Genomic DNA, 81,378 nt, shown 5'->3' on the forward strand with positions numbered 1-81,378 from the left:
GGGCTGGGCGGCGTTCGCGACCGCCGGATTCGTCGCCGCCGGACTCCTGTCCGGCCCCGCCGCCAGCGCCCGTCCGGCGCCGGATCCGTCCCTGACAACGATGTCGATCAAGTCGCCGCCAGGAGGCGCCAACGTACGGGTGCTGATCTTCTACGGGTCCGCCTCGGCCGGGGACGAGTCCCCGGTCGTGAACGCCGGGATCGCGGCCATCGAGCGGATCGGGCTGTCCGGCCCGGAGAAGGAGCGTTTCAGCGTCGAGGCCACGGACAACGCCTCGGTCTTCACCAATGAGAAGCGGCTCGGCCGCTTCAACGCGGTCGTGTTCCTGACCGGCGGCGGCGACGTCCTGACGCCGGCGCAGGAAGCGGGCCTGGAGACGTACATGGAGGCCGGCGGCGGGTTCGTCGGCGTCCACGACGCGGCCCGCGCCGAGCCGTACTCGGACTGGTTCACCGGTCTGGTCGGAGCCCGCCCGGCCGCCTCCAGCCCGGACAAGGTCCAGCGGGCCACCGTCGAGGTGGGTGACCGGCGCCATCCGGCCACCAAGGACCTGCCGGTGCAGTGGAAGCGGCCCGACCAGTGGATGAACTGGGTGGAGAACCCGTCCGGCGACGTGCACACCGTGGCCCGGGTGCGCGAGTCGACGTACCAGCCCGGTGCGAGCGCCAACGGCTGGGACCACCCGGTCAGCTGGTGCCGTGACTACGACGGCGGCCGGTCCTTCTACACCGGCATGGGCGGCACGGTGTCGTCCTACGACGAGACCGACTTCCGCGCCCATCTGCGGGGCGCCCTGATGTGGACGACGCGGCTGGCACAGGCCGACTGCAAGGCGACCATCAACGGCAACTACCAGGCCGAGCGGCTCACCGAGCCCAACCAGCCCGGCCAGAACGACCAGATCGGCGAGCCGCACGGCCTGGTCCCCGCGCCCGACGGCCGCGTGTTCTACATCGGCCGCGGCGGCGCGGACTCCTCCCAGCCCGTGGTGACCGACTGGAACGACCCGGACATCGGCAAGGGCAAGGGCGAGATCCACGTCTGGGACCCGGAGACCGACAAGGTCACGCTCGCCGGTGAGCTGACCGTGTTCGGCAACAAGGGCGGCGGCGAGGAACTGGTCAAGGTCGAGGAGGGCCTGCTCGGCATCGAGCTGGACCCGGAGTTCACGGAGAACGGGTGGGTGTATCTGCACTACACACCCCACTCCGAGATCAACCGCGACACCCACATGGCCGAGCGCCGGGTCTCCCGCTTCACGCTCGACCAGGAGACCGACAAGCTGGACCTGGGCAGCGAGAAGGTGCTGCTGAAGTGGCCGGTGCAGATCCACAGCTGCTGCCACGCGGGCGGCGGGCTGGCCTGGGACTCCAAGGACAACCTGTACATCGCGACCGGTGACAACAACTCCAGCGGATTCAGCGACGGCTACTCGGGCAACAACCCGGAGCCGGACTTCAAGGGCGTGTCCTTCGCCGACGCGCGCCGCACCGCCGGCAACACCAACAACCTCAACGGCAAGATCCTGCGCATCCACCCGGAGCCGGACGGGACCTACACGCTCCCCGAGGGCAACCTCTTCACCGGCGAGGAGACCGCCGAGGGCGGCGGCAAGACGCGCGGCGAGATCTACGTGATGGGCGTACGCAACCCGGCGCGCATCTCCGTCGACAAGAAGACCGACACCCTCTACGCGGGCTGGGTCGGCCCGGACGCCGGTTCACCGTCGCCGACGTGGGGTCCGGCGAAGTACGACACGTTCGCCGCGATCACCGAGGCGGGCAACCGCGGCTGGCCGTACTGCATGGGCAACAAGCAGCCGTACCGGGACCGGAACCTGCCGGACCCGTCGAAGCCGCTGGGCTGGTACGACTGCGACGCCCCGAAGAACGAGTCGCCGAACAACGACGGCCTGGTCAACCTGCCGCCGGTGACCGGCAACAACATCTGGTACTCGCCGCAGGGCGGCGGCCCCGACTTCCCGCGCGACGAGAACGGCGTCCCGTCGTACGAGCAGGACGAGGCCACGTACAAGCTGCCCTGGCTCAAGGGCGGCGGCCAGGCCGCGATGAACGGCCCGGTCTACCGCTACGACGCGGACAGCGCCAGCGAGACCAAGTGGCCGGCGTACTGGGACGGCAAGTGGTTCGTCGGTGACTTCTACGACGCCGACCAGCCGCGCAACGCGGTGCTGATGGACCCGAAGACGCAGGGCGACGGCGGTCTGCCGGTGCACTCGGAGTCGCTGAAGAAGATCGTGCCGGTCGGAAACGACGGCATCAGGAACCTGATGGGCTGGAAGTTCGGCCCGGACGGCGCGCTGTACGTCCTCGACTACGGCCGCGGCTTCTTCACCTCGGACTCCAAGTCGGCCCTGTGGCGGGTCACCTACGAGGGCGGTGGGCCGACGCCGGCCGCCGCGCAGCTGGCGAGGGGGTCCGAGTGATACGCGGGCGAAGAATGTGGGCGGCCCTGCTGGCCGGCCTGCTGATGATGCTCGGTCTGCAGGCGACGTCCGCCTCCGGGCAGCCCCGGGCGAAGACCGAGGCCGTCGCCGCCGACCAGGTCCTCACCTGGACGGCCGGCAACGACATCGACAAGTACACGTCGGCGCCCGAGACGGCGGTGGCCGGTCCGGCCACGATCGTCTTCGAGAACAGTGAGGCGACCGGCAACACCACCGGCATGCCGCACACGCTGACGTTCACGACCAGCGATCCCGAGTACAACCAGGACGTCCAGCTGAACATCCTGGCCAACCCGGGTGACGACCAGGGTGGCAGGCACACCGCCGAGGTCACCCTCTCCCCCGGCCGCTACCTGTACCACTGCACCATCCAGGGCCACGGGGAGATGAAGGGCGTCCTCGTGGTGACCGAGGGCGGCGGTGGCGAGGACACCACCGCGCCCGCCACGTCGGCGGACGTCGGCGGCACGCAGAACGCGGACGGCGCCTACGTCGGCTCCGCGAGCGTGACGCTCGGCGCCACCGACGAGGGCGGCTCGGGCGTCGAGCGGATCGAGTACGCGATCGGCGCCGACGGTGCCTGGCAGCCGTACACCACGCCGGTCGTCGTCGACCAGGTCGGCGACCACACGGTGCGCTACCGCGCCTTCGACAAGGCGGGCAACGCGGCCGCCGAGAAGAGCATCACGTTCACCGTGGTCGCCCCGGACACGGACGACACGACCGCGCCGGAGACCTCGGCGACGGTCAGCGGCGAGAAGAACTCCGACGACGAGGACGGCGCGTACATCGACATGGCGACGGTGACCGTCACCGCCTCCGACACCGGTTCCGGGGTCAACACCATCGAGTACGCGGTCGGCGACGGTGCCTGGCAGGCGTACACCGCGCCGGTCATGGTGCACGAGGTCGGGGAGCACACCGTGCGCTACCGCGCCACCGACAAGGCGGGCAACGTCGCCGCGGAGAAGAGCGTCGCCTTCACCGTCGTCGCCGCTCCCCCCGAGGACACCACCCCGCCGGCGACCGGCGCGACCGTGGACGGTACCAAGGACTCCGACGGCGCCTACGTCGGCAGCGCGAAGGTGACCGTCAGCGCCACGGACGAGGGCGGTTCCGGTGTGGCCGGCGTGGAGTACTCGCTCGACGCCGGGCCCTACCTGGCGTACACCGGGCCCGTGGTCGTCGACCGCGTGGGCCGGCACACCGTGGCGTACCGGGCGAGCGACAAGGCGGGCAACACCGCCGAGCCGGTGACCGTGAGCTTCTCGGTGGTGTCGGGCCAGGTGCCGGCGCCGCCCTGTCCGGAGTACGACGAGCGGGAGACGGTGATCGTCGGCACGGTGGACACGGGCGTGCCGAACCGGGTGACGAACAACCGGTGCCGGATCAACGAGATGATCGAGGACGAGAAGGAGTGGACGTCCCAGGCACTCTTCCTCAAGCACGTCCGGGAGGTCATGGACGCGCTCCGGGACGAGGGCGTCGTGGACCGGCGGGAGTACCGGGCGGTCAACAAGGCCGCGCGCCAGTCGAAAATCGGCACGCCCGGCCAGACCGAGGGCTACCGCACGATCCTCGACGGCACGGCGGAGTCGTTCGCCAAGTGGCAGCAGGTGGGCGGCGGTTCGTTCGGGCTGAACCCGGACGGGTCGATCACCTCCAGCACCACCACGCCGGGCATGGGCATGCTGTGGTTCCCCGAGCGCAAGTACGGCGACTTCTCGCTGAAGCTCCAGTGGCGTGACGACGCCGCGGACACCGCGAACACCAACGGCGGTGTCTTCGTGCGCTTCCCGCAGGTCCACGACCATCCGGAGGAGTCACGGCCGGAGTGGGTCGCCATCAAGTACGGGCACGAGGTGCAGGTGTTCGACAGTCCGACCGGCGACATGTACAAGACCGGTTCGCTCTACGGCTTCGACCGGGTGGGCCTCGCCGGGGCCGGTGTGACGGAGAAGGGCACCTGGAACGACTACGAGATCCGCGTGGTCGACCAGCACTACTCCATCTACCGCAACGGCGTGCTGATCAACGAGTTCGACAACATCGGCGGCCAGGACTTCACCCCGCCGCGCTCGGACGACCCGGGCACGGACGGGCGGCGGTTCGCCTCCGGCTACGTCGGGCTCCAGGTCCACGGCACGACGGACGTGGTCTCGTACCGCGACGTGAGGATCCAGGAGTTGTAGTCCGCTATCCACGGGGCCGCGGCTTCTTCGCGCGGCTCGGCTGTACCCGGCTGGGTTCTCCCGGCATCTTCGGATACTCGGGCGGGTACGGCAGATCACCGAGCCCGTGGTCGTGCTCGTCCTTCGTCGCCAGTTCCAGCAGGGCGTCGAGGGAGTAGGCCTCGTCGTCCATGCCCGCGTGCACGTCGCCGAGTTCGGCGAAGCGCGCGGGCATGGTCGTGATGTCGAAGTCCTGGGGGTGCGCGACGCCCACCTCGTCCCAGCGCAGCGGCGCGGAGACGGGGGCGTGCGGGCGGGGGCGTACGGAGTAGGCGGAGGCGATGGTGCGGTCCCGGGAGGTCTGGTTGTAGTCGATGAAGATGCGCTCGCCGCGCTCCTCCTTCCACCACCTGATGGTGACCTGCTCGGGCATCCGCCGTTCCATCTCACGGCCCACGGCGATGGCGGCGCGTCTGACCTGGGTGAAGGTCCAGCGCGGCTCGATCGGCACGAAGACGTGCAGTCCGCGTCCGCCGGAGGTCTTGGGCCAGCCGTGCAGCCCGCCGAACTCCTCCAGTACCGCGCGCAGTTCGCGGGCGGCGCGGGCGGCGTCGTCGTAGTCGGTGCCGGGCTGCGGGTCGAGGTCGATGCGCAGTTCGTCGGGGTGGTCGACGTCGCCACGGCGCACCGGCCAGGGGTGGAAGGTGAGAGTGCCGTACTGGGCGGCCCACAGGACCGCGGCCTCCTCGGTGGGGCACATCTCGTCGGCGCTGCGTCCGCTGGGGAAGGTGATGTGCGCGGTGGGGATCCAGTCGGGCATGCCCTTGGGCGCGCGCTTCTGGTAGAACCACTCGCCGGTGACGCCGGCCGGGTAGCCGGAGCGGGGGTCCAGCAGGGCGAAGGCGTACGGCACGAGCGAGGTGACGACCGCACAGCCGCCGGTAGGTCCGTCGGCAGGCGCCGCCGGCGGCGGAGGTTCCTCTTCGCCGGCCAGGCCGGGGGCGTGGAAGGCGCCGATCACCGCCGCGACCCGGCGTCCTTTCGCCGCGGCGACGGCGGCGCGGCGCATGTGTGCCTCGCGGGCCAGGTCGACGGCCGCGACACCGCCGTGCGCCTGCCGGTGTCGGCGCAGCACCCGGCCGACTTCCAGGGCGGCACGGCGTACGGCCTCGGGCGTGCTGCCCGGGGCCGACGACTCCACGGTGCGGTCCCACAGGTCGTCCTCGTCCGGCCCGGCCGGTCCCGCCCAGGTGTCGGCTCCGGCCGGCCACTGAGGGGCGGTGAGGGGGAGATCGGCGCAGATCACCTCCGCGCCCCGTTCCCGTGCCCAGCGGATCGCCGCCAGTTCCGGGGAGAAGTCGGCGAGGGGGTACGAGCGCAGCCGTCCGTCCTCGTATGCGCCGGTCAGCGCGACCGGCGCGGTGGTGCGCGGATCCGAGAGGTACGGCAGCCACGGCTGGAAGTCGGCCGGCAGTTCGACGCAGACGACGTCGGCCGCCGCGGCGTCCAGCAGCCGGGGTACGGCGACTGCGAGTGCGGGACTGTGGTGCCGTACGCCGATCAGGTACGGCCGGGCGCGGGTTGCCGGCGCGGCCACCCGGGCGGCCGCCTCTTCTCTTGCGGTCATGCGGTCATGGGTCCAAGTGAGTGGTTCGGCGGGGGACGGCCGCGCAAGGCGGCCGTCCCCTCCGGTTGCGGAACTCGGCGGCCGGCGGAACTCAGCGACGGCGCTTGCGCGGTCGCGGCACCTCCAGCGCCTCCAGTTGGGGCCCGTCCCCGTCCTGGACCCGCTGCCAGGCCTCGCGGTACAGACCGGCGACCGGCCGGGTGGGTACGACGACGCCCAGTACGGGGCTCTCGCCGTCGAGCAGGTCGTACATCGGCAGCTTCCACCGCTCCAGCGGCAGGTGCGGATTGGCGAACCGGGTCCAGCCGCCGGGCAGGAACAGCGAACGTCCGGCCTTGGAGCGGTTGCCCTCGACCACGAGGTCGGTGGCCGCGAGTTCGGCGCGGGCGGCGCGGAGCCGGGCCGTCCCGCCGCGCAGCTTCCCCCAGCCGGTCCAGCGCGCGGTGTTGCGGTCGGTGGGGTCCGGCATGGCGAGCAGCATCAGGTAGAGGACGGCGGCGTCCTCGCCTACGCCGTACCACTCGGCCACCTCGCCGACCAGGCCGGGAACGGACCGGGCGGGGTCCTGCGGCCACCACAGCCCGTCCGCGTCGCGCGCGCCCGCCACCGGGTTCCCGGGGTCGGCGAGCAGCTCGGCGAAGGCCCGGTCGTGGGCCAGGCGCAGGGACCTCTCGACGACGGTGGGCCGTTGACCGGGGAACAGCGCCGCCATGTGGGGGTCGTTCCCGGTCGGGTCGAGCAGGGCGGTCCGCAGGGCGGCGTAGGGCATGGAGCTCGCGACGCCCAGCACGACCGCGCCGTGGCGTTCGAAGCCGTCACCGGTCTCCGTGGGGTCGCCGGCGGCCAGGCGGTACGCCTCCAGGTCGAGGTTCCCGCCGAGTTCGAGCAGCAGTCCCGGATGGGCCAGCCGGTCGCGTATCGCGGTCAGCACCGAGGGCAGGACGGCCCGGATCGGGTCGCCGGACGGGAGACGGTGGGCCAGCCACGCGGCCAGGGGTACCGCTGTACGCAGGGCGTGCTCGTCGAAACCGACCGTGCCTCCGGCGGATTCGGGACGATAGCTGCCTGTCCTCCAGGTCAGGTCCTTGCTCAGCCGTGGTTCGGCGCTCACGTCGAGGAAGCCGCGCAGTGCCTCGCCCGGTGCCCATCCCCGTGACTCCACGGTGCGGACGGCGTCGTGGAGTACGTCCTCGGGGACGGGAACGCGCCTGCCCAGCCGCTCGTTCCAGACCTCGGCCGCCGCGGCCACGTCGGGGCCGTCGGTCCACAGCCGGGACGGCTCGGTGGGCAGCAGCGCCGCCACGACGGCCCGCAGGGCGCCGATGTCGAGGGACCTCAGCTCCTCCTTGGCCACGCGGGCGTCGGCCGACCTCACACCGATCACCTTCAGGGTCGCCGCGGGAACGGCCTCGCGCTTGTCGTCGATCTGCGGCATACCGGCGAGCACCAGCCGGGCCGTGGTCGGGGTGAGACCCGTGAGCCGGGCGAACTCCTCGGCGGCCTCGGGGCGCCAGGGCGCGGGGCCACGCTCGGCGAGCTCGGCCCGGAAGGCGGCGACCCAGCCGGGAGCCCGGGTCGGCTCGGGGACGAACGGTTCCTCGGAGACCGGCGTGTAGGGGGCGGGTGTCTCGAACCGGCCGGACGGGTCGTGGTGGATCGCGCCGTAGTGTCGGCCCCTGATCTCGTGGTGGCCGTACGGGTGGACGAACCGGTACCAGTCGTCGGGGAAGACGAGGAACTCGCCCGCGCCCAGGTCGAGGACGGTCTCGTCCGTGTAGCCCCGCACGGCGTCGGGTCCCTCGAAGAGTCCGGTCTCCAGACACAGCCGGACGCGGCGCCAGTGGCGGGGGTCCAGCTCCGTCAGCTCGTGCGCGTCCAGTTCTTCGAGGAAGGCCTCCAGCGCCCGCCGGTGTTCCTCCACGGTGGGTTCCGAGGCGGCCCGCAGTGCCAGTACGGCGGGCAGTTCGGGCAGGGCCAGCGCGTTCAGGTGCACCAGCGGTCCCTGCTTGGGCAGGGACAGGTGCGCGGTGCCCGCGGCGGCCGGCTCGGCCAGGCTCCTCATGGACCGGGAGAGCAGTTGCGGCAGCTCGAAGATGTCCTGCCGGTAGCTGTACCAGCGTACGTCGCGCTTGGTCAGGCCGACGCCGTTCAGCGCCGGGGCGAGCAGAGGGTCGCCGGGCGCGGGGCGTGGCTTCTCGGGGGTGGCACCCTCGATCTCCAGGTCGAGCCGGGCGCGCGCCGCGTCCAGGACGCGCTGCTGCTCGGCGGCGAACCGCACCACTCCGGCGATGCCGGCGCGCAGCGCCTCGTGGCCGACCTCCGGCAGCAGCTTCCGGATCAGGCCGGGCATCACCTCCGGGTCTTCCGTCTCGTCCCCGGGTGCCTGTGCCACGGCCGCCTCCAGGAACGCCGCCGCGGTGTCCTCGCCGATCCGGCGAAGGGCCATGGAGCCCTGCGGGTCGCGGGACTGGAGCAGGTGCCAGTAGCGAACCGGCGGGAGCAGCGCGGTGCCCGCGCTGAAGGCTCCGGCCCGATGGCCCGAGACGGTGGCCAGCACCGATCCCCGCGGATCGAGCAGTTCGACGTCACGTCCCTTCCGGGTCACCGCCACTGGCCGGTCGGCGCCGGGGAACAGCAGCGCCTGCTCGAGCTTGTGCCCCGTTCCGGACGGCACGACGGCCGAGCGTCCGGCCAGGTCCTCGCCCCGCTTCGAACCGTCGGGCAGCGTGATCACACGCCAGCCGAGCACCCCGTCCACCGGAGCGCACATCGGGCCGGGAGAGGCCGAGAAGGCGGGCCGCAGCCAGGCGGTGTCGAGGGTGCTTCCCTTCGGCGCGGTGCGCAGGGCGTCGTCGAACCAGTCCGGTGCTCCGGCCTCGCCCACCGTGTCGCCGACCGGGTCGTACTCCCGCCAGCCGTACCGCCCGCCCTCGGTCTCCTCCATGGCCCACACCCAGTACGAGACGCCGTCGCCGACGATCGGCCGCATGGCCGGCACGAAGGCGTCCCCCCGGCGCAACACGCCGCGGCCGCTGGTCCGGCCGCCGCCGGGCAGAGGCAGGGAGACGGGAGAGAAGCCCCCGTTGATGCCGTTCTCCCCGTTCACGCCGCACGGACGGGAGGAGTGGGTGGAGGCCTCGACCGTCATACGGGGCGAGGCGGTGGTGCCGTGCCAGTACCCCTCCCATCCGGCCGCGCCGCTCGAGGACCAGTAGGCGAACAACGCGCCGTCGACGTACTGGTAGCAGACCGACCGGGGCCGGTCCTGGCCGTCCGGGAGGCGCGGCTCACACGCGAGCACGGTGCCTTCCGCCCCGATCACCCTGACCTCCGGCCCCGACAGCACGATGAGGTACGGCCAGCTGTCGGTGACGCTGATGTGCAGCTTCTCGTCGTGCGACGCGGCGAACCGCAGGGCCTCCTCCCAGGCGGGCCAGCCCAGTTCGTCGAGGACGCCGGCGCGCAGGGTGCGGGCCAGCGCGGGTGCGACGCCGGTGGCCAGGGCTTCCCGTACCTCGTCGGCGGCGACGGCCAGCACCTCTCCGGGCAGCCAGGACAGGGTGTGCAGACCACTGGAGTAGCCGGTGAATTCGGGCAGTTCGCTGGTGAGGTACTTCCGGCTGATCTCTTCCACCCAGGTGGCGAGCATCGGTCGTCCGCCGGGAGACCTGGCCAGCTCGACGACGGTCCGATCGCTGTCGCCGTAGTTCGAGTCGGGGCAGCCGTACCGGAACGCCGGATGGAAGCGGGCGTCGGCCGCCAGCGCGAGGAGATCTCGCCGGTGCTCGCCGGCCGCCCAGCTGCGCAGGCCCAGCCGCCGGTCGTCGCCGGGATCCGCCACCGGTATGTCCAGGGCCAGAAGCTGGTCGAGCAGGTTCACGTCGCCGCCTGGGGGCTGCAGAGCGTCACCGTGGTCCCGGAGTTCGGCACGCAGCACGTCGGCCATGCGGTCGACCAGCGGATACAGTTCCGGCGGCGCGGTGTCTCTCCTGTCGGTGTCGCACAGGGCGAGGAATCTGCGCGCCCATCCGACCGTGCCGTCGGGTGAACGCTCCTCGGCGGGCACTGTGGCGTCGCACAGCCCGGCGGCGGCCCCGGACTTCTCCAGCAGGTCGAGCCACTGGGGCAGCTCATCCCGCTCCCACTCCGTGGGCAGCAGCCCCAGCAGTGTGCCGCGGACGGCGGGCTCCCGCCGGGCCAGTTCCAGCAGGGCGGCCCGGTGGGCCTTCCACCAGCCGGTCGGTGCCTTGGCCGTGCCGGGCAGCGGCAGTATCTCGCGGAGGTAGGCCATCTCCTCGGCGAGCGCGTTCCTGCCCGCGACCGACTTCGCCAGCCGTCGCAGGTCGGCCGCGCCCGGACTCGACGGCGGCACACCGTGCGCGGCGAGCCGGACGAAGAGCCCGCGCAGATGCCGGAAAGCCGCCCTGGCCGGTACCCGGGACGCCAGGCCCTTGGCGTAGCTGGAGAGGATCTTCGACGGTACGGCCCCGGCCAGGGCGAACTCGAGGAACACCGCGTCCATGCGCGCCTCGTCGAATGGCAGCCCGTGTGCCGTCTCGGCCTTGCGCGCGTTCACGAACATCTGGGACGCGTACGCCGTCCGGTCGGCGCCCAGGAACACCCGCCCGGCCTGCTCGTAGAAGGTCGGCAGGAAGTGCGGTACGGATCCGGCGAGCCGTTCGCCGATCGACTCGTAGGTGGCGCGGGCCTTCTTCGCCCGGGATCTCACCATCCGCGCGACCTTGTCCATCTCCTCGACCAGGGACATCGCCAAGTGGCCGTCCGAGGGGTGCCGGACCAGCACCCACTCGGGAAAGCCCATGGCCCGGTGCTGTCCGACACCGACCTCCACCGGTCCGCCCTCGGGTACGAGGCCGAGGAAGCCCGAGCCGGGGCCCTCGGTCCGGTCCTCGGTGATCAGGCGCACCACGGTCCGGCCCTCCAGCGCGGGATGCCGGTAGGCCCGGGTGAAAACGGGCACGGCCCGGTCGCCTCCCCCCGTGGTGCCCGGCGGCAGCACCGCACCGGCGCGCAGCAGCTCCTCCGTCTCCGCCGCCGCACCGGCACGCAGGATCCCCTCCGGCCCCGCCCCCGCACTGTCCCGTGCCGTCCCGTCGCTCATGCTCACGTGCCTTTCATGGGTGTGGGTACCGCCGCCGTTCACTCGGCGCCGTCCTTGGGCACGGTGCGGCCGGCGTGCAGGGCCGCGGCCATGCGCATGCCCTCGGACCAGGCGACGGGGCCGACCTCGGTCAGTGGGAGGCCCCGGCCTTGCCCCTCCTCGTCGCTCCAGGTCAGGCCGCCGGTCCAGGCCTGTTCCTCGGCATAGGGGTCGCTCATGCCGACCGTGGCGGTGACGACACGCCCGGCGTCCCGGATCCGGTCGACCACACTGCTGCCGGAGATGCGGTAGCCGAGGGACGTGGCACGGGAGGAGAGGTGGAACCACGAGCGGTACTCGGCGCCGGCGAACTCGGTCACCTCGTGGACCCCGGCGCCGATCCCCTCGGGTTTGCGCCAGGTGGCGCGGTGGATCTGCTCGACACCCTGGACAACGCCCAACTCTGCGGCGAACGTGCGCAGTTCTTCCACGTCTGGGAGGAGGACCGGGTGGGGCATGGTCACCGTCCGGGCCGCCAGGCGGACGGTCTCGCCATCCAGGTTCACCACCCGCAGGCCGCCCGAGTCGTCCGCGTCGCGCAGAAAGCCGACATCGTCGGGGCCGTCACCGACGATAACGATGTCGCGGAGCGCCGCCTGCCATGCCTCGTCGGGCCAGACCCGCGCCAGCAGAGTGGCCGGCACCGGCAGCGAGGACACCATCCAGTTGCCGACCTGTGCCGCGCACTCGGCCGCGTGCCGGTCCAGCCACTCGGCGAAGCGCTGGAGTTCGACGACCTCGGGACGGTCCCGGATCTCCGTCGGCAGGGCTCTCTCCCGCTTGCCCTCCTGTCCGGCCGGGGACGCTCCCGACGCGGGCCGGGCCACCACCCGTCCATCCACCAGCGCGACTTCGTAGGTGCCGCCCGCTGCCAGCCAACCCATAGGTTCTTCGCCTCTCCCACCACTCGGAACACGGCACGGCGCGGGAGACGGCCCTGATCGGACGCGTCCCGCCGTGACGTTGGCGAAAGACTAGGGGCACCCACCGACAGTCCCGGCCCAACCTCCTTGCGCGAGGCGGAAGAAGCATTGCCGAACCGTGCCGTCCTCACCGACGATGCCCTCACCCACGACGGACGGGAGCCGCAACGATGCCGCACATGACCGCCTTCGCCAGGAACCAGTGGTACGTCGCCGCCTACAGCCAGGAGGTCGGCCGCGCGTTGCTGGGACGCACGGTTCTCGGTGAGCCGCTCGTCCTGTACCGCACCCGGGAGGAAGGCACCCCGGTCGTCCTGCACGACCGCTGCGTGCACCGCCGCTACCCGCTGTCCGAGGCGCCGACGCGGCTCGACGGCGACCGGATCGTGTGCGGGTACCACGGGTTCACGTACGACACGACCGGCGCCTGTGTGTACGTGCCGGGGCAGAAACGCGTCCCGCGCACCGCCCGCGTCGCCTCCTACCCGGTACTCGAGCGGGACTCCCTGGTGTGGGTGTGGATCGGCGACCCGGCCCTGGCCGACCCCGGGGCCGTGCCGCGGGCCCGGCATCTGGACTCCCCGGGCTGGGTCACGGTCCGGGGCATGGAGTCGATCGACGCCGACTACGGGCTGCTGGTCGACAACCTCCTCGACCTCTCCCACGAGACGTACCTGCACGGCGGTTACATCGGCACGCCCGAGGTCGCCGAGACGCCGATCACCACGGAGGTCGACGAGGGAGCCGGGATCGTACGGGTGAGCCGGCACATGGACGATGCCGAGTGTCCCCCGTTCTACGCCAGGTCCACCGGCGTCGCGGGGCGCATCGACCGGTGGCAGGACATCGAGTACCACGCGCCCTGTCTGTATCTGCTGCACAGCCGGGTCGCCCCGGCCGGTGAGGTGCCGCAGGAGGACGGCAGCGACCCGAACGGCTTCCACACCGAGATCACGTACGCCATCACACCGTCCGGCGACGGGAAGGTGTACGACTTCTGGGCGGTTTCGCGGGACTGGGCGACGGAGGACGCCGAGGTCACCGAGTTCCTGCGGAAGAACAACCACACGGTCGTCATGCAGGACGTCGCCGCGCTCAACCTGCTCCAGCGCACACTCGGCTCCGAGCGCACCGGCTACCAGGAGCTGAGCATCAACATCGACACCGGCGGTCTGGCCGCCCGCCGCATCCTCGCCCGGCTGGCCGAGGAGGGCGACGAGCCCGTTCGGCGGGCGCGCCGGTGAGCGGGCGCACCGGCGAGGTCTACCGCGTCGACTGGCTGCCCGGCACCGACGTCCTGCACGGCACCTGCCACTGCGGCGCCGAGCACACCGCCGAGGATCCCGTCACGATGTGGGACTGGATGCTCGCCCACCCACAAGGACACGCCCAAGGCCCGCTCCGACACCACCCACCGGAAGACGGCTCATGACCCTGTACGAAGCCGAGCTCGTCGTCGACCGCCGGGAGACCGCGGCCGACGGCGTGCTCTCCCTCGCCCTGCGACATCCGCTGGGCGAACCGCTGCCCGTCTGGGAGCCGGGCGCCCACATCGACGTCGTCGTCGGGCCGGGCCTGGAGCGGCAGTACTCCCTGTGCGGCGACCCGGCCGGGCGCGCGGTGTGGCGGATCGCCGTACTGCGCGAGGCCGGGGGCCGGGGCGGTTCGGCGTACGTCCACGACGAGTTGGAGGTCGACGCCAAGGTCCGGGTACGAGGGCCGCGCAACCACTTCCGACTGGAACCGGCCGCCCGCTACCGCTTCGTCGCCGGCGGCATCGGTATCACCCCGATCCTGCCGATGCTGGCCGCCGCCGAGCAGGCGGGCGCCGAGTGGAGCCTGCTCTACGGCGGGCGGACACGGAACTCCATGGCCTTCGTCGGGGAGCTGGGGCGATACGGCGACCGGGTCACGATCGCCCCCGAGGACGAGTCCGGGCTGCTGGACCTCGCCCCCGTGCTCGACGACGTGCCCGAGGGCACCCTCGTCTACTGCTGTGGACCAGGGCCGCTGCTGGACGCGGTCGAGGCGCGCTGCCCGGCCGGGATCCTGCGCGTGGAGCGGTTCCGGCCGAAGGAGGCGGAGCCGGGCGGCACGGACACGGGGTTCGAGGTCGTCCTCGCGCGCAGCGGACGCACGGTCGCCGTCCCTCCCGGCCGCTCCGTCCTGGACGCCGTCCGCACAGCCGCCGTCGAGGTGCTCTACTCCTGTACGGAGGGCACCTGCGGAACCTGCGAGACCGACGTCCTCGAGGGCGAGCCGGACCACCGGGACGCGGTACTCACCGACGAGGAGCGGGCCGCCGGGGAGACCATGCTCATCTGCGTGTCCCGTTGTCGTGGCCGGCGGCTCGTGCTGGACCTGTGATGCCCTGGCCCGTGATCCTCAGGTCCGCGTCGATCCGGGTGACGGTCGCCAGGAGGTACGGCAGCAGGTCCCGGGCGCACGGACTCCAGCGAGGTGCGGCCGGCGTGCACCGCGACGTTCACGCCGGGCACCACCTCGCCGTCCCGGTCCCGCACCGGCGCGGCGACGGATCTGAGGCCGTCCTCCAGTTCCTGGTCGACGAGCGCGTAGCCCTGGCGCCGCACCCGGCGCAGTTCCGCGCGCAGGGCGTCCGCCGAGGTGAGGGTGCGGGCGGTGTGCGGGCGCAGGTCGGCACGGGCGAGCCGGGACTCGGTCTCGGTGTCCGGCAGAGCCGTGAGGATCACCCGGCCCACGGAGGTGAGGTGCGCCGGGAAGCGGGTGCCGACCGTGATCGACGCCGTCATGATGCGGCTGGTCGGCACACGGGCGACGTACACGACGTCGTCGCCGTCCAGGACGCACAGTGAGGACGACTCCCGTACCTGCGCGACGAGTCGCTCCGGATGCGGTGCGGCGATCTGCGGCAGTGTGAGGCCGGCCAGATAGGAGTAGCCGAGTTCCAGCACGCGCGGGGTGAGGCGGAAGAGCCGGCCGTCGGTGTGGACGTAGCCGAGGTCGGCCAGGGTGAGCGGGAAGCGGCGGGCCGCCGCGCGGGTCAGCTCGCAGGCGCGGGCCATCTCGCTCAGGGTCAGCGCCGGGTGGTCGGCGTCGAAGGCCCGGATGACGGCGAGGCCCCGTTCGAAGGACCTGACGAAGTGCGGTGCGCGGGCTGCATCGGGCATCTGGCCTCCGGCAAGAGCCTCACGGCAGGACGTGCGGCACGAACGGCCGTACGCAGGGCGCACGCTACGAGTGCGCGTCCCGCACTGTCAACGACACCCGGTTGAACAGTCAACGGCCCATATCGGCACAAGCATTGACCCGGGCTCCGCACGAGCCCTACGTTCCCGCTGAACACGTTCTCGCTGAGCACAACCGTGCTGTCCGCGCACAGCCTGTCGGAGTACCCGGTCCGGTCCCACAGGAGGAGTTCATGCGTCGTCTGTTCGTCGGCCTCACGGCCATGTCCGTCCTGGCCGCCGCGACGGCGTGCGGCTCCTCCGGATCCGGGGGGTCGGACGACACCGGTTCGTCCGGCGGCACCACCACGGTCGAGGTGGGCCTGATCCCCATCGTGGATGTCGCGCCCCTGTACCTGGGGCAGCAGAAGGGCTTCTTCGACGAGCGCGGGCTGAAACTGTCCTTCTCCAGCGCGCAGGGCGGCGCGGCGATCGTGCCGGGGGTGGTCAGCGGGCAGCTCGAGTTCGGCTTCAGCAACATGACCTCCCTCATGATCGCCCAGTCCAACAACGTGCCCGTCGAGGCGGTGGCCAACGGCATCGCCTCGACCGGTGTCGTGGGCGAGGACTTCGAGGCCCTCACCGTCAAGGGCGACAGCTCGATCAGGTCGCCGAAGGAACTGGAGGGCAAGAAGGTCGCCATCAACACCCTGAAGAACATCAACGAGACCGCCGTACGGGCCTCGGTCGGCGCCGCGGGTGGCGACCCCGACAAGGTGGACTTCGTCGAGCTGGCCTTCGACCAGATGCCGGCCGCGCTCGACGGCGGGCGGATCGACGCGGCGATGGTGGTGGAACCGGCACTGGCCACGGTCAAGAACCAGGGCGGCCGGGAGATCGCCTCCCCCATGGTCGATATCGCTCCGAAGCTGACGGTCGCCATGTACTTCACCTCCACCCGATACGCGCGGGAGAACCCGGAGGTGGTGAAGAAGTTCCAGGAGGCCACCGCCGAGTCCCTCATGTACGCCGACGCCCACCCCGACGAGGTCCGCGAGATCGTCACCACGTACACCAAGATCCCCGCGGAGGTACTGGCGAAGGTGACCCTGCCGAAGTGGCCGGCCGAACCGAACCGCTCCTCTCTCACGGCGTTGGCCGAACTCGGTTATGCGGACGGCCTGTTCGAGCGACTCCCCGACCTGGACGCGCTGCTGCCGTGAAGGGGACGAACACCGCGCTGGGCGCGGTCGGCCTCGCGTTCTTCCTCGCCCTGGGAGAGGCGGTACCGCGGCTCGGCCTGGTCAGGGAGGAGTACTTCCCGCCGACCAGCCGCATCGCCGACGCGCTCGCCGCGGAGGTCGCGGACGGCACCTTCTGGACCGCTCTCGGCGACACCCTCACCGGCTGGGCGCTGGGCCTGGTCCTCGCGGTCGGCGCCGGGATCGTCGTCGGGGTGCTCCTCGCGGTGGTCCCGTACCTGCGCGAGGCGACGGCGTCCACGATCGAGTTCCTGCGCCCGATCCCGTCGGTCGCGCTGATCCCGCTGGCGGTGCTGCTGAACGGCACCGAGCTGGGGTCGGTGCTGCTCCTGGTCGTGTACGCCGCCTTCTGGCAGGTGCTGATCCAGGTCCTGTACGGCGTCCAGGACGTCGACCCGGTCGCCGAGGAGACGGCGCGGTCGTACGGTCTGGGCGCCTGGGCGCGGGTCCGGTACGTGCTGTGGCCGACCGCGCTGCCGTACGTCATGACCGGAGTACGGCTCGCGGCGGCCGTCGCGCTGATCCTCGCCATCACCGCCGAACTGGTCATCGGCGCCCCCGGGCTGGGTGCCCGAATCGCCGTGGCGCAGACCTCGCAGGCCGTGCCGGAGATGTACGCGCTGATCGTCGTCGCCGGTCTGCTCGGACTGCTGATCAATGTCGGCGCCCGCTCGGTGGAGCGGCGGGCACTGTCCTGGCACCAGTCGGTGCGCGGGGAGGTGGCGGTGTGACGCGCGTACTGCTGCGGCTGGTGTACGTACTCGCGCTGCCCACCGTGCTGGTGGCCGTCTGGTGGGTGTCCTCGGCCGGCAGCGAGGACGTGTACTGGCCGCCGCTCGGCACGATCCTGGAGACCTTCCCGGACGTGTGGACCGGCGAACGGTGGCGCGGTGACGTGCTGCCCAGCGTGCTCAGGCTCACCGCGGGCTACGCGCTCGCGGCCGTCGCCGGCGTCGCGCTCGGCACTCTCATCGGCTCCTACCGGCGGGTGCGGGCGGTGTGCGAGCCGGTGCTGGAGTTCCTGCGGGCCGTGCCGCCGCCGGTCCTCGTGCCGGTGATCATGCTGTTCGCGGGCATCGGCGACACGATGAAGATCGCCGTCATCGCCACCGGCTGTGTGTGGCCGGTGCTGCTCAACACGGTCGAGGGGGTGCGGGCCCTCGACGCGGTGACGGCCGAGACGGCCCGCTCCTACGGCATCACGGGCGTGGCGTGGCTGCGGCACGTGGTGCTGCGCTCGGCGAGCCCGCAGATCTTCGCGGGTCTGCGCCAGGCCCTGTCGATCGGGATCATCCTGATGGTGATCAGCGAGATGTTCGCCGCGAGCAACGGGCTCGGTTTCACCGTCGTGCAGTTCCAGCGCTCTTTCGCCATCCCCGGCATGTGGACCGGCATTCTGCTGCTCGGTCTGCTCGGCTTCGTGCTCTCGGTCCTCTTCCATCTGGTCGAGCGGCGGGCGCTCGGCTGGTACCACGGCCTGCGCGCCGCCGCCCGGCGGCCTGGGTGAAGCTTCTGAAAGGGCGGTCCATGCTGGACGTACGCGGCCTGAAGAAGGTGTACGAGGGATCGGGACGGCGCGTCGAGGCGGTACGCGACCTGACCTTCAGCGTGGCGGCCGGCGAACTCGTCTGCCTGGTGGGGCCGTCCGGCTGCGGCAAGACGACGCTGTTGAAGTGCGTGGGCGGACTGCTCGACCCGACGGCCGGCGAGGTGTTCCTGGCCGGGCGGAAGGTGACCGGTCCGCCACCCGGCATGGCGTTCGTCTTCCAGGAGTACGGACGCAGCCTGTTCCCGTGGATGCGGGTCGGCGAGAACGTCGAGCTTCCCCTGAAACAGAAGGATCTGAGCAAGGCGCGGCGCCGGGAGCTGGTCACGGACGCGCTCGCCTCGGTCGGCCTCGCGGACGCCACCGGGGCGTATCCGTGGCAGCTGTCCGGAGGCATGCAGCAGCGGGTGGCCATCGCTCGTGCGCTGGCGTACGAGCCCGAGGTGCTGCTGATGGACGAGCCGTTCGCGGCGGTGGACGCACAGACCCGAGCCGACCTGGAGGACCTGGTGCGGCGGCTGTGGCGGGAGCGCGGGATCACCATCCTGTTCGTCACCCACGACATCGACGAGGCCGTCTATCTGGGCGAACGCGTGATCGTGCTGTCCGCCTCCCCCACCGTCGTCCGGGAGCGGCTCACCGTCGACCTGCCCGCGGAGCGGGACCAGGTGCGCACACGGGTGGCTCCGCGCTTCGCCGAGCTGCGGACCCATGTGTACGAGCAGATCCAGGCGGCGAAACGCGAGGTGGCCCAGCCGGTCAAGACGGACGCGCCGCCACCGCACTGACCTCGGCGGCCGGGCGCGGGTCACTCGGGGGTGGGCACCACTCTGAGGTGAGCGGCGGTACGGCGGGGGCGGGGCGGAGTGCGGCGCGGCTCGCGCAGCACCAGCGTCAGCCGGGTGTAGCCCAACTCCTCCAGCGCTCGGGGGCTTTCGACCACGACGCGGCACTCGGTGACGCCCCAGCGCGGATCGGGGTGGTGCAGCGGCCGTACGGCACCGTCGTGTTCGACGGCCTCCGCGCCGACGGCCCGGATCCAGTGCGGCAGGCCCTGGCGGTAGGCGGCCTCCATGATCGGGTCCTGGGCGATCTCGCGCCGGACGGCCTGCAGACCGGCGTCGTGGCCGTGCCGCTCCAGGGCGGCGGCGAAGTGCGCCAACATGGGCAGGCACCAGCTGGACTCGTGGTCCCCGAGCACCGCGGACGCGTCCGGGTGGAAGAGGACGAACCTGAGGAAGTTGTCGCCCGGCATGGCCGTCGCATGGGGTCCGGCCCCCCGGAAGAGTGTCCGGAAGGCACCGTTGGCCAGCACCACGTCCCAGCGGTGGTCGACGACGAGGGAGGGAAAGGGAACGGCGTCCAGGAGCGTGCTGTAGTCCTGGAGGTACGCCTGGGCCTCGGGGGTCGCGGGGGCGGGCCGCGGCGCCGGCCGCTGCCCTCCTGCCTGAAATGCCATCGGGAGGTCACCCCTCTTGCTTATGCGGCCTTCTCGCGGCGTCCCGATCCTGGTGCCCCGACAGAGGTGTGTCAACTATCGTGGCATTTCGTGCCTGTTGACGGCCGAAATTGGCCACAGTTGTGGCGAGACCTGGATGTGAGTTCGAACCGCAGGCTACTCTCCGGGAAGTTCACGGCAACCGCTTGTGAGAAGCCTGTGAGGCCTGTGAGAGACGTAGGAGAGCTGTCGGTGACGGATGGCTTCGAGGGTCCGGGCGCCATGCCGACGACCGCGCTGCCCGCCGTCGTCGCCCGCGTCACCGCACTCGCGAACCGGCTCGGCGTACCGCACACCGAGGTCTTCGACGTCGGCCGCCTGTCCGCCGCCTCCGGAGTCCCCGAGCCCGTGCTGGGAGCCCTGCTGGGCGGCCGGCCGGCGGGTGAGCCCGACGTACAGACCCGGTTCGTGCAGCGCCTGGACCTGCTGCGCCGTACCCGGCTGAAGCCGAACGGCCGCAGGTACACCCAGCAGGAGATCGCCGACGGCGCCGGCATGTCCCGGCAGCAGGCGGGCGCCCTCATCAACGGCGACCGTCGGCCCACCATGGAACACTGCGACGCCATCCAGCGCTTCTTCCGGGTGCACGCCGGATTCCTCACCGCCGAAGATCCCGAGGCGCTCGCGGGCGCCCTGCAGCGAATCGAGCAGGAGCTGCTGCAGCAGCTCGCCGACCGGGAGCGGGAGGCGGCGGCGGCCGACGGCGACCCGTTGGAGCGGCTGTTACAGGACCACGGCGTGCGCGGAATCGCCTGGCGGGCCGCTCAACTGCCCACCGACCAGCACCGCGACAAGGTCGCCGAGTGGCTGGACATGCTCCTGGAGAGCGTCAAGCGGCCCGAGTCGTGAGCCTGGGGAGAAACGTGGGCATCGGTAGGGAGATGCGCCGCCTGTGCGGCGAGTTGGTCACGGAGCTGACGCTTCCCGCACCGGCGCGGCCCGCCGAACTGCACACGGCGCTGTGCGAGGCGATGAGCAGGCGACGGGGCCGTCCGGTGCTGTTCCGCATGGCCGCCTTTCCGCCCGGGACGGCCAGCGGCCTGTGGCTCGACATGGCCGACCAGGACCTGGTCGTCGTGGAAGAACGCACCGCTCCCGACCATCAGTTGGTCATCCTGGGACACGAACTGTGGCACATGAAGGCCGGGCACCGCGGCCACCACGTCGAGGGCACCGCGGTCGCGGCCCGGCTCCTCGCCGGGGACGCCCCGGACCGGGACGACGAGGCGCTGCGCGCGACGGTACGCGCGGTCGCCGCGCGTTCCCGCTTCGACCTCGCCGACGAGAAGGAGGCAGAGGCCTTCGGGCTGCTGCTGGCCAGCAAGTGCCGGACGTGGCTGTCCGGTTCCTCACTGCGCGGGCCGGTGCGGCGGGACCATCTGGCGGGACGGATCGGCACATCGCTGGGCTACCTGGGGTGACGACTCGATCGGGCTGTCGCGGGCCGCGTACGGGGCGCGACTCGGCGGGATTGTCAGTGGTGGGCGGCAAGCTGTGCGTGTGCCGCCGCTGCGCGGGGGCGCGTGACCGCTGACGTCGTTGTGGGGAGAGCCGACCGATGACCACCGCCGTACTGACCGACCACGAGCGCACCGCCGTTCAGGCCTACCTGCGGCTCCTGCACACCGTGCGGGCCGGCTTCGACACCGCGGCGGGACCGGACGGCGCCGCTCGTGTGCCCGTCGTCCCGCCCTCCGTACTGGCCGAGGCGGAGCAGGCGCTCGGGGCCGCGGGGCTCGCGGGCAACGAGGAGGAGTTCTTCCGGTTGCTGCGGAGCTGGTGTCCCCGGCCGTGACGCGGGGCCGGCACTTTTCCGTCGGCGTGCGAACGGAGAGAGTGCCGGCAGGGCCGGAAGACTCAGGCGTGCGGAACCGCGACCGCCGTGGCGATCAGACCCTGCCGGGAGGTCCAGCGGCCGTCGAAGTGGGTCAGGCGCCGGCCCCGCACGGTCGGTCCGGGCACCAGAAGGGCGGCGCGCAGGGTGCCGCGGCGCGGGTCGACGGGGTCGACGGAGATCTCGATGTCGGCCTCCGCGAAGTCCAGCCACTGCCGGGTGAGGGGGAACCACGCCTTGTAGACCGACTCCTTGGCGCTGAAGAGCAGGCGGTCCCAGTGGACGCCGGGACGCTCCCCGGCCAGTCGGCGCAGCCGCTCCACCTCGGCGGGCAGGGTCACGCTGGGCAGGACCCCGTCCGGGAGCGGGGCGTCGGGTTCCGCGTCGATACCGAGGGAGGCGAGGTCGGTGACGCGGACCAGGGCGGCGGCGCAGTAGCCGTCGCAGTGGGTCATGCTGCCGGTGAGGCCGTCCGGCCAGCGCGGCGCACCTCTCTCGCCGGTCAGCACGGGCTGGGCGGGCACGCCGAACTTCTCCATCGCCCGGCGGGCGCAGGACCGGACGGCGGTGAACTCCCGGCGGCGCTTGGTGACCGCCCGCGCCACCAGCGCCTCCTCCTCGGGGTAGAGGGGCAGGTGCCCGAGGTCGTCGTAACCGTGCGCCTCCACCGCGACGACCGTGTCGGGCAGCAACTCCTCGATCACCGGTCCACCTCCTGGCTCGACGACGACGGCAGGATACGACGCAACCGTCCCGGCGGCCCGGTCCGCTTGCGCCATTCGCGGGGGTAGCCCACCGACACCTCCTCGAAGCGGACACCCTCGTGCCAGGTGGTCCGCGGGATGTGGAGATGCCCGTAGACCATGGTGTCGACCCGGAACCTCCGGTGCCAGTCGGCGGTCAGGTTGGTCCCGCACCACATGGCGAACTCGGGGTACCACAGGACGTCGGTGGGGTGCCGGTCCAGCGGGTAGTGGTTGACCAGGACCGTCGGCAGCCCGGCGGGGAGGGCGGCCAGCCTGCCCTCGGTCTCGGCGACCCGCGCCCGGCACCACGCCTCGCGGCTGGGGTACGGGTCGGGATGGAGCAGGAACTCGTCGCTGCACACGACGCCTGTGCCGTCGGCGTACGCCAGTCCCTCGTCCTTCGTCGCGCATCCGGCGGGCAGGAACGAGTAGTCGTAGAGCAGGAACAATGGTGCGACGACGGCCGGCCCGCCCGCACCGTGCCACACGGGGTACGGGTCCTCGGGTGTCGTCACGCCCAGCTCGCGGCACATCTCGACGAGGTGCTCGTAGCGGGCGGCCCCGCGGAGGGTGACGGGGTCCTGGGGGTGGGTCCACAGTTCGTGGTTGCCGGGGGCCCAGACGACCCGGCGGAAGCGGTCCGCGAGGGTGCCGAGGGCCCAGCGGATGTCGGCGACGGTCTCCGCCACGTCGCCGGCCACCAGGAGCCAGTCGTCGTCACAGCCGGGACGCAGCTCCTCGACCAGGGCGCGGTTCTCCGGGTAGCCGATATGCAGGTCGCTGATGGCCCACAGCTGCCCGGGGCCTTCGACCATCGATGTCATCCCCACCCCTTCCGGACGCGCGTTCGACCTCAAGAGATCACATCCCGGGCTCCGCTCACAAGGACGACTCGCCCTCGGACACGTGCCTCCCGGGCCGGTGCTTCCCGGACCAGGGTCTTCCGCGCCGCCCCGTGGCGGCGCCGGTGCGTCCGGGCGACGCGCTTTGCGCTCGGAGGCAGGGGACCCCCTATGATCGGCCCAACACCACCGCCACGATTCCCTCCGCGCAGGGCGGCTTGGTGTCCCTCCAACCCCCTGGCCGGGCACGGCCCCGCTTCGCCCTGCCCGCGAACCGTGAAAGGCGGCCCGCATGGTTTCTCCCGTACGCGTATGGCTCAATCGCACGTACGCGGAGAACGTCTTCTTCATGGATCAGCTGCGGAGGAATCCCGCCGACCGGGCCGTCGAGATCCACGCCACGCACGGCGACCCGGACTCCCCCGTGCTGGCCGCCGCGGACACCGCCGACCTGGAGCCCGAGGGCCTGTCCCCCGGCGGTTACGTCGAGTACGCCCTGGACCAGTGCGCGCGGCGCGGCATCGACGTGTTCGTACCCCGGCTGCACCAGGCCTCGGTCGTGGCCCACCGCGCCGAGTTCGAGGCGGCCGGTACGGCGCTGCTCGCGCCTCCGCCGGAGGCGGTGGCCGTCTTCCAGGACAAGGTGATCGCCTACGAGGCGGTACGGGCTGTCGGCGTCCCGGTGCCCGAGTGGTGGCGGGTCCACACGGCCGAAGAACTCCTCTCCGCAGTCGAGGAGCTGGAGGCGCGAGGCCACCAGGCATGCTTCAAACCGGCGTCCGGCGCGGGCGGCGTGGGCTTCCGGATGATCACCCGGGACCCCTTCTCCCTTACGCACCTGAGCGGCTTCCCGAGCCCGTCCGTGCCGCTGCGCATGGTCGTCGAGGCGCTGCGGGCGGCCCAGGAGCCGGTCGACTGGCTGGTGATGCCGCGGCTGGAGCAGCCGGAGGTCTCGGTGGACTGCCTGACGGGGCCCGACAACCGGGTACGGCTGGCCGTGGGCCGCACCAAGAACGGCCGCCGCCGCGGGTTCACCCTCCATGAGCGGTGGCTGGCGCCGGCGCGGCGGATCGCCGAGACGTTCGGGCTGCACCACCTGTCCAACGTGCAGTTCCGGATGTACGGCGACCGTCCCGTCCTGATGGACGTCAACACCCGCCCGGCCGGGGGGCTGCACCAGCTGGCGCTGTGCGGGATCAACGTGCCGTGGGCCGCGGTCCGGCTGGCCCTCGGTGACGACCCGGGCGAGCTGACGCCGCCGTTCCTGGGCCAGGACTACACGGTGCTGTCCGGACCGCGCCCGCTGCAGCCCGTGGCCCTGCCGCACCAGCGCGCCGACCTCCCCGCCACTCCGGCTCCGGCTCCGGCTCCGGCTCCGGTGAAGTATCCGGCGGCCACCGCGTCGGCCGCCGGCCCGGTCGCCGCCGCCGCATCGGACCCGGCCGCCGGGGCTCCCGCGTAGGACGCCGCGCCGAGGGGCCGCCGGTCGTCCGACGGCTCCCCCGCGGTCCCCGCTCACCTCAGATACCCCAGGCCCGGATGGACTGCCGTGTACCCGTCCACCAGGCGGTGGGCGACGTTGACCGAGTCGACCAGGGGGTGCAGGGCGAAGGCGCGTACCGCCGCCGCGCGGGAGCCGGAAGCTGCCGCCGCCAGGATCTCGCGTTCCACCGCCTTGACCGCGCAGACCAGACCGGTGGCGTGCTGCGGCAACGGGTCCACGGCCACCGGGTGGGCGCCGTTCGCGTCGACCAGGCACGGGGCCTCGATCACGGCGTCGGTGTCGAGGACCGACAGCGTGCCGCGGTTGCGGACGTTGAGGATGAGCGTGGTGCGCTCGTCCCGGGCGACGGCCCGCATCAGCGCCAGCGCCACCTTCTCGTAGCCGCCGGACAGGTCGTCGGCCTCGCGTTCGCCCGCGCCCGCGGTCTCCCGGTTCTCCGCCATGTAGGTGGCCTCGCGTTCGGCGCGGGTGCGGTCCCAGGTCGCCAGGGCCGGGGCGTCGGGGCGGCGCATCTCGTCGTAGAAGCGGGCCTGCTGGTCGCGCAGGAACGCGCCGCGGGTCCGGTCCGCCTGCTGGTAGGCGCGGACCGTCTCCCGGTTGAAGTAGTAGTAGTGCAGGTACTCGTTGGGGATCGCGCCCAGGGAGCGCAGCCACTCGGGGCCGAAGAGCCGGCCCTCCTCGAAGGAGCCGAGCAGCGCCGGGTCGGCGAGCAGCCGCGGGAGTTCGTCGCGGCCTGCGACGCGCAGACCGCGGAGCCAGCCGAGGTGGTTGAGGCCGACGTAGTCGATCCAGGCCCGGTCCGGGTCCGCGCCCAGCACGCGGGCGACGCGCCGGCCCAGGCCGACCGGCGAGTCGCAGATGCCGATGACGCGGTCGCCGAGGTGCCGGGACATGGCCTCGGTGACCAGACCGGCCGGGTTGGTGAAGTTGATGACCCAGGCGTCCGGCGCCAGCCGGGCCACCCGGCGCGCGATGTCCACGGCGACCGGGACGGTGCGCAGGCCGTACGCGACGCCGCCCGCGCCGACCGTCTCCTGCCCGAGGACGCCCTCGGCGAGCGCCACCCGCTCGTCGTCGGCCCGGCCCTCCGGACCGCCGACGCGGATCGCGGAGAAGACGAAGTCGGCGCCGCGCAGCGCCTCGTCCAGGTCGGTCGTGGCGGTCACCTCGGGCGCGTCGGGCACCCCGGCGGCCTGCTCGGCCAGCACCCGGGTCACCGCGGACAGCCGGGCCGCGTCGAGGTCGTGCAGGACGACGTGCGTCACCCGCCCCTGGGCACGGTCCGCGAGGAGCGCCCCGTACACGAGCGGCACCCGGAATCCGCCGCCGCCCAGAATCGTCAGCCTCACGCCCGCACCCTTCCGTCACCCGCCCCGACGTCCACCTGGCGCCGATCATGGCACGCCCGGCCGACCGGGCGCAGGACCGTGCCCGCGCCGCGGCAGCCGGCGGCAGCTCACGTCCAAGCCCATGTGCCGGGTCCGGCGGGCACCGGGCCGGCCCGTGGCGGGGGAGCGTCGGCCGGCCGTGGGCAGGAGACCGTCTCCCCGCTCCGGGTACCGGAAATCCCTCTCACCGGTGAGGACAGGGCCCCGGGAACCTCCTGATACTGGGACGGCCCTTGCCCCGAGGAGCCGCCCATGTCCGTCCGGTCCCCGCTCACCGTCCCGTTCGCCTCCGTCGTCGCACGGCTGCGCACGACGAATCCGTACGCCGTCGACGCGGCCGTCGCCGCGCTGGTGCTCTTCGCCGTGTCCCTGCAGTGGCTGTTCCCCGACGAGGGGGACGACCCGCTGACCTGGCCGGGCTGGCTGCTCGGGGCCGCGACGGCGCTGCCGCTGGTGTGGCGGCGCGCGGCGCCCTTCGCGACCGCCTGCGCCGTGTCGGTGGCCACCCCCACGCAGGCGGTGCACCACGCGCCGCCCCCCGACCTGATGTACGGCGGGTTCGTCGTCCTCTACACCCTGGCCGCCCTCGCCCGGCCCTGGCAGCGGCGCCTGATGCTGGCAGGCTGGCTGATCGGGGTCGCCCTCACCATCAACCACAAGGAACACGCCGAGCCGTTCGAGTACGCCTTCCAGCTGCTGAGCATCGTGTGCGCGTACGCGCTCGGCACACTCGCCCGGACCCAGCGGGCCTACACCGCCGAACTGGAGGACCGGGCCCGCCGGCTGGAGCGCGAGCGGGCCGCCGAGACCGCGCGGGCCACGGCACAGGAACGTTCCCGGATCGCTCGCGACATGCACGACATCCTGGCGCACGCGGTCAGCCTCATGGTGGTACAGGCCGAGGCGGGACCGGTCGTGGTGCGCAGCGATCCGGCGCGCGCGGAGGCCGCGTTCGAGGCGATCGCGACCGCCGGGCGGGACGCCATGAACCAACTGCGGCGCATCCTCGGCGTACTCAAGCAGGAGCAGGAGTCGGCCCGGGCCGTGGCACAGCGGCTGCCGCAACCGGGCGTGGCCGCCCTGCCCGGCATGGTCCGGCAGGTCGGCGAATCGACCGGGCTGCGCGTGGAGTTGCGCGTGCGGGGCGAGCCGCGTCCGCTGCCGCCGGACACCGAGGTCGCCGCCTACCGGATCGCGCAGGAGGCACTCACCAACACGGTCAAGCACGCGTACGCTTCCTCCGCGACGGTCGCACTCGACTGGGCGGAGGAGCACGTGACCTTGACGGTGACGGACGACGGACGGGGCCCGTCGGCGCCGGACGGTGGCGGACACGGGCTGATCGGCATCCGGGAGCGGGCCGCGGCCTGCGGGGGCGGGGCCGTCACCGGCGGCGGGCCGGACGGGGGCTTCCACGTCGTCGTGCGCCTGCCCGTCGCGCCCGGACGGCGGGCGGCGCTCGGGTGACCATCCGGGTGGTCGTCGCCGACGACCAGGAGCTGGTCCGCAGCGGCTTCAGCATGATTCTGGAGGCGCAGGCCGACATCGAGGTCGTCGCCGAGGCGGGTGACGGCGCCGAGGCCGTCGCCGCGGTCGAGCGGTACGCGCCCGACGTGCTGCTCCTGGACATCCGTATGCCGGTCATGGACGGACTCGACGCGGCCCGGCGGGTGTGCGCGCGCTCCGCCTGCAAGGTCGTCATGCTGACCACCTTCGACCTGGACGAGTACGTGTACGAGGCGCTCTCCGCGGGCGCCAGCGGCTTCCTGCTCAAGGACGTGCGCCGGGACGACCTGGTGCACGCGGTGCGGGTGGTCGCGGCCGGCGACTCACTGCTCGCACCGGCGGTGACGCGCCGGCTGGTGGCGGACATCGTGCGGCGCCGGCGGCAGGAGGCCATCACCGACGTCACCCCGCAGCGCCTGGAGGTGCTGACCGCCCGCGAGGTGGAGACGCTGCGGCTGCTGGCCCGCGGGCTGTCCAACGCCGAAATCGCCACGACCCTGTTCGTGAGCGAGCACACCGTCAAGACCCATGTCAGCAACGTGCTGGGCAAGCTCGGTCTCAGGGACCGGGTGCAGGCGGTGATCTGCGCCTACGAGACCGGCCTGGTGACTCCGGGCTCCCCCTGACGGGCGAGACGGAGGCCGGCCTCCCCCGTACGGGCGAGTGCCGCAAACCGCTCCCACCGGCGATCCGCCGACAGCCGTCGGCCACGAGTCTGTTGGCGATGTCGAAAGACGCGTCCGTCGTCGGACGCCCATCGCCGGGAGGCACCGTGCTGTCCACACTCGCCCGGGCGGCGACCCGCCGCCCCCTGACCGTGATGCTCCTGTGGGGCGTCTTCCTGCTGCTGGGCTTCGGCCTCGGCACGGGTGTCTTCGGCAAGCTCTCCGACGACGTGCCCGACGTGCCCGGCACCGAGTCGCGGATCGCCGCCGAGTACCTGGACGGCATCGACCCGTCGGGCGAGTCGATCACCGCCGTCGTCGAGGCCGCCGTCTTCGACCCCGCAGTGCGTGCCCAGGTGCTGCAGGCCGTCGCCGAGCTGAGGGATGTCGCGGGCGTCGCGGCGGTGCCCGACCCGTACGCCACCCGAGGTCTGGTCGCCGAGGACGGGCGGGCGCTGATCGTCCCGGTCACCTTCGAGGGCGGTCTGGACGACGCCGCCGAGGAGGACGCGGTGGACGCGGCGGCCGGCCGGCTGCACGAGATCGACGTGTCCGGGGTCCACGTCAGCGGCGGGCCGCTGCTGGGCGAGCAGCTCGGTCAGCGGGCCCAGGAGGACGTGAAGAACGCGGAGTTGATCTCGCTGCCGGTCGTCCTGGTGCTGCTGCTGGTCATCTTCGGCGGGCTGCGCACGGCGGGGCTGCCGCTGCTGGTCGCGGTGGCCGGCATCGCGGGAGCCTTCCTGGGCCTGTTCGCCTTCAGCCAGTTCACCGACATCTCCGTGTACGCGATCCAGGTCACGACGATGCTGGGGCTGGGTCTCGCCGTGGACTACGCCCTGCTGATGCTGGTCCGCTTCCGTGAGGAGCGGCGGGACGTCCCGGACGTGGTGGAGGCCGTGCACCGCACGGTCGCGGCGGCCGGTCGCACCGTGCTGTTCTCCGGACTGACGGTGGCCGTGAGCCTGGCCGGACTGCTGGTCTTCCCGAGCACGTTCCTGCGCAGCATGGGTCTGGCGGTGGCCGCGGTGGTCGTCGTCGACATGCTCGCCGCGCTGACGCTGCTGCCCGCCCTGCTGACGAGGTTCGGCGGGAGGATCCCCCCGGCGAAGGTGCGGCCACAGGGCGAGGAGGGCCGGCTCTTCGCCCGCCTGGCCCGCTTCGCCACCCGCCGGCGCGTGGCCGTCCTGGCCGTCACCGTCCCCGCCCTGCTGGTGCTGGCGCTGCCCGTCACCGGCATGCGCATCAACATCGGCGACGCGCGGCAGCTCCCGAAGAGCACCGAGGCGCGGCAGCTTCACGACGCCGTAGAGGCGCACTTCCCGCCGGGCACCGGGGTCTCGCCGGTCACCGTGGTCCTGCGGCCCGGCACCGACGCAGCGACGGCCGGCCGGATCAGCGTGCTCGCGCCGGGCACCGAGCGCCGTGACCTGCCGGGCGGCACCACTGTGCTCGAACTGCCCCCGTCCGGCCCGGTCGACGGCAGGGCGGCCACCGAACTGGTCGAACGGGTACGGGACATACGCGGTGACGCCCCCGTCCAGGTCACCGGCACCGCGGCCCAGTTGGTCGACTTCCGGCAGATGCTCGCCGACCGGGCGCCCTGGGCGGCGCTGACCGTGCTGGCCGGGATCTTCGTGCTGCTGTTCGCCTTCACCGGGTCGGTGCTGCTGCCGCTGCGCACGATCGCGACCACGCTGCTCAGCCTCGCCGCCGCGCTCGGCGCCGTCGTCTGGGTGTTCCAGGACGGCCATCTGGCCGGGCTGATCGGCGCCGAGGGGCTGGGCGCGCTGAGTCTGACCGCACCACCGCTGATCATCGCGATCGCCTTCGGACTGGCCATGGACTACGAGCTGTTCATCCTGGCGCGGATGCGCGAGGCCCGGGAGCTGACCGGCGACGACCGGGAGGCCGTGGTGACCGGGCTGCGCCGCTCCGGCCGGGTGGTGACCTGCGCCGCGCTGCTCCTCGCGGTGGTGTTCGGCGCCTTCATGACGGGCGGCTTCTCCCCGATCCTGCAGATCGGGCTCGGCCTCACCCTGGCGGTGCTGATCGACGCCACGGTGGTACGGATGCTGCTGGTGCCGGCGACCATGGCGCTGCTCGGCAGCCGCGCCTGGTGGGCCCCGAAGGCGCTGCGCCGGGCGCACGAGCGGTTCGGTCTGCGCGAGGAGGCCGCCGCCGTGGCCGAGCCACAGCCGGCGCACCGCTGAGGCACCGCTGAGGCACCGGCCGCCGAGATCCGGCCGGCCGCGGTTCCTCCCCGCCGGGGGTGGACCGTTGAGCGGCCAACGGCGCCCTGGCGGGAGGGCGCAGGGGCTCACGCGCTTACGTGAGCCCCTCCGTCAGGACCTGGCGGGGACTCTCGGCGCAGCTCGGCCCGGAACGCCGCCGGTGTCTGGTCCGTGTGCTGCTGGAAGAACCTGGAGAAGTTCGCCGCGTCCGGGAAGCCGACCGCCGCGCCGACCCGGCCGATCGGCATGTCGGTGTGGGCGAGGAGCCGTCTGGCCTCCAGGACGACCCGCTTGTCGATGAACCCCTTGGGCGTCTCGCCGGTGGCGGCGCGCACCGCGCGGACCAGGGTGCGCCGGGAGTAGCCGAGCGCGTCGGCGTAGGCGCTGACGCTGTGGTTGGTGGCGAAGCCCCGTTCGACCTCGTCCCGGAAGAGGGTGAAGGCCGTGTCGCCCGGCGGGTCCGCCCGTCCCCGGCGCGCCGCCTCGGCGGAGCCGGCCGCGAGGTGCGCGAGGCGCAGCAGGAACGCCGACAGGGCGTGGCGCAGCACGGCGGTGTGCAGGCTGAGCGGCAGGGTGGTGGCGTCCTCGTACTCGCGCCGCAGCTGGTCGAGTGCCGCCGTCAGCCCGGCGAGCCGTGTCTCGTCGGGGCGGAGCAGGGGCGGCAGGTCGTAGCGGTAGAGGCCGGTGGCCTCCACGGTGGCGCGGGGCAGGAAGCCGGGCTGCATGGTCAGCACCGTTCCGCGGTACTCGCTCCCCGGCGAGAAGCGGTGGACCTGTCCGGGCCGGATCCACAGCAGATCGCCGGCCGTCGCCTCGTACTCGGCGAAGTCGACCATGTGGCGGACCGGACCGCCGGTGAAGAGCATGACGACGTGGAAGTCGATGCGGTGCACCCGGTGCAGCGGGGCCTGCGCGTGCCAGGTGCGGCCGACACCCATGGGGCCGACCTGCATGCCGACACCGAGGAGGCTCAGATCGACAGGGAAGGGGAAGGTTCTGATCCCGTCGCCGTCACCTCGGGTGCTTTCGTCCGCCACGTCCGCCATGTCCTTCTCGTGCCGCCCCGTCCGTGCGCCCCCGGGTGCCCCGCCGCCGGGGGCCGTGTCCCAGTTTCACCACAGGCTGGCACACCACGACCTTCACTCTCAAAAGTCAGACTTTTAAGTTTGAACACGCCAGACCGGCTACTACGCTCCGATCGAGGACTTCTTGAAGATGAGCACGCACCCAGTGGACAGCGCGGACCGCTTCGAATGGACCGAACTCGACCGGCGTGCCGTCGACACCGCCCGGGTTCTCGCGGCCGACGCCGTGCAGAAGGTCGGCAACGGCCATCCCGGCACGGCTATGGCCCTCGCCCCGGCGGCGTACACGATCTTTCAGAAGGTGATGCGGCACGACCCCGCGGACCCGGAGTGGACGGGCCGTGACCGTTTCGTCCTCTCCCCCGGTCACACCTCGCTGACCCTCTACACCCAGCTCTACCTCGCCGGGTACGAGCTGGAGCTGGACGACCTGAAGGCCTTTCGCACGCACGGTTCGAAGACGCCCGGCCACCCCGAGTACGGGCACACCGCCGGCGTGGAGACCACCACCGGCCCGCTCGGCCAGGGCGTCGCCAACGCGGTCGGCATGGCGATGGCGGCCCGCTACGAGCGCGGGCTGTTCGATCCGCAGGCGCCGGCGGGCGGGTCCCCCTTCGACCACACCGTCTGGGCGATCGTCTCCGACGGCGACCTCCAGGAGGGAGTCTCCGCCGAGGCGTCGTCGATGGCCGGCCACCAGAGGCTCGGCAACCTCGTCCTCCTCTACGACGACAACCACATCTCCATCGAGGGCGACACCGCGACCGCGTACTCCGAGGACGTGCTGAAGCGCTACGAGGCCTACGGATGGCATGTGCGGCGCGTCGAGCCCGCCGAGAGCGGCGACGTCGACGTGCACGCGCTGTACGCGGCGCTGACTGCGGCGAAGGCGGAGACCGGGCGCCCCTCCATCATCGCCATGCGCACGATCATCGCCTGGCCCGCCCCGAACGCGCGGAACACCGAGGCCTCCCACGGCTCCGCCCTCGGCGAGGACGAGGTCGCCGCCACCAAGCGCGTCCTCGGCTTCGATCCGGAGCGGTCCTTCGAGGTCGCCGACGACGTCCTCGCCCACACCCGCGGGGCCCTGGACCGGGGCGCCGAGGCGCACGCCGCCTGGGACAAGCGGATCGCCCAGTGGCGCGGCGACCAGCCGGAACGCGCGGTGCTGTTCGACCGCGTGGTCGCCGGCCGGCTGCCCGAGGGCTGGGAGGACACCCTGCCGGTGTTCGAGACCGGCAAGGCCGTCGCCACCCGCGCCGCCTCCGGGAAGGTGCTCCAGGCACTCGGCCCCGTACTGCCCGAGCTGTGGGGCGGCTCGGCCGACCTGGCCGGCTCGAACAACACCACGATCGACAAGACCAGCTCCTTCCTCCCCGAGGGCAACCCGCTGCCCCAGACCGACCCGTACGGCCGCACCATCCACTTCGGCATCCGCGAGTTCTCGATGGCCGCGGAGATGAACGGCATCGCCCTGCACGGCAACACCCGCGTCTACGGCGGCACCTTCCTGGTCTTCTCCGACTACATGCGCAACGCCGTCCGCATGTCGGCCCTGATGCAGCTGCCGGTGACGTACGTGTGGACGCACGACTCCGTCGGTCTCGGTGAGGACGGCCCGACCCACCAGCCCGTCGAGCACCTCGCCGCGCTGCGCGCCGTCCCCGGTCTGAACGTCGTCCGCCCGGCCGACGCCAACGAGACCGCCACCGCCTGGGCCGAGATCCTCAGGCGCCACTCCACCCACCCGGCCCCGCACGGCCTCGCCCTCACCCGTCAGGGCGTACCGACGTACGAACCGAACCCGGACGCGGCGCGCGGCGGCTATGTCCTCGCCGACGCCTCCTCCGGGGCCCCGGAGGTCGTCCTGATCGCCACCGGCTCCGAGGTGCAGCTCGCCGTGGCCGCGCGGGAGGCGCTGGAAGCGGAGGGCACGCCCACCCGGGTGGTGTCGATGCCGTCGGTGGAGTGGTTCGACGAGCAGCCGCGCGAGTACCGCGAGCGCGTGCTGCCGCCGTCCGTGCGGGCCCGGGTGGCCGTGGAGGCCGGTATCGGCCTGACCTGGCACCGGTTCACCGGGGACGCGGGCCGCATCGTCTCCCTGGAGCACTTCGGCGCCTCCGCCGACGCCAAGACCCTGTTCGCCGAGTTCGGCTTCACCGCCGAGCACGTCACCGCCGCCGCCAGGGAGTCCCTGGCAGCCGTCCGCGGCTGATCCGACCGGATCGGCCCCGGACGGATCCCACCGCAGAAAGAGAAGATGATCACTGTGACCGAAGCAGTCGCACCCGCGGCAGCACTCCGACGCCTGGCCGAGGCGGGCGTCTCCATCTGGCTGGACGACCTGTCGCGGCGGCGGATCGAGTCCGGCGACCTCGCCGAGCTGATCGGGACCAGGAACGTCGTCGGCGTCACCACGAACCCGTCGATCTTCCAGTCCGCCATCGGCTCCGGCGAGGGCTACGAGGAGCAGCTCGACGACCTCGCGACCCGGGGCGTCACCGCCGACGAGGCGGTCCGCATGATGACCACCGCCGACGTCCGCGCCGCCGCCGACGTGCTGCGCCCGGTGTACGACGCCACCGGCGGCCGGGACGGCCGGGTCTCCATCGAGGTCGACCCGCGGCTCGCCCACGACACCCGGGCCACGATCGCCGAGGCCCGTCAGCTGGCCTGGCTGGTCGACCGCCCCAACGCGATGATCAAGATCCCGGCGACGAAGGCCGGTCTCCCGGCGATCACCGAGGTCGTCGGCGCGGGCATCAGCGTCAACGTCACGCTGATCTTCTCCCTGGAGCGCTACCTGGAGGTCATGGACGCCTACCTCGCCGGCCTGGAGAAGGCGCGGGCGGCCGGGCTCGACCTGGCGGGCATCCACTCCGTCGCCTCCTTCTTCGTCTCCCGCGTCGACAGCGAGATCGACAAGCGCCTGACGCTGCTGGGCACCGACGAGGCCCTCGCCCTGAAGGGGAAGGCGGCGCTGGCGAACGCGCGGCTGGCCTACGAGGCGTACGAGAACGTGTTCGGTTCCGCAGGCGATCCGACCCGGGCGGGTGACCGGTTCACCGCCCTGGCCGGGGCCCGCGCCAACGCCCAGCGTCCCCTGTGGGCGTCCACCGGGGTGAAGGACCCGGCATTCCGGGACACCCTGTACGTGGAGGAGCTGGTCGCCCCCGGCACCGTGAACACGATGCCGGAGGCCACCCTGAACGCCGCCGCCGACCACGGCGACGTGCGGGGCGACACGGTCACCGGTGGTTACGCCCAGGCCCGGGCCGATCTCGCGGCCGTGGAGCGGCTCGGCATCTCGTACGACGAGGTGGTGCGGCAGCTGGAGCAGGAAGGCGTGGCCAAGTTCGAGGTGGCCTGGCAGGACCTGCTCGACGCCGTGACGAAGTCCCTCGACAGCAAGGGAGTTGACGGGGAATGAGCGAGGACCTTCCCGCTACGACGGCCCACGGGGCCAAGGCGACGAAGGAGGCCGGGGAGAAACGGACGGCCCGGGCGGCCGCGGGACCCCCGCACGCCGAGGAGTCCCGGGCCGCCGAGGCACGCCGGGGTCCGGAGACGGCCGGATCCGCCCGGCCCGCCAGGAAGTCCCGGGCGGCCGGACCCGCCCAGGGGGCGAAGGGGGCGGGCGCGGACGACAAGGTCGTCGCGCCGCTCGCGCCCCTCGACTGGAGCAATCCCCTGCGCGATCCCCAGGACCGCCGCCTACCCCGCATCGCGGGCCCGTCCGGACTGGTCATCTTCGGCGTCACCGGAGACCTGTCCCGCCGCAAGCTGATGCCCGCCGTCTACGACCTGGCCAACCGCGGTCTGCTGCCGCCGGGCTTCTCCCTGGTCGGCTTCGCCCGCCGGGACTGGGAGAACCAGGACTTCGCCGAGGTCGTGCACGACGCCGTCAAGGAGCACGCCCGCACGCCGTTCCGCGAGGAGGTCTGGCAGCAGCTCGCCGAGGGCATGCGCTTCATCCCCGGCGACTTCGACGACGACGACGCGTTCGACGAGCTGCGCAAGGCCGTCGAGGAGCTGGACACCTCCCGCGGCACCAGCGGCAACTACGCCTTCTACCTCTCGGTGCCGCCGAAGTTCTTCCCGAAGGTCGTCCAGCAGCTCAGGAAGCACGGGCTGACCGACGCCCCGGACGGCTCCTGGCGCCGGGCGGTGATCGAGAAGCCGTTCGGGCACGACCTGGGCAGCGCCCGCGAGCTGAACGCGCTGGTGCACGAGGTCTTCGACCCGGAGCAGGTCTTCCGCATCGACCACTACCTGGGCAAGGAGACCGTCCAGAACATCCTGGCGCTGCGCTTCGCCAACCAGATGTACGAGCCGATCTGGAACCGGTCCTACGTCGACCACGTCCAGATCACCATGGCCGAGGACATCGGCATCGGCGGCCGGGCCGGCTACTACGACGGCATCGGCGCCGCACGCGACGTCATCCAGAACCACCTGCTCCAGCTGATGGCCCTCACCGCCATGGAGGAACCCGCCTCCTTCGACGCGGCGTCGCTGCTCACCGAGAAGCTGAAGGTGCTGCGGGCGGTGCGGCTGCCGGACGAACTCGGCGAGCACACCGTGCGCGCGCAGTACGCGGGCGGCTGGCAGGGCGGCGCGCAGGTCGCCGGCTACCTGGAGGAGGAGGGCATCGACCCGGCCTCCACGACCGACACCTACGCGGCCCTCAAGCTGGGGATCGACAACCGCCGCTGGGCGGGCGTCCCCTTCTACCTGCGCACCGGCAAGCGCCTCGGCCGCCGGGTCACCGAGATCGCGGTCGTCTTCCAGCGGGCCCCGCACTCCCCCTTCGACTCCACCGCGACGGAGGAGCTGGGCGAGAACGCGATCGTCATCCGCGTCCAGCCGGACGAGGGCATGACGGTGCGGTTCGGGTCCAAGGTGCCGGGCACGTCGATGGAGATCCGGGACGTGTCCATGGACTTCGCGTACGGCGAGTCGTTCACGGAGCACAGCCCGGAGGCGTACGAACGGCTGATCCTGGACGTCCTGCTGGGCGACGCCAACCTGTTCCCCCGACACCAGGAAGTGGAGGAGTCCTGGCGGATCCTCGACCCGGTCGAGGAGTACTGGGCCACGCACGAACGGCCCGCGCGGTACGCCTCGGGCAGCTGGGGGCCGCTGGAAGCCGACGAGATGCTCGCACGAGACGGACGGAGCTGGCGCAGGCCATGAGGATCGACCTGACCGACACCACGGCAAGCAAGGTCAACAAGGCGCTGGTGCAGGGCCGCCGGGCCATCGGCACACCGGCCGTGGGCATGGTGCTCACGCTGGTGATCGTCACCGACGAGGAGAACGCCTACGACTCCCTCAAGGCCGGCGAGGAGGCCTCGCACGAGCACCCCTCGCGCACCCTGGTCGTCATCAAGCGGCACCCCCGCAACCTGCGCGACCGCACCCGCTCGCACCTCGACGCCGACGTCCGGGTGGGCTCCGAGGCGGGCACCGGCGAGACCGTCGTGCTGCGCATGTACGGCGAGGTGTCCGAGCACGCCGACTCGGTCGTGCTGCCCCTGCTGCTGCCGGACGCCCCGGTCGTCGTGTGGTGGCCGGTGGACGCGCCCGACAATCCCGCGAAGGACCCGCTGGGCGCACTGGCGAAGCGCCGCATCACCGACCTGTACGCGGCCGAGCGGCCGATGGAGGTCCTGGAGCGCCGGGTCCGCTCCTACGCGCCCGGCGACACCGACCTCGCCTGGACCCGGCTGACGCTGTGGCGGTCCATGCTGGCCGCCGCCCTGGACCAGGCCCGGGTACCGGTGACCTCTGCAACCGTGGAGGCCGAGCCCGAGAACCCTGCCGCGGAGCTGCTGGCCCGCTGGCTGGAGGCCCGGCTGCACGTGCGGGTCGACCGGGTGGTCACCGACGGACCGGTCGTCACGGCCGTCCGCCTGGGCACCGCGAAAGGCGAGATCGTCATCGACCGTCCGGAGGGCCCGCTCGCCACGATGACCCTGCCCGACCAGCCCTCGCGCTCCCTCGCGCTGAAGGTGCGCCCCACCTCCGAACTCATCGCCGAGGAGCTCAGGCGCCTCGACGCGGACGAGATGTACGCCGTCGCCCTGCGCGGCGAGGCCGGCAAGGAGACCCCAGTCCATGTCTGACCCCCAGTCCGACTCCACGTCCGGCTCCACGAAGCTCACCCGGCGGCCGGAGTGGGCCGCGCTGGCGGACCACCGCGCGGACGCGCTGCAGCGGCCGGACCTCGGCGAACTGTTCGCCGACGATCCCGGTCGGGCGGAGCGGTACGTCGTGCGCGTCGGCGACCTGCGCATCGACTACTCCAAGCACCTGGTCACCGACGAGACGCTGGCCCTGCTGCGGGAGCTGGCCTCCGTCACCGGCGTGTCCGAGCTGCGCGACGCCATGTTCCGCGGTGAGCGGATCAACGTCACCGAGGACCGGGCGGTGCTGCATACCGCGCTGCGCGCCCCGCGGGACGCGGTGATCGAGGTCGACGGCGAGAACGTCGTGCCCAAGGTGCACGCCGTGCTGGACCGGATGACCGGCTTCGCGGACCGGGTCCGTTCCGGCGAGTGGACCGGGTACACCGGCAAGCGCATCCGCAACGTCGTCAACATCGGCATCGGCGGCTCCGACCTCGGCCCGGCGATGGCGTACGACGCGCTGCGCGCCTTCACCGACCGCTCACTCACCTTCCGCTTCGTGTCCAACGTGGACGGCGCCGACCTGCACGAGGCGGTCCGGGACCTGGACCCGGCGGAGACCCTGTTCATCGTGGCGTCCAAGACGTTCACGACGATCGAGACGATCACGAACGCGACCTCGGCGCGCTCGTGGCTGCTGGCAGGGCTGGACGGTTCCGCGAAGGGTGACGAGAAGGCGGTCGCCCAGCACTTCGTGGCGCTGTCGACGAACGCCGAGAAGGTCGCCGGCTTCGGCATCGACACGGCCAACATGTTCGAGTTCTGGGACTGGGTCGGCGGACGCTACTCGTACGACTCGGCGATCGGCCTCTCCCTGATGATCGCCGTCGGCCCGGACCCCTTCCGGGAGATGCTCGACGGCTTCCGCATCGTCGACGAGCACTTCCAGAACGCCGAGGCACCGGCCAACGCGCCACTGATCATGGGCCTGCTGGGCGTCTGGTACGGCAACTTCTTCGACGCTCAGTCGCACGCGGTGCTGCCGTACAGCCACTACCTGTCGAAGTTCACGGCCTACCTCCAGCAGCTCGACATGGAGTCCAACGGCAAGTCGGTCGACCGCGACGGACGCCCCGTGGAGTGGGAGACCGGCCCGGTGGTCTGGGGCACACCGGGCACCAACGGACAGCACGCGTACTACCAGTTGATCCACCAGGGCACCAAGCTCATCCCGGCCGACCTGATCGGCTTCGCCCGGCCCGTCGCCGAGCTGAGCGACGAACTGAAGGCGCAGCACGACCTGCTGATGGCCAACCTGTTCGCCCAGGGACAGGCGCTTGCCTTCGGCAAGAGCGCCGAGGAGGTCCGGGCGGAGGGCGTTCCCGAGGATCAGGTGCCGCACCGCGTCTTCCAGGGCAACCGTCCCACCACCACCGTCCTGGCCAACGAGCTGACGCCGTCCGTCCTCGGCCAGCTGATCGCGCTGTACGAGCACAAGGTGTTCGTACAGGGCGCGATCTGGAACATCGACTCCTTCGACCAGTGGGGAGTCGAGCTCGGCAAGGTGCTGGCCAAGCGCGTCGAGCCGGCTCTCACCGAAGGCGCCGATGTGCCCGGCCTCGATCCGTCCACGGCCGCGCTGGTGGCCGCCTACCGTGAACTGAAGGAAGTGCACTGACATGCAGATCGGTCTCGTTGGTCTCGGCAAGATGGGCGGCAACATGCGCGAGCGCCTGCGCAACGCCGGACACACCGTCGTCGGATACGACACCAATCCGGAGAAGGCCGACGTCAGCAGCCTGGTCGACCTCGTCGACCAGCTGGAGCGGCCGCGCGCGGTGTGGGTGATGGTCCCGGCCGGCGCCGCGACCCAGCACGTCATCGACCAGCTGGGGACGCTGCTCAAGCCCGGCGACACCGTCATCGACGGCGGCAACTCCCGCTGGACGGACGACGAGAAGCACGCCGAGGAGCTGGGCAAGCGCGACATCAACTTCGTCGACGCGGGCGTCTCCGGCGGAGTGTGGGGCCTGAAGAACGGCTACGCCCTGATGGTCGGCGGCGAGAAGGAGACCGTCGACGACCTCGAGCCGATCTTCGACGCGCTCAAGCCCGAGGGCCCCTACGGTTACGTCCACGCCGGAAAGGTCGGCGCCGGGCACTTCTCCAAGATGGCCCACAACGGCATCGAGTACGCCATGATGCAGGCGTACGCGGAGGGCTGGGAACTGCTGGAGAAGGTCGACTCCGTGGACAACGTCCGCGAGGTCTTCCGCTCCTGGCAGGAAGGCACCGTCATCCGTTCCTGGCTCCTCGACCTGGCCGTCAACGCCCTCGACGAGGACCACCACCTCGAGAAGCTGCGCGGCTACGCGGAGGACTCCGGCGAGGGCCGCTGGACCGTCGAGGCGGCCATCGACAACGCGGTACCGCTGCCCGCGATCACAGCCTCCCTCTTCGCGCGGTTCGCGTCCCGGCAGGACGACTCCCCGCAGATGAAGATGATCGCCGCGCTGCGCAACCAGTTCGGCGGGCACGCCGTGGAGTCGGCCAGGGAGCAGTAGGCGCGGGCAGCAGGCGTGTGACGGTAACACGTTGACGTGACCGGCCGGTTCGGGTCAGAGTCCCCGCGATGGAGATCAACGACCCGGCACCGGCCGAGGCACGCGTATGGCGGGCGTTCGCGACAGCTGCCTCCCCTTCACCTACGAGCAGTCGACCGCCGCCTACCGCAGGTTCGGTGACGACGACGCGGCCCGCGTGGTCCAACTCGCCAAGCAGCGGCGGCACCGGCGCACCCTGCCCTGGTACGGCCGACTGTGGGGGCGTCTTCAGGACGTCACGGTCGGGTACGGTTTCCGGCCGCTGCGCGCGGGCGGCCGGCTGCTGTCGCTGCTCGCGGTCGGCTCGGCCGTCCACGGCCTGCGGCACCCACCACCGCTCAAGCCCGACGAGTCCCCCGACTTCAACCCGGTCTTCTACACTCTCGACCTGCTGCCGCCGGTCGTCTCCTTCGGCCAGGAGAACGCCTTCGCCCCGGAGGGCGGCCACCAGACGCTGTCCTACGTCCTGATCATCACAGGCTGGGTCCTGGCCACCACGGTGATCACCGGTCTGACTCGCACCGTCAGCCGCAACTGAGTCCTCCCCGCCGCGCCGAGCGCCGCCTCCGCGCGTTTCCGTACATCGTGAGGTCTGAGTGCGCGTGTGACGGGTAGGCCGGACGCACCTCGACGGACGACCAAGGAGGGCGATGGGGATGGCACCGCTGCGACAGGAGGTCGACGCGGGTGCGGCCGGGCTGGATCCGCGGGCGCTGGACCGGCTCGACCTGCACTTCGCCCGGCAGGTCGACGAGGGGCGGCTGCCCGGTTTCCTGGTGGCCGTCGCCCGGGGCGGGCGGGTCGCACATCTGACCGTGCACGGCCGGCGGGACGTCGCGGCCGGGCTGCCCGTGGCGGCCGACACGCTGTGGCGGATCTACTCCATGACCAAGCCGGTGACGGCCGTGGCCGTGCTGATGCTGGTGGAGGAGGGACGGCTGTCGCTCGACGACCCGGTGGACCGGTACCTTCCGGCGTTCGCCGGGCCGCGGGTGTACGTGGAAGGGGCCGGGGACGAGGTCGTCACCCGGCCGGCCGCCGGACCGGTCCTGCTGCGTCACCTGATGACCCACACCGCCGGGCTGACCTTCGGTTTCTACCACGCCCACCCCGTCGACGAGCTGTACCGCGCGGCCGGTCTGCGGTCGTCGGTTCGGGCGGGCGCGGGTCTGGCCGAGACGGTCGACCTGTACGCGAGCCTGCCGTTGCAGTTCGAGCCGGGCACGCAGTGGAACTACTCGGTGGCCAGCAACGTGCTCGGGCGACTGGTGGAGGTCGTGTCCGGTCGGCCGCTCGACGTGTTCTGCGCCGAGCGGATCCTCGGGCCGCTCGGCATGACGGACACCGGGTTCCACGTCACCGACGAGCAGGCCGCCCGGCTGGCCGAGCTGTACGGCGAGACGGACGACGGTGGCATCGAGCCGGTCCCCGGGCTGCCGCTGCGGGGCGGCCGGCCGCGGTTCCTGTCGGGCAGCGGCGGTCTGGTCTCCTCGGCGTACGACGTGCACCGCTTCGCGGAACTGCTGCGACGCCGGGGCGAACTGGACGGCGTACGCCTGCTCGCACCCGCGACCGTGGACCTCATGACCCGCAACCACCTGCCCGGCGACGCCGACCTGCGCGCCTACGGCAGCCGGCCCGCGCACGACGAGCCCGGCAACGACGGTGTCGGCTTCGGTCTCGGCGTCTCCGTGGTGACCGACCCCGCCCGTACCCAGGCGCCCTCCGGGCTCGGCACGTACGGCTGGAGCGGGGTGGCGACGACGACCTTCTGGGTCGACCCGGGCCGTGACCTGACGGTGCAGTTCATGACCCAGGTACGGCCGAAGTCCTCGCACACGGTCTACCCGGACCTCAAGCGGCTCGTGCACGAGGCCGTCGTCGACTGACCCGGTGCCGGTAGCTCCGCGCGCGGTTCAGGACGTGTGCGCGACGGCGCTGTGGCTGTGGCGGAGGACGTCGCGGGGGCGGGACGAGGTCACTGCCACGTCGGGCGCGTTCACGGGCGAAGGCGGCGCAGATGCCGGAGCCGGGGCCGGGACGCCGAGTCGGCCTGGACGGCGGCCGCCCCGACGGCCTTCCTGACCGTCCGGCCGGCCGGCTCCGGCCGGGAGGAGTTGCGCCTGCTCTCCCGGCTCCATCACGAGGCGCCGTCGTTGCGCGCCCGGCGCCTGGAGAAGCACCTGCGCCGGCAGTCCCTGCTCGCCCCCGGCATCCAGCGTCGCCTCGGCCTGCCCCGCCCCACCACGGACCCCGGTCCCCGAGCCCTGGCGTTCGTCGCCGCCGCGCCGGCCTGCCTCGACGCGGCCGTCGACGCCTGGTACCGCTCGGGCGGGACCGACGATCCCGAGCGCCTCTTCGACGAGGCGGTCGCCACGCTCCGCAGCCGAGGGGGCCGTTCCGGTCCCGCCGAAGCCGCGGGGTGGGGCGCCGTGTCAGACGCGCCTGAGCTGAACGGTGTTGCCGAACCGCTTGCCGAGCCAGATCTTCTGGTCGTTGCCGGTCCCGACGAGCCGCGGGTTGTCGTAGGTGCGCGTTCCGGAGCCGCCCGGGTTGACGGTGACGGTCACCCCTTCCAGACACCAGTCGTCGTCGTTGTCCTTGCCCGAGAAGCGGACGTAGACCGGGTACCGGTCGGCGTCGTCGGTGTCGAGGCGGGGCAGGCGCGGGTCGTTGCGGGCGTCGTCCAGGACGTTGGCGCCGTCGCCGAAGATGTAGGTGAACTGGTCACCGGCTTCGAAGTCGTTGCGGGAGGCGTCCACGTGGAACTCCCGGCCGGCGATCCCGATGTACACGAACCCGTCGGTGCCGGCTCCCGCGTCGGACGCCGTGTACAGCTGGACACTGAGCTTGGTGATGTCCGTCATCTCTTCTCTCCTCCATGGGGAGACGTGACCTCCCCACCCACATGACGGGCCGGACGCAAGGCGGCCCGAGAGACACTGTGCGTGGCGAGAGGTCCGTGCGGCAGTACAGCCGTAGGACTGAACTCACCATGAGTATTCATCCGACTACGAACAGTCTTCAATGCCCGGCCGTCTGTACGTCCGGCGCACCGAGGCGTAAACGTCGGGCGGAGGCACGAGGCTTCGAGGACAGGAGCCCTGGGTGCGGGTGCGAGCTGAGCGTATGTCAGGCATCTCATCACATCGGGCCGTCGAAGAGCACGCGCGGCCACCCGAGCCGGGCGGACACGGAAGGGCTCAGTGACGCCGAGGCAGCAGCCCCGCCGCCGCCAGCGGTACGGCGGCCAGGACCAGCCACGGCACGGCGGCCGGCAGCCCGCTGTCCAGCAGCAGACCGGTCGCGGAACTGCCGGCGAGCACGATGAACCCGGAGACCGAGGACAGCGCCCCCGTGTACAGCCCGAGCCGCCCCTCCTCGGCGAGGTCCGGCACCCAGGCACGGGCGACGGGCGCGACGAGCATCTGCCCGACGGTGAGCAGGACGACGAACCCGGCGGCGGGCACCAGCCCGCTCGTCCCCGTCCATCCCGCGGGCCGGGCGAGCGCGACCACGGCGAAGCCGGCCGCGATCAGCGTCAGCCCCGCCACCATGGACCGGCGCGGCGCCAGCCGCTCCCCCGCCCACCGGGTCACCGGCAACTGCGCGGTCACCACCAGCAGCGAGGACAGCGCGAACAGCCAGGCCAGCGGCGCCTGCGAACCGGCGGCCCGCTCCACCTCGGCGGGCAGGGCCAGGTAGAGCTGGTTGTAGGCGAGCAGATAGGCACCGTACGCGCAGCACAGCGCGAGGAAGCGCCGGTTGCGCAGCAGCAGCCGCACCCCGCCCTTGGCCCGGACGCGCGCCCGCCCGGGGATGTGCTGCGGCAGCAGCCACGCGTGCCCGGCGAGGACGAGCACGAAGACACCGGCGCCGGCCAGACACGCGGTACGGAAGTCGACGGCGAGCAGCAGGGCACCCAGCAGCGGCCCGACGAAGGCCCCCGCCTGCCCGGCGACGGTGAACAGCGCGAGCACCCGGGTCCGGTCCCCGCCGCCCTCCGCCTCCCAGGCCACGGCCTGGCGGGCGACCTCGGACTCCACGGCCGGCGAGAAGAGCGCGGCGGCGAACCCGATCAGCAGCACCGCCCCGACGACCGCCCAGGTCCGCCCGGCGAAGCCGAGCCACGCGAACCCGGCGATCCGCAGCACGCACCCGGCGAGCACGACGGGCCTCACGCCGTACCGGTCGGCCAGCGCGCCGCCGACCACGAACAGCCCCTGCTGGCTGAAGGTACGGAGCCCGAGCACGAACCCGACCAGCCACCCCGCCATGCCGATGGCCCCGCCAAGGTGCTCGGAGAGGAAGGGCAGTACGGCGAAGAAGCCGATGTTGAAGGCGAGTTGGGTGAGGATGAGTAGCCGTAGCAACGGGGAGAGCGGAGCGCCGCGGCCGCCGGAAGCCTTCGCGGGCCGCCCGGTGGATGTGTACGTCATCGGATTCCGGCCGGTTCCTTCCGCGCGGTGGGCTGTTCGTCCGCGCCCGAGGCCACACGCCGAGACTGTCGCCCCGGCTTTCGATCCGGCCGTCGTCGTGGCCGGCGCAGTCCGCCCGCCGCGGTGACGGCCAGCGCGCCGAGCAGGGCGAGTACGGCGGCGGGGGCGAGGACGGCCCAGGGGGCGCGCTCGGCGTAGGGCTGGTTCTCGGCGAGGAGCAGCCCCCATTCTGGGGACGGCGGCTGGGCGCCCAGGCCGAGGAAGCCGAGCGAGGCGAGCGCGAGGGCGACACCGGGCAGCCGCAGCAGGGCGTGGCGCAGGACGGGCGGCAGCACGGCGGGCAGGAGTTCGCGCCGCAGCAGGTACCAGCGTCCCGCGCCCAGACCCCGGGTGGCGGTGATGTGCAGGGTGGCGCGTTCCTGGCGCAGCAGCGCCGAGGTGTGCGCGGCGAGCGGCGCCCAGGCCACGGCGCCCACTGCGAGCGCGGGCGTGGCCGCCCCGCTCCCGGCGACGGCGGTGACGAGCAGCGCGGCGAGCACGGGCGGGACGGCGTTGACCGTGTCGACGAGCGGCGCGGACACACGGGGCACGAGCCCGAGGAGTATGCCCGCGAGCAGTGCGGCGGCGCTGATGGCGGAGGCGAGGAGCAGCGTGTCCAGGGCCCCGTGGCCGACGCGGGCGAGCAGGTCGCGGCCGAGGGCGTCGGTGCCGAAGGGGTGGCTGAGGGAGGGTGCCCGCAGCCGCTCCCCCGTACTGAGGGCGAGCGGGTCGCGCGGCAGGCCGAGGCCGATGACGGCGAGCAGGACGGCGCCGTAGAGGAGGGGCAGCAGCCCGCCGGCGGGCGGGGCGGGCCGGTGCAGTGAGGAGAGGGCGCCGTCGCGCAGGGCGGGTCCGGTGAGCAGACGGGCGGCGACGCGGGTGGCACCGGTCGCGAGCGCGGCGAGGAGCACGAGGGCGAGGGTGCCGGCCTGGAGGACGGGCAGGTCCTGGGCGAGGGCGGCCTGGAGGGTGGTGCGGCCGAGCCCGGGAATGTCGAAGACCTGCTCGACGGCGACGGCGCCACCGGTCAGCCCGACGACGAACAACCCGAGGTTGGGCAGCAGCGCGGGCACGCACCGCCGCAGCGCCTGCCGCGCGATGCGCCACCCCGTCAGTCCCCGGGCGGCGGCGGCCAGCGCCCACGGTTCGCCGAACGCGCCGGGCAGCAGATCGTCGAGCAGCCGCCCCAGTACGGCCCCGGCGGGCAGCCCGAGGGCGAGCGCGGGCAGTACGGTCCACTGGGGCCCGTACCACCCCAGCGCGGGCAGCCACCCCAGCTGCACCCCGACGACGGTGGCCAGCACGGAGGCGACGAGGAACTCGGGCAGCGAGGCGATCACGGCGGAGGCACTGCCGCCGCGCCGCTTCCCACCGAGCCGCCGACGGGCGCCCAGCCGCAGCGTGCGCACGCAGACGAGCCCGGCGGTGAGGGCCGCGACGAGAAGCGCCACGGCCATGAGCAGCAGGGAGGCCCCGAGCGCCCGGAGCACGTCGGGCAGGACGTCGCCCCCGGAGATCCAGGACTGCCCGGCATCACCGCGCACCAGCCCGCCGAGCCACCGCCCGAGCAGGTGCAGCGGCCCGTCGCCGAGCCCGAGCTGCTCGCGGATGTCGGCGAGCACCTCGGGCGTGGGGTCACGCTCGGCCGACCGCGCCTTCAGGACGGTGTAGGCCGGATCGGTCCGCGTCAGCCACGGCAGCAGCCCGATGCCGCACACCAGCCCGGCCGCGAGGACGATCCGCCACACCACGGTGGCCACCCGCTGCCGCACGGGTCAGCGCCGCGTGCCGGTGCCGACGAGGGTGCGCTCGTACGGGTCGAGGATCACGCCCTGTACGGAGCTGCCGACGCCGGTGATGATCCGCTGGTGCACGAGCGGCACGACGGCGTCGCTGCCGAGGATGCGGGCCTCGGCGGCCATGGCGGCGTCCTGCCGCTTCGCGGTGTCGGCGATCTTCTCCGCCTCGGCGACGGCGCGGTCGACGTCCTTGTCGCACAGCTGGGCGATGTTGAAGCCGCCGTCGCAGGTGTAGTCGCCGGCGAGGACGGCGACGGGGTCACCGGTGTCGAGGAGGGTGTTCCGGGCCAGCACGAAGGCGTCGAACTTCCCCGCCAGGGCGTCCCCCTCCAGCCGCGAGTACTCGCGGACGGTGAGCTTCACCTTGAACCCGGCCTTCTCCAGCTGCTGCTTGACGACCTGGGCGACCTCCGGCAGCTCGGGCCGGTTGTCGTAGGTGGCGAGGTTGATCGTGGCCCCCTCGGCCTTGCCGGCCGCCGCACGTCCGACGGGCGCGGTCCGCTTCCCGTCGGCCCAGGTCACGGCGGGCCCGTAGATACCGGCACCGGGGTCGGCGTACCCCTCGTACACGTCCTTGGCGAACACGGCAGTGTCGACGGCTCCGCGGGCGGCGGCCCGCAGCCCCGCGTCCTCGAAGGGCCCGGAGGAGGCGTTGAGCAGCAGGCTGGTGGTCCGGGTGGTGGCGGTGTCGCGCCGGGTGTCCTCGTCGAGGGTCGCCGCCTGGGAGACGGGGACCGCCTCGGCGATGTCGAGCTCGCCGGTCCTCAGGGCGTTGGCGCGGGCGGTGCCGTCGGCGATGAAGCGGGCGTCGATTCCGGAGGCCTGGGCGCGGCCGCCCCAGTAGTCGTCGAACCGGTCGAGGGAGGCGGAGGTGGCGCCGTTGACCTTGGTCAGTTCGAAGGGGCCGGTGGCGGTGCCGACGGGGTCGACGCGGTTCTTGCCGGAGTAGGCCTCGGCGGAGAGGACGGCGAGGCTGGGACTGGAGAGCCGCAGCGGCAGTACGGGGTCGGGCTCGGCGGTGGTGATACGGACGACCCGGTCGCCCTGGGCCTCGGTGGTGAGGGTGACACCGGCGAGGGCGGCGGGCGCGGGCTCGGCGTCGGCGGCGTGGGTGAGGGAGTCGGCGACGGCGGCCGGGGTGACGTCGGTGCCGTCCTGGAAGGTGGCGTCGCGCAGGGTGAACTCCCACGCCTTCTCACCGTCCCGCCGCCAGGACTCGGCGAGCGCGGGCGCGGCGTTGCCGTTGGCGTCGAGCGCGGTGAGTCCCTCGGTGACCCCGAGGCGGCTGAGCAGGGTGGCGTCGGCACCGTAGGGGGAGAGGTTCTCGGCGGGCGGGAAGGCGAGGGCGACGCGGAGACGGGAGCCGTCACCGTCCTCACCACCGGTGCCGGAGTCGTCGCTGCCGCCGCCCGACGCGAAGCAGCTGGATATCAGCGGGATGAGCAGGAGCGGGGCGAGCAGCCGGGAGCGGCGGTGGGAGCGCATGGTCCTCGGATCGATCGGGCGCGGGCGAGCGGGCAGGCGGAGGCGGCAGCGAGCAGGAGTTTACATGACAACCGTTTCCATTACTTGGGCGTCCCACGCTCCATCGGCACCTCGAAGTGCACGATCCCCTGCCCGCCCCCGGCATCCTCCCGCTCGTCGTGCACGACCTTGGCGAGCGACCGCCAGAACGGCTCCGCACCGGTGACGGCCGGGTCGGTGTGCAGATACACGGCCCGGTATCCGCCGTCCGCGGCGGCGAAGGCGAGCAGCTCGTCGACGAGCCGCCGCGCCAGCCCACGCCGCCGGTGCTCGGGACGGACGTAGATCCGGCGCAGCTGCGCGGTCACACCGGAGGGGTAGCGCTCGGCGAGCTCCCGCGGGTTCGGCGGATGCGCGGGACCCCGGGAGTCGAGGGCACCCGTAGCCACGACCTGACCGTCCCCGTCGACCGCGACGAGCAGGGTGTGTCGCTCCGAGGCGAGATACGCGCCGGCCGGGTCGACGATGACGCCGTGCCAGCGCGGGACGTATCCCGTACCGAAGTCGCGGTAGACGGTGTCGAGCATGACGGCTCGGGCACCGTCGAGGTCGGCGGGGGCGGCTGTCCTGAGGCTGTAGTCACTGCTGCGCACTTGCACATGGTACGCATTAACGGAATCCGCTGATCAACATGCCCCTCGGGTCGTACCCCTCCCCCACCCCGTCCTCCGGCCGCTCCCTCAGCCGCGCATCAGCTCGCCCTTGCCCACCTGGGCCAGCATCGGAGGCTCCGACTCGCCCTCGTATCCGAGGTGGAGCTCGCGCCGGGCCCTGGTCGTCAGGACGTAGTACGTCATGCGCAGGGCGGCCGCGGAGGGGTCGCCGGCCGCGTCCGTGTGGGTGTCGGGGATCACGACCGTGTCGAAACCGAGCCCCTTGGCGCTGGCCCGGTGGACGATGACGATGCCCGGACGGCCGAGGTCGAGGTTGCGGTACTGGCCGCCTTTCGCCTCGGACGTGTACAGCTGGGGCTTCAGTCGTGGCGCTCGGCGGGTCAGGCTGCCGAGCAGCGAGAACTGGGTGTGCTTGGAACCCACGACGACGCCGATGGAGTCCTTCGGGTGCCGCTCCGCCAGCAGTGCCAGCAGGTCCGCGGCGCCGCGCTCGTGGAAGCGGTGCAGTCGCGGCGGCGGCCCCTGCCGGGCGGGCAGGGCCGGCGCGCCGGCGCCCGTGTGGAAGTGGGCGGCGAAGGACGCGATCTGCTCGGTGTTGCGGTGGTTGCCGTCGAGCTCGTGCCGGGTGCAGCGGCCGAGGTTCCGGGCGATCTCGGCGAGCGTGGAGTGGGTGTCGGTGAGGCGCTGGCACTCGTCCGCGTAGACGGTCGTACGGGCCCCGAGCATCCGGCAGAGCAGGTAGAACTCGGGCGGCAGGTCCTGACCCTCGTCGACGACCAGGGTGAGGCCGGGGATCGGACCGGTGTCGGCGGCCCGCTCGTACAGCGCGTGCCAGTCGTACCAGCCGTCGTCGCTGCGTGGAGCCTTGCCTCCGTGCCACTCGGCGAGCCAGGCGTGGGCTGTCGTGACGCGTACGCCGCGGTCGGCGGTGCCCAGGGCGCGGACCGTCGCGGCCAGCGACTGGCGCAGCAGGTTGGAACGAGTGAGCACGGCGACCGGGGTGCCGGTGAGGGCGAGCATGATGGCCCGCTGTGCCGCCAGCAGGCTCTTGCCGCTGCCCGGCGGGCCGCTGATCAGATGGTTGCCGTCGAAGGGCAGGGCGTCGAGGCCGGCCCGTTGTTCGGGTGTGAGGTCGAGGTAGGTGAGGGTCACGTCTCCTCCAGTGCGTCGGCGGCGGCCGCGCGTGCGGCGGTGACGATGGGCTCCAGGTAGCCGGGCACATGCTCGCCGCCGACGACGAGGGCGCGGTCCAGGAGGGTGTTGCCGGTTTCGCAACTGGTCTCGGGCAGCAGGGCACAGGCGTGGCAGGCCGCGCGGTTGAGGTTGCCGAAGCCCTGACCGGTGTGCTCGGCGCAGAGCGGGTCGGCCGAGCACCAGGCAGCGGCCTCCGTCATGCGCAGGAGTGTCTCCGCCAGTCGCGGAGGATCGCCCTGGCGGACCAGCCCGCCGAGGGTGCCTTCGGCGTCGCCTGCCGCGGTGTAGACGAGGATGCCGTACTGGTGCTGCTCGGGGCGTGCGTACACACGCTCGCGCAGGCTCGCGGTGGTGTATCCGGACTCGAAGGACAGCTGGCGGATCAGCAGGTGGGCGAGCGTGTGGAGGAGGACGAAGCGGGGGGCGAGTTCCGCACCGGTCAGTGTCTCCAGCCGGTCCCGCTGGAAGGAGCGGTCCAGGTCGGCCCGCATTCCGGCGACGCGCTGCCGTACGTTCCCGTCCGCTTCCCAGTCCGCCAGCTCGGCCGGGTCGAGACTCAGGAAGATCCCCTCGCCGAACACCTCCACCGCCGGCAGCCACTTGAGGCGGCGGGCGGTGTCGGCCGGTACGGGGGGAGCGTCCGGGGAGACCCGGCTGAAGCCGGAGAGGGCGCGCACCTCGCGGAGCCGGTCGGCGAGGACGATCCTGCCGAAGCGGCGGCCGAGGGCGGCCCACGGGTCAGTGGTCTCCCCGGCCAGGCCGAGGGTGGTCTCGCGCAGGGCGAAGTCCCGGGTGGCGGGCGGGACGGGTGCGGTGAAGGCGGCCCACTCCTCGCGGCTGAGATCGAGACGGGCCGGACCGCCCCGCTCATCGGAGGACGGCGCGTCCGGAACGGGGACGGGCTGCCCCGTCTCCTCGGCGATGAGCGCGTCCAGGAGGGCGTCGTCGGCGCCGGTGTCCTCCTGGATCATCGTCCGGAACACCCCCGCGCGCGGTGTGGCGGCCACCCGGCACAGCGACACCCACAGGTCGTGTTCCCGCACCTTGGCCGCGAGGTTCTCGTCACCGTGGTCGGCCGGTACGTCGGACTCGGGGATGTCGAGTGCCGAGTGGACGATCGGGTAGTACAGGTTGCCGGCCGTGCGCTGCACGATCTGCACGGGCCGGGGGCACTGAGTCCGCTCGTTCGCCCGCTGCCACGGGTTGCGGCCCGAGCAGCGCATACCGTGCGTGCCGAGGATGTCGAGCAGGTCCCGGGACGCGCCGCAGCCCTTGGCGGTGCAGGCGACGGAGAGCGCTTCGAGGCCGGAGGACCGCTCGGAGACGAGGAAGCGCAGTCTGTCACGCTCCTCGCACCGCCGTCGTGCCCCGGCGTCGCGCCGCGAGTGGGCCCAGAACCACCAGTCGACGTCGCTGAGATGCCCGGCCTGGCAGATCTGCACGAACCGCATCGGCGCCAGCGTCCGCGCCGGCGAGCAGGACGGGCAGCGCGGCGGCTGCCCGGGCTTCTCGTCGGCGATCCGCCAGCGCTTCATCCGGCGGCAGGATCCGCAGAACAGCCAGGACGGGAAACGAATGTACGGCGCGCCGGGCGCGTCGGGAACGTCGAAACGGTCGTTGGCGGTCGCCGGGGCGGCGTAGAAACCGGTGACGCCCAGCCGGGAGGCGAGACGCGGGGACTCCAGCTTCTGCCTGCCCCTGGTCGGCCAGTCCCCGATGCCGGTGGCGACGAAGGACTCACCCTGGATGTCGAAGACGGCTCCGACGCCGAACGGCACCACCGTCTGCGACTGACGTACCCGCAGTGTGCGGCTCACAGGTCGGCCCCTTTCACCGTCACCTGGCATTCCCGGTCCACGTTGCGCATGGAGTTCGGTGTCTCCCACAGGCCGTAGTTCTGCTCGAAGCTCTTGATCAGGTTGGACTGGCCCTTGCCCTGGCTGCGGTAGTACAGCTCGCGGCCGTTCTTGCGGGCCTCGCGCGCCGCGTCCTCCCAGTCGGCGACCAGCCCCGCGACTTCCTTGCGGACGGCGTCGCCGATGTCCGGTTCGGCGGCCTCGGCCCGTGCGGCCAGCTCCTCGGCGAGGGCCTCCACCTCGGGAAGGCACTCCAGGATCTGCCCGGCCTGGTTCTCGGCGGCGAGGCCGAGCCGGTGCCGTACGAGGACCACCAGCGCGGCGTGCAGGGCGCGCCGCCGGGACGGCACGGACCAGGGCGTGACGCTGGTCGGTTCGACGTGCCGGTACAGGGACCGGTGGTACACGTCGAAGGTCTCGTAGTGCGAACGGTCCCTGGGGCGGGTGGCGTTGAAGAACGTCACGACGAGTCCGGGCACGGTGTGCCGGCCGACCCGGCTGGTGGCCTGGATGTACTCGGCGGTCGTCTTGGGCTGTCCCTGCATCAGCATCAGCGCCAGTCGCTTGACGTCGACACCCACGGACAGCATGTTCGTGCAGGGCAGGAAGGACACCGACCGCGGGTCGTCCCAGTTCTTCTCCAGCCGGTCCAGCAGGACGGGCTGTTCGGCGCGCGGAAGGTTGCTGGTCAGTTCCTGCACCTGGTTGTCCGCCAGTGCCCGCACTCCGCTTCCCGAGTCGAGTCCGGCGAGCTGGGCGGGGATGTCGTCGGCGGCGGCCGTGACCGTGCGGCCGAGTTCGCGCAGGCTGTGGTGGTAGGCGACCAGGGTCCAGTAGGCGTCCCGGTGCTCTTCGGGCAGTTCCCACGCGCCCTGGAGCAGGGCGGCGGCGGTGGCCACGGCGGCGCGGCCGGCGGTATGGCCCTGGGCCATGACGCCGAGGTAACGGCGACCGGGCCTGGAGGTGTCGGGTTCCGCGAAGTACGAGTGACGGGCGTCAAGTCCGGCCGGCGGGAAGAGCTGGACGCCTCCGCCGTACAGGGCGCGGACCTGTTCCCCGGAGCGGCGGATGGTGGCTGTGGACGCCACCACCTTCGGACCGGTGCCGTCGGGGCCGGCGCACAGTCCGAGAACGGCGGACTCGTACAGGCCGACGGTGGTGCCGAGCGGGCCGGTGAGCAGGTGCAACTCGTCCTGGATGACGAGCGACGGCGGCAGGTTCCCGGAGCGGTCCGCCCTGCCCGCACTCCCGGCACCGCCCGCGCTCCCGATACCCCCCGGGCTCCCTGCGGTGCCGAACAGACGGCCCGCGCGCGGCTCCCAGGCGAGCCGGGCGAACTTGTCCACGGTCCCGAGGACGAACGTCGGCGGCCGGTCGTAGAGGTGCTCGTCCACGACGGCGACGGGGAGTTCGTCGTGGAAGACGCACTCCTGCCGCGGGCAGAAGAAGGCGAAGGAGTCGGCCGTGGCCCGCACTCCGTAGTCGCAGATGTCGGGCGACTTGTGGGCCGGCAGGACACGGGTGCCGCACCACGGGCAGCGGTCGAGGATGAAGACGTCGTCGGGCTGGGCGGCCTGGCGGGCGTTCTCGAAAGCCGTGCGAGCCTTGTCGTACGTGTTCGGAGTGGTGGTCTCACCCACCCACAGACCGATGGAGAACGGCTCCTGGCCGTACGCCGCGGGATCCGCGCGGCGCAGCGTCTCCAGGGCGCAGACGGTGGTGGCGGCGCGCTGGAACTGCTGGGTGGTGAGCAGACTGAGGGTGTACCGACTGAGCACGGCCGTGCCCCCGCCGTCCGGCCGGCCCCGGCGCAGCACCATCGTGAAGGCGGCCAGCAGCAGATACGCCTCGGTCTTGCCACCGCCGGTCGGGAACCAGATCAGGTCCGTCACGGTCCGGTCCGCGTGCCGGGGGTCGGCCGTACCCTCCACGGCGAGCAGGAAGAACGCCAGCTGGAAGGGGCGCCACGTGGCTCCCGGCTTCGGTTCGGGATCGTGCGGCACGGCTTCCCGGGGCGAGCGCCGGCTACCAGCCAGATCGGGTGCGGAGTGACGCATCTGCAGGGCCATGGCACGGTTCGCGGCACGGAATGCGTGCAGCAGTTCGGGACGGCGCGGGTCGCACAAGGTGCGGACGCCCGACTCGATGCGGGTGACGGCGGTGCCGATGCGGTCGAGTACGCGGGCAGCGGCCTCGCGCCCCCACCCGGGCACGTCGGCGTTCAGCTGACCGACGTACCACGCCCGGTAGTCCGCCGCGAACTCGGCGAGTTCCTCGCGGAGTTGTTCGACTGGTACGGCGGGATCGGCGAGGTGCAGCAGGTCGAGCACCGGCGAGCCACTGAGCCCCGCGGCCCGTACGCCGGTGACCTCGGCCTCCGGCATGACGGCCGCGCTCAGCTCGGTCACCTGCTCACCGGCGTCGTCGTACTGTTCCGCGACCGCGCATCCGTGGCCGACGGCGTGCGTGCGGACGTGCCGGTACTGGAGTCGGAGCTCCTGCTCCTCCGGGTCGCGGCTGGCCAGTCGGACGCTCGGGTACTGGAGCACCCTGCCGCCCACGGGCCGGGCGCGCAGCTCCACCTGGAACAGCATCCGGTCCCACTGGGCGGCCTTGCCGAGGTCGGGTTCGTGCACGGCGGCGTTGACCAGTGCGACCGTGACGAGCCGGCCGGTCCCGAAGTCCCGACGGCGCAGGCGGAGTTCGGCGCGCCCGTCCAGCACCGTGACGTGGTCCTTCCCCGGGGCGAGCCGATGCGTCTCGGCGGTCAGCGGAATCCGCTGCCAGTTCCGGCCGCGCTCACCGGTGCGGGCACGGGTCTCGTAGCGGGCGGCGGAGCAGTCGATCTCCACGGTGTCCGCGTCGGTGTAGAAGCTGAACCCGAGGGAGGAGGGCAGCCAGGAGTTGGACTCGGGGACCGGGTCGGTGGCGGGTGCGGTGTCCTCGGCCCGCCCTTCGGTGCCGGCTCCCTCCAGCTCCTCGGCGGCCACGTCCAACTGGCGCTGCAGGTCGGCCTCCTGCGGATACAGGGTGCCCATGAGGTACTGCCGGTCGGGCGGGGCGTCGAGCGTCTCCCGGTCACCGCCGACCGGGCCGACGAGCTGCCGACGCAGGTAGGTGACGAGTTCCTGTCGGGGATCCATGGTGTTCCTGGTGGTCGGGCCTGCGAGATGTTCGGACGGGCCGGTGAATGCGGCGGGCAGGCTGCTCATGACCGGCGCCAGCGGTCCCGCAGCGAGGTACGGCTCTGGGCTGCCTCCGCTTCCCGCGCGGCGGCCAGTTCCGCTTGGACGGCGCTGAGTTGCGCCTGCAGATCCGAGACGCGGAGCCAGGCGTTGTGCTCGCTCTGCGCGATGCGCTGTGCCGCCTGCTGCTCGGCCTCTACGGCGCTCTGGCGGGCCGCCGCCACGAACCGGTCCCGCTGCGCGACGGCCGCCTCGGCCTCCCGCAGCCGCGCTTCCATCTCGGCGACCCGCACCCGCATGCCCTGGCGGTACTCCTCCCGGGCCGACGCCGCGGCTTCCTCCCGCTCGACGGCGGCTTCCCTCACCTGCCTCACTCGTGACTCGAGGTCCTGGATGCGAGCCTCGGCACTCTGCCGGTAGTCACGCAGTCTCTGCTCCAGTTCCTCCGCCCGCTCTTCCCCGCCGACCGCCCGCCGGGCGGCTTCCTCGGCGGCTTCCGCCCTGCGCAGCAACCCCTCGTACGACTCACGGTGCTGCTCCTTGACATGCGCGAGGTGTTCCTCGGTCTGCCGCCGCACATGCGCCTCGCGCCGCTCCAGGGCTCGGTCCGCACGGTGCAGCAGCTCCTCTTCGAGCGCCTCCAGCCGGCGCTCGGCATCGGCCCGAACCGCCGCGACGCGCTCGTCTGCGGCGCCACGCACCTCGCTCAGCCGACGCTCGTGCTCCCTTGCCAGCAGGGCGAGTTCAGTCTCGTGCCGAGCCTGCGTAGCGGCGAGCTGTCCCTCGACGTCGGCCAACGGCTGCTCGACAGGAGCGGCCTTCGCGACGACCGACGCCGCGTGCTCATGCCCCGCGTCGGCCGCCTCGGCCTTGGACGCGCTGACGCGGTCACCGCTGTCAGGGGGCGCGGACTCGGTACGCGCTGGAGGCGCCGCGACGAACTCCCGCAGAGCATCACGGACGGCGAGGCGAGACGCGGCGCGCACCAGGGGCTTCGCCGCGAGGTATGCCCGAGGGGTCGCCCCGAGCAGCGCGTCGGCGGGCTTCTCGAAGAAGTGCTCGGGCCGGATCTCCGACCGCTTGACCGTGTCGAGGACTTCCCTGAGCACCTCGAGAGCCTCGACCACGGGGCGGTCCAGCATCCCGCGCTCCCGTGCGGCCCGTACCACGGAGTCCGTGACGGACGAACCGAGCAGCACCGACAGTTGCAGGTGCCCCAGGGCCAGCAACGCGTATTCGGCGAGCCAGGCCACTCCCCCGCCCAGGGGCGGCCGCGGCAACGTCCGTGCCTTGTCCCAGTCGGCCGTGGCCCGAGGTGTCGTCCCGGCCGGTGGCGTCGGCTCGTCCGGTTCCGTCTCCTGTGGTTCCTCCTGCGACCCCGCCTCTCGCACCTCCGCCACGGGCTCCGGGTCCGCCACGGGCTCCGGTTCCGGTTCAGCAGGAGAAGCCGGCGCGGCAAGGAACTCACGCAAGGCATCACGCACTGCCAGCCGCGACTCGCCGTTCACCAGAGGACTGCCTTCGAGGTAGGCGCGAGGCGTCACCCCGCGCAGTGCGTCGGCGGGGCGGTCGAGGAAGTCCTCCGGCCGCTGCCCGGCCGCCGCTACGGCGTCGAAGACCCGACGCAGCACTTCCAGTGCCGTCAGCACCGGACGCGACAGGGGTGTGCCGTCTCCGAGACCCCGCACCACCGCGTCGGCAGCCGGCTGCCCCAGCAGTCCGACCAGACGCTCGTCCCCCACGGCCGTCCGTACGTAGTCCGCGAGCCACGAGAGCCGGTCAACGGGTGCCTGCGCCAGTCGGCAGGCATGATCCCAGTCGGCGGCGACCAAGTTCGCAGCCTCTGTGTCGACAGCCGTGCCGACGTCCGCAGCCGCCTCGTCCTGGGCGCTCTCTGCAGAGACATCCACCCTCGTGAGCTCCGGCTCCACCACGGTGTCGGCGATCGGCGCGTCGCCGTTTTCCTCCCTCTCCCCCGCCACCGGGGCCTGCACCGAAGCCGCAGCCACCTGCCCGTTCTGCTCGTTCTCCTGCTCCCAGGTGGCCCGTGCGAGGCGCTCAGCCCTGGCCTTGCGGAGTGCGAGTCTGGCTCGGGCGGTCCGGGCCGCGTGGGTGGCGCGGGCGAACCGGGCCGCCATCTTGGCCTCGGCCGCCTGTTCCGCCGCACGCTCGGCCTGCTCACACGCGGCGTCCAGGCCGACGAGGCCTGCCGCGCGCACCCGCTCCCGCAATGTGGGCCGCACCTTGCCCTCGATCTGCCGGATGCGCTCCCGTGTGACGCGGAACTCACGTCCGAGATCATCCAGCGTCGATGGTGGGTCACCGTCCAGCCCGAGCCGCCGCACGAGGATCCGCGCCTCCCGCTCGGTGAACGTGTCCACCACGGCCAGGACTTCCGCGATGTGCAGGGCCCCGATCACCTGCCTGTCGACCGACGGCAGCAGATGTGTCTCGGCCACGAAATCCGCCAGGGTCGCACCGTCACCGATGACACGGTCCAGGGAGTCGGTACGGCGGGTGAGGCGCCGGATCTCCTCCACCTTCTGGAGAGTCATGTCGCACGCCACCGCCACGTCGGCAGCCGTCGCCGGACGGCCCTGACTCAACAGGGTCCGCTCCGCTCTGGCCACCTTGCGCATCTGCTCGTGCATGTGGACCGGGATCCGGATCAGGGCGCCCTCGTCGGCGATGGCCCTGGTGATGGACTGCCGGATCCACCAGGTGGCATAGGTCGAGAACTTGAAGCCCTTACTGGCGTCGAATTTGCGCGCGGCCCTGAGCAGGCCCAGAAAGCCGTGCTGGAGCAGGTCCTCGTAGTCGAGGCCCTGTTCGAGGCAGGGCCGGACGAGAGAGTGCACGAGACGCTGGTTGTGTACGACCAGACAGTCCCGAGCACGGATTCTGAGGTCCTCCGGCGCCAGCGCCTTGAGGTCGTCCTCGGTCGGCTCCTCGCCGATCCGGTCCGGGCCGCCCCTCAACAGCACGGACAGACCGACTTCCGCCTGCGCGTCCAGCAGTCGGGCACCGGGGCGCCGTTCGCGCCGGTCCCGCTCCAGCACCGCGTGCGCGGCGGCCACGGCTTCGGCGAGGTCTCCGCGGGGCAGGTCAGCCGGGAGTTCCTCGTCCGGCTCCTCGTCGGATTCCGTGACCGGTCTCCCGCCCTGCGACCCGGTCGCCGTCGCTCCGACGCGACCACCTCCGGCGGATTCCGCTTCCTGGCAGGACGACGTTCCCTCCGGGGCGGCTTCCGCCCCGTCGACGTCCATGTCGTGGCCCCGAACCTGCATTTGTGCGCGCAGGAGGGCGGCCTCCCGCGCGGAGAGCCCGGCCAGTCGGGCCACGCCGTCCACGACCGGCAGGGTGACGTACCCGTCGGCGTCCGCGTACCGCGCTACCAGGCTCCGCACGGTGCGGATACGGGGGAACACATTTTCCTCACCGTCCGGTGCAACCTTTTCACCATTCCACTTGTCGCCCTCTGTGTGCAGAGGCGCGTCCCGCACGGGCAGTCCCAGCCGGGCCAGCTCGTCCCGCAGCCGCTCTCGCTCGCCGTCGCCGAGCGAGAGCTCACGCACGCCTTCCAGAAAGGCACTCTCGGGGACGACGCCCTTCACAGCTGCCCGCCGCAGCCGCACCAGCAGCTCACCCATCGCAGCCCTCATTCCGGGCGAGCCCGCCTCATCCGCCGTTCGCAGCGCCATCCCGTCCACCCCCAAAACGTTTCACAGATGACGCTAGAGTGGTGCGTTGATGATGTCAACAGGCAAGCCGCTACCGCACTTTCCCCACCTCGTGTACGGTGAGGCTCGCCGCACCGTTCCTCTGCCACGACGCGCGACGACGATCGACGAGAGCCCGTGGAGACGGGCGTGCGGCAGCGGGTCGGGGGCTTCCCGCGCACGGGCGCAGCCGTCCGCCGACGCGGGACACAGGACTTAAGGAGCGGCAGTGAGCCACAGGCTGGTCGGCGGCAGATTCCGCCTCGGGCGTGTCATCGGCAGGGGCAACGTGGGGGAGGTCCATCAGGCGGAGGACCTCCAGGCCACGGAGGGGGCGCCGGAGCGCACCGTAGCCGTCAAGACCATCCTGCGCCGCCGCACCGGCGCGCAGATCGACACCGGCGGCGACGCGAAGGCCGTGCAGCGGTTCAACCGCGAGGTGCGGATCATGCGCCGGCTGCTGCATCCCAACCCCACCCGTCTCGTGGCCGGTGGCATCGACGAGGACACGGACTACATCCCGGAGACGTTCCAGTCCGAGTCGGGCGGCCTGAAGAACAACGAGATCGCCAAGTTCGGCGAGTACCGGACCAAACGCCTGGTCCTCGCCGAGTACGCCGCATGACACAGGCCGGCCTCACCCTGGAGTCCCCCCTCGTGGACAGCGAGACCTACGCCTCGCCCCTCACCCCACCTCCCGGCCACGGCCCCCGCCCGACCACGCATCACCCGCGTCATCACCATCCACATCCCAGGGGGGACCATGAGCAACCCGCAGCAGCCCAGTCCGACGCCCTCGAAGTACGAACTCGAGGCATGGAACTCCATCCAGCAGTTCAAGGGCCGCCCGCTGTCACAAGCGATGCAGAACGCCGGCGAGAACGTGGCCAACGGCGTCGCACAACTCGGCAAGCGTGCCGCGAAGCAGTTGGAGAAGCACCCGCGGGCCGCGTCGGCGGTGTCACGGGGACAGGAGTTCGTTACCAAGGGCGCGTCCAAGGCCGGCGCAAAGGCCCGCGATGCCGCCGACGCCATGCCGGAATGGGGCGGCACCGCCGTGCAGTCCGTACGGAAGTCGGTGGGGAAGGTCTCGCGAGCGGGACTCTCTCCCAAGCGGGTGGTGGCGCTCCACAACAAGCGAGGACATGACGTCACCTCGCTCTCCGACCTGCGCCGCCTCGACCTCGAACAGATAGAAAAGGTCCGCGGCCGGGCGGCGAGCTGGTACTACCCCGCCGCAGCGGCACTCTCGGGAGCGGGTGCCGGGCTTGCGATCACCGGAGGGCAGCTCGCCATCACCGCCTCCGCCGGCGCCGCGGCAGCGCCGTCGGCCGGTGCGATCGCAGGCGCGTTCACCGCCGATACCGCGGTCGTTCTCGGACTCTCGTCCCGGGCCGTCGGCCAGGTCTCCCTGTCCTACGGATACGACCCCGAAGAGCCTGCCGAGAAGCTCTTCATCATGTCTGTCGTCAACATGGGGACCGCGAGTTCAGCCACCGCCAAGAACGCCGCGATGGCCGACATTTCGAAGCTCACTCAGGCACTCTTCCGCGGCAAGTCGTGGGACATCCTGAACAACGCGTTCGTCACCAAGGTCTCCGTGAAGTTCGCCAAAGCATTCGGCGTCCGCATCACCAAGAAGGGACTCGGAAAAGCCGTTCCCGCCTTCGGCATCGTCGTCGGCTCCACCTTGAACTGGGCAACGCTCGAGGGGATCGTCGACGCGGCCGAGATGGCGTACCGGCGCCGGTTCCTGCTGGAGAAGTACCCGCACCTCGCCGCCGAGGAGGCACCCGAACCGTTTACCGATGTCGAAGACGGTCCGGACGACGCCGACGAGAAGATCAGCGTGCTCGACGAGATCGTCGAGGAGGGCGGCCCCGACCTCCGCTAACCCAAGTACCCGACCTCCCCGGTGTCTGACGGCAAGCACCGTCACCGCTTGGCAGGTCGTGGGATTCGGCGATCCCGAGTCAGCCCAGTTCGCCGTCGGCCGGGCGGGCACGATCCACGGGGTGAAGGGGCAGGAGGAGGACGCTGTCCTGATCGTCGTCCCGCCCCTTGGCAAGGACAAGGAAGACACCCGTTCGGACCGCCTGATCGAGGCGTGGACGACAGGCGCCACGGCCGAGTGCGCCCCCGAACCGCAGAGGCACTACGCGTCCTCTACGTCGGTGTCACACGAGCCCGACGGCTCGTTGCGTTCGCGCTCGGCGACGGGCATCTGACCGCGGTGCAGTCCCTTCTCACAGCACGAGGAATTCCCCACCGCATCCCGCAGGAGGCCGGCGGAGAACAGATGACACTGCCGCTGTGAGGCACCCTCGCCCGGCGGCTGGGGCGAACGGCCGCGCGGACCAGCCGAGACGGGTCGTGCGACACATTGATGTGCAGCCCTTCCGGTACGTCCCCGTCAGCACGTCGCTCCGTGCGCGTAACGGCGACGAAGCTGCGGCTGTTGAACGTCTTGTCCCCTTCGCATGAGATTCAGGCCCGGTTCCATTCACACAGAGAACAAGAGCGCCCCGTGAACCCGTACGGCACCACCCCGCCCCCGTCCCTGCCCTGGTGGAAGACCACCCCCGCTCTACTCGGCCTCCTGGCCCTGGTCGCCCTGCTCAGTGCGCTCAGCCTCGGGCTCGGCTTTCTCGTGATGGTCGCCGCCATGGTGGCGGTGTGGGTCCTGCCCGCATGGCGCTGGTACGCCAGGCTCGGCGCTACGGTCGGTGCCTTCTTTCTCATGCTGATCAGCGCGGGCATGAGCGGTCAACTCGACGAGGCCGGTGCGGACAAGCCCGAGGCACAGCACGCGAACGGCGCCGGCGCTGAACAGTCACCGTCCCCTGCCGCCGCCAGAGCTCCCGAGATCGCCGACTACACGGGCAGGCCACTGGACAAGGCCGAGAAGGAAGCACGTTCGGCGGGACTCACCCCCGGTCGTCATGACGCCGCCGACGAGGACCGCGCGATCATCATGCGGTCCGGATGGACGGTGTGCTTCCAGAAGGCCGACACAGCGGCGAAGACCGTCGACTTCGCTGCAGTCAAGACCGGCGAGCCCTGCCCGGAGCAGGACGGCGGCCCGCTCCCGTGGCCGGTGATGCCGGACATCGTCGGCGACACCTACAACACCGCGGTCGAGGAGCTGGACCAGGCGGCATCGACCTCGACCGCGTCACGCTCGACGACGTGTACCTCGACATCGACACCCCCACGACCGAGGAGGCCGCCGAGGAAGGCGACGAGTGGCGGGTGTGCTTCCAGGCCCCCGCCGAAGACACCAAGGTCACCTCCTCGACCACCGTCCGCCTCGACCTGGGCCAGTGGACCGACGCCGACCTCGTCCAGAAGTGCCCGCCGGCGAAGGGAACGACGTACAAGATCCCCGCCAACGACCCAGCCTACGAGGACGGTGACGACAACGGCACCACTGGGGGCGGCGGCTCGGCGAACGACAAGTCCTCGTCGTCCAACGGCTCCACCGACGGCAGCGGTGCCGGTGTCGTGCACCCGGGCTCGTACTGCTCCCCGCCCGGGGCGGCCGGAGTCACCAAGAGGGGAACCCCCATGGTCTGCGGCCCCGGCTCGGACGGCCGCGACCGCTGGCACTCCTGACCACTTACCCAGTCGTGCGCCCGCCCGGCCCCCGGCTCCGGCCGGGCGCAAACGCCACCGAATCACCTTTTCATGGCGGCATGCCGCCACCGGCACAGCAGATCAGAGTCCGTGAAACGTCGGTGCCCAGGCCAGCTTGTGCGGGACATCTCGGGGCTTCTCGCCATGGCCGCCACGGACAAGGACCTGAAGCGGGCGTCGACGACGCGCGAAGCCGCCTGAACCGCGACGGCGCGTGAGCCCTCGCGGCCGGTGTCAGTGGCGGCTCAGCGGTGGACGGGGCGGTAGGCGTCGTTGACCTCCACCGGGGCGCCGCCCGCGAGGACGCCGCCGCCGGGGATGTGGATCGTGCCGCGTACGGCGACGGCGGCCGTGCCGTGGCGCGGCACCGGCATGGGCGCCAGTCGCTGCCACCGGTCGCGCACGGTGTCGTACGCCTCGGTCTCGTCGAAGACCGTGTTCGGGTTGTCGCCGTCGTGCCGGCCCTCACCGCCGAAGGTGTAGATCCTCCTCCCCACGGCCGCGGCGGCGATGCCGCCCCGGGCGGTGGGCATCGGTGCCCGCTCGGACCACCGGCGGGCACGCGGATCGAGGGCGTAGACGGTGTCCCGTACGTGCACCTGCCCCCGGTCCCGGCCGCCGAGGACGTAGAACGTCCCACCGACGACGGCTCCGCCCACATGGTCGCGGGCCTGCGGCAGGCTCGGCAGGCTCTTCCAGCGGCCGGTCACGACGTCGTACGCGGACACCGTGTCCACCGTGTCCTGAAGGCCGCCCGCGCCCGGCACGAGGACACGCATACCGCCGGCGAGGAGGATCTTCGTCCCGTGCACGCCCATCGCGGCGCTCCCCCGCTCGACACCCGCGGGCACGGGGGGAAGCCGGCGCCATCGGCCGACGCGCGGCGAGTAGACGAAACTGTCGCGCAGGGCCTGCCACGCGGATCCGCCGGACAGCCCGCCGAGGACGTAGATCCGGCCGTGGACCACCGCCACATTGGGGTGGTTCATCGCGACGGGCAGCGGTGCCGCGACCGACCAGGTGTCGCGACGCGTGTCGTAGACCTCCACCCGTCCGGTCGTGGTGACGCCGCCGGACGCCTCGGGGACGATGCCACCGATGAGGTAGACCTTGTCGCCGACCGCGGCGACGCTGTGCTCCTGCCGGGGGCCGCTCGCGATCGGCGCGAGCTTCCGCCAGCCCTCGCCGTAGGGCCCCTCCGTCACGAGGGGCGTCTCCCCGGGTGTGGCGGGGTGGTCCGGATGGTCCGGGTGGGCGTGGGCCTTGACGGCCGGGGACACCGCCAACGCCGCTCCGAGGAGGAGGACTGTCCGCCGCTGCATGAGCAACTCCTTGTCACAGAGCCTGAGATCGGTCGGAAGCCGGTGGCTTCGGTCCGTTCAGTGTTTCTGTGCGTACCAGAGGCAACCAGGGGGTGTCATCCCGTGGGTGGGAGTACCGACTTCGGCGTTTCGGGGTCCGGGTGGTCTGTGTCGGGACCGGCGGCGCCGTCGGCCCGAGTCGGTACGCCGGATGCATGTGGTATCCGGACGGGGGCGGGCTGACCGCCGAGCAGCGCAGGCGCCGGGAAGAGGTACGGGTGCGGGCCGTTGACCTAGGGGCGAGCATCATGCCGTCGCATCCCACCGAACGCGTCACAGGCACCCTGCGTCACGTATCGGAGTGACCAACCGTGCCGGGCGCACCGGTGGTCCCGTTCCGTCACTCCCTGCCAGTACACACATCTTCGACGCGAACCTGATTGATCATTGCGTTGACAGTGCTCACAACCCAATGCGAAACTGAGCAGAGTAAACAAAAGGCGCGTGCCGGCATGCCGACTACAACGGCGGTTTCGCTCCCGGCACCCAGTCGAAGCCGAAACCGTAAGCGGCGTCGATGAGTTGCTGGTTCGACAGCAACGGCTCGGCGGTGAACCAGCGGACCTCGCGCCGCAGATCGAGGGTGGCGCTCCGCCCCGGGGTCAGCAGGGCGATCGCACAGGAGGTGGCGCCGGCCGGGGAGTCCTCCAGATGGATGCGCCAGGTGCCGCTCGGCGCGCTGACCGTGACGACCCCTCCGAGGGCACGGAAGTCGGCGGCGCCTTCGTAGATGTAGACGTAGACGAGGAGCTGGGTGAATCGATGCCGGTGCTCGAGGCTGATGCGGAGGGTCTCACCGTCGGGGGTCTCGCCGGTCCGGTCGTCCTGGTCGAGGCTGACGTAGGGCCAGGCGTCGAGATCGCCGAACTGCGCTCCGAGAGGCTGGACCGCCGCGCCCGCTCCGTCGCTCGTGAGGACCATGCAGCCCAGGTCGAGGTCGGCCTCGGCGGCGACCGACCAGTTCAGGTTCATCTGGAGAATGCCGCGACCCGTGATCTCGGCACGGGGCGCCTGCCTGGTGAGGTCCACGGCATGCGGGAGCCGCTCCCACTGCGACCGCTTCCCTGCGCTCGGCCCTCCGGCCAGGTCGATGACTCCGCGCCGCCTGCCGTCACCACTCAATGGACGCCCCCTACCCAACCGATCCACGTAACCGCCGTACGCCACGCCGTCCAAGCCGTGTGATCATCGTCTATTATTGCGCGTCCGGTGAAGGAGATGTGAAAGTCTCCGACAGTTCATTGGTTCATTCCGTGCGGCCGAGGTGTACGCGGCAAGCCATCGCCCTGCCCTCGCCGTGTTCAGATGTGCACGAAGTCCCGGCGTCACCGGGCAGGGGTGGGAAATGATCACGGGGATACGACTCGACAAAGGGGTGACAGCACGTCACCTCGAAGACATGGCGCAGGACCCTGCGCTCGCCCCACGTGCCGAAGAGCTGCGCGCGCTGGCACAAGCGCTCGGTTCCACCGACGTGGAGGCCCTCGATGCATGGGCCGATCTCGACCTGATGGCCCACTTCGCCCGTCCTGAGAGCATCGCCGAACCGGCGGACGCCGGTCGAGGGGAGCGATTCGACTCCGCCTTGGACTGGGTCCTGGGCGCCCTGGTCTTCCTGCCGCTGCTCTTCACCTGGTTCGGTCTGTGGCAGGCCTCCAGCGCCTACGGGGCGCTCACCGGAGACGACCCCAAGGCGGCCGGCCGGCCCTTCCTGCAGTTGTGGCAGTCCGGGTTCGACGGGCATCTGGGTGAGACGTTCCGCTTCGGCCACGTCGCCGTGGGCGGGTGCCTTGCCCTGTTGATGCTCTTCGTCCTCACAGCCGTGCACGGCTACCGACGCACCGCCGCCGAACGCCGCGAGGAAGAGGCGCAGGGCCGGTCCCGGGCGGCTCTCGCCCGTCTGGTCCCGGTCCTCACCCGCGCGCAGCTCTCGCTCAACGAGCACCGGTTCGCCTCGCCCCAGCGCTTCGCGGCGGAGCTCAACTCGGCGGCCGGCCGGCTGCAGCGCATGCACACCAAGGCCATCACCACGCAGGAACAGCTCACTCGAGCCGCCGAGCTGGTGGGTGTGGCCGCCGACAAGATGGAGCAGCGTCTCGCCCAGACGGAGGCGTACGTGCGGCCGATCGAGCAGGTGGTGCTGCGGATCGAGGAGACCGTCCGGGACAGTGGGACGGTCATTCAGACCGCCGTACGGGGTTTGGACGAGCCGCTGGCCCAAGCGGGCCGTCGGCTGGCCGACGCGGTCGGCGGGCAGACCGAAGTCCTCGACAGGGCACTGGACGAGCTCAAGGCGGCCGGTGACGGCATGCGCGACGTTCTCTCCCGCGCGGCGGAGCGGCTGGAGACCGCGGTCGGGGACAACGGCGACCACGTTCGCGGCGCGCTGTCGGACGCGGCGCAGCGGGTCGAGGAGTCGCTGACCGTACTGGCCGCCTCGCAGCGCGGGTTCACCACCGGTGTCGAGGTCGTGGCGGACGTCAACGGCCGCCTCCTCAACGACCTCGGTACGGTGGCCGACCGCACCGGTGAGGCCGCCGAGGTGTCGAGGGAGGCGCTGCTCGGCGTCGAGGCGCGCAGCCGGGCCGTTCAGGAGGCGACGGACCGGTTCGTCACGGTCACCGAAGCCCTGGAACGGGCGCTCCGTGAAACCGAGGCGGCACGGATCGAGGTGGAGGCCGCGCGCTCGGACGCCGAGTCGGCACGGACGGACGCGGAAGCCGCACGCTCGGGTGCGGAGGCAGCCGAGCGGCGTGCGGAGAGCGAGCTGCGGCAGGCCGAGGAGTTGCGCGCCGGGATCGGACCGGGCCGGTGAGCCCGCGGAGGAGACGTCTCCGGTTCACGCCGCTTCAGCTGGCCGGATGGCTCTTCGCCGACATGCTGCTCGTACTCGCTCTGGTGTCCATGGGAGACCGCGGCGATCCTCTTGCCGCGCAGGCTTCCGCTCGTCCCTCCGCACCGGCCGACGCCAAGCCCTCGCCCGAGCCGAGCAGGACGGCACCGACGGGGCCACGGTCGGTGGAGCGCAAGCCGGTGAAGATCCGGCTGGAAGCCGCGAAGGGTGACACCACCCGGATGGCGGAACGGCTCCGCGCAGCCACCGCTCGCTACGAGGGCCGCGGTGCCGCCTTCGTACTGACCTTCGGCCAGGCTCCCGAACCCGGCGCCGGCCAGGCCTACGCGCAGGAGGTCAACACGTCCCTGCGGAAGGCACGCCCCGACATGTTCGCCGACGCGACCACACGGGACTTCTGGTTCAAAGGCGCCTCTGGCGCGGCCGACCTGGAGATCTACTTCTACACCCGTTGACGGCCAGGCCGTCTCATCCGATCAGGAGAACCGACCCATGCAGCTGCTCCCCTTCTACATGGTGTGCGACGAGTCCGGCTCCATGGCCGGTACCGGCGTGGACGCCATCAACTCCGCGTTGCCCGACCTGCACCACGAGATCAGTACCAATCCGAGTGTCGCGGACAAGACCCGCTTCGCCCTCATCGGCTTCTCCACGCAGGCCTCCGTGCTTCAGCCGCTCGCGGACCTGAGCGAGCTGACACAGCTGCCGTCGCTGTCGGCGGGCGGCGTGACCTCCTTCGGCGCCGCCTTCCGGCTGCTGAAGGACACCATCGAGAAGGACGTCACCGCGCTGAAGGCGGACGGGCACGACGTGTACCGGCCCGTGGTGTTCTTCCTCTCCGACGGCATCCCCACCGATGAGGGCTGGCGCACCTCTCTCAAGGAGCTGAACGCGTTCCGCTACGCCCCGAAGATCATCGCGTTCGGTATCAGTGACGCGGACGCCGCGACCATCACCGAGGTGGCCAACTTCAAGGCGTTTCTGCAGCAGAACGACTCCATCTCCCCGGCCGTCGCGCTGCGGGAGTTCGCCTCCAGCCTCACCCGGTCCATCGTCAGCTCGGCGACCAGCATGGCCGCCCAGGGCGGAGACGGCTTCGAGCTTCAGATGGACGAGCAGGTGCCCGGCTTCACCAGCCTCTCCCTGGACAAGCTGTGAGCGGCCCGCTGAGTCACGAGGAGGTTCCCGGAGTGCGGCATGACCCGAGGGACGCCGGCCGGCAGGTCGACGGCGACCGCCTCGACGAACACCTCGCAAGCCTGCCCGACGGCATCCTCGTCCACGATCCACGGGGGCCGGAAACCGCCGTCCCGGCGGAGCCGGTGACGCATCCGGGCGAACCCGCGGACGCGGTACCGGAGCTTCCCGTGCCGTCCCAGTCGCCTGCGGAGCCCGCGGACGCCTTCCTGCGCGGGACGCCTGACCACGTCGGCCGACGGCCTCCCAGCTATCCGTCCCACCCTTTGCGGTGCCCCGCTGTGCGGAGCGAGGACCATTTCGCGGCCTTCACCCCGGCGGTGCTGCTGGACGGGGCCCAGGTCGGACGACTGACCGTGCGGGCCGCGTCGCTGCGTGGTGACTCCCACAACTGGGAGGGCACCTGCCGCCAGGACGCCATGGCGGTGACACGCGTCGGTCCGCCGGAGGCGGAGTTCCTGCTCCTGGCGGTCGCCGACGGGGTGGGATCCGCGAAGTACTCGCACATCGGGGCGTACCGCTTCACCCGTCAGGCGGCTCTCGAGGTGGACAGCGAAGCCGAGCGCATCCACGCGGCGTTGACGGCCCGGGACGAAGGTGAGCTGCGCGCGATCGCCAACAAGGCGATCGCGCACGCGGTCAACAGGCTGGGGGCCGACCAGGACCAGGCCACCACCCTGCATGTCCTGCTGGTGCCGACCGACCCCGGTATCCGTGAGCGCGTGGTGTTCAGCGTGGGCGACGGCGGGCTGTTCGTGTTGCGGGAAGGCAGGTGGGAAAGAGGCGACCCGGGCCATGACGGCACCCTCCTGGACACCCGCACCGAGGCCCTCCCGCACGCCTACAGCACCGTCAAGGTCCATCTGCTGCCCGCCGCACCGGGCGAGGTGCTTCTCCTGGGCACCGACGGCATCACCAGCCCCCTCACCCAGCAGGATCCCGAGTTCGCTCAGCACCTGGCGAACGCGTGGGGCGGCCCCGAGGTGCCCTCGATGTCCGACTTCCTGTGGCAGGCGCAGACCAGGGCCAAGTCCTACGACGACGACCGGACGGTCATCTGCGTGTGGGAGGAGACGGAGTGAGCGTGGAGGACGGCTCCGACGTCACGCGGTCGTCCCTCGCCCTGGGCGCGCGGATCGGCAGCGGCGGTCAGGGGGACGTGCACGCGGTCGGCGACGGGCCGTTGCTGTTCAAGGAGTACAAGGTTCCCTCCAAGGTGAACGGTGACGCCCTGGCCGACCTGGTCGCATTTCGGCAGGGTCTCGTTCAGGCGGACCGGAGCCGTCTTGACGCTCTCGCCGCCTGGCCACTGTGCCGTGTGGTCGACAGCGGCCGGACGCTCGGCTTCCTCATGAGGAGCGCCCCTTCCCACATGATGTGGCGCACCTCGACCGGGGCGTCGAAACTCCTCGAACTGCAGTATCTGATCAGGGCGCCGAAAGTCGCCTGGCAGGAGGTCGCGCAGCCGACTCCTCGGCAGCGCAGAGCTCTCGCCCTGGCCTGCGTCGAGGCCATCGGCTGGTTCCATGACGCCGGACTCGTGATAGGCGACATCTCGCAGGCCAACGTGCTGTGGTCCGTCTCCCCGGAGCCCGCGGTGCACTTCCTGGACTGCGACGGGTTCCGGCGCGTGGGCCGCGCGGCGGTCCAGGCCCAGGCCGGTACTCCGGACTGGAACGATCCGCTCGCGTCCTCCACCGACGCGACGGTCGACACGGACGCGTACAAGACGGCTCTCGTGGCGGGACGCGTCGTCGCCCAGGAGCCCTACATCGCGCCGGGCCAGGAGCTCGCGTTCGTCGCGGACTGCCTCGACGACCGCCAGAGCGACGCGGTACGGAGACTGTTCGCACAGGCCGCCGGTGAGCGCGGGACCCGGCCCAGGCCCGGCGAATGGCAGACGGCGCTGAGCGACCGCGGCGTCATCTCGCTCACCGCGGCCACGCCCCGGCCCCGGCCGGCCGTCGACCGGACCGTGCTGGACGGGGCTCGCGACCGAACGCCGATCAGGCTCCGCGGGGCCGACCCCGCGTAGTCTTCCCACTGGCCAGGTCTTTCTGTTGGGGGAACGATGACGACGAGCGAGGAGCAGGCGCAGTACCCGGAGTTCCGGCTGCGGTTGCCGAACGGTGGTCCGTACGCACGCGGGCGTGTGCTGCCCTCGAAGGGGATGAACGACAGCCCGCAGTTCCTGGTGCTGGCCGGTTCACCGGTGCGGCGGGAAACCCTGCCGGGTGCGGGTCCGTACGCGGCGGCGCAGCGGGAGGCGTTGATCGAGGAGGGAGTTCTCCGGGAGTCGGAGCGGTGGCCCGGCTACTTGGAGGCGGCGCGGGACGTCGAATGCAACTCGCCGTCGGCCGCCGCGTCGATCGTGGCCGGGCGCGGCTCGGACGCTCTGACCGAGTGGCGTACGGAGGAGGATTTCCCGCTCGTCGACCACCTGGGGCATTCGTGGCGCGCGCCCCGCAAGGCCTGACTCGGCCCGACCCCGACGAGACGCTCGCCGCCGCCATCGCCAACACCACCAGCCGGATCACCCTCGTCAGCGGACCGGACGAGCTCGCCGAGATCCTGGAGAAGCCGTTCGCGGCCTGGCGGGTCTTCCTGCACCCCTCACAGCGCCGGGTCGCCTACCGGGTTTCGCACGGTGGTCCGGTACAGGTCACCGGCGGCCCCGGGACCGGCAAGACGGTCGCCGCCCTGCACCTGGTCAAGCACCTGCTGACCCGGTCACCCAACGCGCGGGTCCTGCCCACCACGTACACCAACGCACTGGCCGCCTCGCTGCGCGAGAACCTCGGCCTGCTCCTGGACGGTGACGCGGCGCTGCTCGACCGGGTCGAGGTGACCACGGAAAACGCATACGCGCACGGTGTCGTTGGCCCGTATCGACGGCAAGGTGTCCTGTCCTCCCCCGTCGGTGACCGGGAGGAGCGGCAGGTGTGACAGCGGGTCGTCAGCCACGATGCCCGCCATGAAAGGGCTGGAGTTCCGCTGCGTGGCCGTGCTCGGCGTGACGGCGGGAGCGGTGCCGTTCACCCGGAAGGTGACTCCGGCAGCCGTGGACGCTTTGCAGCACGACTCCGACCTGTTGCGGGAACGCTGCCTCTTGTTCGTCGCCTGCACCAGGGCGCGCGAGGCGCTGGCCGTCTCGTGGAGCGGGGAGGGCAGTCCGTTCTTACCGGAAGCCTCGTGACAACGCGTCATTCCGGCGGTCGAAGCGCTCCGTTGCCGATGCCGTCGCGGGCCAGCTCGGCCGCCTGCCTGCTGAGCTCGGCGATCCGCCGCGTCCGTTCCTCGAACTCCCGCAGTCTGCGGTACGCGGTGCCGTAGCGGCGCTGCTCGGCGATGTCCATCTGCGGGATGCGGGCTCCCTTGCCGTCGAGCCGGAAGGTGCCGCTGGCACTCGTGGAGCGCCGGGTGTTGGACGCGCTGCGCAGGAAGCCCTGCAAGAAGTCCGTGTCGAGCTGGTCACTGGTCGAGACGGGTTCCGTGTCGCCGTACTCGACCAGCCCGGCGCGCGCGAGGTCGGCCACGCTCACCGACGAACCGTCCAGGGCACCGGGGCCCTCGCCCGCCACCAGTTCCGGAAGCAGCTCGGCCAGCTTCCTCACCTGCTCGGCCAACTCCGTGCGAACGGACTCGTACTCGGCCGCGTAGTCGCGGTGTGTCTCCCGCACGTGGCGGCCGGGCGTGAGGTCGACCGTGTCGTCGAGGAGGTCGATGAGGGGGACGTCCGCGATCTGCTCGGGTGCGGGCTCCAGGTCTTCGTCGGGATCCTTCGCCGTCAGGTCGATCATGCGGACGCTCGTCGCGGCGTCGCCGAGGGAAGACGGGCGGCGCAGGTGCCAGAGATGCACGGGGAGGGCGTGCGAGGCGGCGCTGCCGGCCGGCAGGGCCGTGACCTGGGTGAGGATGCCGCGGCGTACCAGCTCGGCGCGGATGCGCCGGCCTGCCTTGCGGTAGGCGACCGAGGCGGGCATGACCATGATGACCCGGCCGCCGGGTGCGGTGTGCGCGTAGGCGTGCTGGAGCCAGGCGAGCTCCCCTTCGGCGCGCGAGGGTGTACCCAGTTCCCAGCGGGAATCGAGCAACAGCTCCTCCCGTCCCCAGTCCGCGTCTCCCACGGGAGGGTCGCAGACCACCAGGTCCGCCTTGAGGTCCGGCCACTTGTCATCCCGCAGGGAGTCCCCGGCGACGATTTCCAGCCCGGTGCGCCCCGTCAGATCCGCGCGCAGCTGGGCGAGCCGGGCACTGTGGGGATCCGTCTCCTGACCGCGTCGTCTCGGCCCGCGGTCAGGGCCGACGGCGAGCAGCAGGGTGCCGATGCCGCACGCCGGATCGAAGACCGTGGCGTCGGACGCCACCCGGTCCGCGAAGTACCACAGAGCTCGGATGATGCGAGGTGAGGTGACCTGGTCCGATCCCGCCCTGCGCACGGAATCCGTGAACCGCTCCGCCAGAGCTTCCACCACCTCCCCCGCCGACCCGCTCTCGGCGAGGACACGCGCCAGGCGGACGACCTCTTCCGGCAAGGCGTTGGCGTCCGGTACGTCGTCGTCGGCGGCGGCGAGGACCTGTGCGACCACTGCGAGCCCCCGGACCATGTCGTCGCCGTATGCCGCCCGCAACGCCTGCCAGAGCTGCACCTCCTGCGAGACGTCCTGACCCTTCCGCTGCTTGTTCAGCCACGTCTGCACATCGGCCAGAGCGAAGAGAGGGCTGTTCACACTGCCACCGGCGGGCGCGGGAAAGTCGTCGTACCGCCGTCTCCAGTTGGAGACAGCGGCACGCGTGACGCCCGCCAGCCGGGCGATCTCGGAGCCGGTGACCATGGTGCCGGCCGGGGTCGCGGGAGTGTCTGCCATAGTAGGCAACCGTACACAGCACCTATCAGCACTTCAACGGCCGTCTTGTTGACTGCGCTAACGCGAAGAGGGCTGATGTGCCGGTAAACCAAATGTCGGGCACGGAGCGCGAAGACCAGGCATTCCAGGCACCCGCCTCGCGGCCGCCAGTACGCGCAGTACACGCAGTACGCGCAGTACGCGCAGTACGCGCCGGCACGGGATACGACCGACCCGGATTCGACCGACCCGAATTCGACCGACTGGAAGCATTATCAGGTAAGCGTGACCACGAAAGCGCCAGGGCGCGGAGGGACCGGGAAGCGGTGCGACGGGTCACCGCACACGGGGCGGCAGCCGTTCCGCCTCCCTGGACTGGGACGAGATCCGTGGCAGGACGCTCGGAGCGTGGCAGGCCTTCACGAACGACCCGGGCGCCTTCGAGGACGAGCCCGGCCTGGCCCGCGCGGTCGGCGTCGTCGACCTCCTCGACGACGTGGTGGACCTGACTCCGGCCCGTCTCGTACGGGCGTCGCGCGCGGAGGGTGATCCGGCCGAACTGTCGGCCGAGGTGGACGCCACGCGCCGCGATCTGGTGCGGGCGGCGGAGTCCCTCGGCCGGGCCGCCGGTTACGGGGGGTGGGGCGCGGCGGGCGCGCGTGAGTGGCGTACGGCGACGGTGTCGGACCTCGCACGGGGCGGCGCGCTGACGCTGTTGCGCACGGTCCCGGAGGCGGCGCGGGGACGTGCGGGCGGTGAAGGCGTGGACGGTGCCGTCGTCGACGACCGCCCGGTCCTCACCGCCGCGGACATCGCGCGCGGCTGCGGCCCGACGGGCGACGCGGCGAAACCGGGCGGCGGGGGCGCGGCACCGGTGATCGCTTCCGGGGACGTGCTCGTACGGGCCGTCGCGAACGGGGGCGGTCCGATGGCCCGGGTGGTGGGCGAGGAGGAGGCCGGCGCGCAGGTCCACCTGTTCCGGCCGGACCCGGCCCGCCTGGATCCCTGGTTCCTCGCGGGCTTCCTGGCGGCGGACGACAACATCGCGGGCGCGTCGACGGGCAGCACGGTGCTCAACGTCAGCCCGGGACGGCTGCGCGTGCCGCTGCTGCCGCTGGAGGAGCAGCGGCCGTACGGGGAGGCGTTCCGGCGCGTGCACGAGCTGCGGGCCCAGACGCGACGGGCGACGCGGTTGGCGGAGGACACGGCACGGCTGCTGGCCCGGGGGCTGGCCGGGGGGGGGCAGTTGCTTCCCTCCCGTGACGCGACCGGGCATTGGCCGGGCGGCGGGACACGTCCGTAGACCAGGAGGAGGGCCGCGGCCGACGACCACCCGCCCGGCCTCGCCCCGCCCCGCCCCGGCCCGGCCCCGGCCCCGGCCCCGGCCTCCACGGATTCTCCACCTCAGGTGGTTGACATCTCCGTTTCGCCATCCGCGTTCCCGACCCCCACCGCATCCACTACCGTGTCTCCAGGCGCGCATCACGGCTGATCAGACGCTCGCCATGACCGAATGTCGAGGACCCACGTGCAGACCACGCCCCTGACCCCCGAGGACCCGCGCTCGCTGGGCGACTTCGAGCTCCTCGGCCGGATCGGCCAAGGCGGTATGGGCCAGGTCTTCCTGGGGGAATCGCCCGGTGGTGAGCCCGCCGCGCTGAAGGTGATCAAGCCGTCGGTCGTGGACTCCGTGTCCCGTCAGCGGTTCGCGCAGGAGATCGAGGTGCTGAAGACCATCTGGGGCCCGCGCACGGCGGCGTTCCTGGGAGCCGACGCGGAAGCCGAACAGCCGTGGCTGGCCACCGAGTACGTGGACGGTCTGGACCTCGCCCGGTACGTGAAGACGCACGGCCCGCTGTCGGCCCCCCTCACCGCGGCGCTCGGCGCGGTCGTCGCCGAGGCACTGGCGGGCGTGCACACCCAGGGGCTGCTCCACCGCGACCTCAAGCCGGCCAACGTCCTGCTCGGACCGAACGGGCCGAAGATCATCGACTTCGGGCTGGCGGCCTTCACGGAGTCGCACGTCTCCCTCACCGCCTCCCACCAGATCGTCGGCACTCCGATCTGCATGGCTCCCGAGCAGGCCGCCGGCGTGAAGCCGCTGACAGCAGCCGTGGACGTGTACGCGCTGGGCGCGCTGCTGCTCTTCGCCGCGACGGGCCACTACCCGCACGAGGCGGCGACCCCGTACATGGTGTTCCACCTCGTCACCGACCCCGACACGGCGCCGGACCTGTCTGGCGCGCCGGACGACCTGGTGCCGCTCCTGACCGGCATGCTCGCCCAGGGCCCCGAGGACCGCCCGTCACTGACCGATGTGGTGCGGCAGTGCCGCTCGGTCATCGAGGCCCACGGCATGAAGATCGCCCAGGCGCGTCGCAGGCTCACCGCGCACACCGCGGGCCGACGGCCCGGGGCACCGTCCTCCGGCCAGTCCACCACCGTCCTGTGGCCCGCCCCCGTGAGTGACGCTCCGGGCACCGAGCTCACCCCGGCCGACCTGGACCCGCCGGTCCCTCCCGATGCCCCGGCGCCGGTCCCCTCCGAGACCCCGGCGCCCTCCCCCACCGTGATCGAAACGCTCGCGCCCGTCGGCCCGGCGGTTCCGGACTCCCCCGGCCCCGCGCCATCCGCGCCGCGGGATCCTTCCGGCGGCTCCCGCGGCGAGAAACCGGTGCCCGGCCGCCCGCTCGCGCCCTCCGGGCGGCCCACGGAGCGAGCGCACACGCTGCGGCACTCCGTGCAGGCCCGCAGGACGGCGGAGCGCCTCCGTTCCGTGTACGCGGCGAAGGCCCCGTTCTGAGAACCCGGCCCGGTCCGCACCACCGGGCCGCACCATCACCCCCCGACCACACGTTCCGCCGGTCCGGCCGCGCCTTCGCCGGCCGCCCGGCACGGGACCCCGCCACCCCGACGACACGAACGCCCAGGAGGCACCCGCGTGACCGCCGACTTGAGCACCGCTCCCCCTGTGAACGGTGAGGACGCCCAGTTTCCGCCGGGCGCCCAGATCCTCGTACGGGACGAGGTGTGGCTGGTGCGCAACGCGACGCGGACCGAGCACGACGGCGCCCGGATCGAGGCGGTGGGCGCGTCGGACTTCGTACGCGACCAGGAGTCGGTGTTCTTCACCGGTCTCGACCGGATCGAACTGCTCGACCCGAGGCGGACCCGCCTGGTGCGGGACGACTCACCGAACTTCCGCCGCTCGCGCCTGTTCCTGGAGGCGGTGCTGCGCAAGACGCCGCTGCCGCAGGCCGAGCGGGGCCTGGCCCTGGCCGACTCCTTCCTCCTGGACTCCCTCCCCTACCAGCAGCGTCCCGCGCAACTCGCCCTGTCGGGCCGCAACCTGCGTCCCCGCCTGCTCATCGCGGACGTCGTCGGCCTCGGCAAGACCCTGGAGATCGGCCTCACCCTGGCCGAGCTGATCCGCCGCGGCCGGGGTGAGCGCATCCTGGTCGTCACCCCGCAACACGTCCTGGAGCAGTTCCAGCACGAGCTGTGGACGCGGTTCGCGATCCCGCTCGTACGCCTGGACTCGGTGGGCATCGAACGCATCCAGCGGGAGATCCCGGCGGGCCGCAACCCGTTCACGTACTTCAAGCGGGTCATCGTCTCCATCGACACCCTGAAGAACACCGACCAGTACAAGCACCACCTGGAGCGGATCACCTGGGACGCGGTCGTCATCGACGAGTCGCACAACCTCATCAACAAGGGGTCCCTGCGCAACCAGCTGGCCCGCACGCTGGCCCCGCACACGGACGCCCTCCTGCTGGCCTCCGCGACCCCGCACAACGGTGACGCCCGCTCCTTCGCCGAGCTGATCTCCCTGCTCGACCCGGCCGCGATCAGCGACCCGGAGCACTACCGCGCCGAGGACATCAAGCACCTGTTCATCCGGCGCACCAAGGTCAGCCCCGAGGTGCGGGAGCAGATGAAGGGGCAGTGGGCGGACCGGGGCCCCTCCCGTTCGGTGCGGATCACGGCCACCCCCGCCGAGGAGAAGGTCTTCGAGGAACTGGCGGCGGTGTGGTTGCCGTCCGACGGGTCGAAGTCGGTCAGTGACGTCCCGCTGTTCCCGTACACGCTGCTGAAGTCCTTCCTCTCCTCCCATACGGCGCTGAAGGCCACGGTCGGTACGCGCATCAAGACGCTGGAGAAGAAGAACGAGCCGGAGTCGACGGCCGCCGAGCGCACTGCCCTGCACCGGCTGCTCGAACTGGCGTCGGAGATGGCGGAGGCGGACTCCGGCAAGTTCGGTGCCCTGCTGGAGCAACTGCGGGAGATCGGCGTCGGGCCGAAGTCCGCCACCCGGGTCGTGGTCTTCTCCGAGCGGGTGCAGACCCTGGAATGGCTCGCGCGGACCGTGCCACTGGCGCTCGGCTTCAAGGGGAAGGCCGCCCAGCAGGCGGCCCGGGTCATGCACGGCGGCCTGTCCGACGAGCAGCAGATGCAGTGCGTGGAGGACTTCGGCCTCGCGGACACGCCCGTACGCATCCTGTTCACCGGCGACGTCGCCTCCGAGGGCGTCAACCTGCACCGCCAGTGCCACCAGCTCGTCCACTACGACGTGCCCTGGTCCCTCATCCGCATCGAACAGCGCAACGGCCGCATCGACCGCTACGGACAGCCGCACCAACCGCAGTTCCGGGCGCTGATCCTCACCAGCTCCGTCGACGGCGCCAAGGACGACACGCTCGTCTCGGAGCGCCTGCTGGAACGTGAGGCCCAGGCCCACCGGTCGCTGGGCACGGCGGAGGCGGTGTCCGGCCTGTACCGGGCTGAGGCCGAGGAGAAGTCCCTCATCCAGGACCTGCTGCGGGGGCGCGGCGTGGACGAGTCCCTGGACGCCGACCGCACCTCCGGTACCGGCGCCGACGACGGCGTGGAAGACTTCCTCGCCGACTTCTTCGGCGCCGTGGGTGACGACCCGGAGGAGGACGCCGGAACCGGTGACACCGGCGGCGACGGCAGTGGCAGCGGCGACGGCGGCTCGGCCGTGCCCAGGGCACACGTGCCCCACCTGTTCGCCTCCCCGCGCGACTTCCTCGACGAGGCGCTGCGCGAGGTCTACCCGGACGCCCACGACCGCCTGGACCTGTCCGCCGACCCCGAGACCGGCCTGCTCTCCTTCGTCCCGCCCTCCGACCTGGTCCACCGCCTCAAGGCGCTGCCCCCGGAGTACGTCCGCGAGCAGGGCCTGCGCGACCGCCTGAAGGTCACCTTCAACCGCCGGCTCGCCGACCACAGCCTCACCCGCGCCCGTGCCTCGGCGACGTCCAGCTGGCCGGACATCTCCCTCCTGACCGACCTGCACCCGGTCATGGAGTGGCTCACCGACAAGGTCCTGGTCCGCCTCGACCGCCAGGAGGCACCGGTCCTGACGGCCGACGTGCCGCGGCCCACGTACCTCGTCCAGGGCATCTACTCCAACGCCCTCGGCCGCCCGACCGTCGTCAAGTGGATGGCGGTCACCACGGACGGCGAGGTCGACGACGACATGGTGGCGCTGCTGCGCCGCGCCCGGGTCGGCCCGACGATGGCCAACCCCGGCCTCGCCCACGACACGACCCTCCTCGCCGAGGCGATCCCCGGCGTCCTGGACAGCGCGGAGGCGTTCCTGGAACAGCACCGTGAGGCGTGGGACGAACCCCTGAGGGCACCCATCGAGGAGTACAAGACCCGCCTGGGCTCGTGGGAGCAGCCGACGCTGACGGGCAACGCCACCGCCCCCACCGGCACCCGCGAACGCCTCGCCTCCCTCGCGGACTCCCTCCTCACCACCGGCCGCCCGATGCTCCGCGTACTCGCCGTCCTCGCCCCGGCCCACGCCGCCGCCTGACCCATCACCCAGAGGTTCACCACGATGACGTTCGACTCCCTGGTCAACCGCGGCGACTACTTCTCCGCGCACTACCTCGCCGAAGTCCTCCCCAAGGACATCAAGTCCGGCCTGCTCGCCGACTGGAAGCAGCGCGAGGAGGACGCCGCCGGCACCGAACGCCCCGAGGACGCCCTGCCCGTCACCCCGCGCGCCGGCCTGCGGGCCCTGCGCCGCCCCTACTTCGCGGCCCGCTCCTACTTCACGATGGACGAGGAGCGCGCGGCGACCGGCGACGACGCCGTGACGTACGACGCCCCCGAGTGGCGCGACCGCGTCCACGCGCTCAACGCGGAGGTGCTGCGCGCCCTCGGCTTCGACGCCAAGCCGGGCACGCTCACCGTCGTCCGCGCCGACCAGTCCCACGAAGTGACCGTCGCCCACGTGGAGAAGGACCTCGTCGCCCTGGACTGCGGCTGGTCGGCCGAGCCCGACGACGCCCTGGACCCCGACGGCGCGGGCCGCCTGCTCGACGAACCGAGCCTGGACGGCCGGCACACCCTCACCACCGGCTCCAAGCTCGCCTCCTTCCTCTTCGCCTGTGAGGACGCCCCGCGTTACGTCCTGCTGCTGGTCGGCGGCGTGGTCGTACTCGCCGACCGGGCCGCGTGGGGCGAGGGCCGCTACCTGGCCGTGTCCCTGGACGGAGTGCTGGAGCGCAACGACACCAAGTCGGGCGGCGAACTCGACACGGTGGCCGCCCTGTTCGGCGCCGATTCGCTGCGCACCCCCGAGGAGGGCGGCGAGAACCCCCTCTCCACCCTCCTCGACAAGTCGACGAAGCACGCGGTGGGCGTCTCCAGCGAACTGCGCGACGGCCTGCGACTGAGCGTCGAACTGATCGCCAACGAGGTCCTGGACCGGCTCCGCGAGGCCGGCGTCCGCCCGGAGGAGGTCAAGGAACTCCCCGAACTGGGCAGCCAGTTGACCCGTGAGTCGCTGCGCTACCTCTACCGCGTCCTGTTCCTGCTGTACGCGGAGGCCCGCCCCGAGCTGGGCATCCTGCCCTCGGACTACCCCGAGTACCAGATGGGCTACGGCCTCGGCCGCCTCGGCGAGCTGATCGCCGAGCGCGACCTGGTCGACGAGAAGTCCCGCAAGGGTTTCTACCTCCACGAGTCGCTGGACCTCCTCTTCCGCAAGGTCCAGGAGGGCTACCGCCCGCGCCGCACGCACGGCGTGAACGCGGAGCCGACGACCGAGGCCGTGACCGCGAGGACCTCGGAGGACATGGGCCTGCGCTTCGAGCCCCTGCACTCCAAGCTGTTCGAACCGGACGCGATCCGGCTGATCGGCCGGTACGCCGTCCCCGACCCGCGCGTCGACATCGAGGACGAGTCCGGCGGGGGTGGTGACGGTGATGGCGCGGAGCGCTTCATCGACACCCGCCTGCGCAACGAGACGCTGTACCGGGTGCTGCGCCTGCTGATGCTGACCCGCGGCAAGAGGCGCGAGCGCGGCGGCTTCATCTCCTACGCCCAGCTCGGCATCAACCAGCTCGGCGCCGTGTACGAGGGCCTGATGTCCTACTCGGGCTTCGTCGCGGGCGAGGAACTGTACGAGGTCGCGAAGAACGGCGACCCGAAGGACGGCTCCTGGCTGGTCCCGGCGACCAAGGCCGACGAGTATCCCGACGAGGTCTTCGTCCGCCACAAGGACGAGGACACGGGCGTGGAGGAGCGCGTACGGTACGCGCCGGGCGCCTTCGTGTACCGCCTGTCGGGCCGCGACCGCCAGACCTCGGCCTCCTACTACACGCCGGAGTCACTGACCCGCGTCACCGTCCAGCTCGCGTTGCAGCACCGCCTGGACCAGGACGACACGGTGACCGAGGCGCGCGAACTCCTCGACTGGAAGATCTGCGAACCGGCCCTCGGCTCGGGCGCGTTCCTCAACGAGGCGATCAACCAGGTCGCGGCGGAGTACCTGCGGCGCCGCCAGGACGAGCTGGGCGTCGCCATCGACACGGAAAAGTACGCGGTCGAGTTCCAGAAGGCCAAGGCGTACATCGCCCTGCACAACTCCTACGGCGTGGACTTGAACGACACGGCGGTGGAGCTGGCGGAGGTGTCGTTGTGGCTCAACACGATGCATCCGGGGATGGAGGCGCCCTGGTTCGGGCTGCATCTGCGGCGCGGCAACTCGTTGATCGGCGGGCGCAGGGAGGTGTACTCCGCCGAGCGCCTGAAGAAGGGCGGCTGGCTGGGGACGACTCCGGAGCGCTTCCCTCTGTCGGAGGCGCTGGCGGGGGCCGCGCTGCCTGAAGGGGCGGTGCATCACTTCCTCCTCCCGGCGAAGGAGTGGGGCGCGGTCGCGGCCGAGAAGGAGGCCAAGGCGCTGGCTCCGGGAGAAGCGAAGGCGCTGGCCGCCTGGCGGAAGGCGATCACGAAGTCGCCCAACGCCACGCAGACCAAGCGGTTGCAGGGGCTGGCTCGGCGGGCGGAGTACCTGTGGGGGCTGGTCGTGCGCCGGCTGGAGATCTCCGAGCGGGAGATCTCACGGCGGGTCGACGTGTGGGGCGCGGAGGACGGCTGGCTGCGCTCACCCGAGGTCGCAGTACCGAGGGAGAAGGTCAAGGCCGACCTGGAGGCGGTCGACACCCCGTACTGGCGCCTGAAGACGCTGATGGACGCGTGGTGCGCGCTGTGGTTCTGGCCTGTGCAGGAGGCTGCGCTGCTGGACGGGTCGGACGAGGCGTACGTGCGGGCGGCGGAGGTTGCTTCGCAGTCGGCGGAGTGGGTGGTGTCCACGGCTCCCGCTCCGGTTCCGGGTCAGGCGGGGGTGCCTGCGCGGGAGACGTATGAGTCGGAGGACCTGTTCGGCGGGGTCAAGGTCGTCGAGAAGTCGGAGGCCAAGCGGTCTTAGGAAGACAATTCACGTAAGCAACTCCTTGG

The 81,378-nt window shown here is 71.9% G+C and carries 55 protein-coding genes and 7 pseudogenes; 40 read left to right on the forward strand and 22 right to left on the reverse strand.

Annotation, left to right across the window (positions count from 1 at the left end; genetic code table 11):
* Window positions 1-2,446 (forward strand): ThuA domain-containing protein (locus ABEA26_RS03170; RefSeq protein ID WP_345588958.1); only part of this gene is annotated, 2,446 nt, incomplete at its 5' end.
* Between the two features lie 14 nt (window positions 2,447-2,460).
* Complete coding sequence (locus ABEA26_RS03175) at window positions 2,461-4,659, forward strand: OmpL47-type beta-barrel domain-containing protein (protein WP_345589062.1); 2,199 nt, start codon at window positions 2,461-2,463, stop codon at window positions 4,657-4,659.
* A gap of 4 nt (window positions 4,660-4,663) precedes the next feature.
* Here ABEA26_RS03175 and ABEA26_RS36245 read toward each other — a convergent pair.
* The 4 genes and pseudogenes from ABEA26_RS36245 to ABEA26_RS03190 all read right to left on the reverse strand — a co-directional run.
* Window positions 4,664-5,512 (reverse strand): annotated as a pseudogene (locus ABEA26_RS36245) (DNA polymerase domain-containing protein); the annotation flags it as partial.
* A 24-nt stretch (window positions 5,513-5,536) separates the two neighbouring features.
* A pseudogene (locus tag ABEA26_RS36250) lies at window positions 5,537-6,265 on the reverse strand (DUF5682 family protein); the annotation flags it as partial.
* A gap of 91 nt (window positions 6,266-6,356) precedes the next feature.
* The gene (locus tag ABEA26_RS03185) at window positions 6,357-11,387 is read right to left on the reverse strand and encodes a DNA-binding protein (RefSeq protein ID WP_345588961.1); all 5,031 of its coding nucleotides are present in this window, start codon (window positions 11,385-11,387) and stop codon (window positions 6,357-6,359) included.
* Window positions 11,388-11,425: 38 nt separating this feature from the next.
* On the reverse strand, window positions 11,426-12,310 hold the full coding sequence (locus tag ABEA26_RS03190) for a DUF4132 domain-containing protein (protein ID WP_345588963.1): 885 nt from the start codon (window positions 12,308-12,310) through the stop codon (window positions 11,426-11,428).
* 209 nt (window positions 12,311-12,519) lie between these two features.
* Between ABEA26_RS03190 and ABEA26_RS03195 the strand changes: the two genes are divergently transcribed.
* Genes ABEA26_RS03195 through ABEA26_RS03205 form a run of 3 tightly spaced genes read left to right on the forward strand, consistent with a single transcriptional unit; the run spans window position 12,520 to window position 14,716 of the window.
* Entirely contained in the window at window positions 12,520-13,593 is a 1,074-nt protein-coding gene (locus ABEA26_RS03195) for a Rieske 2Fe-2S domain-containing protein (RefSeq protein ID WP_345588965.1), read from the forward strand.
* A complete protein-coding gene (locus tag ABEA26_RS03200; protein ID WP_345588967.1) occupies window positions 13,590-13,781 on the forward strand; it encodes a hypothetical protein in 192 nt (63 codons plus the stop codon). The genes ABEA26_RS03195 and ABEA26_RS03200 overlap by 4 nt, the downstream gene beginning before the upstream one ends.
* Window positions 13,778-14,716, forward strand: a complete 939-nt coding sequence (locus tag ABEA26_RS03205) for a PDR/VanB family oxidoreductase (protein ID WP_345588969.1) — start codon at window positions 13,778-13,780, stop codon at window positions 14,714-14,716. Before ABEA26_RS03200 ends, ABEA26_RS03205 begins: the two co-directional genes overlap by 4 nt.
* On the opposite strand, the pseudogene ABEA26_RS03210 reads toward ABEA26_RS03205, so the two are convergent.
* Window positions 14,667-15,498 (reverse strand): annotated as a pseudogene (locus ABEA26_RS03210) (IclR family transcriptional regulator domain-containing protein). The gene ABEA26_RS03205 and the pseudogene ABEA26_RS03210 sit on opposite strands and share 50 nt — an antisense overlap.
* Before the next feature lie 251 nt (window positions 15,499-15,749).
* Here ABEA26_RS03210 and ABEA26_RS03215 point away from each other — a divergent pair.
* The 4 genes from ABEA26_RS03215 to ABEA26_RS03230 are packed head-to-tail and all read left to right on the forward strand — an operon-like array spanning window position 15,750 to window position 19,091.
* Window positions 15,750-16,718, forward strand: a complete 969-nt coding sequence (locus tag ABEA26_RS03215; protein ID WP_345588970.1) for an ABC transporter substrate-binding protein — start codon at window positions 15,750-15,752, stop codon at window positions 16,716-16,718.
* Window positions 16,715-17,488: an ABC transporter permease gene (locus ABEA26_RS03220; protein WP_345588971.1), complete on the forward strand. Its 774-nt coding sequence runs from the start codon at window positions 16,715-16,717 to the stop codon at window positions 17,486-17,488. The genes ABEA26_RS03215 and ABEA26_RS03220 overlap by 4 nt, the downstream gene beginning before the upstream one ends.
* Window positions 17,485-18,264, forward strand: a complete 780-nt coding sequence (locus ABEA26_RS03225; RefSeq protein ID WP_345588972.1) for an ABC transporter permease — start codon at window positions 17,485-17,487, stop codon at window positions 18,262-18,264. The genes ABEA26_RS03220 and ABEA26_RS03225 overlap by 4 nt, the downstream gene beginning before the upstream one ends.
* A gap of 20 nt (window positions 18,265-18,284) precedes the next feature.
* Window positions 18,285-19,091 (forward strand): ABC transporter ATP-binding protein, encoded by an 807-nt coding sequence (locus ABEA26_RS03230; protein WP_345588974.1) that lies wholly within the window; start codon window positions 18,285-18,287, stop codon window positions 19,089-19,091.
* A gap of 20 nt (window positions 19,092-19,111) precedes the next feature.
* Here the strand turns inward: ABEA26_RS03230 and ABEA26_RS03235 are convergent, their stop codons facing one another.
* Window positions 19,112-19,762, reverse strand: coding sequence for an MmyB family transcriptional regulator (locus ABEA26_RS03235; protein ID WP_345588976.1), 651 nt, complete (start codon window positions 19,760-19,762; stop codon window positions 19,112-19,114).
* Window positions 19,763-19,993: 231 nt separating this feature from the next.
* On the opposite strand from ABEA26_RS03235, the gene ABEA26_RS03240 reads away from it, so the two are divergent.
* From ABEA26_RS03240 to ABEA26_RS03250, 3 genes are all read left to right on the forward strand, one after another.
* On the forward strand, window positions 19,994-20,650 hold the full coding sequence (locus tag ABEA26_RS03240; protein ID WP_345588978.1) for a helix-turn-helix domain-containing protein: 657 nt from the start codon (window positions 19,994-19,996) through the stop codon (window positions 20,648-20,650).
* A gap of 32 nt (window positions 20,651-20,682) precedes the next feature.
* On the forward strand, window positions 20,683-21,222 hold the full coding sequence (locus ABEA26_RS03245; protein WP_345589063.1) for a toxin-antitoxin system, toxin component: 540 nt from the start codon (window positions 20,683-20,685) through the stop codon (window positions 21,220-21,222).
* Between the two features lie 137 nt (window positions 21,223-21,359).
* Entirely contained in the window at window positions 21,360-21,596 is a 237-nt protein-coding gene (locus ABEA26_RS03250) for a hypothetical protein (protein ID WP_345588979.1), read from the forward strand.
* Window positions 21,597-21,658: 62 nt separating this feature from the next.
* Here ABEA26_RS03250 and ABEA26_RS03255 read toward each other — a convergent pair whose 3' ends face one another.
* Together ABEA26_RS03255 and ABEA26_RS03260 are read right to left on the reverse strand one after the other, a co-directional pair.
* The gene (locus tag ABEA26_RS03255) at window positions 21,659-22,339 is read right to left on the reverse strand and encodes a 4'-phosphopantetheinyl transferase family protein (protein ID WP_345588981.1); all 681 of its coding nucleotides are present in this window, start codon (window positions 22,337-22,339) and stop codon (window positions 21,659-21,661) included.
* Entirely contained in the window at window positions 22,336-23,205 is an 870-nt protein-coding gene (locus ABEA26_RS03260; RefSeq protein WP_345588982.1) for a metallophosphoesterase family protein, read from the reverse strand. The genes ABEA26_RS03255 and ABEA26_RS03260 overlap by 4 nt, the downstream gene beginning before the upstream one ends.
* A gap of 310 nt (window positions 23,206-23,515) precedes the next feature.
* Between ABEA26_RS03260 and ABEA26_RS03265 the strand changes: the two genes are divergently transcribed.
* A complete protein-coding gene (locus ABEA26_RS03265) occupies window positions 23,516-24,685 on the forward strand; it encodes an ATP-grasp domain-containing protein (RefSeq protein ID WP_345588983.1) in 1,170 nt (389 codons plus the stop codon).
* Between the two features lie 53 nt (window positions 24,686-24,738).
* Here ABEA26_RS03265 and ABEA26_RS03270 read toward each other — a convergent pair whose 3' ends face one another.
* On the reverse strand, window positions 24,739-26,076 hold the full coding sequence (locus ABEA26_RS03270) for a 6-phospho-beta-glucosidase (RefSeq protein ID WP_345588984.1): 1,338 nt from the start codon (window positions 26,074-26,076) through the stop codon (window positions 24,739-24,741).
* 291 nt (window positions 26,077-26,367) lie between these two features.
* On the opposite strand from ABEA26_RS03270, the gene ABEA26_RS03275 reads away from it, so the two are divergent.
* From ABEA26_RS03275 to ABEA26_RS03285, 3 genes are all read left to right on the forward strand, one after another.
* Entirely contained in the window at window positions 26,368-27,582 is a 1,215-nt protein-coding gene (locus ABEA26_RS03275; RefSeq protein WP_345588986.1) for a sensor histidine kinase, read from the forward strand.
* Complete coding sequence (locus tag ABEA26_RS03280; protein ID WP_345588988.1) at window positions 27,579-28,247, forward strand: response regulator; 669 nt, start codon at window positions 27,579-27,581, stop codon at window positions 28,245-28,247. The genes ABEA26_RS03275 and ABEA26_RS03280 overlap by 4 nt, the downstream gene beginning before the upstream one ends.
* A 146-nt stretch (window positions 28,248-28,393) precedes the next feature.
* Window positions 28,394-30,496, forward strand: a complete 2,103-nt coding sequence (locus tag ABEA26_RS03285) for an MMPL family transporter (RefSeq protein ID WP_345588990.1) — start codon at window positions 28,394-28,396, stop codon at window positions 30,494-30,496.
* A 107-nt stretch (window positions 30,497-30,603) separates the two neighbouring features.
* On the opposite strand, the gene ABEA26_RS03290 is transcribed toward ABEA26_RS03285, so the two are convergent.
* Window positions 30,604-31,563 carry a helix-turn-helix transcriptional regulator gene (locus tag ABEA26_RS03290; RefSeq protein WP_345588992.1) on the reverse strand — a complete coding sequence of 320 codons (960 nt, stop codon included), beginning with the start codon at window positions 31,561-31,563 and terminating at the stop codon, window positions 30,604-30,606.
* A 169-nt stretch (window positions 31,564-31,732) separates the two neighbouring features.
* On the opposite strand from ABEA26_RS03290, the gene tkt reads away from it, so the two are divergent.
* From tkt to ABEA26_RS03330, 8 genes and pseudogenes are all read left to right on the forward strand, one after another.
* Entirely contained in the window at window positions 31,733-33,817 is a 2,085-nt protein-coding gene (gene tkt / locus ABEA26_RS03295) for a transketolase (RefSeq protein ID WP_345588994.1), read from the forward strand.
* Window positions 33,818-33,862: 45 nt separating this feature from the next.
* Window positions 33,863-35,032, forward strand: a complete 1,170-nt coding sequence (gene tal, locus ABEA26_RS03300) for a transaldolase (RefSeq protein WP_345588996.1) — start codon at window positions 33,863-33,865, stop codon at window positions 35,030-35,032.
* On the forward strand, window positions 35,029-36,798 hold the full coding sequence (gene zwf, locus ABEA26_RS03305; RefSeq protein WP_345588998.1) for a glucose-6-phosphate dehydrogenase: 1,770 nt from the start codon (window positions 35,029-35,031) through the stop codon (window positions 36,796-36,798). Before tal ends, zwf begins: the two co-directional genes overlap by 4 nt.
* A complete protein-coding gene (gene opcA, locus ABEA26_RS03310; RefSeq protein ID WP_345589000.1) occupies window positions 36,795-37,730 on the forward strand; it encodes a glucose-6-phosphate dehydrogenase assembly protein OpcA in 936 nt (311 codons plus the stop codon). The genes zwf and opcA overlap by 4 nt, the downstream gene beginning before the upstream one ends.
* The gene (gene pgi / locus ABEA26_RS03315; protein ID WP_345589001.1) at window positions 37,723-39,411 is read left to right on the forward strand and encodes a glucose-6-phosphate isomerase; all 1,689 of its coding nucleotides are present in this window, start codon (window positions 37,723-37,725) and stop codon (window positions 39,409-39,411) included. Before opcA ends, pgi begins: the two co-directional genes overlap by 8 nt.
* Before the next feature lies 1 nt (window position 39,412).
* On the forward strand, window positions 39,413-40,297 hold the full coding sequence (gnd, locus tag ABEA26_RS03320) for a phosphogluconate dehydrogenase (NAD(+)-dependent, decarboxylating) (RefSeq protein ID WP_345589002.1): 885 nt from the start codon (window positions 39,413-39,415) through the stop codon (window positions 40,295-40,297).
* Window positions 40,298-40,430: 133 nt separating this feature from the next.
* Window positions 40,431-40,874 (forward strand): annotated as a pseudogene (locus ABEA26_RS03325) (membrane-associated oxidoreductase); the annotation flags it as partial.
* Between the two features lie 118 nt (window positions 40,875-40,992).
* Window positions 40,993-42,225 carry a serine hydrolase domain-containing protein gene (locus tag ABEA26_RS03330; RefSeq protein ID WP_345589004.1) on the forward strand — a complete coding sequence of 411 codons (1,233 nt, stop codon included), beginning with the start codon at window positions 40,993-40,995 and terminating at the stop codon, window positions 42,223-42,225.
* A gap of 546 nt (window positions 42,226-42,771) precedes the next feature.
* Here ABEA26_RS03330 and ABEA26_RS03335 read toward each other — a convergent pair.
* From ABEA26_RS03335 to ABEA26_RS03375, 9 genes are all read right to left on the reverse strand, one after another.
* On the reverse strand, window positions 42,772-43,203 hold the full coding sequence (locus tag ABEA26_RS03335; RefSeq protein ID WP_345589006.1) for a hypothetical protein: 432 nt from the start codon (window positions 43,201-43,203) through the stop codon (window positions 42,772-42,774).
* A gap of 336 nt (window positions 43,204-43,539) precedes the next feature.
* On the reverse strand, window positions 43,540-44,775 hold the full coding sequence (locus ABEA26_RS03340) for an MDR family MFS transporter (protein WP_345589008.1): 1,236 nt from the start codon (window positions 44,773-44,775) through the stop codon (window positions 43,540-43,542).
* The gene (locus ABEA26_RS03345; protein WP_345589010.1) at window positions 44,772-46,586 is read right to left on the reverse strand and encodes an ABC transporter permease subunit; all 1,815 of its coding nucleotides are present in this window, start codon (window positions 46,584-46,586) and stop codon (window positions 44,772-44,774) included. Before ABEA26_RS03345 ends, ABEA26_RS03340 begins: the two co-directional genes overlap by 4 nt.
* A 3-nt stretch (window positions 46,587-46,589) precedes the next feature.
* Entirely contained in the window at window positions 46,590-48,098 is a 1,509-nt protein-coding gene (locus ABEA26_RS03350; RefSeq protein WP_345589012.1) for an ABC transporter substrate-binding protein, read from the reverse strand.
* 80 nt (window positions 48,099-48,178) lie between these two features.
* Window positions 48,179-48,730: a GNAT family N-acetyltransferase gene (locus tag ABEA26_RS03355; RefSeq protein ID WP_345589014.1), complete on the reverse strand. Its 552-nt coding sequence runs from the start codon at window positions 48,728-48,730 to the stop codon at window positions 48,179-48,181.
* 87 nt (window positions 48,731-48,817) lie between these two features.
* Entirely contained in the window at window positions 48,818-49,903 is a 1,086-nt protein-coding gene (locus ABEA26_RS03360; RefSeq protein WP_345589016.1) for a DEAD/DEAH box helicase, read from the reverse strand.
* On the reverse strand, window positions 49,900-51,762 hold the full coding sequence (drmB, locus tag ABEA26_RS03365) for a DrmB family protein (RefSeq protein ID WP_345589018.1): 1,863 nt from the start codon (window positions 51,760-51,762) through the stop codon (window positions 49,900-49,902). The genes ABEA26_RS03360 and drmB overlap by 4 nt, the downstream gene beginning before the upstream one ends.
* Window positions 51,759-54,944 (reverse strand): helicase-related protein, encoded by a 3,186-nt coding sequence (locus tag ABEA26_RS03370; RefSeq protein WP_345589020.1) that lies wholly within the window; start codon window positions 54,942-54,944, stop codon window positions 51,759-51,761. The genes drmB and ABEA26_RS03370 overlap by 4 nt, the downstream gene beginning before the upstream one ends.
* A 65-nt stretch (window positions 54,945-55,009) precedes the next feature.
* Window positions 55,010-58,636, reverse strand: a complete 3,627-nt coding sequence (locus ABEA26_RS03375) for a sigma-70 family RNA polymerase sigma factor (protein WP_345589022.1) — start codon at window positions 58,634-58,636, stop codon at window positions 55,010-55,012.
* Between the two features lie 298 nt (window positions 58,637-58,934).
* Here ABEA26_RS03375 and ABEA26_RS03380 point away from each other — a divergent pair.
* From ABEA26_RS03380 to ABEA26_RS03395, 4 genes and pseudogenes are all read left to right on the forward strand, one after another.
* Window positions 58,935-59,419: pseudogene (locus tag ABEA26_RS03380) on the forward strand (hypothetical protein); the annotation flags it as partial.
* A gap of 49 nt (window positions 59,420-59,468) precedes the next feature.
* Window positions 59,469-60,599, forward strand: coding sequence for an EcsC family protein (locus tag ABEA26_RS03385; protein WP_345589026.1), 1,131 nt, complete (start codon window positions 59,469-59,471; stop codon window positions 60,597-60,599).
* A gap of 58 nt (window positions 60,600-60,657) precedes the next feature.
* Entirely contained in the window at window positions 60,658-60,933 is a 276-nt protein-coding gene (locus ABEA26_RS03390) for a hypothetical protein (protein ID WP_345589028.1), read from the forward strand.
* 961 nt (window positions 60,934-61,894) lie between these two features.
* Window positions 61,895-62,320 carry a hypothetical protein gene (locus ABEA26_RS03395; protein WP_345589030.1) on the forward strand — a complete coding sequence of 142 codons (426 nt, stop codon included), beginning with the start codon at window positions 61,895-61,897 and terminating at the stop codon, window positions 62,318-62,320.
* Window positions 62,321-62,586: 266 nt separating this feature from the next.
* Here ABEA26_RS03395 and ABEA26_RS03400 read toward each other — a convergent pair whose 3' ends face one another.
* Window positions 62,587-63,663, reverse strand: a complete 1,077-nt coding sequence (locus ABEA26_RS03400) for a Kelch repeat-containing protein (RefSeq protein WP_345589032.1) — start codon at window positions 63,661-63,663, stop codon at window positions 62,587-62,589.
* A 194-nt stretch (window positions 63,664-63,857) separates the two neighbouring features.
* Between ABEA26_RS03400 and ABEA26_RS36255 the strand changes: the two are divergent.
* Window positions 63,858-63,938 (forward strand): annotated as a pseudogene (locus ABEA26_RS36255) (helix-turn-helix domain-containing protein); the annotation flags it as partial.
* A gap of 223 nt (window positions 63,939-64,161) precedes the next feature.
* Here ABEA26_RS36255 and ABEA26_RS03405 read toward each other — a convergent pair.
* Entirely contained in the window at window positions 64,162-64,824 is a 663-nt protein-coding gene (locus ABEA26_RS03405; RefSeq protein ID WP_345589034.1) for a tellurium resistance protein, read from the reverse strand.
* A gap of 277 nt (window positions 64,825-65,101) precedes the next feature.
* Here ABEA26_RS03405 and ABEA26_RS03410 point away from each other — a divergent pair, with 277 nt between their 5' ends.
* The 8 genes and pseudogenes from ABEA26_RS03410 (at window position 65,102) to ABEA26_RS03445 (ending at window position 70,949) form a co-directional block, all read left to right on the forward strand.
* Window positions 65,102-66,517: a hypothetical protein gene (locus ABEA26_RS03410; protein ID WP_345589036.1), complete on the forward strand. Its 1,416-nt coding sequence runs from the start codon at window positions 65,102-65,104 to the stop codon at window positions 66,515-66,517.
* Between the two features lie 62 nt (window positions 66,518-66,579).
* Window positions 66,580-67,011: a hypothetical protein gene (locus ABEA26_RS03415; protein WP_345589038.1), complete on the forward strand. Its 432-nt coding sequence runs from the start codon at window positions 66,580-66,582 to the stop codon at window positions 67,009-67,011.
* 37 nt (window positions 67,012-67,048) lie between these two features.
* Window positions 67,049-67,714 carry a vWA domain-containing protein gene (locus ABEA26_RS03420; RefSeq protein WP_345589040.1) on the forward strand — a complete coding sequence of 222 codons (666 nt, stop codon included), beginning with the start codon at window positions 67,049-67,051 and terminating at the stop codon, window positions 67,712-67,714.
* Window positions 67,715-67,746: 32 nt separating this feature from the next.
* On the forward strand, window positions 67,747-68,835 hold the full coding sequence (locus ABEA26_RS03425) for a protein phosphatase 2C domain-containing protein (RefSeq protein WP_345589042.1): 1,089 nt from the start codon (window positions 67,747-67,749) through the stop codon (window positions 68,833-68,835).
* Entirely contained in the window at window positions 68,832-69,788 is a 957-nt protein-coding gene (locus ABEA26_RS03430; protein ID WP_345589044.1) for a hypothetical protein, read from the forward strand. The genes ABEA26_RS03425 and ABEA26_RS03430 overlap by 4 nt, the downstream gene beginning before the upstream one ends.
* A 36-nt stretch (window positions 69,789-69,824) precedes the next feature.
* Entirely contained in the window at window positions 69,825-70,229 is a 405-nt protein-coding gene (locus ABEA26_RS03435) for a DUF4357 domain-containing protein (RefSeq protein ID WP_345589046.1), read from the forward strand.
* Between the two features lie 8 nt (window positions 70,230-70,237).
* Window positions 70,238-70,696 (forward strand): annotated as a pseudogene (locus ABEA26_RS03440) (UvrD-helicase domain-containing protein); the annotation flags it as partial.
* Between the two features lie 31 nt (window positions 70,697-70,727).
* A complete protein-coding gene (locus ABEA26_RS03445; protein ID WP_345589050.1) occupies window positions 70,728-70,949 on the forward strand; it encodes a 3'-5' exonuclease in 222 nt (73 codons plus the stop codon).
* Between the two features lie 7 nt (window positions 70,950-70,956).
* Here ABEA26_RS03445 and ABEA26_RS03450 read toward each other — a convergent pair whose 3' ends face one another.
* Entirely contained in the window at window positions 70,957-72,621 is a 1,665-nt protein-coding gene (locus ABEA26_RS03450) for an HsdM family class I SAM-dependent methyltransferase (protein WP_345589052.1), read from the reverse strand.
* Window positions 72,622-73,096: 475 nt separating this feature from the next.
* Between ABEA26_RS03450 and ABEA26_RS03455 the strand changes: the two genes are divergently transcribed.
* The 3 genes from ABEA26_RS03455 (at window position 73,097) to ABEA26_RS03465 (ending at window position 78,445) form a co-directional block, all read left to right on the forward strand.
* On the forward strand, window positions 73,097-73,903 hold the full coding sequence (locus ABEA26_RS03455) for a restriction endonuclease subunit S domain-containing protein (RefSeq protein ID WP_345589054.1): 807 nt from the start codon (window positions 73,097-73,099) through the stop codon (window positions 73,901-73,903).
* 225 nt (window positions 73,904-74,128) lie between these two features.
* Window positions 74,129-75,403: a serine/threonine-protein kinase gene (locus tag ABEA26_RS03460; RefSeq protein ID WP_345589056.1), complete on the forward strand. Its 1,275-nt coding sequence runs from the start codon at window positions 74,129-74,131 to the stop codon at window positions 75,401-75,403.
* A gap of 138 nt (window positions 75,404-75,541) precedes the next feature.
* A complete protein-coding gene (locus tag ABEA26_RS03465) occupies window positions 75,542-78,445 on the forward strand; it encodes a DEAD/DEAH box helicase (RefSeq protein ID WP_345589058.1) in 2,904 nt (967 codons plus the stop codon).
* Window positions 78,446-81,378 lie beyond the last annotated feature (2,933 nt).

Source organism: Streptomyces marokkonensis (assembly GCF_039539045.1).
Taxonomy (GTDB): Bacteria; Actinomycetota; Actinomycetes; order Streptomycetales; family Streptomycetaceae; genus Streptomyces; species Streptomyces marokkonensis.

What these genes read in the sequence shown, in the direction of transcription:
- ABEA26_RS03175 (WP_345589062.1), top strand. Translation starts at nt 2,461, where the DNA reads ATGTGGGCGGCCCTGCTGGCCGGCCTGCTGATGATGCTCGGTCTGCAG.
- ABEA26_RS03185 (WP_345588961.1), bottom strand. Translation starts at nt 11,387, where the DNA reads ATGAGCGACGGGACGGCACGGGACAGTGCGGGGGCGGGGCCGGAGGGG.
- ABEA26_RS03190 (WP_345588963.1), bottom strand. Translation starts at nt 12,310, where the DNA reads ATGGGTTGGCTGGCAGCGGGCGGCACCTACGAAGTCGCGCTGGTGGAT.
- ABEA26_RS03195 (WP_345588965.1), top strand. Translation starts at nt 12,520, where the DNA reads ATGCCGCACATGACCGCCTTCGCCAGGAACCAGTGGTACGTCGCCGCC.
- ABEA26_RS03205 (WP_345588969.1), top strand. Translation starts at nt 13,778, where the DNA reads ATGACCCTGTACGAAGCCGAGCTCGTCGTCGACCGCCGGGAGACCGCG.
- ABEA26_RS03215 (WP_345588970.1), top strand. Translation starts at nt 15,750, where the DNA reads ATGCGTCGTCTGTTCGTCGGCCTCACGGCCATGTCCGTCCTGGCCGCC.
- ABEA26_RS03230 (WP_345588974.1), top strand. Translation starts at nt 18,285, where the DNA reads ATGCTGGACGTACGCGGCCTGAAGAAGGTGTACGAGGGATCGGGACGG.
- ABEA26_RS03235 (WP_345588976.1), bottom strand. Translation starts at nt 19,762, where the DNA reads ATGGCATTTCAGGCAGGAGGGCAGCGGCCGGCGCCGCGGCCCGCCCCC.
- ABEA26_RS03245 (WP_345589063.1), top strand. Translation starts at nt 20,683, where the DNA reads ATGCGCCGCCTGTGCGGCGAGTTGGTCACGGAGCTGACGCTTCCCGCA.
- ABEA26_RS03250 (WP_345588979.1), top strand. Translation starts at nt 21,360, where the DNA reads ATGACCACCGCCGTACTGACCGACCACGAGCGCACCGCCGTTCAGGCC.
- ABEA26_RS03260 (WP_345588982.1), bottom strand. Translation starts at nt 23,205, where the DNA reads ATGACATCGATGGTCGAAGGCCCCGGGCAGCTGTGGGCCATCAGCGAC.
- ABEA26_RS03265 (WP_345588983.1), top strand. Translation starts at nt 23,516, where the DNA reads ATGGTTTCTCCCGTACGCGTATGGCTCAATCGCACGTACGCGGAGAAC.
- ABEA26_RS03275 (WP_345588986.1), top strand. Translation starts at nt 26,368, where the DNA reads ATGTCCGTCCGGTCCCCGCTCACCGTCCCGTTCGCCTCCGTCGTCGCA.
- ABEA26_RS03290 (WP_345588992.1), bottom strand. Translation starts at nt 31,563, where the DNA reads ATGGCGGACGTGGCGGACGAAAGCACCCGAGGTGACGGCGACGGGATC.
- tkt (WP_345588994.1), top strand. Translation starts at nt 31,733, where the DNA reads ATGAGCACGCACCCAGTGGACAGCGCGGACCGCTTCGAATGGACCGAA.
- tal (WP_345588996.1), top strand. Translation starts at nt 33,863, where the DNA reads ATGATCACTGTGACCGAAGCAGTCGCACCCGCGGCAGCACTCCGACGC.
- zwf (WP_345588998.1), top strand. Translation starts at nt 35,029, where the DNA reads ATGAGCGAGGACCTTCCCGCTACGACGGCCCACGGGGCCAAGGCGACG.
- opcA (WP_345589000.1), top strand. Translation starts at nt 36,795, where the DNA reads ATGAGGATCGACCTGACCGACACCACGGCAAGCAAGGTCAACAAGGCG.
- pgi (WP_345589001.1), top strand. Translation starts at nt 37,723, where the DNA reads ATGTCTGACCCCCAGTCCGACTCCACGTCCGGCTCCACGAAGCTCACC.
- gnd (WP_345589002.1), top strand. Translation starts at nt 39,413, where the DNA reads ATGCAGATCGGTCTCGTTGGTCTCGGCAAGATGGGCGGCAACATGCGC.
- ABEA26_RS03330 (WP_345589004.1), top strand. Translation starts at nt 40,993, where the DNA reads ATGGCACCGCTGCGACAGGAGGTCGACGCGGGTGCGGCCGGGCTGGAT.
- ABEA26_RS03335 (WP_345589006.1), bottom strand. Translation starts at nt 43,203, where the DNA reads ATGACGGACATCACCAAGCTCAGTGTCCAGCTGTACACGGCGTCCGAC.
- ABEA26_RS03340 (WP_345589008.1), bottom strand. Translation starts at nt 44,775, where the DNA reads ATGACGTACACATCCACCGGGCGGCCCGCGAAGGCTTCCGGCGGCCGC.
- ABEA26_RS03350 (WP_345589012.1), bottom strand. Translation starts at nt 48,098, where the DNA reads ATGCGCTCCCACCGCCGCTCCCGGCTGCTCGCCCCGCTCCTGCTCATC.
- ABEA26_RS03370 (WP_345589020.1), bottom strand. Translation starts at nt 54,944, where the DNA reads ATGGATCCCCGACAGGAACTCGTCACCTACCTGCGTCGGCAGCTCGTC.
- ABEA26_RS03375 (WP_345589022.1), bottom strand. Translation starts at nt 58,636, where the DNA reads ATGGGTGAGCTGCTGGTGCGGCTGCGGCGGGCAGCTGTGAAGGGCGTC.
- ABEA26_RS03385 (WP_345589026.1), top strand. Translation starts at nt 59,469, where the DNA reads ATGAGCAACCCGCAGCAGCCCAGTCCGACGCCCTCGAAGTACGAACTC.
- ABEA26_RS03400 (WP_345589032.1), bottom strand. Translation starts at nt 63,663, where the DNA reads ATGCAGCGGCGGACAGTCCTCCTCCTCGGAGCGGCGTTGGCGGTGTCC.
- ABEA26_RS03410 (WP_345589036.1), top strand. Translation starts at nt 65,102, where the DNA reads ATGGCGCAGGACCCTGCGCTCGCCCCACGTGCCGAAGAGCTGCGCGCG.
- ABEA26_RS03415 (WP_345589038.1), top strand. Translation starts at nt 66,580, where the DNA reads ATGCTGCTCGTACTCGCTCTGGTGTCCATGGGAGACCGCGGCGATCCT.
- ABEA26_RS03420 (WP_345589040.1), top strand. Translation starts at nt 67,049, where the DNA reads ATGCAGCTGCTCCCCTTCTACATGGTGTGCGACGAGTCCGGCTCCATG.
- ABEA26_RS03435 (WP_345589046.1), top strand. Translation starts at nt 69,825, where the DNA reads ATGACGACGAGCGAGGAGCAGGCGCAGTACCCGGAGTTCCGGCTGCGG.
- ABEA26_RS03445 (WP_345589050.1), top strand. Translation starts at nt 70,728, where the DNA reads ATGAAAGGGCTGGAGTTCCGCTGCGTGGCCGTGCTCGGCGTGACGGCG.
- ABEA26_RS03450 (WP_345589052.1), bottom strand. Translation starts at nt 72,621, where the DNA reads ATGGCAGACACTCCCGCGACCCCGGCCGGCACCATGGTCACCGGCTCC.